The sequence below is a fragment of the Mesorhizobium sp. C432A genome, assembly GCF_030323145.1.
Taxonomy (GTDB): Bacteria; Pseudomonadota; Alphaproteobacteria; order Rhizobiales; family Rhizobiaceae; genus Mesorhizobium.
The window spans coordinates 5,786,858-5,901,903 of sequence record NZ_CP100470.1; the positions used below are offsets into that span (position 1 = coordinate 5,786,858).

General features: G+C 64.1%; 102 protein-coding genes (2 of these 102 running past the window's edge). 59 read left to right on the plus strand and 43 right to left on the minus strand.

The features are described 5' to 3' along the window. From tssF to NLY33_RS28485, 13 genes are all read left to right on the plus strand, one after another. Positions 1-1,833: the 3' portion of a type VI secretion system baseplate subunit TssF gene (gene tssF / locus NLY33_RS28425; RefSeq protein WP_023709681.1), read on the plus strand. Its footprint begins 42 nt before the window's first position; 1,833 of the gene's 1,875 nt are visible here — the last part of the coding sequence; the start codon falls outside the window, past its left edge; its stop codon occupies positions 1,831-1,833. Continuing rightward, positions 1,797-2,840, plus strand: coding sequence for a type VI secretion system baseplate subunit TssG (tssG, locus tag NLY33_RS28430; RefSeq protein ID WP_023673712.1), 1,044 nt, complete (start codon positions 1,797-1,799; stop codon positions 2,838-2,840). Before tssF ends, tssG begins: the two co-directional genes overlap by 37 nt. Then, entirely contained in the window at positions 2,837-4,321 is a 1,485-nt protein-coding gene (tagH, locus tag NLY33_RS28435; protein ID WP_023704814.1) for a type VI secretion system-associated FHA domain protein TagH, read from the plus strand. Before tssG ends, tagH (NLY33_RS28435) begins: the two co-directional genes overlap by 4 nt. A gap of 3 nt (positions 4,322-4,324) precedes the next feature. Continuing rightward, positions 4,325-4,777, plus strand: coding sequence for a type VI secretion system lipoprotein TssJ (tssJ, locus tag NLY33_RS28440; RefSeq protein ID WP_023704813.1), 453 nt, complete (start codon positions 4,325-4,327; stop codon positions 4,775-4,777). A 160-nt stretch (positions 4,778-4,937) separates the two neighbouring features. Next, a complete protein-coding gene (gene tssK / locus NLY33_RS28445; protein ID WP_023749739.1) occupies positions 4,938-6,272 on the plus strand; it encodes a type VI secretion system baseplate subunit TssK in 1,335 nt (444 codons plus the stop codon). Between the two features lie 4 nt (positions 6,273-6,276). Beyond that, the gene (icmH, locus tag NLY33_RS28450) at positions 6,277-7,605 is read left to right on the plus strand and encodes a type IVB secretion system protein IcmH/DotU (protein ID WP_023738409.1); all 1,329 of its coding nucleotides are present in this window, start codon (positions 6,277-6,279) and stop codon (positions 7,603-7,605) included. A gap of 1 nt (position 7,606) precedes the next feature. Continuing rightward, complete coding sequence (tssM, locus tag NLY33_RS28455; RefSeq protein WP_023704810.1) at positions 7,607-11,146, plus strand: type VI secretion system membrane subunit TssM; 3,540 nt, start codon at positions 7,607-7,609, stop codon at positions 11,144-11,146. Beyond that, positions 11,128-11,664: a type VI secretion system-associated protein TagF gene (gene tagF, locus NLY33_RS28460; RefSeq protein WP_023704809.1), complete on the plus strand. Its 537-nt coding sequence runs from the start codon at positions 11,128-11,130 to the stop codon at positions 11,662-11,664. The genes tssM (NLY33_RS28455) and tagF overlap by 19 nt, the downstream gene beginning before the upstream one ends. A gap of 32 nt (positions 11,665-11,696) precedes the next feature. After that, on the plus strand, positions 11,697-12,542 hold the full coding sequence (locus tag NLY33_RS28465) for a DUF4150 domain-containing protein (RefSeq protein ID WP_286439435.1): 846 nt from the start codon (positions 11,697-11,699) through the stop codon (positions 12,540-12,542). After that, complete coding sequence (locus NLY33_RS28470; RefSeq protein WP_023682620.1) at positions 12,539-12,988, plus strand: hypothetical protein; 450 nt, start codon at positions 12,539-12,541, stop codon at positions 12,986-12,988. Before NLY33_RS28465 ends, NLY33_RS28470 begins: the two co-directional genes overlap by 4 nt. Before the next feature lie 18 nt (positions 12,989-13,006). Beyond that, the gene (locus NLY33_RS28475) at positions 13,007-13,486 is read left to right on the plus strand and encodes a hypothetical protein (protein WP_023682621.1); all 480 of its coding nucleotides are present in this window, start codon (positions 13,007-13,009) and stop codon (positions 13,484-13,486) included. Positions 13,487-13,489: 3 nt separating this feature from the next. Next, on the plus strand, positions 13,490-14,581 hold the full coding sequence (locus tag NLY33_RS28480) for a DUF2169 family type VI secretion system accessory protein (protein WP_023682622.1): 1,092 nt from the start codon (positions 13,490-13,492) through the stop codon (positions 14,579-14,581). Then, positions 14,569-15,615, plus strand: coding sequence for a hypothetical protein (locus NLY33_RS28485; protein WP_023682623.1), 1,047 nt, complete (start codon positions 14,569-14,571; stop codon positions 15,613-15,615). Before NLY33_RS28480 ends, NLY33_RS28485 begins: the two co-directional genes overlap by 13 nt. Before the next feature lie 33 nt (positions 15,616-15,648). Here the strand turns inward: NLY33_RS28485 and NLY33_RS28490 are convergent, their stop codons facing one another. The 3 genes from NLY33_RS28490 to NLY33_RS28500 are packed head-to-tail and all read right to left on the minus strand — an operon-like array spanning position 15,649 to position 19,589. Continuing rightward, positions 15,649-16,812: a hypothetical protein gene (locus NLY33_RS28490; RefSeq protein ID WP_023704807.1), complete on the minus strand. Its 1,164-nt coding sequence runs from the start codon at positions 16,810-16,812 to the stop codon at positions 15,649-15,651. A gap of 10 nt (positions 16,813-16,822) precedes the next feature. Beyond that, a complete protein-coding gene (locus NLY33_RS28495; protein ID WP_023682625.1) occupies positions 16,823-17,248 on the minus strand; it encodes a DUF6484 domain-containing protein in 426 nt (141 codons plus the stop codon). 7 nt (positions 17,249-17,255) lie between these two features. Then, the gene (locus tag NLY33_RS28500; RefSeq protein WP_023704806.1) at positions 17,256-19,589 is read right to left on the minus strand and encodes a type VI secretion system Vgr family protein; all 2,334 of its coding nucleotides are present in this window, start codon (positions 19,587-19,589) and stop codon (positions 17,256-17,258) included. Between the two features lie 271 nt (positions 19,590-19,860). Here NLY33_RS28500 and tagH (NLY33_RS28505) point away from each other — a divergent pair, with 271 nt between their 5' ends. From tagH (NLY33_RS28505) to NLY33_RS28540, 8 genes are all read left to right on the plus strand, one after another. Continuing rightward, the gene (gene tagH / locus NLY33_RS28505) at positions 19,861-20,883 is read left to right on the plus strand and encodes a type VI secretion system-associated FHA domain protein TagH (protein ID WP_023704805.1); all 1,023 of its coding nucleotides are present in this window, start codon (positions 19,861-19,863) and stop codon (positions 20,881-20,883) included. 250 nt (positions 20,884-21,133) lie between these two features. Next, positions 21,134-22,657: a type VI secretion system protein TssL, long form gene (tssL, locus tag NLY33_RS28510; RefSeq protein ID WP_023704804.1), complete on the plus strand. Its 1,524-nt coding sequence runs from the start codon at positions 21,134-21,136 to the stop codon at positions 22,655-22,657. Further along, complete coding sequence (gene tssM / locus NLY33_RS28515) at positions 22,654-26,175, plus strand: type VI secretion system membrane subunit TssM (protein WP_023704803.1); 3,522 nt, start codon at positions 22,654-22,656, stop codon at positions 26,173-26,175. Before tssL ends, tssM (NLY33_RS28515) begins: the two co-directional genes overlap by 4 nt. A gap of 157 nt (positions 26,176-26,332) precedes the next feature. Continuing rightward, positions 26,333-27,091 (plus strand): PP2C family protein-serine/threonine phosphatase, encoded by a 759-nt coding sequence (locus NLY33_RS28520; protein WP_023692196.1) that lies wholly within the window; start codon positions 26,333-26,335, stop codon positions 27,089-27,091. Further along, entirely contained in the window at positions 27,088-29,541 is a 2,454-nt protein-coding gene (locus NLY33_RS28525; RefSeq protein WP_023708136.1) for a serine/threonine-protein kinase, read from the plus strand. The genes NLY33_RS28520 and NLY33_RS28525 overlap by 4 nt, the downstream gene beginning before the upstream one ends. An 11-nt stretch (positions 29,542-29,552) precedes the next feature. Then, positions 29,553-30,014, plus strand: coding sequence for a DUF1036 domain-containing protein (locus NLY33_RS28530; protein ID WP_023667922.1), 462 nt, complete (start codon positions 29,553-29,555; stop codon positions 30,012-30,014). Continuing rightward, positions 30,011-32,407: a M23 family metallopeptidase gene (locus tag NLY33_RS28535; RefSeq protein ID WP_023704801.1), complete on the plus strand. Its 2,397-nt coding sequence runs from the start codon at positions 30,011-30,013 to the stop codon at positions 32,405-32,407. Before NLY33_RS28530 ends, NLY33_RS28535 begins: the two co-directional genes overlap by 4 nt. Before the next feature lie 265 nt (positions 32,408-32,672). Further along, positions 32,673-34,286, plus strand: a complete 1,614-nt coding sequence (locus NLY33_RS28540; RefSeq protein WP_245261078.1) for a caspase family protein — start codon at positions 32,673-32,675, stop codon at positions 34,284-34,286. A 79-nt stretch (positions 34,287-34,365) separates the two neighbouring features. On the opposite strand, the gene NLY33_RS28545 is transcribed toward NLY33_RS28540, so the two are convergent. After that, entirely contained in the window at positions 34,366-34,902 is a 537-nt protein-coding gene (locus NLY33_RS28545) for an OmpA family protein (protein ID WP_023704799.1), read from the minus strand. A gap of 229 nt (positions 34,903-35,131) precedes the next feature. On the opposite strand from NLY33_RS28545, the gene NLY33_RS28550 reads away from it, so the two are divergent. Beyond that, positions 35,132-35,695, plus strand: a complete 564-nt coding sequence (locus tag NLY33_RS28550) for a DUF6931 family protein (protein WP_023704798.1) — start codon at positions 35,132-35,134, stop codon at positions 35,693-35,695. 58 nt (positions 35,696-35,753) lie between these two features. Here NLY33_RS28550 and NLY33_RS28555 read toward each other — a convergent pair whose 3' ends face one another. From NLY33_RS28555 to NLY33_RS28565, 3 genes are all read right to left on the minus strand, one after another. Then, positions 35,754-36,998 carry a caspase family protein gene (locus tag NLY33_RS28555; protein WP_023708134.1) on the minus strand — a complete coding sequence of 415 codons (1,245 nt, stop codon included), beginning with the start codon at positions 36,996-36,998 and terminating at the stop codon, positions 35,754-35,756. A 56-nt stretch (positions 36,999-37,054) separates the two neighbouring features. Beyond that, on the minus strand, positions 37,055-38,161 hold the full coding sequence (locus NLY33_RS28560) for an OmpA family protein (RefSeq protein ID WP_023708133.1): 1,107 nt from the start codon (positions 38,159-38,161) through the stop codon (positions 37,055-37,057). 139 nt (positions 38,162-38,300) lie between these two features. Continuing rightward, a complete protein-coding gene (locus tag NLY33_RS28565; protein WP_023704795.1) occupies positions 38,301-38,942 on the minus strand; it encodes a ThuA domain-containing protein in 642 nt (213 codons plus the stop codon). Positions 38,943-39,199: 257 nt separating this feature from the next. On the opposite strand from NLY33_RS28565, the gene NLY33_RS28570 reads away from it, so the two are divergent. Continuing rightward, positions 39,200-39,844: a YjbE family putative metal transport protein gene (locus NLY33_RS28570; protein ID WP_023704794.1), complete on the plus strand. Its 645-nt coding sequence runs from the start codon at positions 39,200-39,202 to the stop codon at positions 39,842-39,844. Positions 39,845-39,857: 13 nt separating this feature from the next. On the opposite strand, the gene NLY33_RS28575 is transcribed toward NLY33_RS28570, so the two are convergent. After that, positions 39,858-41,243 (minus strand): FAD-binding oxidoreductase, encoded by a 1,386-nt coding sequence (locus NLY33_RS28575; protein ID WP_023704793.1) that lies wholly within the window; start codon positions 41,241-41,243, stop codon positions 39,858-39,860. Between the two features lie 226 nt (positions 41,244-41,469). On the opposite strand from NLY33_RS28575, the gene NLY33_RS28580 reads away from it, so the two are divergent. After that, positions 41,470-42,555 (plus strand): LacI family DNA-binding transcriptional regulator, encoded by a 1,086-nt coding sequence (locus tag NLY33_RS28580; RefSeq protein ID WP_031196230.1) that lies wholly within the window; start codon positions 41,470-41,472, stop codon positions 42,553-42,555. On the opposite strand, the gene NLY33_RS28585 is transcribed toward NLY33_RS28580, so the two are convergent. The 3 genes from NLY33_RS28585 to NLY33_RS28595 all read right to left on the minus strand — a co-directional run bounded on the left by NLY33_RS28585 (position 42,543) and on the right by NLY33_RS28595 (position 45,703). Beyond that, complete coding sequence (locus tag NLY33_RS28585) at positions 42,543-43,523, minus strand: alpha/beta hydrolase (RefSeq protein ID WP_023708132.1); 981 nt, start codon at positions 43,521-43,523, stop codon at positions 42,543-42,545. The two genes, NLY33_RS28580 and NLY33_RS28585, sit on opposite strands and share 13 nt — an antisense overlap. 14 nt (positions 43,524-43,537) lie before the next feature. Next, entirely contained in the window at positions 43,538-44,686 is a 1,149-nt protein-coding gene (locus NLY33_RS28590; protein WP_023704790.1) for a Gfo/Idh/MocA family protein, read from the minus strand. Positions 44,687-44,941: 255 nt separating this feature from the next. Then, positions 44,942-45,703, minus strand: coding sequence for a DeoR/GlpR family DNA-binding transcription regulator (locus NLY33_RS28595; RefSeq protein WP_023704789.1), 762 nt, complete (start codon positions 45,701-45,703; stop codon positions 44,942-44,944). A gap of 162 nt (positions 45,704-45,865) precedes the next feature. Here NLY33_RS28595 and NLY33_RS28600 point away from each other — a divergent pair, with 162 nt between their 5' ends. The 9 genes from NLY33_RS28600 to NLY33_RS28640 all read left to right on the plus strand — a co-directional run bounded on the left by NLY33_RS28600 (position 45,866) and on the right by NLY33_RS28640 (position 54,720). Next, on the plus strand, positions 45,866-46,666 hold the full coding sequence (locus NLY33_RS28600; RefSeq protein ID WP_023682642.1) for a beta/alpha barrel domain-containing protein: 801 nt from the start codon (positions 45,866-45,868) through the stop codon (positions 46,664-46,666). A gap of 3 nt (positions 46,667-46,669) precedes the next feature. Next, complete coding sequence (locus NLY33_RS28605; protein ID WP_023704787.1) at positions 46,670-47,620, plus strand: PfkB family carbohydrate kinase; 951 nt, start codon at positions 46,670-46,672, stop codon at positions 47,618-47,620. An 89-nt stretch (positions 47,621-47,709) separates the two neighbouring features. After that, positions 47,710-48,855 (plus strand): ABC transporter ATP-binding protein, encoded by a 1,146-nt coding sequence (locus tag NLY33_RS28610; RefSeq protein ID WP_023686996.1) that lies wholly within the window; start codon positions 47,710-47,712, stop codon positions 48,853-48,855. Between the two features lie 115 nt (positions 48,856-48,970). Continuing rightward, entirely contained in the window at positions 48,971-50,218 is a 1,248-nt protein-coding gene (locus NLY33_RS28615) for an ABC transporter substrate-binding protein (RefSeq protein WP_023749745.1), read from the plus strand. Positions 50,219-50,358: 140 nt separating this feature from the next. Beyond that, entirely contained in the window at positions 50,359-51,255 is an 897-nt protein-coding gene (locus NLY33_RS28620) for a carbohydrate ABC transporter permease (RefSeq protein WP_023682645.1), read from the plus strand. Between the two features lie 4 nt (positions 51,256-51,259). Next, on the plus strand, positions 51,260-52,102 hold the full coding sequence (locus tag NLY33_RS28625; protein ID WP_023704785.1) for a carbohydrate ABC transporter permease: 843 nt from the start codon (positions 51,260-51,262) through the stop codon (positions 52,100-52,102). 38 nt (positions 52,103-52,140) lie between these two features. Then, the gene (locus NLY33_RS28630) at positions 52,141-52,962 is read left to right on the plus strand and encodes a sugar phosphate isomerase/epimerase family protein (RefSeq protein ID WP_023708129.1); all 822 of its coding nucleotides are present in this window, start codon (positions 52,141-52,143) and stop codon (positions 52,960-52,962) included. 4 nt (positions 52,963-52,966) lie between these two features. Then, on the plus strand, positions 52,967-53,692 hold the full coding sequence (locus tag NLY33_RS28635; protein WP_023704783.1) for a ribulose-phosphate 3-epimerase: 726 nt from the start codon (positions 52,967-52,969) through the stop codon (positions 53,690-53,692). Then, on the plus strand, positions 53,692-54,720 hold the full coding sequence (locus tag NLY33_RS28640; RefSeq protein ID WP_023704782.1) for an ROK family protein: 1,029 nt from the start codon (positions 53,692-53,694) through the stop codon (positions 54,718-54,720). Before NLY33_RS28635 ends, NLY33_RS28640 begins: the two co-directional genes overlap by 1 nt. A gap of 77 nt (positions 54,721-54,797) precedes the next feature. On the opposite strand, the gene frp is transcribed toward NLY33_RS28640, so the two are convergent. The 3 genes from frp to NLY33_RS28655 all read right to left on the minus strand — a co-directional run bounded on the left by frp (position 54,798) and on the right by NLY33_RS28655 (position 56,491). Next, on the minus strand, positions 54,798-55,133 hold the full coding sequence (frp, locus tag NLY33_RS28645) for a fluorescence recovery protein (RefSeq protein ID WP_023704781.1): 336 nt from the start codon (positions 55,131-55,133) through the stop codon (positions 54,798-54,800). Positions 55,134-55,208: 75 nt separating this feature from the next. Continuing rightward, positions 55,209-55,484 carry a hypothetical protein gene (locus NLY33_RS28650; RefSeq protein ID WP_023704780.1) on the minus strand — a complete coding sequence of 92 codons (276 nt, stop codon included), beginning with the start codon at positions 55,482-55,484 and terminating at the stop codon, positions 55,209-55,211. 95 nt (positions 55,485-55,579) lie between these two features. After that, a complete protein-coding gene (locus tag NLY33_RS28655; protein ID WP_023704779.1) occupies positions 55,580-56,491 on the minus strand; it encodes a LysR family transcriptional regulator in 912 nt (303 codons plus the stop codon). A gap of 102 nt (positions 56,492-56,593) precedes the next feature. On the opposite strand from NLY33_RS28655, the gene NLY33_RS28660 reads away from it, so the two are divergent. The 3 genes from NLY33_RS28660 to NLY33_RS28670 all read left to right on the plus strand — a co-directional run bounded on the left by NLY33_RS28660 (position 56,594) and on the right by NLY33_RS28670 (position 58,798). Continuing rightward, positions 56,594-57,232: a DsbA family protein gene (locus NLY33_RS28660; protein ID WP_031196229.1), complete on the plus strand. Its 639-nt coding sequence runs from the start codon at positions 56,594-56,596 to the stop codon at positions 57,230-57,232. A gap of 52 nt (positions 57,233-57,284) precedes the next feature. After that, the gene (locus tag NLY33_RS28665) at positions 57,285-57,893 is read left to right on the plus strand and encodes an NAD(P)-dependent oxidoreductase (protein ID WP_023704777.1); all 609 of its coding nucleotides are present in this window, start codon (positions 57,285-57,287) and stop codon (positions 57,891-57,893) included. A gap of 167 nt (positions 57,894-58,060) precedes the next feature. Beyond that, positions 58,061-58,798 (plus strand): SDR family oxidoreductase, encoded by a 738-nt coding sequence (locus NLY33_RS28670; RefSeq protein ID WP_023704776.1) that lies wholly within the window; start codon positions 58,061-58,063, stop codon positions 58,796-58,798. Here NLY33_RS28670 and NLY33_RS28675 read toward each other — a convergent pair. Then, entirely contained in the window at positions 58,749-59,681 is a 933-nt protein-coding gene (locus NLY33_RS28675) for a LysR family transcriptional regulator (protein WP_023708128.1), read from the minus strand. The two genes, NLY33_RS28670 and NLY33_RS28675, sit on opposite strands and share 50 nt — an antisense overlap. A 265-nt stretch (positions 59,682-59,946) precedes the next feature. Between NLY33_RS28675 and NLY33_RS28680 the strand changes: the two genes are divergently transcribed. The 5 genes from NLY33_RS28680 to NLY33_RS28700 all read left to right on the plus strand — a co-directional run bounded on the left by NLY33_RS28680 (position 59,947) and on the right by NLY33_RS28700 (position 65,726). Further along, positions 59,947-60,861, plus strand: a complete 915-nt coding sequence (locus tag NLY33_RS28680) for a dihydrodipicolinate synthase family protein (RefSeq protein ID WP_031196228.1) — start codon at positions 59,947-59,949, stop codon at positions 60,859-60,861. Positions 60,862-61,097: 236 nt separating this feature from the next. Continuing rightward, positions 61,098-62,960: an ABC transporter ATP-binding protein gene (locus tag NLY33_RS28685; RefSeq protein WP_023708127.1), complete on the plus strand. Its 1,863-nt coding sequence runs from the start codon at positions 61,098-61,100 to the stop codon at positions 62,958-62,960. Beyond that, a complete protein-coding gene (locus tag NLY33_RS28690; protein WP_023667888.1) occupies positions 62,960-64,846 on the plus strand; it encodes an ABC transporter ATP-binding protein in 1,887 nt (628 codons plus the stop codon). The genes NLY33_RS28685 and NLY33_RS28690 overlap by 1 nt, the downstream gene beginning before the upstream one ends. 368 nt (positions 64,847-65,214) lie before the next feature. Next, positions 65,215-65,379, plus strand: a complete 165-nt coding sequence (locus NLY33_RS28695; RefSeq protein WP_023667887.1) for a DUF3309 family protein — start codon at positions 65,215-65,217, stop codon at positions 65,377-65,379. Between the two features lie 212 nt (positions 65,380-65,591). Then, positions 65,592-65,726, plus strand: coding sequence for a hypothetical protein (locus NLY33_RS28700; RefSeq protein ID WP_023682661.1), 135 nt, complete (start codon positions 65,592-65,594; stop codon positions 65,724-65,726). Here the strand turns inward: NLY33_RS28700 and NLY33_RS28705 are convergent. Both NLY33_RS28705 and NLY33_RS28710 read right to left on the minus strand, forming a co-directional pair. Further along, positions 65,717-66,898: an MFS transporter gene (locus tag NLY33_RS28705; protein ID WP_023704772.1), complete on the minus strand. Its 1,182-nt coding sequence runs from the start codon at positions 66,896-66,898 to the stop codon at positions 65,717-65,719. The two genes, NLY33_RS28700 and NLY33_RS28705, sit on opposite strands and share 10 nt — an antisense overlap. Before the next feature lie 102 nt (positions 66,899-67,000). Further along, positions 67,001-67,228 carry a DUF1127 domain-containing protein gene (locus NLY33_RS28710; RefSeq protein WP_023735668.1) on the minus strand — a complete coding sequence of 76 codons (228 nt, stop codon included), beginning with the start codon at positions 67,226-67,228 and terminating at the stop codon, positions 67,001-67,003. A 255-nt stretch (positions 67,229-67,483) separates the two neighbouring features. On the opposite strand from NLY33_RS28710, the gene NLY33_RS28715 reads away from it, so the two are divergent. Together NLY33_RS28715 and NLY33_RS28720 are read left to right on the plus strand one after the other, a co-directional pair. Then, positions 67,484-69,001, plus strand: a complete 1,518-nt coding sequence (locus NLY33_RS28715; RefSeq protein ID WP_023704770.1) for a winged helix-turn-helix domain-containing tetratricopeptide repeat protein — start codon at positions 67,484-67,486, stop codon at positions 68,999-69,001. Between the two features lie 532 nt (positions 69,002-69,533). Next, positions 69,534-71,030 carry an aldehyde dehydrogenase family protein gene (locus NLY33_RS28720; RefSeq protein WP_023704768.1) on the plus strand — a complete coding sequence of 499 codons (1,497 nt, stop codon included), beginning with the start codon at positions 69,534-69,536 and terminating at the stop codon, positions 71,028-71,030. A 25-nt stretch (positions 71,031-71,055) separates the two neighbouring features. Here NLY33_RS28720 and doeB read toward each other — a convergent pair whose 3' ends face one another. The 10 genes from doeB to ehuR all read right to left on the minus strand — a co-directional run bounded on the left by doeB (position 71,056) and on the right by ehuR (position 81,017). Continuing rightward, positions 71,056-72,060: a N(2)-acetyl-L-2,4-diaminobutanoate deacetylase DoeB gene (gene doeB / locus NLY33_RS28725; RefSeq protein ID WP_023704767.1), complete on the minus strand. Its 1,005-nt coding sequence runs from the start codon at positions 72,058-72,060 to the stop codon at positions 71,056-71,058. 5 nt (positions 72,061-72,065) lie between these two features. Continuing rightward, complete coding sequence (doeA, locus tag NLY33_RS28730) at positions 72,066-73,244, minus strand: ectoine hydrolase DoeA (RefSeq protein WP_023704766.1); 1,179 nt, start codon at positions 73,242-73,244, stop codon at positions 72,066-72,068. Between the two features lie 38 nt (positions 73,245-73,282). Beyond that, the gene (locus NLY33_RS28735; RefSeq protein ID WP_023704765.1) at positions 73,283-74,275 is read right to left on the minus strand and encodes a cyclodeaminase; all 993 of its coding nucleotides are present in this window, start codon (positions 74,273-74,275) and stop codon (positions 73,283-73,285) included. Positions 74,276-74,506: 231 nt separating this feature from the next. Next, a complete protein-coding gene (gene eutB / locus NLY33_RS28740; protein ID WP_023749754.1) occupies positions 74,507-75,493 on the minus strand; it encodes a hydroxyectoine utilization dehydratase EutB in 987 nt (328 codons plus the stop codon). Between the two features lie 5 nt (positions 75,494-75,498). Then, a complete protein-coding gene (gene eutA, locus NLY33_RS28745; protein ID WP_023682672.1) occupies positions 75,499-76,278 on the minus strand; it encodes an ectoine utilization protein EutA in 780 nt (259 codons plus the stop codon). Positions 76,279-76,286: 8 nt separating this feature from the next. Further along, the gene (gene ehuD, locus NLY33_RS28750; protein ID WP_023709687.1) at positions 76,287-76,946 is read right to left on the minus strand and encodes an ectoine/hydroxyectoine ABC transporter permease subunit EhuD; all 660 of its coding nucleotides are present in this window, start codon (positions 76,944-76,946) and stop codon (positions 76,287-76,289) included. Further along, positions 76,946-77,605 carry an ectoine/hydroxyectoine ABC transporter permease subunit EhuC gene (ehuC, locus tag NLY33_RS28755; RefSeq protein WP_023708123.1) on the minus strand — a complete coding sequence of 220 codons (660 nt, stop codon included), beginning with the start codon at positions 77,603-77,605 and terminating at the stop codon, positions 76,946-76,948. The genes ehuD and ehuC overlap by 1 nt, the downstream gene beginning before the upstream one ends. A 201-nt stretch (positions 77,606-77,806) precedes the next feature. After that, a complete protein-coding gene (gene ehuB / locus NLY33_RS28760; protein WP_023704762.1) occupies positions 77,807-78,658 on the minus strand; it encodes an ectoine/hydroxyectoine ABC transporter substrate-binding protein EhuB in 852 nt (283 codons plus the stop codon). Positions 78,659-78,721: 63 nt separating this feature from the next. Then, positions 78,722-79,507 carry an ectoine/hydroxyectoine ABC transporter ATP-binding protein EhuA gene (ehuA, locus tag NLY33_RS28765; protein WP_023682675.1) on the minus strand — a complete coding sequence of 262 codons (786 nt, stop codon included), beginning with the start codon at positions 79,505-79,507 and terminating at the stop codon, positions 78,722-78,724. A 124-nt stretch (positions 79,508-79,631) separates the two neighbouring features. Next, positions 79,632-81,017: a MocR-like ectoine utilization transcription factor EhuR gene (gene ehuR, locus NLY33_RS28770; RefSeq protein WP_023682676.1), complete on the minus strand. Its 1,386-nt coding sequence runs from the start codon at positions 81,015-81,017 to the stop codon at positions 79,632-79,634. Between the two features lie 82 nt (positions 81,018-81,099). Between ehuR and NLY33_RS28775 the strand changes: the two genes are divergently transcribed. The 4 genes from NLY33_RS28775 (at position 81,100) to NLY33_RS28790 (ending at position 85,733) form a co-directional block, all read left to right on the plus strand. Beyond that, positions 81,100-81,588, plus strand: coding sequence for an Lrp/AsnC family transcriptional regulator (locus NLY33_RS28775; protein ID WP_023686966.1), 489 nt, complete (start codon positions 81,100-81,102; stop codon positions 81,586-81,588). 129 nt (positions 81,589-81,717) lie between these two features. Beyond that, entirely contained in the window at positions 81,718-83,211 is a 1,494-nt protein-coding gene (locus NLY33_RS28780) for an NAD-dependent succinate-semialdehyde dehydrogenase (RefSeq protein WP_023708122.1), read from the plus strand. A gap of 30 nt (positions 83,212-83,241) precedes the next feature. Continuing rightward, on the plus strand, positions 83,242-84,621 hold the full coding sequence (locus NLY33_RS28785) for an aspartate aminotransferase family protein (protein WP_023704759.1): 1,380 nt from the start codon (positions 83,242-83,244) through the stop codon (positions 84,619-84,621). Positions 84,622-84,629: 8 nt separating this feature from the next. Further along, positions 84,630-85,733: an alcohol dehydrogenase family protein gene (locus tag NLY33_RS28790; RefSeq protein WP_023704758.1), complete on the plus strand. Its 1,104-nt coding sequence runs from the start codon at positions 84,630-84,632 to the stop codon at positions 85,731-85,733. Between the two features lie 12 nt (positions 85,734-85,745). On the opposite strand, the gene NLY33_RS28795 is transcribed toward NLY33_RS28790, so the two are convergent. After that, positions 85,746-85,922 carry a hypothetical protein gene (locus NLY33_RS28795; RefSeq protein ID WP_023692240.1) on the minus strand — a complete coding sequence of 59 codons (177 nt, stop codon included), beginning with the start codon at positions 85,920-85,922 and terminating at the stop codon, positions 85,746-85,748. 178 nt (positions 85,923-86,100) lie between these two features. On the opposite strand from NLY33_RS28795, the gene NLY33_RS28800 reads away from it, so the two are divergent. Genes NLY33_RS28800 through NLY33_RS28825 form a run of 6 tightly spaced genes read left to right on the plus strand, consistent with a single transcriptional unit; the run spans position 86,101 to position 90,915 of the window. Further along, positions 86,101-86,772: an amino acid ABC transporter permease gene (locus tag NLY33_RS28800; RefSeq protein ID WP_023695231.1), complete on the plus strand. Its 672-nt coding sequence runs from the start codon at positions 86,101-86,103 to the stop codon at positions 86,770-86,772. Continuing rightward, positions 86,772-87,431, plus strand: coding sequence for an amino acid ABC transporter permease (locus NLY33_RS28805; protein WP_023708121.1), 660 nt, complete (start codon positions 86,772-86,774; stop codon positions 87,429-87,431). The genes NLY33_RS28800 and NLY33_RS28805 overlap by 1 nt, the downstream gene beginning before the upstream one ends. 1 nt (position 87,432) lies before the next feature. After that, on the plus strand, positions 87,433-88,167 hold the full coding sequence (locus NLY33_RS28810) for an amino acid ABC transporter ATP-binding protein (protein ID WP_023699816.1): 735 nt from the start codon (positions 87,433-87,435) through the stop codon (positions 88,165-88,167). A 2-nt stretch (positions 88,168-88,169) separates the two neighbouring features. Next, positions 88,170-89,096 carry an isoaspartyl peptidase/L-asparaginase gene (locus NLY33_RS28815; RefSeq protein ID WP_023667864.1) on the plus strand — a complete coding sequence of 309 codons (927 nt, stop codon included), beginning with the start codon at positions 88,170-88,172 and terminating at the stop codon, positions 89,094-89,096. An 11-nt stretch (positions 89,097-89,107) separates the two neighbouring features. Continuing rightward, positions 89,108-89,899: a transporter substrate-binding domain-containing protein gene (locus NLY33_RS28820; protein ID WP_023704756.1), complete on the plus strand. Its 792-nt coding sequence runs from the start codon at positions 89,108-89,110 to the stop codon at positions 89,897-89,899. After that, positions 89,893-90,915, plus strand: coding sequence for a LacI family DNA-binding transcriptional regulator (locus tag NLY33_RS28825; RefSeq protein ID WP_023740577.1), 1,023 nt, complete (start codon positions 89,893-89,895; stop codon positions 90,913-90,915). Before NLY33_RS28820 ends, NLY33_RS28825 begins: the two co-directional genes overlap by 7 nt. An 81-nt stretch (positions 90,916-90,996) precedes the next feature. On the opposite strand, the gene NLY33_RS28830 is transcribed toward NLY33_RS28825, so the two are convergent. Genes NLY33_RS28830 through NLY33_RS28855 form a run of 6 tightly spaced genes read right to left on the minus strand, consistent with a single transcriptional unit; the run spans position 90,997 to position 95,335 of the window. Then, positions 90,997-92,256, minus strand: a complete 1,260-nt coding sequence (locus NLY33_RS28830; RefSeq protein ID WP_023704754.1) for an ABC transporter substrate-binding protein — start codon at positions 92,254-92,256, stop codon at positions 90,997-90,999. Positions 92,257-92,291: 35 nt separating this feature from the next. Continuing rightward, positions 92,292-92,720 (minus strand): hypothetical protein, encoded by a 429-nt coding sequence (locus NLY33_RS28835; RefSeq protein ID WP_023708120.1) that lies wholly within the window; start codon positions 92,718-92,720, stop codon positions 92,292-92,294. After that, on the minus strand, positions 92,717-93,772 hold the full coding sequence (locus NLY33_RS28840) for an aldo/keto reductase (protein ID WP_023704752.1): 1,056 nt from the start codon (positions 93,770-93,772) through the stop codon (positions 92,717-92,719). The genes NLY33_RS28835 and NLY33_RS28840 overlap by 4 nt, the downstream gene beginning before the upstream one ends. Continuing rightward, positions 93,769-94,122, minus strand: coding sequence for a TIGR04076 family protein (locus tag NLY33_RS28845; protein ID WP_023704751.1), 354 nt, complete (start codon positions 94,120-94,122; stop codon positions 93,769-93,771). Before NLY33_RS28845 ends, NLY33_RS28840 begins: the two co-directional genes overlap by 4 nt. Further along, on the minus strand, positions 94,123-94,611 hold the full coding sequence (locus NLY33_RS28850) for a DUF3830 family protein (protein WP_023704750.1): 489 nt from the start codon (positions 94,609-94,611) through the stop codon (positions 94,123-94,125). It abuts the gene before it with no gap. 1 nt (position 94,612) lies between these two features. Next, positions 94,613-95,335: a GntR family transcriptional regulator gene (locus NLY33_RS28855; protein WP_023704749.1), complete on the minus strand. Its 723-nt coding sequence runs from the start codon at positions 95,333-95,335 to the stop codon at positions 94,613-94,615. Positions 95,336-95,458: 123 nt separating this feature from the next. Between NLY33_RS28855 and NLY33_RS28860 the strand changes: the two genes are divergently transcribed. From NLY33_RS28860 to NLY33_RS28880, 5 genes are read left to right on the plus strand one after another with little or no spacing between them, the layout of a single operon-like run. Beyond that, complete coding sequence (locus NLY33_RS28860) at positions 95,459-96,259, plus strand: ABC transporter ATP-binding protein (RefSeq protein ID WP_023704748.1); 801 nt, start codon at positions 95,459-95,461, stop codon at positions 96,257-96,259. Further along, the gene (locus NLY33_RS28865; RefSeq protein ID WP_023704747.1) at positions 96,256-97,005 is read left to right on the plus strand and encodes a branched-chain amino acid ABC transporter ATP-binding protein; all 750 of its coding nucleotides are present in this window, start codon (positions 96,256-96,258) and stop codon (positions 97,003-97,005) included. Before NLY33_RS28860 ends, NLY33_RS28865 begins: the two co-directional genes overlap by 4 nt. Next, a complete protein-coding gene (locus NLY33_RS28870; RefSeq protein ID WP_023704746.1) occupies positions 97,002-97,910 on the plus strand; it encodes a branched-chain amino acid ABC transporter permease in 909 nt (302 codons plus the stop codon). Before NLY33_RS28865 ends, NLY33_RS28870 begins: the two co-directional genes overlap by 4 nt. Continuing rightward, a complete protein-coding gene (locus NLY33_RS28875) occupies positions 97,907-98,890 on the plus strand; it encodes a branched-chain amino acid ABC transporter permease (protein WP_023749756.1) in 984 nt (327 codons plus the stop codon). The genes NLY33_RS28870 and NLY33_RS28875 overlap by 4 nt, the downstream gene beginning before the upstream one ends. Next, positions 98,887-100,182, plus strand: coding sequence for an NAD(P)/FAD-dependent oxidoreductase (locus NLY33_RS28880; protein ID WP_023704744.1), 1,296 nt, complete (start codon positions 98,887-98,889; stop codon positions 100,180-100,182). The genes NLY33_RS28875 and NLY33_RS28880 overlap by 4 nt, the downstream gene beginning before the upstream one ends. A 130-nt stretch (positions 100,183-100,312) precedes the next feature. Here NLY33_RS28880 and NLY33_RS28885 read toward each other — a convergent pair whose 3' ends face one another. From NLY33_RS28885 to NLY33_RS28920, 8 genes are all read right to left on the minus strand, one after another. Then, positions 100,313-103,150 carry a nitrate reductase gene (locus NLY33_RS28885; protein WP_023708119.1) on the minus strand — a complete coding sequence of 946 codons (2,838 nt, stop codon included), beginning with the start codon at positions 103,148-103,150 and terminating at the stop codon, positions 100,313-100,315. Between the two features lie 3 nt (positions 103,151-103,153). Further along, a complete protein-coding gene (nirD, locus tag NLY33_RS28890; protein ID WP_023686954.1) occupies positions 103,154-103,483 on the minus strand; it encodes a nitrite reductase small subunit NirD in 330 nt (109 codons plus the stop codon). Positions 103,484-103,488: 5 nt separating this feature from the next. Beyond that, positions 103,489-105,939: a nitrite reductase large subunit NirB gene (gene nirB / locus NLY33_RS28895; protein ID WP_023708118.1), complete on the minus strand. Its 2,451-nt coding sequence runs from the start codon at positions 105,937-105,939 to the stop codon at positions 103,489-103,491. Between the two features lie 4 nt (positions 105,940-105,943). Further along, on the minus strand, positions 105,944-106,741 hold the full coding sequence (locus NLY33_RS28900; RefSeq protein WP_023704741.1) for an ABC transporter ATP-binding protein: 798 nt from the start codon (positions 106,739-106,741) through the stop codon (positions 105,944-105,946). 10 nt (positions 106,742-106,751) lie between these two features. Then, entirely contained in the window at positions 106,752-107,642 is an 891-nt protein-coding gene (gene ntrB, locus NLY33_RS28905; protein WP_023682697.1) for a nitrate ABC transporter permease, read from the minus strand. 94 nt (positions 107,643-107,736) lie between these two features. Then, positions 107,737-109,065: a CmpA/NrtA family ABC transporter substrate-binding protein gene (locus NLY33_RS28910; RefSeq protein WP_023704740.1), complete on the minus strand. Its 1,329-nt coding sequence runs from the start codon at positions 109,063-109,065 to the stop codon at positions 107,737-107,739. 343 nt (positions 109,066-109,408) lie between these two features. Next, on the minus strand, positions 109,409-110,647 hold the full coding sequence (locus NLY33_RS28915; RefSeq protein ID WP_031196218.1) for a CmpA/NrtA family ABC transporter substrate-binding protein: 1,239 nt from the start codon (positions 110,645-110,647) through the stop codon (positions 109,409-109,411). Positions 110,648-110,649: 2 nt separating this feature from the next. Further along, a complete protein-coding gene (locus NLY33_RS28920) occupies positions 110,650-111,252 on the minus strand; it encodes an ANTAR domain-containing response regulator (RefSeq protein ID WP_023667842.1) in 603 nt (200 codons plus the stop codon). Between the two features lie 282 nt (positions 111,253-111,534). Between NLY33_RS28920 and NLY33_RS28925 the strand changes: the two genes are divergently transcribed. Continuing rightward, entirely contained in the window at positions 111,535-113,823 is a 2,289-nt protein-coding gene (locus NLY33_RS28925; RefSeq protein WP_023708117.1) for a mechanosensitive ion channel family protein, read from the plus strand. 177 nt (positions 113,824-114,000) lie between these two features. On the opposite strand, the gene NLY33_RS28930 is transcribed toward NLY33_RS28925, so the two are convergent. Next, positions 114,001-115,046: the 3' portion of an aldehyde dehydrogenase gene (locus tag NLY33_RS28930; protein WP_023704735.1), read on the minus strand. The gene runs 442 nt beyond the window's last position; 1,046 of the gene's 1,488 nt are visible here — the last part of the coding sequence; its start codon lies beyond the right edge, outside the window; its stop codon occupies positions 114,001-114,003.

A 115,046-nucleotide genomic window follows, 5' to 3' on the forward strand; every position in this document is an offset into this window, starting at 1 on the left:
CACATACGCGGGCTGGCGGCGGAGTTCGCCGACATGCATCCGGCGGTTGCCCGCAATTTGTCGCTGGATACGGTGCCGTGTCCCGACCCCTATGTCGAGCGGCTGCTCGACGGCGTCGCCTTCCTCGCCGCGCGCACGCGCCTGAAGGTGGATGCCGAGCGCTCGCGGTTTTCGCGCAGCATCCTCGACGTGCTTTATCCCGATCTCGTCACGCCGGCGCCGGCAACCGCCATGGTGGTGCTGAAGCCCGGCCAGCAGGTGCAGACAATGCTTGCCGGCCATGTCGTCAAGCGCGGCACGCGGCTGGTCTCCAGCTTGCAGGCCGGCCTGTCGACGCGCTGCACCTTCACCACCGCGCAGGACATGACGCTGTTTCCGATCGCGATCAGTTCGGTCGGCTATTTCCAGGACCGCAGCGCGCTTGCCGCCGCCGGTATTGGCCCGATCAGCGGCAAGGGTGGCGAAGCGGCACTTCGCATCACGCTTGCCCGGACCGGAAAGGGCAAGCTCGACGAACTGGCGCTCGACCGGCTCGACTTCTATTTCGCCAACCGCACCAAGGCGCCGCTGATCTTCGACGCCATCTTCGGCGTCTGCTCCGGTGTCGGCGCACGACCGGAAGGCAAGACCAATCCATTGTCGCCGCTACCGGCGCCGGAGATGGTGGGCATCGCAGATGCCGAAGCGCTGATGCCGCGCACGCGGCCGACCTTCGAAGGCTACCGCCTGCTACGCGAATATTTCATGATGCCCGAGCGCTTCCATTATGCGCGCGTCACCGGCTTGCTGCCGGTCGTGCGTAAATGCCAGGCCGGGCTCGAAATCGTCTTTTTGTTCAGGCGTCCCGTGCCCGAGCTCGCCGACCTGACGCCGGCGGATTTTGATCTGTTCGCGACGCCGATCATCAATCTCTTCGAGCGCGAGTGCAACATCGTCGAGCTCGACCAGCGCAAGACGCGGCAGGTGCTGCATGCCGACCGCACGCGGGCGCGCGACTTTGAAATCTACCGCGTCATCCGCGTCGAAGACGCCGATGCCGAGGGACCCGACGCGGAGATACCGGAACTCTTCAGCCTTGGGCAAAATCGCGGCAGCGGCTGGGTCTATTCGACGGAGCGGCGGCCGCGCCGGCCGACCGAGGACGAGCGGCGCCAGGGCGTGACGCGGACCTCCTATGCCGGCGACGACGTCTTCCTGGCGATCTCGCGCCCGGTCCACAGCCAGGCCAACAGGCCGCTCAAGCGCGTCGATATCATGGCGCTTTGCACCAATCGCGACCTGGCCATCCTCGACGACACGCCGACCCTGACGCTGGAAGCCGGCGACCCTGTGGAGACGGTCCGGCTGCTCGGCGCATTGCGTTCGCCGCAGCCGGCGATCCCGGCAGCGCTGCCGCACGGCGCCGACGGCGAGTCGCGCGCCGACGACCTGGCCTGGCGGCTGGTGTCACAGCTGGCGCTCAACTTCCTCAGTCTGGCCAAGGAAGGCCGCGGCGTCGATCCGCTGCACGCGCTGCTCGATCTCTATGCCGAGCGCGGCGACCCCGGGCTCGCCCGCAATGTGCGCTCGATCGTGCGCATCGACTCGCGCGCGGTGATCGAAAGGCTGGCGATCGAAGGGCCGATGTGCTTCGGCCGCGGCACGGAAGTGACGCTGCATGTCGACCAGTCGGTGCTGGCGGGACAGAGCACTCTGCTGCTGTCGGGCCTGCTGTCGCGGCTGTTTGCCCGCCATGCCGGCATTAACGGGTTCGTGCGCACGCGCACGCGGTTGCTCCAGAAACAGGAGGATGTGCCATGGCCGATGACGCCCGGCAATCGCTACCTGATCTAGAGCGAGCCGCAACCCTGTCCGAGAGTTTCGACTTTTTCGAACTGCTGCGCCGGCTCGAACGGCAAGGCGGCCTGTTCGGCCATTCCGGCCGGCCGGACCGCGAGCCGGCAAGGCTCGGCCAGAATGTGCGGCTGTCCTTCGCAGTGCAGGACGTGGTGGATTTCCGCGAGCCGACGGACAAGTCGCCGGCACGCGTCACGGTCAACAATCTCGGCCTGCTCGGACCCGAAGGGCCGATGCCACTGCATCTGACGCGCTGGGTGCTCGATCGCCTGTCGCAACGCTGGTATGCCGGCGCCGAGGCGCGGCAGACGAGCGACACGACCTTCGTCGATTTTGTCAATATCCTGCAGCACAGGATGATCGCGCTCTACTATCGGGCCTGGGCGGATGCGCATCCGGCTGTGCAGGTCGAACGCGGTGTCGGGGGCCGCGTCCGTTCCATGCTGGAAGCGATGGCCGGCATCGGGCTGCCGGGCACGCAGGATGCCGAACTCGATACAGTAAAACTTCGCCAGGCCGCCTCGCTCGCTGCCCAAGTCGACGGCCCCGAGCGACTGACGCTGTTCCTGGCCGAAGCCTTCAAAGTGCCGGTGGTGCTGAAGGAGTTCGTCGCGGCCTGGATGACCATCCCCAAGGCGCTGCAGACGCGGCTTGCCGGCAGCTATGCCACGCTCGGCCGCAGCGCCACCATCGGCCCGCGCAGCTTCAGCCGGCAGAGCCGCATCGAGCTGCGCATCGGCGCGCTCAGCTATATCGATTACAAGGCCTTCCTGCCGGGCGGTGAGCGGCTGAAGCTGTTGAAGCAGGCGGTGCGCGACCTGATCGGCGAGACCATCGATGTCGATCTCAGGATCGTGCTTGCGGCAAAGGCAGTGCCGCCGGCGAAGCTCGGCACCGTCCAGCTTGCCCGCACCACCTGGCTGGCGCGACCGGTCGAAAAGGGGGACGCCGACGACATGCGGTTGCGGACCATCGTCGGCTGGCGGGAAGAGGTGGCGGCATGAGCCTGCTTCTGACTCTCGAACAGGGACCACGCGCGCAAGCCACGCGGCAGGCGCGGCTGGACGAGGGCGAGCTGGTAATCGGCCGCAGCGCCGACGCCGACTGGCAGATCAACGATCCCGACATGTTCGTCTCGCGCGCCCACTGCAAGATCACCAGCAAGCAGGGCGGCTATTTCGTCACCGATACCTCCAGCAGTGGGTTGTTCATCGACGATGCCGCCAGCCCGCTCGGCGCGGGAAATACCGCGCGCCTGCAAAGCGGCATGCGACTGCGACTGGGCGACTATGTGGTGTGGGTCGATTTGCAGACGGCGAAGACCGAGGCGCCGGCCTCCAGGCCTTCAGCGCCTGCCAGTAAGCCGGCGGCGTCGCGGGCGCCGGTCAGCCTCGGCGGCGACGATTTCTTTTCGTCCACCACGGAAGAAGAGCCGGGACGGCCACGCCCTGCCAACCTGCCCGATCCGTTCGAAAAGCCGGTGCCCGGCGCATTCGCGCGTGCGCGGTCCGATGAACGCAGCTCGCAGGCGTTCGACGATCCGTTCAGCCTCGACCCTGTGGCAACGCCGGTGGCCGAGCCCACTGACAGAAACGGCGCCAAGCCATCGTTCGACGATCCCTTCGGCCTCGACTCCGCGCCGCTGTCGAGAGAGCCGAGCAGATCCAATCCTGAGAAGCTGCCGGCCTACGATGACGGGTTTGGTTTCGGCCCTGCCGGGTCCACCAGCCTCGACGCCGGCGTGACGGATGGCGGTGCAACCGATGCGCCCTCGCCTGCCCCCTCTGCAGCGCCCTGGGATCTGCCAGTCCGCGCGGTCGAGCCATCGCCACCGCAGCCACCGCCTCCCCCGTCTCCACCGCCACCACGCGCTCCTGTCCGCCAATCCGCGGCGCGGCCGTCAGCCGGACCGTCGGACGCGGAATTGCGCGCCGCTTTCCTGCGCGGCATGGGCATGGACGAGGCCGATTTTCCCGGCGGCGATCCGGTGGCCGACATGGAAAAATTCGGCCGCGAATACCGGCTGATGATGGAAGGCCTGATGCAGCTTTTGCGCAAGCGCGCCGAAGAGAAGGGCAATGCCCGCGTCGCTCAAACCGTGGTTGGCGCGTCCGAGGTCAACCCGCTCAAATTCCTGCCTTCGGTCGACGATGCTCTGGTGACCATGCTGGCCGAGCGCAGCCCCGGTTTCCTCGGCGCCGAAGCGGCGATCAAGGACGCGGTGCGCGATCTGGCGCAGCACCACGTTCGTGCCTGGCGCGGCGTGCAAGGCGCGCTCAAGCGCATGATCGACCGCTTCGATCCGGCGGCGATCGAGCAGGAATTGAAGTCGAGTTCGGCGATCGGCAATCTGCTGACCGGCGGGCGCGGCGCCAAGCTCTGGGAATTGTACCAGAAACGCCACCGTGAAATCGCTCACAGCGCCGAGACGCGTTTTCTGGGCGAGATCGGCGCTGATTTTCGTGATGCATATGAGGAGGACTGAGACATGATCGACAGACGCCAATTTATCCTTGCCATCGGGGCGACGGGACTGCTGACGGCTTGTCAGAGCGGCCCGCCCAAACCATCCGTCATCACAGTGAATCTTGCCGGCGGCGCCGGAATGAACCCGGGACCGGGCGGCGGCGACAGGCCGGTGACGGTGATGATCTTGCGGCTGAAAAGCACCGGCGCCTTCAATTCGGCCGACTATTTCGCCCTGCAGGGCGGTGCCGGCTCCGCACTTGGCGGCGATCTCATCGGCTCCGACACGATTTCCGTCGGACCCGGCAAGACCGCATCGAAGACCATCACGGTCGAGCCGGAAGTGGCAGCACTCGGCTTCGTCGCGCTGATCAGGGAACCCGGCGGGCGCAACTGGCGTACGACCAAATCGGTTTCGCCGGGATCGAAGTTCACCGTCAATGTGAAGCTCGGCAGCGGCGGCATTTCCGCCTAAAGCGCGTCGCGTTTGAACGCGATCCAGGCGACGCGCTTTAGGTCTTTGTTTTTATGCATGTCGTTCTCTCAAAACCGTGACCACTTTTGAGCGACATGCATTGGGCGGCGAAATCCGCAAAGCCGCGCGAGGCGATGAGCAGGAAGCAGAGAGTGTCGGCATGAGCGATGCAAACAGGGTGCTGTGGTCGGAGGGGCTGTTCCTCCGCACCCAGCATTTCCAGCAACAGGACCGCTTCTTCGAAGCGACGGTGCGCGGCGTCTTGCAGGCCGGGCACCTGCATACGTTCGGCTTCCGAACGCTGACGCTCGGTCAGGCACAGCTCGATGCCGGCCAGATCTCGGTGCTCTCGGCGCGTGGCATCTTTCCCGACGGGACGCCATTCGCCATCCCCGAGACGATGGATGCGCCGCGGCCGCTGGCGGTGACGCCGGAAATGGGCGCGGGACCGGTGCTGATCGCGCTGCCGCTCGAACCGCCCGGCGGCGTCGGCTTCGACCCCGCTCACGCCGAGCCGTCCGGCGCACGCTATCGCGGCCGGATCGTCTCGGTGCGCGACGCCGTGCATGGCGGCTCCGATCCTGAGGAAATCGAGATCGCACGGCCGCAGGCGCTGTTGCTGGCGCCGGGCACGGCCGTCGGCGGCTACACCGCGCTGCCGGTGGCCGAACTCAAGGGCGTGCGCGCCGATGGCGGCGTTGCCTTGGACGACACCTTCCTGCCGCCGACCTTGGTCATCGGCGCGGCGTCCTGGTACAGCCGCCTGCTGCAGGAAGTGGTCACCGGCCTTGACCAGATCGCCGAGGCGCATGGCAAGATGGTGCTGGGCGGCCCCGGGCGCAGCGTCGAGGATCTTCTGATCCTCAATTTGGTCAACGCCGCGCGGCCGCGGCTGGCCCACATGCTGGCGCAGGATGTCTTCCATCCAGCCGAGGTCTATATGGAGCTGGCCGGTCTCGCCGGCTCGATGGCGACCTATGGCTCGAGCGCAAGACGGCTCGGCGAACTGCCTGCTTACGACCACATGGCGCCAGGCCCGGCCTATTCGGCGCTGGCCGACGCGCTGCGCTCGCTGATCCTCAGCCTGCGCTACATCGAGCCGAAATCGCGCGCCCTGCCGGTCATGCGCCATGCCACCAATGTGTGGAAGATCCGCATCGACAACCCGAAACTTCTGGTGGCGAGCCGCATCGTGGTGCGGATCGGCTCCGAACTGTCGGAGGATGCCTTGCGCAAGATTTTCGTCAACCAGGCGACCGTCGGCTCGGCCAGCGAATTCGAAGGGCTGTGGAAATCACGCCTGCCCGGCATTCCGTTGAAGCCCCTGCATTCACAGCCGCGCGAAATTCCCTATGACGGCGACCGGCTGTGCCTCGAACTCGACCAGAAAAGCGAGCACTGGGCCTCGCTGCTCGAAGCGCCCGGTTTTGTGATCGGCGTTTCGGGCGTGCTGCCCAGCGAACCGCAGGTCGACTGCTACTCGGTCAACAGGTGAGATGATGAGCAGGGACGATCCATTCGGACTGTCCGAGGATCGGGAGCGGACGCGCATCCGCCTGAGCGGAGCGCCAACACCCCGCGCCATGCCCCTGCCGGCGTCGGGCGGCGTCACCGCGAAGCGCTCCGGGCGGGCGCATCCGAACGTGCTCGTCAATGCCTTCTCGCCTTTGCTCGAATTTGCACCCGAACTGGAAAACGCGCAGCCGCCGGAGAATCCGGAAGCGCTGCGCACGAGGCTGCTCGATGAGCTCGTGCGCTGCCGCGACGCCACAATGGCGCAAGGCTCGTCGCTGGAGCGAGCCGACCAGGCCGCCTGGCTGGTAGCGGCCCTGCTCGACGATCTGGCGCTGAACACGCCCTGGGGCGGCGCCAGCGCATGGCCGCGCCAGCCGCTGGTGGTGATGCTGCGCGGCGACGTCGATGCCGGCGCGCAGTTCTTCGCCCGTCTCGAAGACCTGGAGCGCCATCCCAATCGCGACCGCGAAATGCTGGAGCTGCAGTATCACTGCATGGCGCTCGGCTTCCGCGGCAAATACCGCGTGCCCGGCCGCTCCGGTGATCGCTCGCTCAATGCCGTGCGCGTGGCGGCGGCGCGTTTCCTGCGCGACAGCGACGCCGAAGGCGCGCCGCTGTCGCCGAACTGGAAGGGCGTGATCGCCTCCGACGAACCGCAGCGCTTCATCGTGCCGATCTGGGTGATGGTTGCGGCAGCGGCGGTGATGGCGACAGCCATCCATATCGGCCTGTCGATGAGCCTGAGCAGCCAGGCGGTCGAGCTTTCGGCGCTGGTTCGCGCCTTGCCGCCGCCGACGCGTACGGATGTCACCCGCGCTTCGCCGAAGGTCGACGCGCCGCCGCCGGTGGCCGTGGATTTCGCGCTGCTGCCGGAATTCCAGGCGGCCGCGCCGGATGAGCTCAAGAGGGCGCTGAGCGGCACGGAGAGCGTGTCGCTGGCGCGGCTGGTCATCCAGGCCTCCAATCCCGAACTCTTCCAGTCGTCGCGGGCGCAGCTGACAGACGGCTTCGATCCGCTCATCGCCTCGGTCGCCAAGGTGATCCTCGAGAACCAGGAGCTGATCGGCGATATCACGGTGGTCGGCCACACCGACGGCGTTCCCTTGCAAAAGACCAACCCACTGTCCACCAACCAGCGGCTGTCGGAAGCCCGCGCCGCGGAAATTGCCGATATCCTGATTCAGAACGGCGTGCCGAAGGAGCGCGTGCGCTCCGAAGGCCGGGCCGCCACCGATCCGGTGGCCGACGACGGCACACGCGAAGGCCGGGCCTTGAACCGCCGCGTCGAAGTGCTGGTCGAAAAGAGGCTGTGACATGTTCATCCTGCGCTTCCTCTGGGCGGTCCTGACTTCGCGTTTCCTGTGGACGCTGATCGGCCTGGCGCTGCTGTCGCTGATCATCTGGGTATTCGGCCCGATCGTACGGGTCGGCGACTATGTGCCGATGGCGTCGCAGACGGTGCGCATCGTCATCATCGCTCTTCTGGTGATCTTCTGGCTGATTTGGCTGATCGTCGCGCAGCGCCGCGCGATCCGCGCCAACCGCATGTTCGTCGCCGAGATTTCCGCCCCGGTCGAGGAAAAGCGGCTCAGCCCGGGCGAGGAAAACGTCGCCGCGGTCGGCGCCAAGTTCCAGGACGTCATGGTCGAGTTGAAGCGCCGCAAGCTCGGCGGCCGCAAGTTCCTGCGCGAGATGCCGTGGTATGTGATCGTCGGCCCCCCGGCGACCGGCAAGACGACGGCCTTGCGCCAATCCGGCCTCAACTTTCCGATCGACCTCACCGACGATCTGCAGGGCATCGGCGGTACGCGCAACTGCGACTGGTTCTTCTCCGAAAACGCAGTGATGATCGACACCGCCGGCCGCTATGTCCAGCAGGAGAGCCAGCCCGATGTCGACGCCGTGGAATGGCTGGGCTTCCTCGACCTGTTGAAGAAGCACCGTGGCCGCCGGGCGCTGAACGGCGTCATCGTTGCGCTTGGGATCGACGCGCTGTCCGAGGGCGACGAAGCCGTCAAGGCGCATGGCCGCAAGATCCGCAGGCGCCTGGCCGAGCTCGAGGAGCGGCTGGAAATCCGCTTGCCGGTCTATCTCATGCTGACCAAGGCCGATCTGATCAGAGGCTTCGAGGCCTTCTTCGGCGGCCTGTCGACGGCGGCGCGCGAACAGGTGTGGGGGACGACCTTCCCACTCGACGCGCGCGTCGACGCCAAGACGATCGCGGGCGAAATCACGACGCTGTCGAGGGAGCTGGAAAAGCGGCTGGTGCCGCGGCTGGAGGACGAGGACAAGCTGGCCGAACGGGCCGAGATCTTCCGCTTTCCCGCACAGCTGCAAAGCCTGTCCGAGCCGATCCAGGTGCTGGTCGAGGCGATGTTCGGCGAGAGCCGCTACGAGGAGGCAGCCTGGCTGCGCGGCCTCTATCTGACCTCGGCCACCCAGGAAGGCGCGCCGATCGACCGGCTGACCGCGGCGCTGGCCTCCTCCTTCGGCCTGCCGGCACGACGCTCGATGCCGGCGCAGCGTTTCGAGAAGCGCAGCTTCTTCCTCAAGAACCTTCTGACCGAGGTGATCTTCAAGGAGGCCGGGCTCGGCACCTTCGATCCGCTGGCGCAGCGCCGCCGCAGCTGGATCTGGCGCGGTGCCGCTGCTGCCAGCGCGGCTGCGGCCATACTCGCCGGCGGCCTGTTCACCTGGTCCTACTACGACAATCGCAACGCCATCGCCGCGCAAGCCGGCCAGTTCGAAGCGCTGCAGGCGCCGCTGACGTCGACCGCGGCGACGCCCGCCTCGGTGCTGCAGCCGGCGATGGACGTTGCCCTGACCGCCATGGACGAAGTCGTCAATGCCAGGACTGCGCCTCCGAACAAGGCGCAGGACCTGCTCGGACCATCGGCTTCGGCCGAGATGATGCGGGCGCAGACCGACACCTATGACCACGCTCTGCGCAACGTGCTGGAGCCGCGCATGGTGGCGCTGCTCGAAGCGACCATGTGGCGGCAGATCCGCGATCCGGACTTCATGCTGGGGGCGCTCAAGACCTACCGCATGATGACCGGCCTGTCTCAGATGGACTCCGACCTCGTCGAGAATTGGTGGGTGAACGACCTGCCCGAATTCGCGCCGGCCGCGCCCTTCCTGACCGCCGATGCGGAAGAACACCAGCTGGCAGCGATCCGCCGCATGGCGGTCGATGATAGCTACATCAAACCCGACCAGGCGCTGGTCGCCGAAGCGCTGAAAACGGTCTGCACGATCTCGCTGCCGGCGCGGGCCTACAAGCAATTGCTGGCCGATCCGGCGGTGGCCGGATTGAAGGAATGGATCCCCGCCAATTTCGCCGGGCCGAACGGCGCCAAGGTGTTTTCGCGACGCTCCGACAAGACGCTGCGCGTCGGCATATCAGGCGCCTTCACCTATGACGGCTTCCACGATGCGATCCTCGACCGGGTCGAGGATGTCGCCGCCCAGGCGGCACTCGACCGCGCCGTGTTTGCCGGCGGCTGCTCGGAAAATTCCGAGACGTCGGTGTCGGCGCTGTCGGAAGATATCCTGAAGCTCTACTACGACGACTACATCGCGCAGTGGGACAGTTTTTTGCGCGACATGCGGCTGGCGCCGCTCAGCGACCTCAACATTGCCAGCGAGAATCTGAAAGACCTTTCCAGTGCCGATTCCGCGTTGAAGCGGCTGTTGACGGCGGTGGTCCAGGAGGTCGACCTCACCCGCTCGGACGACGCGCCGGCCGGTGACGACAAGGCGGCGGCGAAGGGCGGCTCGAAACTGCTGGGCAAGCTCGGCAAACTGGGCAAGATCGTCAAGACCGGCGCCAAGCTGTTGCCGCGCGCAGGATCGGCCAGCGAAGTCGACCTGACCGGCACGCTGGTGGCCGAACACTTCAAGCCGCTCAAGAGCACGATTGCCGAGGTCGACGGCCAGCCGCCGGCGCTCGATGCCGCGGTCGTTGCGCTGACGGCGCTGTCCAATGTGCTGCAAACGGTGACCGCCAATCCCGACCCGCAGGACGCGATCAAGAAACAGGGCGGGCTGGCCGAACTGACCGGCGCCGTCGCCCGCCAGGCACAGATCCTGCCCGACCCGGTCAACACCTGGCTGAGCGGCATTGCCGGCGACACCAGCGGGTTGACGCAGAAGGCCGTGGCCTCCGAGCTCAACGCCATCTGGCGCGCCGATATCCTGCCCTTCTGCCAGGCCGCGCTCAACGACCGCTATCCGTTCAGCCCAGACAGCGCCGTCGACGTCAATGTGCGCGACTTCGCCCGCCTGTTCGGACCGGCAGGGATGATCGACGGCTTCATCAACGACCATCTGATCAGCTATGTGGACACCTCGGCGCAGCCTTGGAAATGGCGTGCCGATTTCGGCCTCGACCCATCGGCGCTCGCCGCCTTCGAGCAGGCGCGGCGCATCCGCGACGATCTCTTTCCCGGTGGTCAAGGCCCGGTGATGGCGTTCACGCTGGAGCCGACCGACCTGTCGCCCAACGTCACCCGCGTGACGCTCAACCTCGACGGCCAGAACCTGGTCTATTTCAACAATGCGACGCGACCTCAGCCGATGACGTGGCCCGGCAAGGACGGCACCGGCGTCATCTCGCTCGCCTTCCAGCCGATCGACGGCTCGCCCGAAATCATGCTCAACGAGACCGGCAGCTGGGCGTGGCTGAGGATGCTGCGCGGCGGCCGCTTCACCGGGACGTCGCTGTCCGATGTCTACAGCCTGCGGCTGGGGACGAAAGGCATGTACGCCGATTTCAAGCTCAAGGCGGCGAGCGTGGAAAATCCCTACAACCTCCAGATGTTCAAGAAATTCTCATGTCCGCCGCAGATCTGAACACCGGCTTCTTCGGCAAGATTCCGGCGACCGGAGATTTCGTTGCCGTAAACCTGCCGCGGACCTTCATCGACCGCTGGGACCGCTGGATGTCGATGGAGTTGCGCGAGAGGCCAGACGAGGGGGAATTGGATTCGCGTGTTTGGCGCTTCATCGTCAAGAGCGGCATTTTCGGCGACCGGCCCTGTGCCGGCGCATGGCGCATGAGCGAGGACCGCGTGGGACGCCGCTATCCGTTCGCGATCATCGGGATTGGGGCTACACCGGCACCTGACGATGCATGGTTCGACGGCGTTGCGTCAATCGTTGATGAAGCGGTCGAATTGCAGAGGACGCAGTCCTGGATAGCCGAAGGCTTGGCCAACCTTGCCGCGCCCAGCAACAGCCATGGCGATCCGAACCGGATTGGCTTCTGGCTCGACGACTGGTCGGTGCATGAGTTCGCGTTCTCGGATATTCACGACCTGGCGGCCAACGCCCTGCCGAAAATGCGCGCCCCGCGCCCTGAGACGGAATAGCTCTGATGGGCAGCACAGTCTTTGCTGAAGGCATGGGCTTCTTCCACAAAGGAAGCGGCGGCAAGGGCGTGGCGCCGGGAGATGTGTGCTTGAGCCCGCCTTCCCCGCCGGCAGGCCCGGTTCCGGTTCCATACGTCAACATGCTGTCTTCCAGCGATCTCACCAAAGGCAGTAAGAGCGTCAAGATCGAAGGCAATCCGACCGCGCTCGAAAGCTCGTCGGAGGTTGCGACCAGCACCGGCAACGAGCCGGCCACCCAAGGCCTCGGCGCGGGGGTCATAACGCACAAGATCAAGGGCAAGGGAGTGTTCAAGCTCTGGTCGTTCGTCGTCAAGGTGGAGGGTAAGGGTGTCTGCCGCCATGGCGACACCATGGAGCAGAACACGGCAAGTCCACTCCCGAACACCATCGATACCGCCGCCTTGGTCAACTTCCGCAATGCTCTTCTGGTGAAAGAGAAGAAGAAATGCACGACCGATTATTGCTACGACGATCATTACACCCAGCCAACAGGCCCGCAGAAAGCCAAGGTTCAGAACCGGCCATGCTGGGAATGCAAACGTAACCTTGACAGGTTGAAGAAACGCACGACCGGCAAGAACAAGACCGCGATCAAGCGACTGGAGGCCAAGGTCAACCGGCAAATTTCGGGGAAGGAAGCCCCGCTGATCGCCGATCACCAGCCGACGCAGAAGGCAGCGTGGTACGCGGGTGGATGCAATATAGAGATCGTCCCACAAGGCTTCAAGGATGCGATGAAAGCGCTTTACGTCAGGCCGCATTGCTCCAGCCACAGCAACAGCCAGCCGGGCCGGCAGTCGAAGGTGGACAACAAGGCGATTAGGAAGTTCATGAACGCTCGGGGATCTAGGCGATGAGTGCAACGGGTTTTGCCGATCTCGACGCTGACTATACGGCGATAATCGATGCGTGGACCGCAGAGCTCCACGCCGTCATGCCGGCGATCGAGGAATGGTGGGGCGCACTGCAGCAGCGCCTGAACGCCTCCGGTGAGAACATAGCCAATCTGCATTGGCCCGCCGGGCTGGTGGCCCATCCACGGATTCTGGCGATCTACCGCAAGCACTACTTCAAGGTTCACGGCCTGAACCTTGAACGGTACGCCCGACAGACCGATGATGACGACGAGGACGATGAATCGAACTGGGGTGAGGATGGCGACGAAGCGGACGCCAGCGGTCCCGTGCCGCCCAATCTGCTGCTGGTCGAAATGATGTCCGAATACGACACGGAACTATTCAAGTACTTCAAGTACTTCGTCTATGTCCCGATCGGCGAGGATCCATCTCTCGAAATGTGCTGAGGCTAGAAGAAGATGGCAATGCGGATTGATCATAGTGTCGAACTCGGCCTGAACCGGCTTCTCAACGCACCCCAGGACGTTGTCGGTCCCGATCATGGAATCCGCCTTTCGCGCCGCGAGGCCTCTGCTGCCTATAGGTCCCTGTTCAAGGCCTACCTCGCTGACTTGCAGGAGACGTTCGAGGTGGCTTCCGAGATCTGGGAAGCTGGCCTCGACGAACTGGTCGATGGCGGCCTGACCGTCAATCAAGCGATCACGGCCCAGCTGGATGATGCAGCGGCCGGCCCGGCGAATCATCCGGCGGTGGTGTGGCTCGTGCGGGAATACTGGCTGCGATGCGTTGCGGTGGGGGAAACGCTGCCCGCGGCCGACCGCCTCGCGCCTGAGGTGTTCCTGCTGCAATGGGTCGTCGATGAAGGCAACAAGGAATATGTAGAACTGCTGACGGCCATGCCCTATTGGCCGATCGGGCTTGATGAAAACGGCCGGTGGTGCTGAACGATGGCCTTCGATGTCTGGCTGGAAAACAGGACACCCTTCGCCGCCGCGACGCACGTCCAATTGAATGCTGACGGCCAAGAAACTCTGATTGTCATGCTATCGGCAAGTTTCACGGCGACGGATGAAGGAAAGGAATTCCAGCCAGCGGCCGAACAGGTGCCGGTGATCTTTGGCGATGAGCCTTTTGGCGATCCGGCCCTTTCATCGACCCGCTACGAAGCGGACATCGCGCCCGTCAAGCCTGGCGCCGAGGTGATCGTGAATGGCGTCGCGCACGCGCCGGATGGAAGGCCGGTACGCGAGATGCAGGTTGGCCTGCGTGTCGGTAACTCGATCCGCAAGGTATTGCAGGTCGTCGGGGACCGGATCTACGACTCCGGCGGCTACAGCGCACCGGCGCCTTTCCGGACCATGCCGATCGTCTATGAACGCACCTATGGCGGCACTTTGGAAGACTTGCGCACGGACCAGCGCAACCCAGTCGGCGTGGGGTACCATAACGCCCGGTCTGCAGATCCTGCGGTCAGAACCGAGGCGCCCAACGTCATGTATCCGGGCGAAGCGCAAGCCCGACCTGGGGAATCCCTGAGGCCGGCGGGATTCGGGACGATTGGCCGGGGCTGGCAACCGCGCCTGGCTTTCGCCGGAACCTACGACAAGGCTTGGCTCGAATCCCAATGGCCGCTCGCTCCCAAAGACTTCGACACGCGGCATTATATGTGCGCCCCAGCCGATCAGCAGATGGCCGGCATCGGCAACGGCGAGGATATCACGGTGATCGGCATGACGGCTTCGGGCAGATGGGATTTCCGCCTGCCGCGCATCACGGCCCCGCTTCGGCTCATTTATGACGATCGTGTAGAAGAAAACGCGTTCAAGCCTGACACCGTGCTCATCGAGCCTGACTTGAAGCGCGTGACCCTTAAGGCTCGTTTGGCAGTGGTAATCCGGCGCAACGTGCCGGCGCTGCGGGAAATCGCCTTCGGCCACATTTCTCCTGTTTGGATCAATGCGCGCCGCAAGCGAAAACTCTATCTCAATCTTCTCGGCGGCGACGGGGCCCTGCGCGATCGCTCGGCGTGGCAGCCGTGAAGCGGCCGCTCTACATCTCGGTTGGTGGCGCCGTCACGCCTGCTGGATTGAACGCGCGCCAGACCATCTCAGCCATTCGCGCCAACCTGTCAGCATTTCAGGAGGTGCCTCTTTCAGAGCCGTTTCCCACCACACAGATCGTGGCACGCATTCCAGCCAAGGCGGGCCTGCGACGCAATGACGGGGTATGGCTCGCCAGCATGGGCGCCCGCGCTCTCAAGGAGGCGATGCTCGACAACAAGGCAACGCCGGACCAGACCGCTGTTCTGCTCGCGCTGCCGGAGAGTTTCCGCGACCATCCGGCGTATGAAGAGGTCGAGCGGGGGCGCCTTTTGAATGCCATTTTCGAGCGATGCGGCCTGCGCTTCAATGCCGGCTCGCGGGTATTTGACGGCGGTGCCGCAGCCAGCGCCGGACTGCTCGACTATGCCGGCGACATGCTAGAATCCGGGACCGTCGCGCAGGTGCTGCTGGGTGGTGTGGACAGCCTCGTCAACGGGACCGACATTGCGCGCTTGATGCGAGCCAATCGTCTGAAATCCGAAAACAATGCTCAAGGGGCAGTCCCTGGCGAGGGCGCTGTCTTCGTGCGCCTGACGCGAGCGCCGGGGAGCGGGCCGGCTGCAATGATTTGCGGGGCGGGCCTGGCTCAAGAGATCGACAGCGTTCTTTCCGAACGCCAGAGTCAAGGCCGTGCGATGGTGGCTTCGCTGCTTGCTGCCTTCAGCGGGTCCGGACCCAAGGAACCCGATATCGAGTTCCTTGTCAGCAATGGAAACGGGGAACGGTACAGCGGGCTCGAACAACTGGTCGGTCGCTCGCGCTTCTACCGCACGCACCGCGAGATATTCCCGACAGCCTACCCTGCGATGACGGTCGGCGACATTGGAGCCGCTAGTGCGGCACTTGTTCTGATGCTGGCGGCCGACAGTTTTATAAGCGGTTACGCGCCGGGCCGCGTCGCAGCCTGCGAGCTTGCATCCGAGGGTGGCAACCGGTCGGCGATCGCGCTTACCGACCTCCGCCAACGCTGAACGGAGGGACAAGCCTTCCCTCGGCGAAAGCGATCACATCCACGCCGGGAACTTGCGTGTCCTGCGCCAGTCTGCCAGCGGCGCCTCGGGCGTGGCGATTGCCGCGCGCAACGCATCCACCCTGAGCCTGCGCATCGAACGGAACAGACGATGGTTGCGCCCACCGCGCCCTTCGTCCCACCATGCTTCGACGCGATCGGCGGCCGGCAGCGAGCTGTCGTCGAGTTGGGCAAAGCCCTCGCCAAGAACAGCTGGATCGGCAACGAAAAGGTCGGTGTCGCCGAAGTCCACCTCGAACAGATCGCGAAGTGCTGCACCCGCTGCGGATGCCAGTTCCGGCTCGCGCATCTTCTCGATCAGCCACGGCACCACCGCTTGGTCGCCGAGCAGCCCGATCGATGCCGTGGCCGCGATGCGCAAGACAGGCTGTCCGAGACGTGATTGCAGCCAGGCCTTGCCGGCCTTCGGCGGCGTCGTCAGCAGGCGCAACTCGATCGCCGCCTGCGCATGGTCCGTCTCCGTCAGCACGATCTTGTCGATCACCGAGTGCGCGGACCGAGCCTCGCCAAGCAGGCAAGCAGCGAAGGCGGCCGCAAGACGTTCTTTCGTTGTCTCGCCGTCAAGCCCAGCCAGGACTTCCGGAAGCAGGTCGCGCCGCCTGAGCACGCCGGCGAGCCGGACGGCGCGCCAACGCACGTTCGCATTGGAATGGCTGGCCAGATCATGCAGGCGCTGTCCCGGATCGACGCGATGATGCCAGAGCGCAGATAGCCCAAGACAGCGCAGCCGCGCGTCGCGCGTGTCCAGCCACTGCGCCACGAACGGGCGCAGGTTTTCGCCCGGCGTGCGCGCGATCGCGGCAGACAGGCTCGATATGCCGGCGTCACCTAGGCTTGCGCCCGCGTCGATTGCAGAGGTCACCAATTTGGCATCGCTCCAACGCATTGCCAGAGTGCCAAGCACGAAAATCTCGCCCGGTTCGGCGTAGTCGGCGAAGCGCGCTTGAGCAGCTTCCCAACCGGCCTTGCCGGCTGCCATGAGCCCTTCGAGATTGGCTTCGAGACGCTGGTCGATGCGGCCGATATCGGTCTCGTCGAGGATTGGACCGTCGATCTCCAGACGACGTCGAAGCCACAGGAACGCCGCGTCCTCGGCGTGTTGGTCCACGATCGCCGCAATGGTCGCGATGCTGTGCATCGGCAATGCCTCAGTTAAGATGCACGGCCCCGCCGCGGATGCGGTTGGTGCCACTGGCCTGGCTGGTCAACTGGGTGCCACGAATGGTCACGCGTCCATTCTTCTCCAGAATGATCGATGCCAGGCCGCAGCGCAGTTCAATGCGCTCATCGCCGTTGATGACGACACGTTCGCCGTCGCGGACGACTTCGAGGCTCCTGCCGCGGGGCGCAGGATCGACGATGCGCCCGACCACCAGCGGCCGCGCCGGGTCGCCGCCCTCGAAGAGCAAAGCCAGTTCGGATCCGACGGCCGAAACGTCCAGCTCCGTCAGGCTGCGCGCCGCTATCGCGGTCTCGCGCGGATTGCCGACGAAGACAACCAGCGGCGCCCCGCCTTGGAAGCCGATCAGCAGGCCGATCACGACGCCGTCGATACGCTCCAGCACTTCCATGATGATGCCCTCAATTGTTGTTGATCGTGCTGCCCTTGACGATCACCTCGCCGTCGGCCTTGACGGTGATCTTGCCGCTGCCCTTGAGGGTAATATCCTTCCCATCAGCGACAATGGTGCCATCCTTTTTCATCGTGATCGAGGCCGAACCGCATTTGAGCGTGATCGAGTCGGCCGCCTCGATCATCAGATTCTTGCCGACCTTGATCACACTGTCTTCGGCTATCTGGATTCCGCTGCCTTTGCCGACCTTGAGCGCGTGCCCGCCGCCGACATCGGTTGCGTCGTCCGCAGCGATTTTTGCCGACCTGCCCTTGCCGATCTGCGACGACTGTGCCCCGCCGATGGTGAAACTCTGATCGGCGCCAACATTGACGCTTTGCGCCGCCGCGATGTTCCAGCTATCAGCCGCGCCGATATCGTGGCTCTGCGCAGCACCTACGGTGACCGACCGCGTCGCACCGATCGTGTTCGTCTGCGGACCGCCCACAGTTCGGGTCTCGGATGCTCCGACCGAATCGACCCGCGCCGCGCCAACAGTCACCGTCTGCACGATCGCGACGGTCTGGGTGTGGTTGGCGCCGATCGTCTCGGTCGAGTTCGAGCCGATGTTGATCGTCTCATCGACCCCCACCGTCAGTGAGCGGTTCTTGCCCACCGTCTCGGTGTCGTTCGACCCGATATTGGTCGTCTGGTCGACGCCGACCTTGACCGTCTTGTTGTTGCCGACGTCCTCGTCGAGGTTGTGGCCGACGGAGTGCTTGGCGTCGTGGTCGATGCGGTCGGACTGGTCGTGCTGGACCAGCTTCTGGCGATCATTCTTGATCAGAAGGTGGTGGTCCTTCTGCGCCTGGAAGTTGACCAGCTCCGAGCCGGCCTTGTCCTCGAACATCAGTTCGTTGTAGCCGCCACCGCCCTTCGACGAGTTGGACTTCCAGCCGGACTGCGTGGCGTTGCCAGGCAGTCCGTAGGGCGGCATCTGCGAGGCGTTGTAGACCCGGCCGGTGATGATCGGCAGGTCCGGATTGCCTTCGATGAAATCGACGATCACTTCCTGGCCGATGCGCGGGATCTGGATGAAGCCCCAGCCGCTTCCGGCCCAGGTCTGCGACACCCGCACGAAGCAGGAGCTCTTCTGGTCCTTCTTGCCGAGGCGGTCCCAGTGGAACTGCACCTTCACCCTGGCATATTTGTCGGTGAAGATCTCCTCGCCGGACGGACCGACCACGGTCGCCGTCTGCGGCCCGCGCATGATTGGCCTTGGCGTGATGCGCGGCGGCCGATAAGCGACTGAGGTCGGCGCCACACCGAGCACCACCTTGAAATTCTCGCCATCGGTGTCGACGCCGGCGCGATAGCCCGGATCGAACAGCCGGTACTCGGCGCTGATCACCAGATACTCCTTGTTCTGGTCGTCGCGCGGAAAGCCGTCGAGCTTGAAGGTGCAGCCGGAGAACAGGCCGCGCACGGTGCCGACAGCGGCAATGCGCATATGCGGCGCCTGGATTTCTTCGCGCCTGATCGCCGCCAGGCTGTCGCCGCGCCCGACTTCCAGATGCGCGCCGGGGTGGCGATAGTTCTCGCCCGCGGCCTGCTTGTGGCCGAAGGGCTGCGCCGACTTCGCCATCAAATCGGCGGCGGGTTTTTCGAAGTCATAATCGGTGTGGGCATAGGCGCCGGGGCGCACCGCGCTGCCTGGAATCCAGTCGGTGATGTACTCGACGTCGCGGCGCGAGCCCTGCCCTTCGAACTGATAGAGCACCGTCTCATAGCCCGGCGCTGGCTTCAGCTTGCTCATGGCGTCGGCCAGGATCAGCGTGTGCTCGCCCTCGGCATGCTCGAAGAAGTACATTATGCCTTCGTGCTCGAGCAGCCGCTGCACGAAATCGAGGTCGCTCTCGTCATATTGCACGCAATATTCGCGCGGCGGATAAGAGCCTTGCAAGCGCTTTTCGAACTTGGCGATGCCGCCATATTTAGAGAAAATCTCCTCCACGATCTCGACGGCGGTCTTGTCCTGGAAAATGCGGCAGTCGGTGGTATTGCCGAGGAACCACAGCCACGGCCTGACGACCGCCTCATAGTGAGCCAGCCGATCTTCGATGCGGGTAAGGCGAAACTCGGCGATGAGGCCGCTGAACCAGCGCTTGGGGTCGGCCTCGCCTTCGATCGAAACGGCGCCGCCCAGCATCTTCAGCGGGTCGACATCGGCATTGGTCGAGACAAATCCAACGGTGTAGGCAAGGCAGCGGCTGATCTCGTCGCGGCCGACGAGATGCGTAAAGGTCAACAGCTCGGCGCCGACCGGCGTCTGCACAAGCGCGGCGCGTTGTTCACTCGGCATGGGTCGTGCCCCTCCTGAGCGCTAGTGTGGCAGGTTCGAAGCCCTTCTTGTGTTAACGACCTCACGTTCAGGGATATTTCGCAACTTGCCACCCAAGCCATGTTGAGCCTACCACATGTTCTATGGCAGACCAAAGAGGACAAGCGGCAGGCCGTTGCTGTTTGCGCCGCTTTCGCCAGTGTGAAACGCCGCTCTCCCGCTGTGCCCGCAAGCTGCTAGACTGTGGCACATCGGATCAATGGAAACGGCAGCGGTCGACGGTCCATAGCGCATGTTCATCAGTCTGCAGATCAGCAATGTCGATGTCCTGCCTGCCGGGCTGCCGCCCGGCTACGCATCGCGCGACCGCGGCTTCGAGATCGGGCGGGAGAACTGCGCCTGGACCTTGCCCGATCCGGACAAGTTCATCTCCGGCCGACATTGCGAAATCCGCTACGAAGGCGGCGCCTTTTTTCTCCACGACGTCTCGCGCAACGGCACATTCGTCAACGGGTCGAGCCAGCGCCTGACCGGCCCGCATCGGTTGGCGCAAGGTGACCGGCTCCGGATCGGCCGCTATATCGTCTCGGTGTCGATCGATGACGGGAACCCAGCCTTCGGTGGCCATGGTTCGACGCAACGGCAGATGCCTGGTGCCGGATCCTTTCCAGACCATGTCGCATCGCCACGGTCACCGACCGCGCCACCCGCTTCGGTCTCCAGCCGGCCGCAGCAAGCCGACGAGATCCTGCGCGCGATTGCCGCCGGCGCCGGCATTCCGCCAGAGGTGCTTTTGCTGCGCCAACCGCAGGAGGTAGCCGGCGAGATCGGCGCGGTGCTGCGCATCGTCGTCGACGAGCTGGTGTTGCTGTTGAAGGCGCGCGCCGCTGCAAAAGTCCTGGCCAAGACCAGCGATCGAACCATGATCAACGCCGCCGACAACAATCCGCTGAAGTTCGTGCCCGGGACCGACGAAATCCTCGACATCATGTTCGCGCGGCGTAGATCCGGCTATCTTGATGCCCGGCACAGCATCGAAGACGCTTTCCACGACCTCAAGACGCATGAATTCGCAACCTTCGCCGCCATGCAGGCGGCGCTGTCGCGGTTGCTTGACGATCTGTCGCCCGAGGCGATTGCGAAAAAACTGCCGCCATCCTCCTTTGCCTCGAAGAAAACGCGCGCCTGGGACGCGCTGGTCGCGACCTGGCGGGCCAAGGAGGAAGCGCACGAGAACGGCATGCTGGACATATTCCTCACCTATTTCAGTGAAGCCTATGCCAAGGCCGCCAAACAGAAGACCGGCAAGGGCTAAGCCCGCGCACCGCTGAAGACACCGTGAAGGCCGACCTAGGCACCGGCCGGCGACCAAAATTGCGCCGGGTTTCCATCGCAACCTTCTGAGACTACGATCACATACGGCAATTGAGCACGCGGGTACGGTTGGTCGACCTCGGGGGTCTGCGGCACATGTCATGTCACGGCGAGAAGCGTCCTGCGGTCCGCGTTCGCGCGGACATGGCGCTGTGCGTCGCGCCGCGCGGGCGTAGAGGCAGGGATCGGCGATGAGCTCGAAGGATGATCCTTTCGATCCGACCGGCAAAACCGTCATCCGCCCCAGCCGCCCCAATCCCGGCCGCAAGCAAAAGACGGTTCTCGCCCGCGATGCGCCGGCCCCCGGCAGTACGGTGATCGCCCCTGCCAGCGTCCCGGAACCCACGATTTTCGATCCCAACGCCGGCCGCCAGCCGCCGTCCGACGTCACGGGGACGGTGATCTATCAGGGAACGCCCTTCGCCAACGCGCCGGCCGATCGGCCCGTTCACGGCTCAGCCGGGACGGCGGGGAAAACGCCATGGGATGCGCTGCTCGGCGCCAGCGATGCCGTCGATTATGGCGCGGCCAACCCGATCGTCGCTGCCGCGGCGCCCTTGCTGATACTGCTTGGGCATCTGCGGCTGATGGCTGTCGAAAGACCGGCCGAGCCGCTGGCGCAGCATGTCGCCGGCCTGATCGAGGATTTCGACCGCAAGATCGCCAGGACCGATACCTCGGAAGAGGATGCGCGCATCGCCAGCTATGTGCTTTGCGAAACCGCCGACGATATCGTCGCCAATCTGCCCGGTTCCAGCCGGGATGCGTGGGCGCAGCACGCCATGCTGCAGCGCTTCTTCCAGGTCAAACCCACCGGCGCCGGTTTTTTCCAGGCGCTGAACACGGTGCTGGCGACGCCGGAACATCATCGCAATCTCATCGAGCTGATGCATGTCTGCCTGTCGCTTGGCTTCGAAGGCCAGTATCGCGGCCAGCCGCGCGAGAGCCTCGAACGGGTCCGCCGCGACGTCTACGAGACATCAGCCTATTTCCGCGTCCTCGGTGACGACGACATCTCGCCGCGCTGGCAAGGCTTGTCGGTCACATCGGCGCAAGGCTCCAGGCGGGTTCCGCTCTGGGGCATAGCCGCTGCAACCGCGGCGGGCTTGACCGCAGCCTTTTTCACGCTGCGGGTCCTCATCACCAATGATGGCGAGGCTGTTGCCGGCGAGTTGCTGGCGCTCAATCCGGCGACGCCGGTCACCATCGAGCGCACCGGCTTCGTCCCGCTGACCGAGGAGGTGAAGGTCGCAGCGCCAACGACGATTGCGCAGGTTGATCGCATCCGCACTGCCTTGGCCAAGGAGATCGAAGCCGGCGGCGTCAGCGTCGGCACCAAGGGTGATTTCATCATCGTTGAAATCAGTAACGCCCTGCTGTTCCAGTCGGGACGAGCCGAGGTCAAGCCGGAGTTCGAGCCGGTGGCCGCCAGCATCGCGGCGGCTCTCGATGCGGAGCGCGGGCCAATCCGGATCGTCGGCCACACCGACAACGTCAAGCCGAAGAAGACCAGCGCCTTCAAATCGAATTTCGACCTCTCCGTCGCCCGTGCCCAGTCGGTGGAAAAGATGATCGCAGCGCATTTCAGCGATCCGTCGCGGACAAAGGTCGAGGGCAAGGGCGAGGACGAGCCCATCGCCGACAATGCAACGCCGGAGGGCCGCGCCAAAAACCGCCGTGTCGATGTAATGATCCCGCGGGAGGAGACGCTGTGACCGGCTGGCTGCTACGCATCTTCAGCGCGCTCGCGCTCGCCGGCTTTGCCGCCGCGGTCTGGTACGCCGGCCCGTTGATCCGCTTTGCCGGCGCCCGGCCGTTGGATCCCATCTGGCTGCGGGCAGCGATCATCGGCATCGTCGTCGGAACGGTGGCGATCATCTACGCAATCCGGTTCCGGCGCAGGCGCAAGGCGCAGAAGGCGCTGGAGGCCGCCATGGCCAGCGCCGAGGATGACGGCAGCGATGCAAAGATGCTGGAAGCTCGCATGAACGAAGCGGTCGCGACGCTCAGGCAGTCGAGCGGCAAGCGCAACTTCCTCTACGACGTCCCCTGGTACATCGTCATCGGCCCGCCGGGCGCCGGCAAGACCACCGCGCTGGTCAATTCCGGCCTGAACTTTCCGCTGGCCGGGTCGGGCCAGGCGCAGCCGGTGGCGGGTGTCGGCGGTACGCGCAATTGCGACTGGTGGTTCACCGACGAGGCGGTGCTGATCGACACGGCCGGGCGCTACACGACGCAGGATTCCCATGCACGGACCGACAGCAAAAGCTGGCTGGCGTTCCTGTCGCTGCTCAAGCGGCACCGGACGCGCCAGCCGATCAATGGCGTCATCCTGGCCATCAGCCTTTCCGATCTGATGGCGGACAGCGAGCAGGCGGCCCGTGTCGCCGAAATCCGCAGCCGCCTGCAGGAAATCCACGAGGTCCTGAAGGTCCGCTTTCCCGTCTATGTGCTGTTCACCAAGGCCGACCTAGTCTCCGGATTCATGGAATATTTCGGCGGTTTCGACGAAGCACGCCGGCGCAAGGTGTGGGGCGCGACCTTCCAGACCGCCGAGCGCGGCCTGAACATGGTCGCAGAAGCGCCAGCCGAATTCGACGCGCTGGTGAAGCGCCTGACCGAAGAGATGAGCGAGCGGCTGCAGTCGGAGACCGATCCGGTCGCGCGCATCGCCATTTTCGGCTTCGCCGCGCAGCTCGGTGCGCTGAAAGGCCGGATCGTGAATTTCCTCGAGGGCGTTTTCGAGCCGACGCGCAAGCAGCTGAACGCCCCCCTGCGCGGCCTGTATTTTTCTTCCGGCACGCAGGAAGGCACGCCGATCGACCAGTTGCTGGGCAGCATAGGCCGCAGTTTCGGCAGGAATGCCCAGGCGCATCTTTCCGGCACCGGCAAAAGCTTCTTCCTGCACGATCTGTTGAGCCGCGTCATTTTCGCCGAGTCCGGCTGGGTGTCCTATGACAGGGCGGCCGACAGGCGCGTTGCGATCGCCCGCTACGCCGGCCTGACAGCGATCGCGGCCATAGCGATCGCCGCGCTTGGCGTTCTCGGCCTGAGCTTTACGACCAACAAATCGCTGGTCGCCGCGACCGGCCAGGCGGCAGGCCAATACCGCGCGACAGCCGCGCCGCTGCTGGCCAGCACGACGGTGTTGGATGCCGACCTCGAAACCGTCATCGGCGCGCTCGATGCGCTGCGCGGCCTGCCGGCCGGCTACGATACGAGAGACCAGCCCACCCCGGCCACGGCGACGTTCGGCCTCAGCCAGCGTGAGCGTATCCTTTCGGCCTCCGAGACCGCCTATCGGCAGGGGCTGGAGCGGATGTTCCGCTCGCGCCTGCTGTTCCAGCTCGAACGCACGATCGAGGCCAGGATGGCCGATCCGATGGCGCTGTACGAGCCGTTGAAGATTTACCTGATGCTGGGCGGCAAGGCGCCGAAAGTGGATGACGAGCTGGTCGTCACCTGGCTGAAGCGGGACTGGGAACAGAACCGCTATCCCGGCGCCCACAATCGCGACGGCCGGGCGCAACTGGAGAAGCATTTGCGCGCCATGCTGGCGCTCGACGATGACCAGGATCCCTCGTTCGAACTCAACCGCGCGCTGGTCGAATCCGCCCAGCGCTCGCTCGGCCGCATGAGCCTTGCCGATCGCGCCACCGCGCTCATCCAGTCGGCCACCTATGCGGCGGCGCTGGACGATTTTTCGGTGTCATCGCAAGCCGGCGCGGAGGCGCCGATGCTGTTCGAGCGCAATGACGGAAACGATCTCGCCGGCCTTCGCGTCCCCGGTCTCTACACCCATGCCGGCTTCGACTTCTATCTGGCGCAACTTGCCAGGAGCGCGCAGGCGCTGGTCGACGATCAATGGGTGATCGGCTCGAGCGGCGAGCAAGGCGGTTTCGACCAGGAATTGCTCAAGCTCGGCCCGGAGCTGCTCGATCGCTATGGCAAGGGCTTTGCGGCGGCGTGGAACGAGGTGCTCGACAGGTTGAAGTTCAAGGCAATGGCCGCCGACAAACCGCAATATCTGGCGCTGTCCGCAGCGGGATCACCGAGTTCGCCGCTGATGCAGCTGTTCGAGGCGATCGCGCGCGAAACAGCTTTGACGCAAGAGCGCAATCCGGCTGCGCCGTCTCAAGACAGCGGCCAGGAAATCGCGGCACGCGCCAAGGGCCTCGCCCGCATCGGCATCGAGCTTGCAGCGCGCAAATCGCAGAGCAGGGCCGGGACCGCCTTTGTCAGTACGCAGAACCAGGATCCCGGCGCCAACATCGAAGCCCAGTTCCGGTCTTTCCAGGCTTTGGTGGCCGGGGCGCCGGGGCAGCGGCCGCTCGACGCCCTGACCCAGAATTTCCGCGAAATCTATCAGAGCGTGCGGCTGGCCGCCGATGTCCCCGCCCAGACGGACCAGGCCAACGCCAATCTGCAGCTGCAGATATCGACTCTACGCGCCAACGCCTCGCGGCTGCCGAAGGCGCTGGCCAGGATGGTGAGCGCGGCGGCGGACGATTTCGAGGGCACCGTCGCCGAAACATCGACCACGCATCTCAACGAGATGCTGGAGGAGACCGTCGGCCGTCCGTGCGAAGAGATGATTGCCGGGCGCTTTCCATTCGCCCCCGCCGGTACCGACGATGTCGCCATGGCGGATTTTGCCAGGTTGTTTTCTCCGGGCGGGGTTCTCGACCGGTTTTTCGCGCAGAACCTGGCGTCGCTGGTCGACATGAGCGGCCAGGACTGGGACTGGAAACAGGACACCAGGTTCGGCCGCAATCTGGCGAAATCGACGCTGAAGAACTTTCAGCTCGCGGCACAAATCCGCGCGGCTTTCTTTCCGCTCGGCGGGCCGGTGCCGTCGATCAACATCACCTTCACGCCGCTGTCGCTGCATGGCGATGCCGACATGGCGCTGCTCAATATCGACGGCCAGGTGCTGCAGGCCACCCAAGCCGGCAACACGCCGGGCCTGATTCCGTGGCCGGGCAAGACCGGTTCGGCCAGTCTCAGCCTGACGCCGGAGCTGCCCGGCCGCGAGTCCGCAATCAAGTTCGACGGTCCCTGGGCGTTGAAACGATTGCTGGACAAGGGGCAGGTCACCGCCAATGGCGACAGTCTCGAAGCGCATTTCCTCATCGGCGGGCGCGATGTCGCCTACACGATCAAGACCGGGGAGGACGGTAATCCGTTCACGCTGCCGGCGCTCTCCGCGTTCAGCTGTCCGAAGGCTTTCTGATGGGGAATTGCATGGCAGGACCAGCGATTGCAGGACGCAGAGACAGCGGCGGCACCACACCGTCCGTCATCAGCGGCTTAGATTTCGATACTCTAATGAATGGGGCTGTGGCAGACTGGCCAGGCACGTCAGCCAAGGCGTTGCGGAGCGTAGGCAAGTGAACGATGCCGCCTTTGAGAGCTACGGCGTGAGCCACAAGGGCTGCGTGCGCGACCACAATGAGGACAGCTTTCTGGTCGAGCCGCGGATCGGCCTCTGGGTGGTGGCCGACGGCATGGGCGGGCACGAGGCCGGAGAAGTCGCTTCGGCAAGCATTGTCGAGCATCTGGCGACGATCGGCATCGCCAGTTCGGCGCCGGATCTGCGCGCCCGCTTTGAGGATCGGCTGAACCGGGCGCATGCCGAGATCCGCCGGATTTCGCGCTCACGCGGCGTGACCATCGGCTCCACCGTTGCCGCACTGCTGGCCATGGACGGCAGGTTCGCCTGCCTGTGGTCGGGCGACAGCCGCGTCTATCTCGTGCGCAACGCCGCGATCTCGCAGATTTCGCGCGACCACACCGAGGTCCAGGAACTGCTCGACAGCGGCGCGATCAGCGCGGCCGAAGCGGAGAACTGGCCGCGCCGCAACGTCATCACCCGCGCCATCGGCGTCAACGACGAAATCGCCATCGACTTCCAGCAGGGAGAGACCCTTGCCGGCGACATTTTCATCCTCAGCACGGACGGCCTGACGGCGCATGTCAGTGACGCGGAGATTGCGGCTGCAGTGCTCTCGGCAGCGCCGCAGGCTGCCTGCGAAAAGCTGCTTTCCATGGTGCTTGAGCGCGGCGGCACGGACAACGTCACCATCGTTCTGGTCAAGATCAGAGACAAAGGCAATGGCCTGTCCCGAGCAGAAGGCCGTGACCGATGAGCTCCGACGACAAGACCCGGCTATTGCCCAACATGGCGGATACCAGCGTCGGCACGCAGCTCAGCGGCATCTACGAGCTCGACGAACGCATCGCGTCGGGCGGCATGGGCGAAGTCTATCGCGGCCACAACATCCAGACCGGCGATCATGTCGCGATCAAGATCGTGCTGCCGGAATTCGCCCGCGATCAGACGATCCTGTCGCTGTTTCGCAAGGAAGCCTCGATCCTCAACCATCTGTCGCATGACGCGGTCGTGCGCTACCACGTCTTCACCATAGATCCCGGCATCGGGCGGCCCTATCTGGCGATGGAATTCGTCGACGGCCAGTCGCTGTACGACGTCATGCGCGGCGGGGCGATGGCGACTCCGGATGTGCGCAAACTGTGCCACCGGCTGGCCTCGGGCCTGAGCGCCGTGCACCAGGCCGGCGCCATCCACCGCGATCTGTCGCCCGACAACATCATCCTGCCGGGCGGCCGGGTCGAGCGGGCAAAGATCATCGATTTCGGCATTGCGCGATCGGCCGCGGTCGGTGGCGAGACGCTGATCGGCGGCAAGTTTGCCGGAAAATACAATTACGTCTCCCCCGAGCAGCTCGGGCTCTATGGCGGCGAGGTCAGCGAACAGTCCGACATCTACAGCCTGGGGCTGGTGCTGGCGGCGGCGCTGCGCGGCAAGCCGATCGATATGGGCGGCTCGCAATACGAGATCGTCGAAAAACGGCGGACCGTCCCTGATCTCTCCGGCATCGATGCCGATTTCAGGGACATTGTCGAAGCGATGCTGCAGCCTGACCCGGATGATCGACCGGCCAGCATGGCCGAAATCGCCCGGTTGACGCGCGACGACAGCGACGCAACCTTGCCGCCGGCATCGCTCGCGCCCCGGCCCGGTCTGCCGCGAACCGGGCAGACCGCAGGGCCTGTCTCGAAGGTCGGGGACTCGCCGGCCCAAGGCTTCGGTTCGGCCCCGCCAAGCGGCACGGCGGAGCCGTCTTTCGTGCCGCACGTGCGCCCGGCGCACCTGTCGCAGCCGAAACCGGCTGCTGAAACTCCCAGACGAGCAAGCACACCGCCGAAGCGTGCTACTACAGGCAGAAATCTGACGATCGCGGTGCTGTCGGCGGTGGCCGTGGTATCGCTTGGAGGGCTCTATGCATCGGGTATCGTGGGATTCGGAGACCGGCCTCGCGTCACCGACACCGGCAAGCCGCTCCAACCCGAACTGACAAAGCCGATCGTCGCTGACAAGCCCGTTCCGGACACTGCGCCGGTCGAGAAGACGGTGCCAAAGCTGCAACCAGCGGAGACTGCGGCTGAAGATCAGGCCAAAGCGCCGGTCGAGCCGCAGCCGACGCCACCAGTCGCGTCGAGCGCTACGGCCCCGCTGCCGGCCGCACCAATCGACAAGACCGTCGCGCTGCAACCGCCATCCGGCCCGTCACAGTCCGATGCCGCGAAGAACCCCGAGCCTGTCAGTCCGCCGGTAGAGCCCAAGGCGACAGCGCCGGCCACGCAAACACCTGAACCAACGGCCGAGGCACCCACGCCCACAGCACCGGCGCCGCAACCCACCGCTCAACCGCCCGAGCCCAAGGCGCAGGCGCCTGAACCGACCGCGCAGGCGCCCAAGCCGGACACGCAGGCGCCCAAGCCGGACACGCTGGCCCCCAAGCCGGACACGCAGGCGCCTGAAACGACCGCAGAGCCCAACCCAAGCCGGCCCAACATCGCCAGCGGCGAGCAGGCCGACAAGTCCGCAGAGCCCGACATTGCCATGAACGTGCCCAAGCCGGAGGTGCCGCCACCGGCCGATGCGGCCGCGGAGCGGGTCACCTGGGTACGCGCCTTCAATGGTGGTGATTGTTTTTTTGCGACGGTGACGTCGGCCGCCGACAAGGGCGTCGCGATCGAGGGCTTCGGCACGTCGGTGCCACCCTTCGAACAGTTGCTTGGGGAATTCCAGGCGAAGTTCCATGTCGAGCCGGATATCAGCGTCCGCCTTATCCAGCCCCCGCAATGCGGGATCACCGGCTTCCTGCGTTTCATGGGCGCGAGCACGGCCGACAGGCCGCAGCTTGTCCTCGACCAGACATCGGTGCCGGACGGCTCGCCGATCGACGGCACGCTGATGACGCATGGCGGGCTGGTGTCGAGCGTGTTCCTGATCGACCACAGGGGCATCGCCTTCAACCTCGACGATCATGTTGTCGTACAAGCCGACAAGGCGACCTTCTCGATCCCGATCGGGCTCGGCGCCGCCGACAAGGCGGCAGGCAAGGCGTTGCCGCAGATCATCATGGTGATCACCGGGCCGCAGGACATTAAGGCGGCGGACTTCACAACGCCGACGCCGGCCTCGGTGCTGTTGCCCAGGATACTCGACGAGATCGGCGCCAGGAGTTCGGCATTTTCGGCGACCGCCAAATATTTCCGCCTCGGCGGCTAGCACCGACGCCGATGCAACGTCGTCGCCGAGATCCCGTCCTGCTTGCCCGGAACGTGCGGGTGAAGCTCGCCGCGAGCGCGGTCGCGACGCTGTTGCTGGCGCTTCTTTCCACCGGGCAAGCGCGCGCCGAATTCACCGTCTGCAACCAGACGCTCGATGTCGTCAATCTTGCCGTCGGCCAAAAGGTCGACGATGCCGACCAGACCGATGGCTGGTGGACCATCGGCGCCAATCAATGCGTCAACGTCATCCGCGAGGAGCTGACCAACCGCTACATCTACATCTACGCGACGGATGTGTTCGGCCACGCCATTCTGGCAGGCTCCACCGACATGTGCATCGAGCGGCGGCGGTTCTCGATCCGCGGCATCGATGAATGCTGGCAGCGCGGCCATATCGCGGCGAAGTTTCTCGAAGTCGACACCCAGGAACAGGTGCGCTGGACCTTCTTCCTGACCGGAAGCGCGCCGTGACGCACAGCATCGACACCAGCTTCAAAGCAAAGAAGCAGGCGCGCGCCGCGCTGCGCAGGCGCAGGATCTGGCTCGGGCTGGCGGCTGGCCTGGCGACAATCGTCCTCGCCGCGATTGCCACCGGCTTCTATCTTACCGCCGACTACTGGTCGTTCGGCGACGAGGACGAGGAACTGCATGCCGTCGAAGGCTCGGACGACGTGCCGGCCGACGCATCGGTCTACGTGCCGGCCATCATCGACCTTGCCGGCGACCCGATGTGGATCACACTGGCGCCGGAGGCCGGCGCCGCGAAGAGCAGCGGGATGCCGCGCCCGGCGGAGCTCGACCAGGCCGGTATCTCCCCTCAGATCATGGTTCTCTCCGACGTGATGCTGAGCGCCAGCGAAAAATTCATGACGACGATCCCCTCGACGCAAGAGGATTTCGCTTTCTTTCAGGCGCAGCGGAAGACCGCGGTCGCGCCACCCGCCGAACCCAGCGATCCGCAGAATGACCTGCAGAACGATCTTCAACCATCGCCCGGCGCGGACGGGGCTCCGGCGGCCTCCGGCCCAGCTCCTGACCCGCAAGCCGCTCCGGGTGCATCGGCGGCGGCCGATGACCCCGAGGCCGGCTGGGGCGAGACCATCGATGAGGGCGAAGCAGCACTCCCCGCCTTTCAGAAGACACCGGTCGAAAACAACACCAGCGTTGCCACCGTCAGCTCGGAATACCAGCGCTTCGAGGCGACCCAGGACATTTTCGTGAAAATCCTCAACGACCGCAGCCTGGACAGCGTGGCGCTCGATGCGCATTTTTCCGCCGACGACGCAAAGCTTGCCGGCGAGGCGCTGAAGGCGCTGTTCGACAAGGACGGCCTGCAGCCTGGTTATGTCGTGGCGATGCGCGGCTTCAGGCCGACGCGCGAGACCACGACGATGTCGCTGATGCAGGTCTCGATCTATGCCAGGAACGTCTTTGTCGGCACGCTGACACGCAACGCGGCCGGTGCCTTCGTGTCGGGCGTCGACCCGTGGGTGCGCGAGGACCTGTTCAATTATTCGGGCGCCGAGACCGAAGGCACGCAGAAACGGCAATACCGCCTGCTCGACGCGATCTATTCGACGGCGGCCCGCAACAATGTGCCGAGCGGCATCATCGGCGAAGCCATCATGTATCTGTCGCGGGGACAGGATCTGGATGCTTTCGCCAGCGAGGACCAGCGTCTTGTGCTGATCTATTCGCAGACGCCGCGCGGCAAGAACGAGACCGACGGACGGGTGCTCTATGTCGGTATCCAAGGCACGCAAAAGAGCTTGGATTGTTTCGTTTTCCAGCAGAGCGACGGCCAGTTTTCCTGCGTCTCGGGCGATGACCAGGTGCGCTCGCTGACGGTGGCCAACGGCATGGTGACGCCGGTCAACGGTGTCATGACGTCGACCTTCGGGCCGCGCAAGCATCCGATCCTGGGCGTTGTTCGCATCCACAAGGGCGTCGACTGGGCAGCACCCGTGGGGACCCCGATCGCAGCAGCCTTCGACGGCGAGATCATCTTCCAGGGCGACGGCGGCGGCTACGGCAATGTGGTCAAGATCGCCCATGGCGGCGGCCGCGAGACGCGCTACGCGCATATGTCGAAATTCGCCATTGCCAGCGGTGTCGGCACCAAGGTGAAGGCCGGCGACATTATCGGCTATATCGGCACCACCGGCCTGTCGACCGGGCCACATTTGCATTTCGAACTCTATCAGAGCGGTCAGGCGATCGATCCGCTCGGAACAGTGACCGCTGCAATCGCCGTCACTTCCAGCGATCCCGCCGTCGAAACGCTGACCGACCGTATCGTCCACGTCGAATCGGGCGGTAGCGCGCGGGCCAAGAACCCGCTGTCTTCGGCGACAGGCGCCGGCCAGTTCATATCCAAGACCTGGATCCGGATGATGAACACCTATCGTCCCGAACTGGCGCGCTCGCTGTCGACCGCAGACCTGCTCGCTTTGCGCTACGACGCCACCATCTCGCGTGAGATGGTGCGCAATCTGGCGCGCGAGGGCGAAGCCTATCTCAAGGCGCGTGGCCACCAGATCACCGCCGGCCGGCTCTATCTCTGCCATTTCCTCGGTATGGAAGGCGCCCATCAGGTGCTGGCGTCGCCGGGATCGGCGCAGTTGAGCGCCGTGCTCGGCTCGTCCGTTATCCAGGCCAACCCGTTTCTTGCCGGCAAGACCGCCAGCTACGTCGTCGACTGGGCGGAACGGAAGATGGGCCGCAAATTGCCGACGCCCGCCACCACCGATGCGGGCCAGCAGACGACGACGGAAGTCCGCCAGACATCGCCGGAGTTCGAAAAATACAAGCAGGCGATAACGGCACTGGTCGGCTCGATCCAAAATACTCTTGAGCCGGGCTAGAGCTGGCAGTTCGCCCCGGCTTTCGCCAAGCCGATTGGTTCTGAGGCCGGCGAATGGTATGTTTGCGGATATTTGGGAAGGTTTTTGGGTCCTTGTGAACCAAAACTGTGGCTGGGATCACATACGCCCAACAGCCATTTTGGCAGAAGCGATACAGTCGCTGGTGAAATTTAGCATGCACAGCCATCAATAACGCGCCCCATTGGGGCGGAAGGCCGATCCCATGAAAGCGTTTGCCGTCCTTTTGAGCGGATTTTTTCTGTTAATGCTGACCGCGCTTGGCACCGTCCAGGCGGCGGCGCCGGATGCCGGTGGCGTCAAACGCGTCGCGCTGGTCATCGGCAACAGCAAATACGTCCATGCCGTCGAATTGCCCAATCCGGCCAATGACGCGCATCTCATCGCATCGACGCTGCGCAATGCCGGCTTCGAGGTGATCGAGGGCGTCGACCAGGACAATGCCGGCATGCACAGCCTGATCAGCAAATTCACCGAGCAGTCCTACGATGCCGACCTCGCCGTCATCTTCTATGCCGGCCACGGCATGCAAGTCGACGGCAAGAACTTTTTGATCCCGGTCGACGCCGAACTGACGTCACCTGCCTATCTCAAGACCCGCACCGTCCAGATCGACGACTTCATGGCCGCACTGCCGCCCGACCCGGCGGTCGGCGTCATCATCCTTGATGCCTGCCGCGACAATCCGCTGGCACGGACACTGGCGGCCTCGATGCCGAAGACCCGCTCCACCGCGCTGGGCACCGGCCTGGCGCCGATCGACCCTAAATCAGAGGGCGTCGGCACCGGCGGCATCCTGATTGCCTATGCCACCGACCCGGGCGCCATCGCCTTTGACGGCAACGGCGTCGACAGCCCCTACTCGACCGCGCTCGCCAGGCACCTGACCGAACCCGGCGTCGAGATCCAGAGCGCGCTGACGCGGGTGCGCGGCGAAGTGGCCGAGACCACGCAAGGCCGCCAGCGGCCATGGCACAACGCATCGCTGGGCCGCGAGGTCTTCCTTGGCAAACCGGCCGCCGAAGCCGCACCGATGGTAAAACCGGCCGCCGATGACGCGAACGCCGTGGCAGCGCCCGCTCCTGCTCTCGTCACCAGCGAACCGCCTTCGTGGGAAGTCGAGCAGCGGCTTTGGGACGAGGCCTCGAAGCGCAACACCGCGCCATTCTACGAAGCCTATCTCGAACAGTTCCCGAATGGCCGCTTCGCCACGGTGGCGCAGCTCAACATCGATGCGCTGAACGATCCGAAAGCCCAGGAACGGCAGGTGGCAGCGCTCGATGCCGACGAAGCGAACTCGGGTTCTGCCGTGCGCACCTCGGTCGGCATTTCGGACGACATGAAGAAGGTGCTGGGCACCGAGGCGACGGAGAACGCGATCGGTCTCGATCGCCAGGGCCGCATCGACCTGCAATTGCGCGTCGAGGCGCTGGGCAACGAGCTTGGCCGCGTCGACGGCAATATTGGCGCCAAGACCCGGCAAGCGATCGGCGACTGGCAAGAGGGGAACGGGCTGCCTCCGACCACCTTCCTGACGCGCGAGCAACTGGCGTTCCTGGTTATCCAGACGGACCCGATGATGGAGGCCGTTCGTGCCAAGCACGAGGCCGACCAGGCCGGAGTGGACAAGCAGAAGAAACAGGTGGTGCAGAAGGCCCGCACGCTGAAGCCGGTGGCGGAAAAGCCACGCAAGAAGCAGTACGCCCAGAAGCCGCGCCGACAACAGCAGTTCGTGCAGAAAAGGCGCAACCGAGAGGTCGTGCGCGAGGATGAACCGCCACCGCGGGACAACAATGATTTCCTGACCAAGGCGCTGATCTTCGGCACCGGCGTAGCAGTCGGCGGCGTGCTCAAGAACTGATCGATCACATCGAACGACAAAAACGCCGCGTGTCCGTTGGACGCGCGGCGTTGATGGCCGGAAGACGCAGCCGGCGAAGCTACTGCGCCTTAATCCGCATCTCGACCCGGCGATTGACAGGATCGTAGGGGTCGGGGTTGCGTGGATTGGCCTCGCCGAGACCGACCGCCTTGATGCGGTTGGATTCGATGCCGTTGGATTCGAGGAAGGCCGTCACCGACTGCGCCCTGCGCTGCGACAGCCCCTCATTGTAGGTCGCCGAGCCGGATGCGTCGGTATAGCCTTCGACGACGAAGGACAGCTTGCTCAGCCGATCGTCCTTCAGCGCCTTGGCGAATTCGTCGAGTTCGCTGCGCGCCTTGGCGTCGAGCTCGGACGAATCCAGGCTGAAATTGATCAGCATATCGAGGCCGGTCTTCTCCGGAGGCTTTTCTTTCTGGCTGGTCTTGCTCTTGCACTCGTCCTCGGTGCCGACACAAATCCCGCGTGCCGCGCCGTGATCGATAGCGCCGGCAAAGAACTTCACAATGTCTTCCGATTTCTGAAGTGGGTCGGCATAGACGTGCGTCGAGAAAAGCACGGTCGCCAATGCCAAGACTGAAATGTGCCGCTGCATAACGGTTACTCCCGTTTCGAGCATCCGATTTTCACTCAGGCCCGATCCATGGATCCGGGCCAACTCTTCCTGTTCGACAATGATCTGTCGAGATCACGGTCGGCTGTGGAATATACCAAACCGTGAGGCGTTTGTCTGTGAACAACGTCATGGACATGTGGTGGTCGACAGACTTGACCCGCGCCTCGCAGGCGGGTTGAGTGAGGGCTGGGGGAGGATAACAGCAGCGATGGTCAACGGGCTTCGATTCCAGACCGCACGCGATCTCTTCGCCGCGAACACGGCTGTCGCCCGGGACATGACGGCCGTTCCGACCGACCAGCCCTCGCTCGAGTTCTGCCGCCGGCTGATGGCCGGGCGCATCCCCGAGGAAGCGATTACCTTTTGCGCCTATCTCCTGCCTGACCGGGCCGCAATCTGGTGGGGGCATGAGTGCCTTGGGCATCTGACCGAGCTGCTCGAAGAGCAGGATCTCGCAACGCTGGCCCTGATCCAGGACTGGGTCGGCGACCCCAACAATGCAAGCCGCCGGGAGGCTGTCGCCGGGGCGGCGATGACGCAGCAGCACACGCCTGCCGGCTGGATCGCGCTAGCGGCGCAACGGCACATCAATGGCCTGACGCCGCAGACCAACGGGTCGAGGCTGCGGCCGCTGCCGGCTGCGCATGCCGTCAATGCCGGCATACTGGCCGGACTGGCGCGGGTTGCGGTGGCGGACCGTTTCTCCGTGCTCACCGCCTTTGTCGAGATGGGCATCCAGCTGGCCGAAACCGAGGCGCTGCGCCGAGCCTGATTGCTCTGGATCGTGATGAGATTTCATTGAAATCTGATCCAACCCATTGTTGGCGGTCTCATTTGCAGCCGTTTTGCGCCCATTTGCCGAGTGCCACCTTGAAGCGCGTGCCCAGCGGGTGTTGCAGGCGCAACACGGAGACATCATTGGTGACGTAGGTCTTGGCCTGGTCGCACAGCCGCTCCTCGGTCCATTGATGACAGTTGCTGCACTGGTTGTCCCAGACGGACTTTTCCAGGCCCTCGACCGGACTGAAGTGCGGCTTGCCCTGGATGAGTTGGGCGATGCTCTTGCCGTCGATCGCCGGGTCGCCGAAATTGACCGGAACGTCGAAAAGGACTGGCGCGTCCGAGCCCAGCTTCGGAATTTCCTCACGCAGCTGTTCCAGCGCCTGCTCGCCGGCGTCCGTACCCGGCGGATTGGCGGCCGCGCCGGTGCGCGCCTGCGTATCGCCTTCGGGCGCAGCCGCGCCGGAATCGCCGACGATCAGCGGCGCCTTGAGATCGACCTTGTGAAGCACGACATCGGTGGTCAGCGAAACGTTGATCCAGGGCCGCTGGCGTCCGGCTGTGGCCTTGAACACATCCGACGTAACCCGGTTCATCGCTTCGGTGATCGAGACGTTGACCTCGCCGATATGGGCAAGCAGCGCCGCCGAAAATGGCGAGTGCTCGCCCGGTCCGTCATAGGCGAGCTGGTTGGGACTGGCAGCGAAGGCGACCAGCGTGCCGGCGCCGCCATTCTCGATCGGTATTTCGGCAAGGCCGCTGCTTGCCGTGCTGTCGCCGCCAGTCTCCTTGGCAAGCACATCGGCGAGCGGGTTGTCGCGGCAGGCGTCGAGGAACACCAGCCTGATGCTGGTCTCGCGCGACATCTGCCGCAGGATGAAGTCCACCTGCACGGCTTCGAAGTCGAGCGAGGTCTCGTCCTCCAGCGCCGCATCGACAGGCAGCAGGTAATTCCTGCCCGAGACCTGCAGGCCATGACCGGCATAGAAGAACAGCGCGATATCGGCGCCACGCACCTGCCGCGCGAATTGCGCGATCTTTTCCTGCGTCTGCGCCTTGGTGAGATCGAGGCCGGAGACGATTTCGAAGCCCAGCCCCTTCAGGCGATCGGACATTGCCTGCGCATCGTTCACCGGATTGGGCAGCACCGGCGCGTTCCGGTAATGGGAATTGCCGAGCACCAGGGCGATGCGGCGTTCGGCACTGGCCGCGGTCATGGTAATGGTCATGGTCAACGCAAGCGCCAGCACGGCGAGGCCGACGCCGCGCATGAAGTTGCCGCAACTTGCAATCATGTCCAAACGCACCGGATTCCTTTTCGGTTGACGGGCCTTCTCAGTTAAGGACCGGCTCAGTTGGAGAGCGGCGTGGCGGAGAACTCGATCCGCCGGTTCAGCGCCTTGTTCTTCGGCGTATCGTTCGGCGCCACCGGCTTTTCCTCGCCATAGCCGGAAGCCGTGATCTGCGCCGATGGAATGCCCGCAGCGATGATCGCGTCGGCGACCGCCTTGGCGCGTCGTTCCGACAGGTTCTTGTTGGCCGTCGGCGAGCCGTCGGAATCGGTATGGCCCGAAACCTCGACCTTCAGTTTCGGACATTTGCCGACGACGCCGACCACCTCGGCCAGCAGCGGGCGGCTCTTTTCATCGAGCCGAGCGCTGGCTGGGCGAAAATAGACGGCGCCGGTGCGCGACAGCACCTCGAACCTGTTCAGGCATTCATCGTCGCTGAAGGACGTCTTGCCTGCATCTGTGGCGACCGGCCCGGCATCGGCTGGGGCTGCGGCCGCGACGGCAGGCGCCGCCGCCGGCTTGGCCCCATCAGCGGTGAAGACGAAGTCGAACGACACCGAAGCCGTCGGGACGATGCTGCTGACATTGGCCGCCTGCTGGAGTTTTTCGATGTTGGGCAACAGGCCGAAATCCTCGACATGCACGGCGACCGGCGCCTCCGAGGCGATCGACGCCATGCTGTCGGTGATCATGGTGACCACGACATTGGCCTCAAGGTCCTTGTCGACGCCGTGCAGGCTCAGGCGAAACGGGATATGCGCGCTCATGCGCCGTTTGGTGGCGAGATCGGCAAAAGCGGCGGGATCGACTTTCGCCGTCACTTCCGCCGTCGGGAATTTGAAGGTTTCGAAGAACAGGAAGCGCATGCGGACATTGCGAAGGTCGATACCGGTGTCGACCGAGTTGAGGTCGAACGTGACCTTGGCGGCGCCATCCGATGTCAGCGTGCCCGAGAGGTTCCTGATCTTGTTGGTTTCGACAATGGTGTTCTTCTTCACCGATTGATAGGTGAGTGTCGAATTCGCCGGATCGAGCGTCCAGTGCGGCTGCGCGTTGGCCACCTGCGGCGCAAGCAGCAACAGACCGAACACCACGACCACCAGAGCCGGCGGACGCCAGCGCTGCGACGGCTTTCCATGCCTTACTAATCCGACGACCCCGAACATACATGCCCCCCGTGACAACACATTTCAGTTGCGATGACGGCGGTCGAATGCCGTGACCTCAGTCAGCATAGTGCGTTAGCCGGGGCTTAGCGAGTAGCGGAGGCGTAATATCGCCGTTGCTTGCTTGGACAGGCCCCGGTTACCGGCTGGCCCACAGCACCCCACGCTCGAAGATGGTGCGCATTTGCGGCACGGAAAACTCATCCGCGGTGTGGCCGAGCGCGCTGAAGAAGACGCGGCCCTTGCCGTAGCGGCGCTTCCAGACCACGGGCATGACGACGCCGTCGATGAAATCGAGATGCCCACCGCTGAACGTCGTCGTCGCCAGCACCTCGTTGCTCGGGTCGACATGCATGTAATACTGCTCGGAATGGTAGGCGAAACCCTCGATACCCCTGACGATCGGATCGTCGCTGATGATGTCGACACGGTAGTCGATGATGTCGCCGGGGTGCGCGACCCATTGGCCGCCGGTCATGAACTGATAGGCCGGTTCGTTGCGAAAACTGTCGCCCATGGTGCCATGGAAGCCGGCAAGGCCGGTCCCGCCGCTGACGGCGGCGGTGAGGTTTTGCAGCTCCGGTTTATCGATCGTCGACATGGTGATCACCGGCACGATCAGATCGATGGCCGGGAGCTGCGGATCGGCAAGCGCCGATGTGCCCTCTTCTGTCCGCACCTCGAAGCCATGCCCGGTCAATATCTCGCTGACGACAGCGGCGCTGCGGGCCGGCGTGTGACCCTCCCATCCGCCCCAGCAAATCAGTGCCGTCTTGCTCATGCTCGTCTCTCCTTTGGTCGGCAATATTGATAGGCAAGCGGAACGCTTTTGTCTTCCCTTCCATGATGGGCATTCTGGGACGGGCATTTCTGGTCGGAAATCACGACCCGGCGATGAATTCCGTGGATGAGGACCGATTGGCCGCGCTGGCGTCTTGTTTCAATGCCGGGCTGCACTCAAATCAGCTGTCTTCGCGTTTGCGCAGACATCGGTCCGATCCGCCGCAACCAGCCGGAGCCTTCCGGGGAGACCGCTCTATGAGTTTCGACCAGACGACTGTCGCCGCCTATCTGGAAGTCATCACCATCAACCTTGTGCTGTCCGGCGACAATGTCGTGGTGATCGGCATGGCGGCCGCAGGCCTCGCCAAGGCGTTGCGGCAGAAGGCGATCATCGCCGGCATTGCCGCGGCGGCGGTGATCCGCATTGTCTTTGCGGTGATCGCGGTGCAGCTGCTGGAAATTCCGGGGATCATGCTGGTCGGCGGCATGCTTTTGTTCTGGGTGTGCTGGAACATGTTCCAGGAGTTGCGCTCGGCCGGCGACGGCGAGGACGTCGACACTGAAGCCGTAGCACTTGCGACGGCGCGGCCGGCCAAGGCGCTGCGCACCGCGATCCTGCAGATCGTCGTCGCCGATGTCTCGATGTCGCTGGACAATGTGCTGGCCGTGGCGGGCGCCGCCGCCCACGACATGAATGCGCTGGTGTTCGGTCTCATCCTGTCGGTGGTTCTGATGGCGGTCGCCTCGACGCTGGTGGCGGCGCTGCTTGCCAGGTATCGCTGGATCGGCTGGCTCGGTCTGGCAATCATCGTCTATGTCGCGGGAAATATGACTCTGGACGGCGTCGAGCAGATGAGAACGGTCGACTTACACGCGCTGCTCTCGCCAGTTGCAAGCTAGATTCTCCTGGCGATCAAATGATATCGAAAATCCGCCCTGGGTTGAGAATGTTGTGCGGATCGAACGCCACCTTCAGCCGGCGCATGGCTGATATTTCGGCGTCGCAGCGCACGAGGTTCAGCCATTTCTTCTTGTCGAGGCCGATGCCGTGCTCGGCCGAGACGGCGCCACCGCATGCCGCCACGCCGCGATAGATGATCTCATAGGCGGCCGCCGGTTCCGTGGTGTCGACCTGATAGTGCAGATTGCCGTCGCCGAGATGGCCGAAGACGTAGATCTCGGCGCGGTTGTCGACGGCGTGGATCGCGGCTTCGGCGTTGCGCAGGAAACCCGCCATGGTCGCCAACGGGATGCTGATGTCGACGCCGATCATGCCCTCGATCGCAAACAGGAAGCGGTTGGCCTCTTCGCGCACATCCCATAGCGCACGGAATTCGCGCGGCGACTGCGAGACGACCACGTCGGCGACGATGCCGTCCTCGACCGCCTGCATCAGCACCGAAGCGAAACGCTCGCCGTCCAGCTCGGCCTGGTTGCCCTGGATCTCGGCCAAAACATAAACCGGCGCGCCGGCAGGCAGCGGCGCCGGCGCGGCCATGCCGGCAATCATGGCGCCGTAGAGCGGCGAGAAGTTTACCTCATAGGCCGAAAGCAAGGGCCCGAGCCGCTGCTTGAGCAACCCCAGCAACGCAATCGCCGCCTCCAGCGAGCCAAGTGCGCAAAAGGCGGCAACCTCGGTGGCGGGCTTGGGATGCAGCCGCAGGCAGGCGCGAGTAACCACGCCCAGCGTGCCTTCGCTGCCAATGAAAAGCTGGTTGAGATCGTATCCCGAATTGTCCTTGGCCAGGCCACGCAACGAAGTCAGGATCGAGCCGTCGGCAAGCACGGCCTCCAGCCCCAGCACCTGGGCGCGGTACATGCCGTAGCGCAGCACGCGAATGCCGCCAGCATTGGTGGCGATGTTGCCGCCGACCGTCGCCGTGCCGCGCGCGCCGATATCGACGCCGAACATCAGGCCGGACGCATCGGCCGCTTCCTGCACCATTTGCAGCGGCGCGCCGGCTTCCGCGATGATGGTTGCCGCGGCGCCGTCGGGCGCTTCGACCGCGGTCATGCGCTCCAGCGACAGCACCGCTTCGCCCGGCTGCACGCGCGCGCCGCCGGCCAGCCCGGTGCGGCCGCCATGGACGACCAGCTTCTGGCCGATACCACTGCATAGGCGCAGGATTTCGGCGACGTCGGCGGCGTTGCGCGGACGCAAGACCAGTTCGGGCTGGCCGCCGCCCTTGCCGGAGAGGTCGTCGCTGTAGCGCGGATCGATAGCATCGCCGATCACAACCGCGGCGGCATCGAGCCGACGATAAAGCTGGGAAAGAAGCCGATCGATCTGTTGTGTCATGGTGCCTGGACTGTTTCAGCGCTCTTTGTAACCGAGACTTTGATGCGCGACAATTTTCGCGTCAATTGAACAAATTTACGCACGGTATAATCTGTCATTGCGCGTTGAACCCACTGACGTTTCCTGTAAATTTCGTCTGCCGTTGCGTGGCAGACGCGCCGGCTGCAGGACCGTGGGCAGCGTCAAGGGATGACCGAGGTTCTGGCGCGTGCCAGACGAGGATTGAATGCCAATGACGCACAAGACGATGGAGGATTTCGCCCGCTCCTGCGGCGTCTCCAGGCCGACGCTGTCGAAATATTTCGACGATCCGACCAGCGTCAAGCCGGCAACGCGCAAGCGCATCGAAGAGGCGTTGCGGTCGTCCGACTACCAGCCCAATCTGTTTGCCCGCAACCTCAACCGCAAGCGCACCCGCGCCATCGGCATTGTCGTACCGACGGTCACCGATCCCTTCTATTCCGAAATGGTCAGCCGCATCGAGCTCAGGCTGCGCGACGAGGGCTACTGGCCGATCGTCATCTCCTCGCATGGCTCAACCGAGCTCGAAATGGAGGCGACACGTACCATCCTGTCGCTGAAAGTTTCGGGCGCGCTGATCGCGCCGCTCGGCTTGCGCTCGGACCGGCGCACGCTGGAGAAGCTGACTCAGACAATGCCGGTCGTCTATTTCGATACCTATCTCGAAGGCGGCACGCCCTTTGTCGGCAACAACAATGCCCAGAGTGTCTCGACCATCGTCGACTATCTCTGCCGCTCCGGCGACGCCCCGATCTATTTCGACATCCCGCATGTCAATCACAATTCGCCGGAGCGCCTGAACAGTTACGTCGCCGCGATGCGTCAGCTTGGCCAGGAGCCGGTGGTTATCGGCAACACCCGAGACTACACATGGGATTTCGAGCGCATCGGCTACGAGCAGATGGAACAGATGCTCGGGGCCAGCGGCCTGCCGGGCAAGACCAGAGGTCTGCCCGGCAAGACCGGGGGTCTGCCCGGCAAGACCGGGGGTCTGCCCGGCAAGACCATACTGTGTGCGAATGACCGCCTGGCCTTCGGCGTGATGGCGGCAGCCTTCGCGAAAGGGCTGAAGATCGGCCGCAAGGCCGATTGCGACCTGCGTATCGCCGCCCATGACGACCATCCGCTGAGCCGCTACACCTGCCCCGCACTGACCACCATCGCGCAGGATTTTGCCGCCATGGCGGGGCGCAGCGTCGAGACACTGCTCGCTTTGCTCAACGAGGATAGGGCAAACGTCGCGCCGAAGGTCAGCCTCGACGCCGCCCTGGTGATGCGTCAGTCCGCTTGAGCCTTTCCAAAGGCAGGATCGAAGCTTCGCCACGCGGCAATGGCGGCGGCAACCGCCTGTCTCGCTGCCGGGCCGTGACGGCCCATCGAGACGAAGCCGTGGATCTGACCGGGCCAGTGTTCCAGCACGACCGGCACGCCGGCCTGCTGCAGACGCCTGGCATAGGCCTCGCCTTCGTCGGCGAGGATGTCGTGACCGGCGATGGCGATGAAGGTGGGCGGCGCACCGGCGAGGCTTTCCGCCTTCAGCGGTGAGGTACGCCAGTCGCCGATGTCGGCGGCATTGCGGACATAATGGTCGCGGAACCAGGCCATGGTCGAGGCGGTCAGGCCAAAGCCTATGGCGAAGCGGCGATAGCTGTCCGTCGTCTGCCCGGCATCGGTGTTGGGATAAAACAGCAGCTGCGCTGCCGGCGGATTTTTGTCCCCCCGCGTGAGCAGGCCGAGCACCGTGGCGAGATTGCCGCCCGCGCTGTCGCCGGCAACCGCGATGCGGGCAGCGTCGATGCCGAGTTCGTCCGCGGCGCTTTGCATGAAGGCAAGTGCCGATCGGCAATCCTCTATTGCCGCCGGGAATTTGTGTTCCGGCGCCAGCCGGTAGTCGACGGAAACGACGACAGCGCCTGCCTCGTTGGCGAACCAGCGGCAGATCTCGTCATGCGAGTCGAGATTGCCGATCACCCAGCCGCCGCCATGGAGATAGAGCAGCGCCGGAGCGCCTGCCGAAGGCGCGCCCTGCCCGCGATAGATCCTGAGCCTCAGCGGATCGCCGGGTCCGGCGATGATGCGCTCGCTGAGTGCTGCGACCGGTTCACGCTCGCCTTGCAGGTTTGGGAAGCCTTCATTGTAGGCACGGCGCGCCTGTTCTGGCGTTCCCGTTTCGAACGGCGGCGCACCGGCTTGGCTGCCGAGCTCGAGCACATGCCGGGCCTCCGGATCGAGTGTCGGCAGGGACGGTGGCGATGTCACGGACGAACCTCCCGTCAGGCAAGCAGGGTTGCCGCTTCCTCTTCGCCAAGCAGCGGCGGCTGGTCGACCGTGCCGTTGACGGCAACCGAGCCACGGCTTTCGCCCGAAGCCAGGATCGCCTCCATGATCTCAAGCACATGCAGCGCCAGCTCACCGGAGGCGCGCGGCTTTCTGCCCGTGGCCAGCGCGCCCGCCAGATCGGCGACGCCGAGCATGCGGTAATTGGCGCGGTCGGGCGCGGAATAGGGCCAGTTGCGGGCGCCGTAGAGTTCGCTGTCGCTGGCGAAATCGACCCAGTCGGCGCCACGCTCCGACAGCGAAACGGTGCCGCCGAACGTGTCGGGGTCGGGCAGCCTGAGCGAGCCTTCGGTGCCGTGCAGTTCGATCGGATGGTTGGAGTGTTTGAACACGTCCCAGGAGGCGCCGAAGGTGACGGTGGCGCCGGAACGGAATTCGAGCAGCGACACTATGTTGGTCGGCGTGCCGACCTTGAGTGTCGTGTTCTTGAACGGCCCGTCGGCCGTGATCAGCCTCTCCTCCTGGCCGCGCGTCGCCATCGCCATGACGCGCTCGACCGGTCCGAGCAGGTTGACCAGCATGGTCAGGTAGTAGGGACCCATGTCGAACACCGGACCGCCGCCGGGCTGATAATAGAATTGCGGATTGGGATGCCAGTGCTCCATGCCCCGTCCCATCATGAAAGCGGTGCCGGTCACCGGCTTGCCGATCGCGCCGTCATCCATCAACCGGCGCGCGCGGCGGCCGGCTGCACCCAGGAATGTGTCCGGCGCCGAGCCGATCAGCAGGCCGCGCTTCGCGGCCTCGGCGACAAGGCGGCGGCCGTCGGCGGCAGAGGTTGCCAGCGGCTTTTCGGTGAAGACATGCTTGCCCGCCGAGAGCGCTGACAACGAAATGTCGAAATGCGCCGCCGGGATGGTCAGGTTCAGCACGAGGTCGATGTCGGGGTCGGCGAGCAGCGTGTCGACGCCAATCGCTCGGATGCCGTATTCGCTGGCGCGCAGCTCGGCCATGTCAGCGGAAATGTCGGCGCAGGCGCGTAGCTCGACACCACCGAAGAGCGCTGCATTGCGCAGATAGGTCATCGAGATGTTGCCGCAGCCGATGACACCGATGCCGAGCTTTGTCTCTGACTTTCCGTGCATTTCCAGCTTTCCTCCGAAGCCAAGGGCATGCTGCACGAACCGTTGCAGTTCCCACGCCCCCCCGCAATCCGCTATACAGGATTTTAAATGTTGACGCGCGTAAAATTTTTATAGAGCTTATGAGAATTCTGGCGCAGGATTGGGGGGCCGCCAGCGTGAGGAGGAGAACATGACCGGCATGAAAAACGGCCGACGGCCGCTGCGAAGCCCGTGGGTCATGCGCGTCTTCCGTCGCGCATCAGAGACCGGACGGCTTCAGGCATAGATCACCTTGGCCCCGACCCTATCAAGCTCGCTGCGTATTGGACCGGGCAGGCCATCGTCGGTGATCACCACGTCAACGGCCGACAGCGAAAATGCCTTGGACGTCCCGCTGACGCCCCATTTGCTCGAATCGGCGAGTAGGACAACGCGCCGGGCCATGCGAACGAGGTTTCGCTTCGTCCGCGCCATGTCTTCGTTCACGTCGACCACATCCAGTGACGAGTCTATCGCATGCGCCCCAACAAAGACCTGATGCGCTACCAGGCCGCCGAGAGCCGTATCGGCATCGGTGATCAGCGTGCTCACCGTGTCGGGATAGACCCGGCCGCCGATCATATGAACGTCGAGCCCGGGACGATGCATAAGATGCTGCACGATATTCATGGCCGTGGCCGCGACCACGACATTGCTGAGCGGCGGTAACTGCATGGCAAGCTGCATCAAGGTCGAGCCGCCGTCGAAGATAACCGATTGGTTGTCCTCGAACAGGTCCAGCGCCGCCCGGGCGATGCGCTTCTTTGCGTCGAGGTTCGTTTGCATCCGCCGGGCGAACGCGGCCGTCGTCGAATCGGTGGTCCGGGTCACCGCCCCTCCACGGGTCTTGGTCAGCAGTCCCTTGCGGTCCAGTATTTCGAGGTCGGAGCGCACCGTGACCTCCGACACGCCAAACCCGTCCGACAGGTCCTTGATGCGAACCTGTCCGCTGCGTTGCACCTCGCCCAGGATCGATTGGCGTCTCTGCTCCGACAACATTGCCCGGCCCTTGCCTGCCTGCGCCGAGCAATCGCGCCGGCCTCGGCTCACCTTACCGGAAATATGCAGATTCGAAAGCTTTCGAAAGATTGTTTTTCCTTTTTCTTTCGGAAACACTGGATCGAGCTTTTTTAAATCAACCGATCAGGGAATTTTGGACTCATGAGCCTAGGAACCAAGGTGCGTCTCGCGCGCCTCTTCTCGCATCCATCGGGGAACCTTTTTGGCGGCGCGGTCGACCACTTCGTCGGCTATGGCGACGTGCGCAAAGGCGGCCTTGCCGACCTGCCGGGTGCGCTCGCACGCGTCATGGCGGGCAAACCCGACTACGTCAGCATCCAGCCTGGCACCGCGCGCCATCTGTGGCCGCAATATGCGGGCAAAGCTTCCCTGGTGATTCAGGCGGGCTGCTTCACTGCGGACGATCGCATCAGCGAGTTGATCGCGACGCCCGAGGATGCGGTGCGCGCCGGGGCCGATGCGTTGGCCGTGGCCATTCCGGTGCGCGGCGCGACCGAGGGCAAATACATACGCTGGCTGACCGATTCGGTGAATGCAGCAGCCCGCTACGGCATGCCCGTGGTGGCGCATATCTACCCTCGCGATTTCACCGACGGAGCAAAGATCGTCTTCACCCCCGACGAGATCGCCTATGCGGCGCGCATCGGTTACGAGTCCGGCGTCGACGTGATCAAAATCGGCTACACCGGCGATTTCGAGTCGTTCCGGGAGACCGTCCGGACCTGCCCGGTGCCGGTTGTCATCGCGGGCGGTCCAAAGACCGATACGCTGCTCGGCGCGCTTCAGCAGACGGCGGACGCCATCCGTGCCGGCGCGCACGGCGCCGTGGTCGGCCGCAATCTCTGGGGGCACGGCGATCCGGAGAAGGCAGCGCTTGCCTTTCGCGGCGTCATCCATGACGGCCTTTCGGCGCAAGACGCCCTGGCGAAGGCGGGTGCCTGAACGATGCCCACCATCCCCTCGATCCTCGGCTTCGGCGCTATTGCGATCGACGACATCGTCTACGTCGATCAGCCATTGTCGGCGGGCAAGGGTAAGGTTCTGCAAAGTACCCGCGCCTTCGGGGGAAATGTCGCGACGGCGCTGGCCGCCGTCGCGCGGCTCGGCGGAACCGCCGGGTTCGTCGGATGGCTGGCCAGTGCCGCGGACGACGCGGTGCAACTCGATCTCGTGGCGAGCGGTATTGAAACCGCATTCGCGCCGCGCCATCCCGACGCGCGCCCGGTGCACTCGCGGATCACCGTCGGCTCGGACGGGGAAAGGTTCATCGCGTATGACGACGATGCGATGCTGGGCACCGCTCCGGACTTTCCGGACGATATCCTCAGCCGCGCGACCGTCCTGATCGTCGATAGCTATGCGACCGGGTCGCTGGATGTCGTGGCTCGGGCTCGCGATCTCGGCCTTGCGATCCTCGGCGATATCGAATGGAGCAGCGGCCCCGCCACGGAGCGGCTGATCGCGCTCTGCGACCATCTCATTCTTCCACTTAGCTTTGCACGGACTGCCACGGGGCGCCGATCGCCTGCCGAGATGCTCGATGCCTTGTGGTTGTCATCGCGATCCGCCGTGGTTCTGACCGATGGAGGCAGGGGTGTGTACTATCGCGGCCGTGAACAGACAGGTCTCTGGCACCTGCCCCCGCACCGGGTTGCGGTCGTCGACTCCACAGGCGCGGGTGACTGCTTTCATGGCGCCTATGCCCATGCGTTGACGCGCGGAGCCGACACCGCGGGCCGGATCGCATTCGCGGCCGCGGCGGCGGCCGTTTCGATAACGGGGCGTGGCGGGCGCGAGGCGCTTCCGACCGAGGACCAGGTCACGCAACTCCTGGCATCGGCGAACGCGCCGTCAGCAGTCGACCTGAAAAATGCGCATGTGGATGCTGGAGCATGACCTGAAACGATCCGACGAAACATTTCGCAGGCGAACACAAGCCCAGGAGAATCATAAAAATCAGGGCTTATACTTGTGGAGGGAGGAATATGGCAGAAGTCATTCTTGAGAAGATCTGCAAAACCTACGGCAACAGTTTTCGCGCAATCGACCAGTTGAACCTGTCGGTCAAGGACGGCGAGTTCTTGATCCTCGTCGGGCCTTCCGGCTGCGGCAAATCCACGGCGTTGCGAATGATCGCGGGGTTGGAAGACATCACCAGCGGCAGCCTTCGGATCGGCGGGGTCGACGTCGTCGACATGCCGCCCAAGGACCGCGACATCGCGATGGTGTTCCAGAGCTACGCGCTCTACCCGCATATGACGGTATCCGAAAACATCGCCTTTTCGATGCGGCTGGCAGGCAAGCCGAAGGCCGAGCGCAAGAAGCGCGTGGACGAGATCGCCAAAACTCTTCAGCTGACGTCTTTGCTGGACAGCAAACCCGCGAACCTGTCAGGCGGGCAGCGTCAACGGGTTGCCATGGGCCGCGCCATGGTGCGCGAGCCGGCCGCCTTTCTCATGGACGAGCCGCTTTCCAATCTGGATGCGAAACTGCGTGTGCAAATGCGCGCCGAAATCACCAGCCTGCAAAAGCAGCTCGGCGTCACGACCATTTACGTGACCCACGATCAGATCGAAGCGATGACGATGGGCGACAGGGTCGCGGTGCTGAAAGGCGGTGTGCTGCAGCAGGTCGACACACCCAAGAGGCTCTATGAATCGCCGGTTAACGCCTTCGTTGCCGGCTTCATCGGCTCTCCTTCGATGAACCTTTTCGAGGCGACCCTGAAGGGCGGCGAGCTCGCTTTTCGCGACTTCGCCGTCCGGCTGCAGGATGCAGCCTTCGTGCGCAGGCCGGCCTTGAGGTCGTATGCGGGGCGCAAGGTCGTGTTCGGGATCAGACCGGAGGATCTTTATGACAGCAGCCTTGAATCCGGTCGCAAGTATCAGACGATACCGGCCAGGGTGACCTCGATCGAGGAACTCGGCTCCGAACAGATCGTCCACATGAACATCGACGCGGTCCGGGTGGACTCCGGCGATCCGGATGCGGTGGACGATTTCGGCCTGGCATCGAACGCGGTGGCGAGGTTCGAGCCGATCAGCGCCGTCCGCTCCGGCTCGGAAATCCGGTTAGCCGTGGATGATGCCAAGTTCCATTTCTTCGATCCCGAAACGCATCTGGCGATCTGAAGATCTGCGGAAGACCGCGGGCGGGAGCGAGGTGCCTGCGGAAGATACAAGAAGGCTTCTGAATGAACAGACGACCGTCCGCATTGTGCGGCCGATCTTGAAGAAGGAGGAGAAAATGATGTTTCGGATACGACCCGCGATGCTGAAAATAGCCGCGGCCGCATGGTTGCTTGGTGCAACCGGCGCCATGGCGGACACGACGCTGGAATTCACCCAATGGTGGGAGCCCGAATTGCCGGCGGGATCGCTCAGGGCAATCATGAACGACTTCGAGGCTGCAAACCCCGGCATCAAGGTGACGCTGGTCAGCGGTCCCTATGCGACCACGCGAGACCAGATCTCGGTCGGCGCCGCAACCGGAACGCTCAGCGACGTCGTCGGTCTCGACGGCGCCTGGGTGAACAATCTGAACGCGCAGGGTGCGCTGGCCGACATGAACCCGATGATGGATGCGAGCGGGTTCGACAAGACCCAGGTCGCGGATATCATCAAGGTGGACGGCAAGGCGGTGATGTTTCCCGTGGCTTCGTTCGTCTATCCGGTCTTCGTCAATCTGGACCTCGCCGCCCAGGCAGGCGTGACCAAGCTGCCGTCGACCCGCGCGGAGTTTCTCGAAGCCGCCAAGAAGATGACCCATGCCGACAAGAACCAGTATGGCTGGGTGCTGCCGCTGTCGCTGCAAACGCCGTCCGGTGTCCAGAACGACCTGATGTCGTGGGTCTGGGCCTCGGGTCAATCGATGATGGTTGAGGGCAAGCCGGCTCTCGAGGGCAAGCCGGTCGTCGATATGCTCACCTTCGTCAAATCGCTGAACGACGCCGGCGTCATCTCGCCCGGCATTGCCACCAAGACCGAGCAGGAAAAGGTCGAGGAATTCGTCAACGATCGGGTCGGAATGATGATCGACTCGCTCGCGCATGTGAATCTCATCCGCAAACGCAATCCCAAGCTGAACTTCGACCTCATCCCGGTCCCAGTCGTGGCGGACTACAACGGCAAGCGCGGCCTTCCCTATGCCTCCTGGGGCATCGGCATCTCTGCCGCCTCGAAACATCAGGATGAAGCCTGGAAGCTCGTCCAATATCTGATGAGCGAGAAGGTGAATGCCAAGCTCGTGTCGCTTGCAAATGCCTTCCCGGGCAACGTCAACGCCAAGCCCGATTTCGTGACCTCGGACAAGGCTTTCGCCAAGGCTTTCGAAATCTTCAAGACCGGCTATCTCGCCAACGAGTTCACGGGCCTGCCGGTGGCTGAAGACCTGATGACCCAGTTCGACGTGGAGGCTCAGAAGATGCTTGCCGGCGAGCAGTCTCCGGAACAAGCCGCAACCAACGCTCAAAAGGGCTGGACGGCGAAATTCTGAGCGGCCCATTGCTCGTTTGCTATCTTCCACCGGGTGGCCCGGCCTCGGCCAGGCCACCCGTCAACAACGGATCGGCAATTTGAGATGGACCTGTTTTTGAAGCGCACCTTCCTCTTGAAGGCACATCCCAGGGGTCGCACATGACCGGGCAGAAGCGCTCCCACCATCGACTGAAACGAGCGGTCGCACCCTATCTCTATCTGTCACCCTCGCTCCTCATAATCGGCCTTTTGATGCTGCTGCCAATGGTGACGGTGATTGGCTATTCGTTCCAGAACAGCGCGGTGCTGCGTCGAGACCCGTCCTTTGCCGGATTGAAACACTACCAGGCGATCTTTGCCGATCCGGTGTTCTGGGCCTCGCTGTGGCACACACTCTACTTCACCTGCATGAGCGTCGTCTTCCATATGACCATCGGCATGCTCTTCGCACTCATGCTGAACAGCGACCGCATCAATCCTACGCTGCGCAACATTCTGCGCGTGCTGTACATACTGCCCTGGCTGTTCACCGCGGTGATTATCGCGGTGATCTGGCGCCTTCTGCTCGAGCCGAATGGTGTCGTGAACAGTGTTCTCATGCAGATGGGCATCATCGGTTCCAAGGTCGAGTGGTTTTCCTCGCCCGCGACCGCGCTGCACGCCGTCACCTTCGCCAACATCTGGGCGGGCTACCCGCTTTTCATGGTCAGCCTGCTCGCAGGCTTGCAGGGCATTCCCAAGGATTTCTACGAGGCCGCCGATATCGACGGCGCGAAGGCCTACCAGAAGCTGATCTTCATCACCATTCCGCAGCTGATGCCGATCATCATCAGCATCTCGCTGCTCGACTTCATCTGGACCATGCAGGTCTTTCCATTGATCTGGATAACGACGGGTGGCGGTCCGATCTACTCGACCGAGGTCCTCAGCACCTACACGTACAAGCTGGCGTTTTCGAGCTACAACCTATCGCAGGCCTCGGCTAGCGCCGTGGTCATCCTGCTGATCTCTCTCGGCCTGACGCTGTTCTACATCCGCTATCAAAAGGCTCGGTAGTCACATGAGGAAAGGGCACACGCCGAAAGACAGGCTGATCACCGCCGCGCTCCATGTCGCGCTTGCCGCAGGGCTCTTTTTCGCGGCCTTCCCGATCTACTGGATGCTGAGCAGCTCGTTCAAGTCGAATACCGAAATCTTCGCCCTGCCGCCAACCGTCCTGCCGAAGGCCTTCACGCTGGAAGCGTATGCGGCCATTCTGGGCGACCCGGTAAAGCTGCGCTTCTTCTTCAACAGCTACTTCGTGGCCGGAGCGGTGACCGTGCTGACGGTGCTGATCGCCTTGCTGGCGGCCTACGGGTTCAGCCGTTTCAATTTCCGCGGCAAGGGCAGCCTCAACACGCTCATCATCAGCACGCAGACGATCCCGCCGATCACGCTTTTGATCCCCTTCTTCGGGCTTGTCGTCTCGTATGGCATCTTCGACACCTATGTCGCGCTGATCCTGACCTATCTGGTGTTCACGCTGCCCTATGCGATCCTGCTGATGACGGGATATCTGAACACCTTGCCCCGCGACCTCGATGAAGCGGTGGCTGTCGACGGCGGCACCAGTTGGACCGCACTGTGGCGGGTGATCGTCCCGATTTCACTGCCTGGTATCGTGGCGACGTCGGTCTACACCTTCCTGTTGTGCTGGAACGAATTTCTCTTTGCGCTGACACTGACGAAGTCGACGTCCATGCGCACCGTCCCGATCGGCATCCAGTTGTTGATGGGGCAACACGCATTCGAATGGAACCAGATGATGGCGATGAGCGTGCTCGGCTCGCTGCCGCTCCTGGTCATCTACCTGGTTGCCCAGAGGTTCTTCCTCGCCGGCATGACCGCAGGCTCGGTCAAGTAGGGTATCCCTCCAACGGAGGTGGATCAAGGAATGAAAGGATGACCGTGAAAGACCTGAAAGTCGGCTGCCAGACCTTTACCTGGGAAATGCTCGGGGACCGCTTCGCCGGCGGCCCGGACGATCTGCTCAAGGCGATTGCCGATGGCGGCTATGCCGGCATCGAGATCACCGACACGATGATCGGCCGCTATGCCGGCAAGCCGGCGGAGTTCGCGGCCGCGCTGAAATCATCCGGACTGACGCTCGTCTCCTTCGCCTTCGGCTCGAAGAGCGGTTTCACGCTCAGGGATGAGATCGGCGCCGACCTCGAGACCGCCAAACGCTGGATCGACTTCGCCGCCGCCTTTCCCGGCGCGCTGGTGTCGATGGGCTCGGCCACGATCGTTTCCGACGGGCCGCGCGACGGCAAGTTTGCCACCGCCGCCGAGGTCTACAACAAAGCCGGCGAACTCGGGCGCGAGGCCGGCGTCCAGGTCGCGGTGCATCCAAGCTCGCATCACAACACGCTGCTGTTCGACCGCGCCGACTACGACCGCATCTTCGGGCTGCTCGACGCCTCGCTGGTGGGCTGGGTGCCCGACACCGGCCACATCTTGCGCGGTGGCCAGGACATGGCGGATACGCTCACCACTTATCGCGACCGCATCCGCTATGTGCATCTGAAGGATGTCGACGCGAATGGAACCTGGGCGATGCTGGGCAAGGGCGTCTGTGACACGGCGAAGGTGATCGAGATCGCTGGTGCTGCACCCAATTTCAACGGCTGGCTGGTGCTGGAGGAAGAGTCCGAAACGGCCGCCGCCGACCCTGCCGGCGCCGTCAAAACCAACCGCCAGACAATGCGCGGCTACGGAGCCTGAGACGATGACGACGAACAAGCCCCTGTCCGGCCCCGCCGCATTTGCCGCCCTGCCGCGCAACCGGCTTATCGGCGAGTTTTCGCTGTGGTCGGCCGACCTCGCCAATATGGAGCGCGATTTGAAGCGCATCGAGACCCATGCCGATGTCCATCATATCGACGTCGCCGATGCCCGCTTCACCCCTGGCTTCCTGTTCTTCCCGGACCTGGTGGCGCACATCGCCAAGCTCACCGCAAAGCCTATCCATGTCCATTTGATGGTCGAAGCCGAGATCGTCGAGGAACAGACGCGCCAGTTCATCGAGGCCGGCGCCGACCTGATCAGTGTGCACGCCGAAAACGGCGAGACCGGTCTGCGCGCCGTGAAACTGGCGCGTGAACTCGGGGCCGAGGCCGGCGTGGTGCTGCGGCTGGAAACACCGGTCGCGGCCGTCACGCCCTTCCTGCCGGAAGTGGCATTCGTGACGCTGCTCGGCACTTCCATCGGCGTCAAGGGCCAGAGCCTGTCGGAGCAGGCGTGTCCGCGCCTGATCGAGGCGCGCGCGCTGATGCGCAAAGCCGGCCGCGAGGCCGACATCGTGCTCGCCGCCGATGGCGGCATCCGCCACGAGACCGTGCCCTTACTGCGCGCCGCAGGTGCGGAGACCGTGGTGCTGGGCTCGCTGGCCTTCGGCGATCCCGACCTTGCCCGGCGCATGGCCTGGCTGCACGGGCTGGAGGTCGCCGCCTGATGACCAAGCTTGCGCTGGCCTTCGATCTCGGCGGCACGGCGCTGCGCGGTGCGCTGGTCGAAAGCGATGGCCGCATCGTCGCTCATGCTTCAGCGCCGACGCTTGCCGGTGCGGGATCGGAGGCGGTGATCGGCCAGATCGTCGCTCTGGCAGGCACGCTGCTTAGGGAACACCCGCAGGCAAACGTCGCCGGCATCGGCGTCGGCGCGCCGGGACCGCTCGACCCCAAGGCGGGCATCGTGATCGCGCCGCCGACGCTGGCCGGCTGGCACGACGTGCCGCTGATCGACATTCTGGGGCAGCATTTCGGCCTGCCGGTGCGGCTGGAAAACGACGCCAATGCGGCGGCGCTCGGCGAATGGCGTTTTGGCGCCGGACGCGGCAGCGGATCGCTGGTGTTCGTGACCGTATCGACCGGCATTGGCGGCGGCGTTGTCGCCGATGGCCACATCTATCACGGCAGGCGCGGACTGGCGGCTGAGATCGGCCACATGACCATCACCGGCGAAGGCGACCGCTGCTTCTGCGGCGCCATCGGCTGCTTCGAGGCTGTCGCATCGGGAACCGCGCTTGGCCGCCGCGCGACGCGATTGACCGCGCCCGGCGACGGCTCGCTCTTACGACGGCTGTCAAATGATGGCGACGTCTCGGCCAGGCATGTCGTAGAGGCTGCCAAGGCCGGCGACGCCAACGCTCTCGACCTGATCGAGGCGGAAGCACAATGGCTGGGCATCGGCTTCACCAATCTCTTGCATCTCTATTCGCCCGATCTGATTGTCATGGGTGGCGGCCTTTCCAACGGGTTCGACCTTCTGGCACCGTCGATCAGAGCGGTCATCCAGCAGCGAGCGATGCCGGCCTATCGCGACGTGCCGGTCGTGCAGGCTGAACTCGGCGACCGCGCCGGTCTGATCGGCGCCGCGAGCCTGATCCTGCGGGAAGGCGAACCGGGTGCGCCGCTGGCGATGGCGCAGGACGACAAGGACAGAGGCGCGACCGCCGATGCCACGGAGGCACGCCATGGCTGAACTCGAGCTGCGCGGCGCGCGCGAAGATGGTGAATGGTCCAGTTTGAATGCAGCGCCAAGGTCCCCGAAGAGGACCCCTACCCTTCGCGATTCCAGCTGGCGTATTTTCGGATCGTTTGCCGCTTGTCTTCCGACAAGCCAACAAGGAGATTCTCCTCGAGATAGCCTTGCCGGATGAGATTGGCGAAGACCTGTATTAGCTGTGAATAGCGATAGTCGAACATCTGGTCGATCTTCCGTCGCTGCTGCCGCAGAAAGTCTTCGACATCCCATATTTCGGAAGGGGTTGCCGCAACGTGGGCCCTGCTCTTGAGTTCAGCCAACGTCTTGTCGAGCGCCACTTTCAGCGCTGCGTCATAGGCAGTGCGGGCGACTTTCTTTTCGGACGGAGACCATTTCTCACCAGCGGTCATCGACTGTCTCTATCGTGTTCGCGGCGGCCGTCATCCGGTAACCCTGGGACGCAGGACCCCGCCTTTGGGACCAATCTACTTTCCGCAATGGTGATCGTTGACCTTGTTCAGCGCATTCGCGTCCGGCCCGACCCGGTCGTAAGAGCACGGGCCGGCCGCCGTGGTGATCAGCATTTTGTCATAGTAGCGCGGGCCGCCGAACAGGGCGTAGATGAGGTCGCGATGGGCGGGGACGTAGCGTTCGGGTTCTGGCTGACGATGGCGATGCTTGTCCTTGGCGACAGCCGCTGTGGACAGGCTGCAGCCGACAGCGAGAGCGAGCATGCAGGTCACAAAGATCTTGGTGGTCATCGGCAGTACCCTTCTGACGGTTCGGAATCGCAGCATATCCAAAAGCGCCTGCCGAACAAAGGTTCCCTCGCCGGCATTGCCGGCCGGTGCCGAAATCAGCCCGCACTGCGCGCGCGCCGCCGTTCGGCTGCAACCAGGAGGTCGACGAAAGCGCGCACCTTGGCCGGCCTGAAGCGCGCCGGCGGGAAGACGGCATGGATGCCACCGGACGGCAAGGTCCAGTCCGCGAACACCCGCACCAGCCGGCCGCGCGCAATGTCGTCGGCGACACTGTAATCCGGAAAGATGCCGAGGCCGATGCCGGCCAGCACGCAGGACAGAACGCCCGGTGTCTTGTCGCAACTGACGACAGGATTGAGTTCGGCCAGCACCGTTTCCGTGCCCCTCGAGAACAGCCATTGGCCCACCCCGCGCAACTGGGCGTTGCCGACCCAGGGCAGCGACTTCGCCTGCCTGGGCCCGGCATTCCCAGGCAGCATCTCGGCCAGTTCCGGGCTGGCGACAACGAATTGCTGCAGGCTGCCCAGCCGCCGTGCCAGATTGCTGGAATCGGCCAGCCAGCCGACGCGGATGCCAAGATCGATCTGCTCGTCGACCAGGTTGCTGACCGCATCGTCGAAGATCGTCTCGACCCGCATTTTCGGGTATTTTCTGATGTAGGCGGCGATGGTCGGCGCCACCACCTTCTCGCCATAATCGAGCGGCGCCGTCAGCCGCAGCGTCCCCGTCGGCTGCGCCGCTCGCTGCGAAATGTCGCCATAGGCTGCCTCCGCCTCGCGCAGGATGATCGCGGTCCGGTCATAGAACAGACGACCCTCTTCGGTCGCCGTCACGCGCCGGGTCGTGCGCCGCAGCAGCGTTGCACCGAGCTCTTCTTCGAGCTTGCCGACCTGATGGCTGACCACAGCCTTGGCAACGTCGAGACGGTCGGCAGCGGCCGTGAACGAGCCGGTCTCCACCACCGTGGCGAAGTAGACAAGCCGATTGAGATTGAGGAGTTCGGTCACAGGCCGCTCATTGTCTGATTTTATCGGACAGTTTGTATGATTGATCGCCATTTTTCGCAAGCGGTCCAGCTGTCATCTATCGGGCAACAGAATGAGGCCGCCATGACCAATGCAACCCTAACCTATCTTTTCGACCCGCTCTGCGGCTGGTGCTATGGCGCCACGCCGATGCTGGATCGACTGGCCGCCGGCGGGACCGCGCTCCAACTGCTGCCGGTGGGGCTTTTCTCCGGTGCCGGCGCGCGGCCGCTGGATGCAGGTTTTGCCGCCCACGCCTGGGACAATGACCAGCGCATCGCGCGGCTGAGCGGACAGCGCTTCAGCCAGGCCTATCTCGACAATGTGCTCAATGTCAGCGGCACCTTGCTCGATTCTTCCGCTGCCGCCATGGGCATCAACGCCGCCGGGCTGGACGACTGGCGCCAGGAACTTGCGGCACTGAAGGCGATCCAGCATGCGCGCTATGTCGACGGCCGCGATATTGTGACGGTTGACGGCGTCGCCGCGGTACTGACCGACGCCGGCATGAGCGACGCGGCAAAGCTCTTGAAAGCGCCGACGCAGCCGTTTCTGGCGAAGCATCACGACCTGGTCAGCCGCGGGCGGATGTTGTTCCAGCGGCTGCATGCCAATGGCGTTCCCGCGCTGGCGGTGATCGGCCAAACGGCGCCGCGCCTGATCGGCGCCAACGCGCTGTTCGGCAGCTACGACAATCTCGTCGCTCACATCGAGGCGGCGTAGTCCCAGAAATTCTCCCCAGATGAAATTCTCCCCAGACGAAAGGGACATCCCCATGAAAATCGCACTTATCGGCGCGTCCGGCCAGGTCGGCTCCCGCCTGCTTAAGGAACTCTCCGATCGCGGGCACAGCATCACCGCCATTGCCCGGCATCCAGACAAGATCGCGGCACTTCCGGGCGTGACTGCCAAGAAGGGCGACCTCTTCGACAAGGATGGCCTTGCCGCCCTGATCAAGGGTCATGACGCGGTGATCTCCTCGGTTCATTTCCTCGACAGCGATCCCGATACGCTTATCGCAGCCGTGCGTGCTTCCGGCGTCAAACGCTACCTCGTCGTCGGCGGCGCCGGCAGCCTTGAGGTTGCGCCCGGCAAGCGCCTGGTCGACACGCCGACCTTCCCTGATATCTACAAGGCCGAGGCGCAGAAGGGCGCCGACTTCCTCGACACGCTGCGGACGGTCGACGATCTCGACTGGACCTTGCTGTCGCCTTCGGCGCTGTTCGTCGCCGGCGAGCGGACCGGCAAATACCGCATCGGCAAGGACACGCTGCTGACGTCCGACAAGGGCAGCAGCATTTCCTTCGAGGACTACGCCATCGTCATGGCCGACGAGATCGAAAAGCCGGCGCATATCAAGCAGCGCTTTACGGTCGGCTATTGAGCGCACTTCTATTGACAGGTGGGCCACTCGACGGAGTGGCCCGCGTCGGTTCCTATCGACGATAATGCCATCGGAGTCTCCGATGGCACTATCGCTTTCTTCCGTTTCCACGCCTGCCGCCGGCCTGCGAACTCTCGCCCGGAGCGGTTCAGGACAGGAACGGAAACATGGCAGACACAGACATCTCAAAATCGAAAATCGCTATCGTCGGCGGCAGCTCCGGAATGGGGCTCGCGTTGGCAAGGCGGTGCCTGGACTCAGGCGCCGAAGTCATCATCGTCGGCCGCAGTGAAGCCAGGCTCAAGCGTGCCGGCGAGGCGCTGCGGAACCATGCCGGTCTGAGCGCCATCGCGGCCGATATCGCCAGGGAGGATCAGGTCGCTGACCTGTTCAAGCGAATTGGCCGGCTCGACCATATCGTCAGCACCGCCGCCGATATCGAAGGCGCCTATGAGTTATTGCCTGCGATCGACCTGAAGGCGGCGCAGAGAGTCGTCGAAAGCAAATTCTACGGGCCGCTGCTGCTCGCCAAGCATGGCGCGCCGCAGCTTTCGGCCAACGGCTCCATCACCTTCACCTCAGGCATTGCCGCCTACCGGCCGGCGGCGCGCGGCTCGGTCGTTGCCGCCGTCAACGCTGCGCTGGAAGGGTTGGTGCGGGCGCTGGCGGTCGAGCTGGCGCCGGTCCGTGTCAACGCCGTCTCGCCGGGCTGGGTCGACACGCCGATCTGGAGTTTTGTGGCCGGCGACAAGAAGGACGAGACGCTCGATGCAATGGCCAGGCGCCTGCCGGTCGGCCGCGTCGGACAGCCGGACGACATTGCCGATGCCGTCGCCTTTCTGATGGGCAACGGTTTTACGACAGGGACGGTTCTGCATGTCGAGGGCGGTCACCGGCTGATCTGAGCGCAGCGAAATTCCTGGCCGCGGCCGCCAGCAGCAGTTTCGGCGCCGGCGGCTGAACCCGCCGGCGGCGCCAGATCAGGACCAGCGACGCCGTGCGGGCCGACCCCGGCCACGGCAATTCGACGATCTCGCCGCGATCGAGCGCGTCGGCAACGGCCAGCCGCTGCACCAGGCCCATGCCGACACCAGTCGCCACCAGGCCCGCAATGGCGCCGATGCTGCCGACTTCGGCGGCAAGTTCTGGCGCTGCCATCTCGGCAAAGGCAGTGTCGAACAGATGCCGGTAGACGCATCCGGTTTCCGTCACTACGAAACGCATCGCGGCGAGCGCGGCCAGGTCGCTCTGCCCCGATGCGGGCGCATGTTCGGGTGAGGCGACAAGGACCAGCGGCTCGGCCGATATCGTGCGCCGGGCCAGACGTTCGTCCAGACCGCCTTTGTCGAAACAGAAGGCGACGTCGATCTCGCCTTCTTCGAGCTGCCGCAGCAGGGCATCGCTGCCGGCGATTTTGAGCCGCAGACCGATCTCCGGGTGGTCGCCTCGAAAGGCCGCCAGCCATTGCGGAAGTTTGACAGTGGCAATCGTCTCCAGCGCGCCGACCGTAACTGTTCCGGCGGTCATTCCCGTCGTTGCCTCGACGGCAATACGCGCCTCCTCCGCCAGTTGCAGAATCTCTTCCGCATAGGGTTTCAGCGCGTCGCCGGCCGTCGTCAGGTCGAGGCCGTGGCGCGAGCGGATGAAGAGGACGACGCCAAGTTCGCTTTCCAGCGACTGGATCTGGTCGCTGACGCTCGACTGCGCCAGATGAACCTCCCGCGCTGCACGGGTGATATTACGGTGCCGCGCCACGGCGAGGAAGGTCTTGAGCAATCGTGGGTGCATGCCGTTTCCGGATCTGTCTCTGTTCGAAATTTCGGGCTTGGCTGGTCCACTTGCAACCCTGGTCCATTTGCAACCCCGGTCCATTTGCAACCCATTGACGCCGGCGTCATCTGGTTGCGGCAGACCGAAGGGCCAGAATTTCGCGGCAATGACCCGCAAGTTTTCCCACGGCCGGCGCGGTGGCCCAAGAGATCCGCCTCTGGCAGATCGCATCGTACGTATGCTCTATGCCAAGCTGATTTCCAGCACCGATGGAAGGACCGACATGACCCGCCCGCAAGGAACCATCGCCCCGATCCTGACACCGTTCGAAAATGACGGTCGGATTGCTCGTGACTTGTGGATCTCACACGCCAAATGGGTGCTGGGCCAGGGCGCGCATTTCCTGTCGCCGTTCGGCACCACGGGCGAGGCACTGTCGCTCTCACTCAATGAGCGCATGCAGGCGCTGGAATGGCTGATCGAGGCCGGCATTTCGCCGGCGCGCATGATGCCCGGCACCGGCGTCACCGCACTCCCCGAAACCGTCGAACTGTCGAAGCACGCGGTCGGCCTCGGCTGCGCCGGCGTGATGGTGCTGCCATCATTCTTCTACACGGCCGCCGGGGATGAAGGCCAAGCACGCTACTACAGCGAGCTGATCGAACGGGTGGCCAACCCGGCGCTGAAGATGATTCTCTACCACATCCCGCAGAACTCCGGCGTGCCGGTAAGCCCTGCCCTGACCGCCCGGTTGAGCGCGGCGTTTCCAGAGACGGTCGTCGCCTACAAGGATAGCGCCGGCGACTGGAACAACACGGCGGCGGTGATTGCCGCCGCACCCGACGTCGCGGTGTTCCCCAGCTCGGAGGCGCAACTGACCAAGGGGCTCGCCAGTGGTGCTGCGGGCTGTATCTCCGCGACCGTCAATCTCAACGCTGCGGCCATCCGCGCCCTCTACGACGCGACGATCGCTGGCCAAGACGTCACGGAAGCGGACGCCGCGATCAGGGCGTTCCGCAAGGTGATCCAGGATGCCGGCCTGATCCCGGCGATGAAGGCAGTGCTGGCGGTGCGCTCCGGCGACAAACGCTGGCTGAACCTGCGCGCCCCGCACCAGAATGCAACGCTGGAAAGCGGCAAGGCGCTGCTCACGGCGCTCGGTCCCGCAGCCGATCATATTGGCCGAGGTCACGCATGATGGCGGTTGGCGCAACCCGCATGCTCGCATCTTTTCAATCGGCCTAAAGTGACGAGCCTGCCGCCTCTAACGCCGACACGGGCTTAGGCAGCCGCGGACGATCAGCCCCTTCCAGGCACAGTGCGATACCGCCATTGGCCCTTGAACGGTCAAAATGGAGGCGTACCATCGCGGCATCTGAAACTGAGTCTTCTTCATTCGTCTGGGCTAATGTCCGGACCGGATTGGATATTTCCTTGGCAAGGGACGCAACCAGCGGCGCGGCGAAGCGCGGCAAATCGTTTGCCCATGTGGCGGAGGCGTCCTGGGGCAAGGGCCTCAGCACGCTGCTGCGCATCGTGCGCATGACGCTGCGCCATCCCTGGCAGGTTGCGATCACCATCGCCTCGACTTTCATCGCCGCGACGCTGCAGCTGTTCATCCCGCGCCTGCTGGGCCACGCCATCGACCAGGCGCAAGGCGTGATGGCTGGAGGCGGCGGCGCGGCGGCTGAGCAGGCGCTGTGGACGACGGCGATCACCTTGCTCGTCGTCAGCATCCTGCGCGGCCTCTTCACGATGGCGCAGAATTATTACGGCGAGGCCGTCGGCCACCGCACCGGCTATGAGCTGCGCCTAGCTTCCTACGAAAAGATCCAGCGGCTGAGCTTTTCCTTCCATGACCGGGTGCATACCGGCGACCTGATCACGCTTGGCCTGCTCGACCTCGACGGCGTGCGCATGTTCTTTTCCACCGGCATATTGCGCGTGGTGGTGCTCGGCGTGCTGATCGGCGTCGGCTCCTATCTCCTGATCAGCACCGATCTCGAGCTCGGGCTGCTCAGTCTGAGTTTCGTGCCGTTCGTCGCCTGGCGCTCCTCGGTCACACAGCTCAGGCTGCGCAGCACCTGGCTGACGCTGCAGGAGCGGCTGTCGGTGCTGAGCCGGGTGATGGACGAGAACCTCGGCGGAATCCGCGCCGTGCGCGCCTTTGCGGCGCAGCGGCATGAGCTGGAAAAATTCGACCGCGCCAAGAAGTCGGCGCTGGAGCTTGCCGACCAGCGCGTCGACATCCGCGTCTCCAACACCAGCGCCATGAATTTTTCCTTCCTGGCGGCCATGGGCCTGGTGCTGTGGTTCGGTGGCCAGAAGGTGATCGCGGGCCAGATCAGCGTCGGCACGCTGGCGCAGTTCCTCACCTTCATGACCATCCTGCAGATGCCGGTGCGCCAGCTCGGGCTGATGGTCAACTCGTTCGCCCGCGCCTCGACCTGCGGCACAAGGCTGTTCGAGCTGCTCGACGCCGAACTTGACATCGAGGATGCGCCCGATGCCAAGGATCTCGTGGTCAGCGAAGGCGTGCTGCGCTTCGACAATGTCGGCTTCCGCTACGCGGGCGCCGGCGGCCGGCCGGCGCTGTCGGGCATTTCCTTCGAGGCCAGGTCCGGCGAGACCGTCGGCATTGTCGGCCCGCCGGGCAGCGGCAAGTCGACCATCGCGCATCTGATCCCGCGCTTCTACGATGTGAGGTCAGGCGCGATCACCATCGACGGGCAGGATATACGCGAGGTCACGCTGCAATCGCTGCGCAAGGCGGTCGGCGTCGTGCAGCAGGACGCTTTCCTGTTCACCACCTCGATCGAAAACAACATCGCCTATGGCAATCCGTGGGCGCGCGAGACCCGCATCGGGCAGGCGGCTGAATACGCCCAGCTGCACAATTACATCATCGGGCTTCCGGCCGGCTACACCACGGTCGTGGGCGAGCGCGGGTCATCGCTTTCCGGGGGCCAGCGGCAGCGCCTGACCATCGCCCGCACCCTGATGCTGCGGCCTTCGGTGCTGGTCTTCGACGATTCCACCGCGGCTGTCGACGCCGGCACCGAGCAGCGAATCCGCACCGCGATGAAGCGCTTCGCCAAGGACCGCGTGACGCTGATCATCTCGCACCGGCTGAGTTCGCTGATGCATGCCGACCAGATCCTGTTCATCGAGAATGGCCGCATCGCCGAGCGCGGCACGCACCAGGAATTGCTGGCGCTGGGTGGTCGCTACCGCGCGCTTTACGACCTGCAGCTGCGGCCGGACGACGATTTGCCGGTGGCGGTGGGAGCCGCATAATGTCGACACCGGGTCACGACGAAAAAGAAGACACCAGCCGGCGGCCCACCAGGGCCGTCGTCGGTTCGCACCGCGACGAGGAAGAGGTCTTCGGCAAGGTCTACGATCCGCGCATCGTGCGCCGCATCTGGAGCTTCGTGAGACCGTATCAGGGCCGGATCTTCATCTCGGTGGCCGCCGTTTTGGTGTTCACTCTGACGCAATTGGCGATCCCGCTGGTCATCCGTTACGCCATCGACCACGGCATGGCGGCGGGCAAGGCCGACAGCTCCGTCATGAACTGGGCGATCGGTGCCTTCGCCCTGATCATCCTGATCAACTATGCCGCCAGCTATGTCCAGGAAAGCGTCGTCGGCAAGGTGGCCGAGAATGTGCTGTCGGATTTGCGCCGCGCCATGTTCAGCCATCTGCAGCGCGTCTCGCTGGGCTTCATGGACAAGACCGAGGTGGGCCGGCTGATGTCGCGCCTGCAGGGCGACGTCAATTCCATGCAGGAATTCCTCGAGACCTCGGTGATGTCGGTGGGCGACATCGTGCTGCTGTTCGGCATCGTCAGCGTTCTGTTGTGGCTCGATTTCCGGCTCGGTCTGCTGACGCTGTCGACCATGCCGGCGTTGTTCATCGTGCGCCTGTTCTGGCTGCCGCGCGCCAAGATCGCCTTCATGGCCGCGCATGAGACCAACTCGATCGCCAATGGCGCGCTGGCCGAAGGCATCCATGGCGTTCGCACGGTGCAGAGCCTGGAGCGCCAGCACGTCAATTTCGACCTTTATGACGAGAAGGTGCTGGCCAATCTCAGGGCTCACCTGACCTCGGCCAAATATGCGCAGGTGATGGTGCCGATCGTCGACACGCTGACCGGCATTGCGATGGCAACCGTGATCGTCGTCGGCGGCTCGATGGTGCTGTCGCACAGCCTCGACATCGGCGTCATGGTGGCGTTCCTGTTCTATATCCAGCGCTTCTTCGACCCGATCCGCTCGCTCACCATGCAGTACTCGGTCATGCAGCGCGCCATGGCGTCGGGCCAACGCATCTCCGAAGTGCTCGACGTACCGGTCGACGTCAGCGACAGACAGGGCGCGGTGACGCTGACGCGCGACATGGACGGTTCGGTCGAGTTCAGGAACGTCACCTTCGGCTACCGGCAGAACCAGCCGGTGCTGAAAAACATCTCCTTCCGCGTCAATCCGGGCGAGACGGTTGCGCTTGTCGGCCCCACCGGTTCGGGCAAGTCGAGCTGCATGGCGCTGGTGCACCGCTTCTACGACGTCTGGTCGGGCGAGGTGCGGGTCGGCGGCCACGATGTGCGCGACGTGACGCAGGATTCGCTCGGCGATCAGGTGGCGATGGTGCTGCAGGAGCCGTTCCTGTTTTCCGGCACGGTGCTGGAGAACATCCGCTACCACAAGACATCGGCTACCAGCGAAGAGGTTGTGCGCGCCGCGCAAGCCGTCGGCGCGCACGACTTCATCGAGCATTTGCCTGACGGCTACGACACCGAGCTCGAACAGCGCGGCGGCAATCTCTCGCTCGGCCAGCGTCAGCTGATCAGTTTTGCACGCGCACTGGTCGCCGATGCGAAAATCCTGGTGCTCGACGAGGCCACGGCGAGCATCGATTCCTACACCGAGATGCTGATCCAGAAAGCGCTGGTCACGCTGCTGGAAGGCCGCACCGGGCTGGTCATCGCGCACCGGCTGGCGACCATACGCGGCGCCGATCGCATCATCGTTCTACAGAACGGCGAGATCGTCGAAAGCGGCAACCACGAGCAGCTGATGGCGGCCAAGGGCCTCTATGCCAGGCTCTACAACATGAACTACGCATCGTTCGACGATATTGCCGAGGAAGACATAGGCGCGCCGGCCGGCAAGGCGACGTGAGCTGCTGCCGGTTCGGCTCGACTGGAAATGGTGCGGGGCCAAAACTCGTCGTCGACCAATTCGGCTTTCAGATGCCGACACGTTTCATCTCGCCTTCCAGCGTAAGCCCGGCGTCACGCCTGCCGGCGCGTTCGGGTGGACGAGCCGCCGGTCGCCTTGAGGGCGATCCCGCCTAAATTCTGAATTCTACGCGCCGCCCAGCGCGCGCGATGGCACGCGCAGCTTGCGCCTGAACCTCAGCAAACGCCGTCATGATGGCTTTCGTTCCTTAGCCGTCGGATGAAAATCGCCGGGGAACAGGAAGGCTTGCTGGGAGTTTAGTTCTTCGAGCCGCGCCGTGAACGGCGCGGCAGCGAAGGAGACGGCATATGGGCCTGGGTACCATTCTTATTATCATCCTGATCATCGCGTTGCTCGGCGGCTTCAGCGGCCTCGGCGGCGGCCCGTTCTACGGCACTGGTTACTATGGCGGCGGTGGCCTCGGGCTGGTGCTGATCATCGTGATCATTCTGGTTGTTCTCGGGCGAATATAGCGTCGCCATTGGCGGCCGCCGAGTTTCTACGGCGGCCGCGTTTTCGCCTGACATCGAGGTTTGAAGACATGGCAGCTGAAGACATTGCTGGTCCGGACTGGGCCGGCGTCGGCGCGAGCGAGAGCGAACGCGACGAGCTGGGATATCCTAATGGTGGCACTATCCGAAGGCGGCGGGCGTAAGCTGCAGACCCCGACACCCGCCTGGCGGCCGTGGCGTTCATCGAGGCGGATCGGACGCTTCGAGAAACCCAGGACGGCGACGAGGCGGGTCCGGCCTTTCTCGCTATTGTCGACAAGGGCAGCATCGGCCTGAAGGCCGCAATGGCAGGCACGCCTTACGCCTGAACGCGGTCAACCCGCCGTAACTCCGCCAGCAGAAACACCACCAGCACGCAGCACAGCAGGCCAAGCGACAATGGCAGTCCCTGATGTCCGGTCAGTTGCATCGCCAGCCCGGCCACGGGTGAGCCGACGATGCCGCCTACCCCCCATACGAACGCGAAGGCGGCATTGCCGGCGATCAAGGCTTGACCGGTGAAACGCTCGCCGAGCTGGATCAGCGACAGCGTGTAGATCCCGAACGAGACCCCGCCCCAGACGAAGAAGAGCGGCCAGACAAGCCATGTAGCGAAGAGCAACGGCAACAGCAAACAACCGGCCAGGCAAGCCAGGACACAGAACAGCATCATCGGCTTCGAGCCAAACCGTTCGGCGGCGCGCCCAAGCACGACCTGCAGCACGGCATTGCCGGCGATGAAACAGGTGATGAGCGAAGCGATGCGCTGCTCAGTGCTGCCGAGCGCGGCACCATAGACCGCGAACAGCGAAAGCAGGACTTGCTCGAAGGCGGCAGCCGTGAAGACTGCGAACAAGAGCAGCGGCGCCAGCGCGAAGAAGCCGCCGACCGACACCGCTTCGCCCTCACGCGGCATGTCGGGCAGGCGTGGCGCGACGGCAAGCACGATCAGGCCGCAGACAAGGAAGGCCGCGCTGCCGATGATGAAGGGTGGCCATCCTTGCGTGCCGACCAAGCCTAGCGACAGCGGGCCGAGGCCAAAGCCGGCGGAAACGATGGAGGAGTATAGGCCCATGATGCGGCCTCGGCGTGCGGCGGGTGTGATCGAGACCAGCCAGGTTTCACTGATCACGTAAAGCGGATTGGCAAAGAAGCCGAGCAGGAAGCGCAACGGCATCCAGGCCCATACATCCTGCGTCCAGGCAATCGCGATCAGGACGGTTGCTGCCAGGATCGAACACACAACCGCAAAGCGCGCCGCGCCCACCCGCCGGACCAGCGCCGGCGTGAAGAGCGACGATATAATGAAACCCAGAGGCGTCATCGCGGCCGAGAGGCCGATGAGGCCCGGTGTCGTCCCTTGCCGTTCCAGGATGAAGCTGAGCAGCGGATACGTCAGCCCCTGTGCTATGGCGAACACCGTAACTGTCGCGATGATGCCGGCCATCGCGGCCCATGCGATGTGGTTCTCCGGCGGTGACGTCGCGTCTTCGGCGCTCATGCCGACTTCGAAGCAGGATCGGCACGTTCCGGCAAGTGCAAATGCCGGCAAAACGCCGCGGTACGCCCAAACAGGCGGGCGGGTCTTATCCGCGACATCAGCTCACACTTGCCAGAAGCGTTTGACGATTTCGGCCTCGAGCTGGCGTCTGGTCAGACCGATATCGTCGATCAGGTGCGGATTGGCCTCCGCCATCTGCTTGAGGTCCCAGCGAAAGCGTATCCGCTCGCGCCAGGCCGCGATCATGCCCCGCGGGCCCGTCGGACGCCGGCCCGATGACACCGCCTTTTCCGGCAAGGCTGCACGAGCAGAAGCAAGGGTATCGTTCATGGCAACCTCCATTCGGTTTGAGGAGCGACAGCCCTCGGCTTGCAAGAGGTTGAACTCTGCCGCATGCGGACGGCGCCGTAATTAAGCCCGGCCAAATAGTTCTCAAAAGTTCCAAACCGGCTAGAGCACCTCGCCGTTTCATGGAAACGGCGAGGTGCTCAACTCTTTGTTTTGACGCCATACGTCCGTGAAGCGCTCCGCCGCGCTTTCCCGTGGGAAAACCGCCTTCACACCTTTCCTGGAATTGCTCTATAGATGCGCGTTATGCAGGGATCGCGCTTTGCCTTTGGTCCGTTCGTGCTTGATCCGGGTGCGGGAACGCTCCTTCGGGACCAAGTTCCCGTAGCCGCCGGCCACCGCGGACTGCAGCTGCTGGCGGCGCTCGTCGCCCGGCCCGGCGAGATCGTGGCCAAGGCCGAGTTGATGGATGCGGCATGGCCAGGCACCGCCGTTGAGGAAGGCAACCTCACCGTCCAGATTGCGCAATTGCGCAAGCTGCTGGGTCCGGCCACGAACGGCGGAGAATGGATATCGACCGTTCCGCGCGTCGGCTATCGCTTCACCGGCGCCATCGAACAGCTCGGCGACGAGAAGCGACAGGCTTTGCCGCTGCCTGCCAAACCGTCGATAGCCGTGCTGCCCTTTGCCAATTTCAGCAACGACCCCGAGCAGGAAGCCTTCGCCGACGGGTTGACCGAAGACCTGATCACCGACCTGTCGAGGATCGGCGGCCTGTTCGTCATCGCGCGCAACTCGACCTTTGCCTACAAGGGCAAGGCGGTGGATGTGCGCGAGGTCGCCAGGGAACTTGGCGTGCGCTATCTCTTGGAGGGCAGCGCCAGACGCGCCGCCGGGCGCGTGCGCATCAACGCCCAGCTGGTCGACGCGCTGAGCGGCGAGCATTTATGGGCAGACCGCTTCGATCGCGGCCTGGAAGATATCTTTGCCGTTCAGGACGAGGTGACGGCCAAGATCGTCGAGGCGCTGCTTGGCCGGCTGCGCGCGCCGCTGCCGCGCAATCGGCCCCGAAATCTCGAGGCCTACGATCTGTGCGTGCGGGCCCGCAACCTGATCGACGTCTCGCCGGAGACGGCGCGCGAAGCGCATCTGTTGCTGACGCGCGCGCTTGCGCTCGATCCGGACTATGCCGAAGCCTATCGCTGGCTTGCCATGAACCACTGGATGGGATGGGTGCATTGGGGAGAGCCCATTGAGCCTGCCCGCGGCCTTGCCCTGGAACTGGCGCGCAAGGCTGTGGCGATCGATCCCAACGATGCCGGCTGCCACTGGGTGCTTGCCAACCTGCTTGCCTATGAGCGCAGATTCGACGAAGCGGATGTGGGATTTGCCAAGGCGTTCGAGCTCGACCCGAACGAGGCCGATGCCTGGGCGACATTGTCCGACATCGCGGTCCTGGCCGGGCGCGTCGAGGAGGGCCTCGACTATATCAGCAAGGCGTTCCGGCTGAACCCGTTTCCGGCAAGCTGGTACTATCTGACGCTCGGCCAGGCGCAATATGCGGCGCGCGACTATGAAGCCGCCGTCGAGACGACGCGCCGGGACGAGACGTATCGGACAAGCTCGCGCCGTTTCCTTGCGGCAAGCCTTGCGCAACTCGGCCGGATCGACGAGGCGCGCGCCGAGGTCGACCTGTTCCTCGTCGCGAACCCACATTTCACCACCCGTCACTGGGTCGAGACGGAGCCGTTCCGCGACACTGCCACGCTCGACCATTTCGTCGATGGCTTCCGAAAGGCCGGCCTTCCGGAGTGACGGACCGGCGTGCTCGATCGATGCCAGGCACCGTCGGTTGCGGATCAATCCTGCCAATGTTTGCACGTCGCGAGGCCGCTCGACCGATCTTGCTTCCGCGAGCAGTCATCCAACAGCGATTGCAGCGAAGCGGCGCGCGAAACCTCTGTCACGGTGAAGCCGGCTGGAACGGCCACGATCGATCCGGCCACGGGTGAGCGCTGGGTGGCGGCTGGCGACTGCCTGTTGCGCTCTCGTCTGCAATGCCGGCATCACGGTCGCCGTGGGCAATGATCGGCTTGCCTCATTGAGCTTTTAGCGACGCGCTCCGACAACTCGCGATGATTTTTCTAGATGCCATTTGTCGAAGCACAATCTTTTCCGAAAGCCGGTTTCCACTTTTCGGGACCATGCTCTAGCGGCTGTCTGTTTCTTGTTGCTGGCGCGATCGGAAGTCACCCGCACAACCTGGTTATCTGAGCGCCCTTTAGCTTTCCTTGTTTGAGGTCGGCGGCGGGAGTAATAGTCGCCAAGGAATTGCGAGGAGGAAGAGATGACGCTGAACTTCGACCCGAAGGCGAAGGCCACGGCGTTGTACCATGGCGAATTCCGACCGATGTTCATTGGCGGCAAGTGGGTCGCCGCGCAGTCCGGCCAGGGCATGCAGGCACTCAATCCGGCAACAGGCGAGGTGCTGGCGACAGTGCCGCGCGGCGGGGCTGCCGATATCGACTCGGCGGTGGCCGCCGCGCGCGCGGCCTTCGAAGGCCCATGGTCCAAATTCTCGCCCTACGAGCGGCAGTGCGTGCTGCTCAGGATCGCCGATCTGTTCGAGACGCATTGGGAAGAGCTCAGCGTTTCCGACACGCTCGATATGGGACTGCCGATCACGCGCACGCTCTCCAACCGGCGCCGCGTCATCGGCATGCTGCGCTTCTATGCCGGCATGGCGACGGCGCTGCATGGCGAGGCGATCGACAATTCGATTCCCGGCGAGATCGTCACCTTCACCCGGCGCGAGCCGGTGGGCGTCGTTGGTGCGATCATTCCCTGGAACGCGCCGACCGCCGCCTCGATCTGGAAGATCGCGCCGGCGCTGGCGACAGGCTGCACCATCGTGCTGAAACCGTCCGAGGATGCGTCGCTGACGCCGCTGCTGATCGCGCAACTGATGCAGGAAGCCGGCGTGCCCGACGGCGTCGTCAACGTCGTCACCGGCACCGGGGCCGAAGCCGGTGCGCGGCTCGCCGAACATCCAGACGTCAACAAGATCGTTTTCACCGGATCGACGCTGACCGGCCAGGCCATCGCGCGGGCAGCCGTGGCCAACCTCAAACGCGTTTCACTGGAGCTCGGCGGCAAGTCGCCGATCATCGTCTGCCGCGACGCCGACATCGACAAGGCTGTTCCGATCGCGGCGATGGCGGTGTTCGTGCATTCGGGCCAGATCTGCATTGCCGGCTCGCGGCTGTTCGTGGCGCGCGAAATCCATGACGAGTTCGTCCGCCGGCTCGCCGATTTCGCCGGCAGACTGCGGATCGGCCATGGCATCGAGGCAGAGACGGAAATCGGACCGCTCATCAATGCCAAGCAGGCAGCCAAGGTGGAGGGCTATATCAGGGCCGGCAGCGACGAAGGCGCCGAACTGGTCGCCGGCGGCTCGCGGCTGACCGGCGAGCTCTACGATGGCGGCAACTTCATTGCGCCGACGGTCTTCGGCGCCGTGTCGGACCAGATGACCATCGCGCGCGAGGAGATTTTCGGCCCGGTCATTTCGGCGATGCCCTTCGACTCGCTCGACGAAGCGGTGGCGCGTGCCAATGCGACGCCCTATGGCCTGGCCGCCGGCATCTTCACGACACATCTGGGCACCGCGCACAAGCTTGCGCGCCGCGTCAAGGCCGGCTCGGTCTGGGTCAACATGTACCATGCCATCGACCCGGCGGTGCCGTTCGGCGGCACGAAGATGTCGGGTTATGGCCGCGAGGGCGGCATCGAGCATCTGCACGAGTATCTGGAGACCAAGTCGGTCTGGATCCAGACCGACTGATATTCGCGCGGCGTACTCTGCGAAATCACGATGAAACCACAAGGGCCAGGACGGCGGCGCAGTCACCGGCTTTGACCAGGCCGGGGAAATGCCGCGCCGCCAGAATGCCGGACATTTTTGCCTTGATCTCCTGCGGAGCGATGCCGGTGCGGCCGGTGGAATGGATGCGCGCCAGCACCGAGCCTTCTTTCACAGGCTCGCCGAGATCGACCATGGTCTCGATCATGCCGTCGTCCTCGGCGAAGGAGAAACAATCGCCTGACGGCATGTCGAGCCACTGAGTTCTGCCCTTCTCGACCGCACCATCAACAATACCGGCATGGCGCAGCACATTGCTGATGCCGCGCCGCGCGATCCGCACGGTCTGGGCACGCGAGGTGCCGCCGCCGCCAAGCTCGGTGCTGACGAAGACCTTGCCCATTTCCTCGGCCGCCGTGTCATACATGCCGACGGAGTCAATCTCGATCATGCGCATCGAGAACGGGGCCGAGAACGCGGCGACCGCGTCGAAGGCTTTCTGCTCCAGCGCCTTGTCGGGCACCGTGTGGGCGGCACAGAAGGGCACGAAATCCAGCGTCCTGCCGCCGGAGTGGAAATCGAAGACGAGGTCGGCGCGCGGCAGCAGTTCGCGTTGAAAGTAGTCGGCGATCTTCTCGGTCACCGTGCCGTCGGGACGGCCGGGAAAGCTGCGGTTCATATTGCCCTTGTCGATCGGCGACGTCCGCGTGCCGGCGCGGAAGGCCGGATAGTTCATCGCCGGCACGATGATCACCGTGCCGCTGACCTGTTTGGGATCGAGCGTGCGGGCGAGATCGTAGAGCGCCAGCGGCCCCTCATACTCGTCGCCATGATTGCCGCCGGTGAGCAGCGCGGCCTGTCCCTTGCCGTTGCGGATGACGCAGATCGGGATCATCACCGAACCCCAGGCCGAGTCGTCGCGGCTGTAGGGCAGGCGCAGGAAACCATGTTGCACGCCGTCCTTGTCGAAATCGACGGTCGGCGCGATCGGAGATGGGCGGAGGCTAGGCATCGGGCTCAATTCTTCACCACCAGTTTGCGCGGTACATTGGCGAGGCACTCTACACCGGTTTCGGTGATCAGGATGGATTCGGTGATTTCCAGTCCCATCGTCTCCAGCCACAGGCCGGTCATGAAATGGAAGGTCATGCCGGGCTTGAGTTCGGTGCGGTCGCCGGGGCGCAGGCTCATGGTGCGCTCGCCCCAATCCGGCGGATAGGACAGGCCGATCGAGTAGCCTGTGCGGTTGTCCTTGACGATGCCGTATTTCTTCAACACGGCGAAAAAGGCGTTGGCGATGTCCTCACAGGCATTGCCGGGCTTTGCCGCCGCAAGCCCCGCCTCCATGCCTTCCAGCGTCGCCTTCTCGGCATCTAGGAATTCCTGCGTCGGCTTGCCGAGAAAGACGGTGCGCGACAGCGGGCAATGGTAGCGGCTGTAGCAGCCGGCGATCTCGAAGAAGGTGCCCTCGCCCGACTTCATCGGCTGGTCGTCCCAGGTGAGATGCGGCGCCGAGGCGTCGGCGCCCGACGGCAGCAGCGGCACGATCGCCGGATAGTCGCCGCCGATGCCGTCGACGCCGCGCGTGCCGGCATCGTAGATCTCGGCGACCAGATCGCATTTGCGCATGCCGACCTGGATCTTGTCGACGATGCGCTGGTGCATGGCTTCGACGATGCGGGCCGCCTTGCGCATATAGTCGATTTCAGTCGGGCTCTTCACCGCGCGCTGCCAGTTGACCAGCGCTGTCGCGTCGACGAAGCGGGCGTTGGGCAGGTGCTTCTGCAACGCGGCGAAGGCGGCAGCCGAGAACCAGTAATTGTCCATCTCGACGCCGATGGTCAGCTTGCCCCAGCCGCGATCACTAAGCACGCTGGCCAAAAAATCCATCGGGTGGCGCTCGGTCGACTGCACGTAGTGGTCGGCATAGCCGACGATGTTGTCATGCGCGAGATAGGCGGTGCGCTTGGCGCCATTGGCATCCTGGCCGCGGCCGTACCAGACCGGCTCGCCCGATGGGGGCACAATCACTGCTTGGTGCACATAGAACGACCAGCCATCGTAGCCGGTCAGCCAGGCCATGTTGGAGGGGTCGCTGACAACCAGGAGATCGACGCCCTTCACCTCCATGGCTTTCCGCGTCTTGGCGAGGCGATCCGCAAATTCGGCGCGCGAGAATTTCAGGTTCGGTTGCATTGTTCTTGGTCCTCGTTTGTTGGGCCTTGCGGCCAGCATCAGCTTTCAAAAATGGTTCCGGCATTGGCCGCCCGCGCCCGGTCGCGAGCGAGCGTGGCGATCGCCGTATCCTGCACGCCGGTGCCGGTGAGGTCGGCAATGGTGATATCGCTGGGTGAGCGCCTTCCGTGCCGTTCGCCGGCGATGATCTGGCCGAGTTCGGTGACCGCGGCATCGGCTCCCATCACGCCCGATGCGATGGCGTGATGCAGTTCTCCCAGACGCCGTGTCTGCTTGGCGCTGTCGGCGACATAGAGATCGGCCATGCGCAGGATCGCCGGCGCGATCTCGTTCTTGTGTTCGGCATCCGAGCCCATGGCGGTGATGTGCTGCCCGGCAACGACAAAGCCGGCCTTGATCAGCGGCTCGGTCGACGGCGTGGTGGTGACGATGATGTCGGCGCCGATGGTTGCTTTGGCTGCATCCGGCTCGGCGCGCACGAGAATGCCGAGCTTTTCGCGCAGCGCGCCTGCGGCCGTCTGCGCCTTGACCGCATCGCGCGCCCAGATACGTGCCTCGGCGATCGGCCGCACCAACATGAGTGCTTCGAGTTGCAGCCCGGCTTGCACGCCGGCGCCGAAGATTGCGGCGACGGACGAATCCGGCCGCGACAGATGCTTCGCCGCGACGGCGCCGGCAGCAGCGGTGCGGACATCTGTGAGATAGCCATTGTCCAGCAGCAGCGCCTCGACCACACCGGTTCTTGCCGAGAGCAACACCATCATGCCGCCCCCGCTGGGCAGACCGAGCTTCGGATTATCGAAGAAGCCGGAGCTTATCTTGACGGCGAAACCGTCTATTCCAGGCACATAGGCGGACTTCACATCCACCTCGCCGCGCTGCTCGTGAATGTCCAACCGCAGAATCGGCGGCATCGCCACCGGCAATGTGGCGAGCGCGCGGAAAGCGTTTTCGACGCAGGCGACCGCGTCGAGATCGAGCGTCACGATTGTGCGCAGTTCCTTCTCGGTGAGGATCGTCATCCGGCTCATGCGACGCGCTCCGCGAAGGCGCGCACTGCGAAGGATAGTGTTCCGTCACCCCCCCCTCTGGCCTGCCGGCCATCTCCCCCGCAAGGGGGAGATTGGACTGCACTCCTGCCTTCGCCAATCTCCAGCGCAGCAAGAACAGCGACCGCATCGAAGCTGCCGATCTCCCCCCTTGCGGGGGAGATGTCCGGCAGGACAGAGGGGGGTGGGCGGGAATTCGGCGTGGGAGAGTTTTCATGCCGCGCGCTCCGCGATTGCGTCACCCCAGACGATCTTGCGATGCGTGTTCATGTCGATATTGCGGCCCGAGAGAAGAACGACCACCGGCCCGGTCGCCTTGACCTTCCCGGCAAGCAGCGCGGCGATGCCGACCGCGCCGGCGCCTTCGACGATCTCGCGCTCCTGTTCATAGGCATGGCGGATGCCGGCGGCGATCTCGTCCTCGCTGAGCAGGATGACGTCGTCGAGCAGATCGCGGCACATGGCGAAGGTCAGCCGGTTGCCGAGACCGATGCCGCCGCCGAGCGAATCCGCCAGCGTCGGCAGTTCTTCCACCTCGACCGGGCGACCGGCATCCAGGCTCGCCTTCATCGCAGCACCACGCGCCATCGAAACGCCGATGATTTTTGTCCCGGGGCTGACGCCCTTGACGGCGGCGGCGATGCCCGAGGCGAGTCCACCACCGGAGAGTTGCACCAGGACGAGAGCGGCATCCGGGACCTGCTCGATCATCTCCAGTCCGAGCGTGCCTTGCCCTGCGATGATGGCCGGGTGGTCGAAGGGCGGCAGCATCACCAGTCCCTCCTGCGCCACCAGCCGTTCGACCTCCTGCTGCGCCTCGTCCTGACTGTTGCCGATGATGCGGACATCCGCGCCAAGCCGACGGATTTCGTCGAGCTTGTTGCCCGGCACCAGTCGCGACATGCAGATCACCGCACGCATGCCTTCGAGCTTCGCGGCATGGGCCAGCGCACGGCCATGATTGCCGGTCGACGCCGCGACCACGCCGCGCGCCTTCTCCTCGGCGCTCAGCGAAGCAATGGCATTCGAGGCGCCGCGCAGCTTGAAGCTGCCGGTGGTCTGGCGGTGTTCAAGCTTGAGGTGGACGGGGATGCCCAGTCGTTCGGAAAGGCTGTGAGATAACCCTGTCGGCGTGCGTTCGATTTTGCCGGCAATTCGCTCCCGGGCGGCACGAATATCGTTAAGGGTGACTGTCGTCATGATCGTCAATCGCGCGGCAAAGGCAGCGTCATCAGACGGCCAAATTCGGGATGCGACGTCCCGTCGCCACACAACCGCAAACAATTCCAGGCGCTGGCCTGATTGCTGGTGACGACCGGGCGGTCGATCGCCTGTTCCATCCCGGGAACCGCGAGCGCTCCGCGCAATGCGGTGCAGGACACGAACAGTGCATCGGCCTGCGCATTCGTCGCCTCACGAGCCAGGTCGGCGATCGCTGCCGGCGCAATGCGCGCCATCTCGCGATCGTCCTCGAAGCCGAGGCAGGTGAAGCTGACGATCTCAAAGCCGCGCTCGGCGAAATACGTCGCCATCGGTCTGGAGGTTTCTACGGTGTAAGGGGTGAGGATGCTGATCTTCTTGGCACCCAGCGCCTTCAGCCCGCGCACGCCTGCCATGGGCGGCGTGACCACAGGAACACCCGGCTTGGCAGACTGGATCGCCGCCTCGATCTCGGCGTCGCCAATCACCACCGAGGCCGAGGTGCAGGAGTAGCAGATCGCGTCGAGCGGCTCGTCTGGCAGGATCAGCGCGGCGCCCGCCGCCAGCTCCGGCTGCATCTTGCGAAGGTTTTCCGGCGTCGTCGGATTCTTGTAGGGAATGCGCGCGACATAGACGCCGATGCGCTCGCTCGCCACCATGCGGCGGAAATCCGGTTCGCTGGTGTGGTCGGTGGCAAGGATGATCAGGCCGACGCGCTTTTCCAGCGGGCGCGCATCGAGCGCCGGCCTTGTCGGCATCAGCCTGATTTCGGGCAGCGGTTTCATCTTGAGAATTACCTTTCGATCTTGCCGTAGCGATGTTCCAGCCAGCGCAGCAGCACGACCGAGAAGAGGCTGATGACGAGGAAGAAAGCGCCGACCAGCGTGATCGGCTCAATGTAGCGATAGTAGGTGTTGGCGACGCTCTTTGCCTGGTTCATCAGCTCCAGCACGGTGATTGCCGATAGCAGCGGTGTCTCCTTGAACATCGCGATGAAATAATTGGCCAGCGCCGGGATCATCGGTGGGATCGCTTGCGGAATGATGATGTTGGTCCAGGTCTGCGTGGCGCTCAGATTGCAGGCCTTGGCCGCCTCCCACTGGCCGCGCGGCACGTTGTCGATGCCGGCGCGATAGACTTCCGCCGTGTAGGTGCCGTAGTGCAGGCCGAGCCCGATGACGCCGGCGACCAGCGGCGGCAACAGGATGCCGAAATCCGGCAGCACGTAGAAGATGAAATAGAGCTGCACCAGAAGCGGCGTGCCGCGGATGAATTCGGCCGCCCAACCAACGGTGCGCGACAGCGCCTTGTTGGGCGAGCGTCGTGCTAGCGCGATGCCCAGACCCACGACAGCGGCCAGCACGGAGCCGAGCAGCGTTGCCAGGATGGTGATCTTCACGCCCTGGATCAGCGTCGGCAGGATCTCCCAGACGAAGTTCCAGTCCCAATCCATCAGACGCGCACCCCGTCGAGGCCGCGCGCCATGCGGCGTTCCAATGAACGCACGCCCCAGGAGATGATCAGCGCCAGGGCGAAATAGATGATCAGGATGGTGGTGAACGGCGCCAGCGTGTTACCGGTCTGCGAGCGCACGACCTGCGCCTGAAAGGTGAGATCGGCGAGCGAGATCAGCGACACCACGGAGGTCGCCTTGAGCAGTTCGATGGCATTGTTGCCGAAGGTCGGCAGCATGACCAGCAGCGCCTGCGGCAGGATGACATGGCGCTTGCCTTGCCAGCGGCCGAGGTTGAGCGCGATGCAGGCCTCATATTGTTCGCGGCCGACCGACTGGATGGCGCCGCGTACCACCTCGGCCGCATAGGCGCCGACATTGAGGCCCAGCGCCAGCACACCCGCCTGCAGGGGGGTCAGTTCGAGGCCGATCAACGGCAACACGAAATAGGCAAAGAACAGCTGCACGAAGATCGAGGTGCCGCGGAAGAATTCTATATAGGCGGTGGCCAGCCAGCGCAGCGCAAAGAAGCGCGACACGCGGCCCATGCCGGCGAGGAAGGCCATGATCAGGGCGAGCACCGACCCCATCAGCGTCAGCTCGATGGTGACAAGCGCTCCCTGCAATATCAGGCCGAGGTAGCCGGACCACTGGGTCATTCGGGTTCCAACGTTGGCGGTTAGCTTCCTTCTCCCCGTTCACGGAGAGAAGATGCCAGTCCACCCTCCGAAGCTGCAGCGCAGCTGCTGCGGAGGACGGGCAGGCAGATGAGGGGCAGCGCTAAATTCTCAGAACCTGGCGCCGCCCCTCATCCGGCCCTTCGGGCCACCTTCTCCCCGTTGAACGGGGAGAAGGAAAAATCACTTCGCCGCGCAGAGCTTGTCCCGCGTGGTCGACATCGCGGCTGCGGCCGAGAAGCCGTAGGGCTCGACGATCTTGGCGAACTCGCCGGATTTCTTCAGCTTGGCGAGCTCGACATCGAAGGCGTCGCGCAGGGCCTCATCGCCTTTCTTGAAGGCGGCGCCGTCGCAATAGACCGGCGCGCCGACCACCGGGGCGATGACTTCGAGGTTCGGATCGTTGGCTTTCTTGACGAGGTCGTTGATCGACAGGACGGGAAGCGAATAGGCATCGATGCGACCGTCCTGCAGCATCTTCAGGCCGCTCTGGCCGTCCGGCACGACGATGACGCGCTCGCGCGGCACGCCGGCGTTGAGCGCCAGCTTCTCCTCCGTGCCGCCACCGGGCGCGCCAATGGTGGCTGACGTGTCCTTGGCGACGTCCTCGTAGCTCTTGAAGCCCTTCGGATTGCCCTTCTTCACCAGCATCGCCTCGGCGTCGCACAGCACCGGCTCGGAATAGACGACCGCCGCGCAACGCTCCGGCTTCATGAACAGGCCGGCGGTGACGACGTCGAAGCGGCCGGCCTGCAGGCCGGGGATCATCGCGCCATATTCGGAGATCGAAGCGACGATGTCGGCAACACCGAGACGCTTGAAGACCTCGCGCGCCACGTCGGGCGCCGCACCCGAAACTTTGCCGTCGGCGGCGACCGCCGTATAGGGCGGCTCGTTGGCGATCGCGACGCGGGCAAAGCCCTGCGCCTTCAATTGCTCGAGCTTGCTGTCATCGGCCGAACCGGTGCTCGACGCGGCGAGCACCGCCGTCAGTGCGAGACCGGCGACGCCGGCCAGAATGCCAAGTTTCTTCATTGTTCCCAACTCCTTGTTGTCTTCTTGGTTTTGTCTGGGGCGGTCTTCCGCCCCGCAAAGCGGTCAGACACGATGTCCGGCTGCGATGATCTTCTTCAGGAAGCCTTGCGTGCGCTCCTGCTTTGGATGGCGGAAAATCTCGTCTGGTTTGCCCTCTTCGACGATCTTGCCGCGGTCGAAGAACAGCACGCGGTCGGCGAAGTCGTGGGCAAAGCCCATCTCGTGGGTGACCAGCAGCATGGTCATGTCGGTCTCTGCGGCGAGCTTGCGCATGACATTCATCACCTCCTCGACCAGCTCCGGATCGAGGGCCGACGTCACCTCGTCGAACAGCATGATCTTCGGCGACAATGCCAGCGCACGGGCAATCGCCACGCGCTGCTTCTGGCCGCCGGACAGCTGCGCCGGCATCGACTTCGCCTTGTCGGCCATGCCGACCATGTCGAGCAGTTCCATGGCCCGCTTTTCAGCGGCGGCGCGAGGCGTGCCCTTGGTCAGCATCGGCGCCAGCGTGACGTTATCCATGACGCATTTGTGCGGAAACAGATTGAACAGCTGGAAGACCATGCCGATCTTCTGCCGCATCTTGGTCAGGTGCCGCTCGTCGGCGGGCAGCAGCTGGCCGTTGCGCTCCATGTGATAGAGCTGCTCGCCATCGATCTGGATATGGCCGCCGTCGATCTTCTCCAGCGTCATCAGGATTCGCAGGATCGTCGTCTTGCCCGAGCCGGACGGGCCGATCAGCGCCAGCTTCTCGCCGGGCATGACCTGCATCGACAGGCCGTCCAGTACCTTGAACGAGCCGAAGCTCTTCGAAATGGCGTCGACCTTGATGATGGGTGAGGACAAATGAATTTCCCCTGCTGGAGAAGCCTGTGCCCTTAACGATGCGGAACGCGCCAAATCATGTCAATTGGGAAAATAAAATCATGACAATATTTCCGGCACTGCATGATTCCAGAGCAATTCCCGCTTAGATTGCGAGCAGCAGATGCTCCGGATCGCCAAGCAGCAACTTGGTGACAACGCCGAGGCCGGCGCGCAGTTCCCCCTCGGTGGTCGAGCCGAGCGAGATGCGCACCGCCGGATGCCAGGGCGCATCCGAGATGCGGAAGGAGGTGCCGGGCGCGATCGCCACGCCTTGCAGGCGGGCCTGGGCGACGAAGCTTTCCTCGGCACGGTCCGCGGGCAGTTGCAACCAGACATGCAGCCCGTCGCGCCTGGCGCGATAACCAACCCCGCCCAGCACCTCGGCTGCGATGTCCTGGCGGCGGCGCAATGCCGCGCGCTGCCAGCGAACGAGTTCCATCGCCGTGCCGTCGGTCACCCATTTGGTGGCGATCTCGGCCACCAGCGGCGTCGCCATCCAGTTCGACACCAGATGCCGGTTGGCAACGGCGGCGACGTAGCGGTCGGGCGCCGCGAGATAGCCGATGCGCAGGCCAGGTACGGTGATCTTGGTGAAGGAAGTGACGTAGAGCGTGCGCTCCGGCGCAAAGGCGGCGACCGGCGGCGGCCGGTCCTCGATCAGCGGACCCAGCACATCGTTCTCGATGATGGCGATGTCGTGCTTGCGCGCGACCGCGGCGATCTCTTCGCGCCGCCGAGCGTCCATCAGCGTCGCCGTCGGGTTGATCACCGACGGTTGCACGAATACCGCGCGAATGTCGGTGAGCCGGCAGACCTCGTCCAACGCCTCCGGGATCAGGCCATTGCCGTCGATCGGCAGGCCTTCCAGGTTGAAGCCGAGATAGCGCGCCAGCGGCACCAGCGTGTGGTGGCCGATGGCCTCGGTGGCGACAGTCGATCCCGGCGGCGCAACGCTCATCAGCGCCACGGTCATCCCGGCGGTCGCGCCATTGGTCAGGCTGATATTCTGTGCGGAGGTGTCGAGCCCACACAGTTTCAGCCATTCGACAGCCACCGCGCGGTGACGCGGGAACACCATGTTGGGCCGGAACGACAACGCCGAACTGGATGGCAGGTTTTCGGCCAGCCAGCCCAGCGCCTGCTTCAGCCGCTCCAAATGCATCGGCTCGCAGACCGGCTTCAGGATTGACAGATCGATGACCTCGCCGAGGCGCTCCGGCAGATAGGGCGGCTCCGGGTCGCGGCGCTGCGTCTGGACAAAGCTGCCACGGCCGATCTCGCCCGAAATCAGGCCGCGCCGGATCAGTTCTTCGTAGGCGCGGCTGACCGTCTGCACCGACAGTTTTAAATCGTCTGCCAGCCTTCGATGCGTTGGAAGCCGCGCGCCGTTGGCCAGCCGCCCGTCATGAATGGCGCGGGCGAACTGGTCGGCCAGCGTTTGATAGGCTGGCCGGCGGATGAGCGCAGGGTCGGGTTGCCATGATGTCATGACTTAATAGAGATCGAAATCAGTGCAATTGACAATCGAAATAATGCGCCGTCATGGTGATGCCGACAAAAAGCGGACGCCGATGACATCGAAACTCGACGCGGTCGACCTCAGGATACTCGACGCCATCCAGCGCGACGGGCGCATCACCAAGCTGGCGCTGGCCGAACAGGTCGGGCTGTCGCCGACGCCGTGCTGGATGCGGCTGCGCAAGCTGGAGAAGGCAGGCATCGTCTCGGGCTACCACGCCAGGATCGCCATGCGCGTGGTGGCGCCGGTCGCCACCGTGTTGATGGAGGTGACGCTGGCCAGCCATCGCCAGGCCGATTTCGACCGCTTCGAACGCGTCATCCGCGACATCCCCGAAATCGTCGCCTGCTGGTCGGTGGGCGGCGGCGTCGACTATGTGGTCAAGGTGATGACGCGCGACATCGACGCCTATCAGCGGCTGGTCGACGACCTGCTGGAGCGCGAGATCGGCATCGACCGCTACTTCACCTACATCGTCACCAAGACGGTGAAGGACGAAATCGTGCTGCCGATAGCCGACCTGCTGCCGGCGTCGGCATAAGCCCGGAGAGAATGTCTGTCGGGACGGCACAATAGAGAGAGTCTCTCTCCTTCAGGGCGTCGAAACAGTCTCTCTGTCTGCATGTGACGGATAGTCTTCCCGCATCGTCCGAACCGGGAGGCCTCGACCATGTCCGCGCATTTTGCCCGCTCGCATCGCCATGAGGCGCTCGACCGCCTCTCCGACCGCCGGCTGCTGCGCGAGCTTGCCTATGTCGATGGGCATTGGACCGCGAGCGAAGCGGCCGAAAGCTTTGAAGTCACCGATCCGGCCACAGGCGCGACGGTCGCGTTTGTCGCCGCGCTCGATGCGCAGCAAACGACAAGGGCAATCGGTGCCGCCGCGCGTGCCTTCCCGGCTTGGCGGTCACTGCTGCCGCAGGAGCGGTCGAGAATTCTGCGAAAATGGTTCGAGCTGATCATCGCGGCGAAAGACGACCTTGCCCTGCTGATGACTTTGGAACAAGGCAAGCCGCTGCAGGAATCGCTCGGCGAAATCGACTATGCCGCCTCTTTCGTCGAATGGTATGCCGAAGAGGCAAAGCGCCTCAACGCCGAGAGCGTCACCAGCCATCTGCCGAATGCCGAGATGATGGTGAGGCGCGAGCCGCTCGGCGTTGTCGGCGTCGTCACGCCCTGGAATTTTCCGGCGGCGATGCTGACCCGCAAGGCGGCCGCCGCACTCGCCGCCGGCTGCACCATCGTCGCACACCCGTCCTCGGAGACGCCGCTGTCGGCGCTGGCGCTGGCTGAACTCGGCGAGCGCGCCGGCCTGCCCGCCGGTGTCTTCAACGTCATCACCGGCAAGGCAGCGACGATCGTCGGGCGCATGTGCGAAGACCCGCGCGTCCGCGCCATGAGTTTTACCGGCTCGACGGAGATCGGCCGGTTGATCGCCGCACAGTGTGCTCCGACGATGAAGCGGCTGGTGATGGAGCTTGGCGGCCATGCGCCGCTGATCGTCTTTGCCGACGCCGATGTCGACAACGCAGTGAGCATTGCCATCGATGCCAAGTTTGCAACGTCAGGCCAGGACTGCCTTGCCGCCAACCGCATCTATGTCCAGCGCCCGATCTACGATCGCTTCTGCGCCGCCTTTGCCGAGCGCATCGAGGCGCTGCGGACCGGCAATGGGCTTGTCGAAAAGATCGATATCGGACCGCTGATGCATGAGCGCGCCGTGACCAAGGTCGAGGAACAGGTCGCCGATGCCGTCGCCCATGGCGCGCGCTGCCTCACCGGCGGCAAGCGACATCAGGCCGGGCCGCTGTTCTATCAGCCGACGTTGCTGGTCGATGTCACTGATGAGGCGCTGATCATGCGCGAGGAGACTTTCGGGCCGGTCGCCGCCGTCACGCCGTTCGACAGTGAGGACGAAGTGACCGCCCGCGCCAACGCCACCGAATACGGCCTCGTCGCCTATGTCGTTACCGAGAACGGCGCCCGCCAGCAGCGCCTGGGCCGCGCGCTCGACTACGGCATGGTCGCCATCAACCGCGTCAAGATCACCGGCGCGCCGATCCCCTTCGGCGGCGTCAAGCAGTCCGGCATCGGGCGCGAAGGCTCGCGCCACGGGCTCGAAGCTTTCACCGATCTCAAATATCTCTGTTTAGATGTGGCTTAGGCCTCACCCGGATTTCTCAAGGAGTCAAAAATGCTCGACCAATCCAACGAACTCAACGCTTGGGATCGCGACCATTTCTTCCATCCCTCGACCCATATGGGCACACACGCACGCGGAGAATCGCCCACGCGTATCATGGCCGGCGGTGAAGGCGTCACCGTCTGGGACAACAATGGCAAGAAGAGTATCGATGCCTTTGCCGGGCTCTATTGCGTCAATGTCGGCTATGGCCGCCAGAAGATCGCTGACGCCATCGCCACCCAGGCGAAGAACCTCGCCTACTATCACGCCTATGTCGGCCACGGCACCGAGGCGTCGATCACGCTGGCCAAGATGATCATCGACCGCGCGCCGAAGGGCATGTCGAGGGTCTATTTCGGCCTCTCCGGTTCCGACGCTAACGAAACCAACATCAAGCTGATCTGGTACTACAACAATGTGCTGGGCCGGCCGGAGAAGAAGAAGATCATCTCGCGCTGGCGCGGCTATCACGGCTCGGGCGTGATGACGGGATCACTGACCGGGCTCGACCTGTTCCACAATGCCTTCGACCTGCCGCGCGCACCGGTCCTGCACACCGAGGCGCCCTATTATTTCCGCCGCGCCGACCGCTCGATGAGCGAGGAGCAGTTCTCGCAGCATTGCGCCGACAAGCTTGAGGAGATGATCCTGGCAGAAGGTCCCGAAACCGTCGCCGCTTTCATCGGCGAGCCGATTCTCGGCACTGGCGGCATCGTGCCGCCGCCGGCCGGCTACTGGGAGAAGATCCAGGCGGTGCTGAAGAAGTATGACGTGCTGCTGGTCGCCGACGAGGTGGTGACGGGCTTCGGCCGTCTGGGCACCATGTTCGGCTCCGACCATTACGGCATCAAGCCAGACCTCATCACCATCGCCAAGGGGCTGACCTCGGCCTATGCGCCGCTGTCGGGCGTCATCGTCGCCGACAAGATGTGGCAGGTGCTGGTGCAGGGCTCCGACAAGCTCGGTTCGCTCGGCCATGGCTGGACTTATGCGGCGCATCCGATCTGCGTCGCCGCAGGTGTCGCCAATCTCGAACTGATCGACGAGATGGACCTGGTGACAAACGCCGATGAGACGGGCGCCTATTTCCGCGCCGAACTGGCCAAGGCCGTCGGCGGTCACAGACATGTCGGCGACGTGCGCGGCGATGGCATGCTGGCGGCAGTCGAATTTGTCGCCGACAAGGACGACCGGGTGTTCTTCGACGCCTCGCTCAAGATCGGGCCCCAAGTGGCGACAGCACTTGCCGCCAGCGGCGTCATCGGCCGCGCCATGCCGCAGGGCGACATACTAGGCTTCGCGCCGCCGCTCTGCCTGACGCGTGAGGAAGCCGACATCGTCGTTTCGAAAACCGCCGATGCCGTCAACAGCGTGTTTTCCAATCTCTGAGATCGACCATGAATGCCATCACCAAGACCCTCCCCGCCACCATGGCCGCCGTGCTGCTCACCGGGCATGGCGGACCGGAAAAGCTCGTCTATCGCAGCGATGTGAAAGTGCCTGTGCCTGCCGCCGGCGAGGTGCTGGTTAAGGTCAGCGCTTGCGGTATGAACAACACCGATGTCTGGGTACGCCAGGGCGCCTATGGCACGGAGGAGGACGCTGCCGCCGTGTCGACGTGGCGGCGGCAAGGCAACACGCTTACCTTCCCGCGCATCCAGGGCACCGACACGGTCGGCACCATCGCTGCCGTCGGCGAAGGCGTTTCCCCGGGCCGTATCGGCGAACGGGTAATGGTCGATTTTTCGATCTACAACCGCGACGACGATTCCCTCGCCGACATCGACTATATGGGCCACGGTCGCGATGGCGGGTATGCCGAGTACCAGACAGTGCCGGCCGAGAACGCTCATGTCGTCGACACCGGGATGAGCGACATCGAACTCGCCACTTTCTGCTGCGCCTACCTCACCGGCGAGCAGATGCTGGAACGCGCCGGGCTGAAAGCCGGCGAGCGCGTGCTGGTCACGGGCGCCTCAGGCGGCGTCGGTTCCGGCATCGTGCAGCTGGCGCGGGCGCGCGGCGCCATTCCCTACGCCGTCGTCGGCAAGGGCAAGGAGCAGGCGGTGCGCGACATCGGCGCCGAAGCGGTTATTACCCGTGGGGTTGCCGATCTTCCCGCCGCCGTGAATGAAGCCACTGGCGGCCAGCCGATCGATGTGGTCGCCGATCTCGTCGGCGGCGCGATCTTCAACGACCTCTTGCGCATCCTGAGGCCCGAAGGCCGCTACACCACCGCCGGCGCGATTGCCGGTCCGGTTGTGCAGCTCGATCTCCGGACCATGTATCTGAAGCAGCTGCAACTGCACGGATCGAGCCAGGGGACGCGCGCCGACTTCCGCCGCATCGTTGGATACATCGAAGCGAAGAAAATCCGGCCGCTGGTCGGCGGTGTCTACAAACTGTCCGATTTCCACAAGGCGCAGGCCGACTTCATCGCCAAGGATTTCGTCGGCAAGCTGGTGGTTGTGCCGGACGCCATGTGGAACATCCGCGCATAACGGCTCCCAACGTCAGAGCGCGTCGTAAACGGCATCAATCAACACCTTGCGGCGTGGATCGACGTCGTCGAAACCCAGCATGCGGTTGGTGACGTAGCCGAATCCGACACCGGCGCCGGGATCGGCAAAATCGAGGGCGCCGCCCCCAGCCGCCATGGCCGAGGGATTGCGGCGACGCGCGGCTGGCATAGGCGGCGTCCTCGAGCTGAAAGCCGGCGGCGAATTGCCGGCGCTTGAGACATAGCGCGCATGAGGCGAACCGGAATCATCGCAACGAATGCAAGCCACAGGCCGGCAACCAGACCCTGCATCTTGACAGACGAGGCGAAAGCCAAAAGAGTGAAACCGGTTTCACTGGGGATCGCCGGTGCATTTCGATCTGTCCATTCTGCTCCCGCATCTGGGTTTTCTGGCGCGCGGCGCCGAACTTACGGCGGCGGCTTGCGCGCTGTCGCTGGTGGGAAGCGTCGTCATGGGCGCGTTGGTGGCGATCGCACGCACCTCCGCCTCGGCACTGCTTCGACGGATCGCCTTCGTCTACGTCGATCTCTTCCGCAATGTGCCGTTCATCGTCCAGCTGTTCTTCTTCTATTACGGCCTGCCCGAGCTCGGCATTTACATCGACGCCTTCACCACCGGCGTCGTGGCGCTTTCCATTGCCGGCGGCGCCTATGCCTCCGACATCATTCGAGCCGGCATCCTCGCCATCGACCAGGGCATCATCGACGCCGCTGAAGTGAGCGGCCTGTCCAGGCGCAAGATCTTTACCCGCATCGTGCTGCCGATTGCGCTGCGCACCTCCGTGCGACCGCTCGGATCCGTGCTCATCAACATGATCCTTACGTCCTCGATCCTCTCGACCATCACGCTCAACGAGCTCACCGGCTCAGCCCAGATCGTGGTCTCGCAGACCTATCGGCCCTTCGAGGTCTATGTGGTGCTGCTCTGTGCCTATGCGGCCCTGACTTATCTGGTTTCGCTGGGCGTCACCCTGCTCCACCGCCATCTCAATCGGGACATGATGGAGGCGGTCGGCTGATGCGGTTCAGCGATTTCACCTCCTACGACCTGATCCTGCTGGCGCAAGGTCTCGGCACCAACGTCGCGCTGTTTCTCGTCACCTCTCTGATTGGCCTGAGCTGGGCGCTGGTGCGGTTCTACCGTGTGCCGGTTCTGGCCCAGGTCGTCACCTTCCTGTCGGAGCTGTTGAAGAACTCGCCGGTGTTGGTGCAGCTGTTCCTGGTGTTCTTCGGCCTGCCGGCGCTGTTGCATATAAGGGTGACGCCGGTCACCGCAGCGACCATCACTCTGTCGGCGAACACCGCGGCATTCGTCTATGTCATCGCGGTCTCGGCGATCGAGTCGATCGAACGCGAGCAGGTCGAGGCCGCGCGTGTCTTCGGCCTGACCCGGTGGCAGGTCCTGCGCCATATCGTTTCGCCCCAGGCTGCCGCCTTCGCGGTCGGCCCGCTCGTCGCGCTGCTGGTCAACCAGCTTCAGGTGACGTCGCTGATTTCTGTCATCGGCGTCGTCGACCTGACCAAGATTGGCCACATCCTCAACATGCGAACCTTGAAGCCGTTCGTGGTCTGGACCGTCGTCGGGCTGCTCTACTATGGCGCGGCAAAGCTGGTCGCCCTGCTTGGCGAGCGTCTTGAAAACCGCCTGCGGGCGCACAGCGCCTGGCGGGGGCTTTAACATGCTCAAGATCGAAAACGTGCACAAAGCGTTCGGCGAGGTCACTGTGCTGGACGGCGTCGACCTGACGATCGCGCCCGGCGAAGTGGTCTCGATCCTCGGGTCGTCGGGGTCCGGCAAGTCGACACTGATCCGTTGCATCAACGGCCTCGAAAAGCTGAAGTCGGGCCGCATCACGGTCGACGATTTCGATGTCAGCAAGCCGAAGGAGCTGGCCGAGGCGCGCAAGCGCTCAGGCACCGTCTTCCAGCTGTTCAACCTCTATCCGCATATGAGCGCGCTTCAGAACATTACGCTCGCCCCGATCGAGGTGCTGAAGATGCCGCGCCCTGAGGCCGAGGCGCTGGCGCGCAAGCTGCTCGAGTCCGTCGGCCTCGCCGATCGGGCCAACGCCTACCCGGCGCAGTTGTCGGGCGGGCAGCGCCAGCGTGTCGGCATCTGCCGGGCGCTCGCCATGCAGCCGCGCTATCTGCTGCTCGATGAAGTGACCAGCGCGCTCGACCCGGAAATGACTTCCGAGGTGCTGGCCATCCTGGCAAAGCTCGCCGCGCAAGGCACGACGATGCTGTTCGTCACCCACGAGATCGAATTCGCGCGCGAGATTTCCAACCGCATCGTCTTCCTCGACAAGGGCAGGCTGGTGGTCGATCTGCCAACGGATCGTTTCTTCGCCGCGGACGGCGGCCGGGCGCAGCCGCGGGTTGCGCAGTTTCTCTCCAAGATGCGCAAGGACTAGGAATGCTGCTGTTAGCCAACAACGAAGCATGGCCGGGATTCGAAACCTCGGTGCAAATGCTGCGCGATGGCGCCGTCAGCCTGGACGCGATGGTTGCCGGCATCGGCATGGTGGAGAAAGAGGTCAAGGTTCGCAGCGTCGGTTATGGCGGCTGGCCGAACATGCTGGGCGAGATGGAGTTCGACGCCGGCGTCATGGACGGCAATACAAGAGAGGTCGGTTCAGTCGGCGCCGTGCCAAGGACCTTGGCGGTCGCTGCCCTGGCGCAGCAGGTAATGAAGCGCCTGCCGCATGTGATGCTGACCGGCGAAGGGGCGCGGCGCTTTGCCAGCGAAATCGGTTTTGCCGAAGACGAAGTCTTGTTCGAGGACAGCAAGCGCGTCTGGTGGGAGCGGCTGCAACAGGAACTCACACCGCAACAGCTGGCGAAATTCCCCGATATCGATCTGGCGCCGCTCAGCCGTACTATCACCGATCCCGAGCGGGTCCGCGACACCACCGTGTTCCTGTCGGCGGATGCGCGGCGCGGCGTCCATGCCGCGAGTTCGACCTCGGGCTGGGCGTGGAAATATCCGGGCCGGCTCGGCGATTCTCCCATTCCCGGCGCAGGCTTTTACGCCGACAGCCGCTATGGCGCGGCGGCGTGCACCCATACCGGCGAGATGACGATGCGCTGCGCCACCGCACGGACCGTCGTGCTGGCCATGAAGCTTGGCCGATCCCTGTCGGATGCGGTCGCGCTGGCGGTCGAGGAACTGGCTGAACTCGACACCGGCTTCCTGGCCGGAGTGGTCATCCACGCCGTCGACGCCGAGCAGAACCACGAGGTGGTGAATTTCAGATGCGAGGGCGAGGTCCGCTACTGGCTCTGGAAGGATTCCATGCCCGCACCCGAATTGCGGGCAGCAAAACGTGTCACTAGAAAATAAGGAGAGGAACCATGAAAACCGTAGTGCGTGCCTTCGCCGCGCTGGCCATCGTGGCCGGTTCGGCTTTTCCGGCCCTTGCCGGCATGATTGACGACATCCGCTCACGCGGCACCATTCGCATCGGCGTATCGCTCGGCGGCGAGCCGATCGGCTTTCGCGATGCACAAAACAACCCTGTCGGCTACGATGTCGATGTCGCGACGCTGCTGGCGCAAAAGCTCGGGGTGCCGGTCGAGTTCGTCGACGTCTCGGGCGATGCCCGTATTTCCATGCTGGTGTCGGGACAGATCGATGTCGCGGTCGCAAACACCTCGGCAACGCTCGAGCGGGCCAAGACCGTCAACTTCACCATCCCCTACAACCGGGCCGGGCTGCGCGTCATCGTCCAGAAGGATGCCGGGATAACCGACCTCAAGGGGCTCGCCGGCAAGAAGGTTGTCGTCGGCCGCGGCACCACGGGCGAAACCTTCCTCAAGGCGGCCGTGCCGGAAGCAGAGCTCGTCTATGTCGACCAGTTCGCGCCCGACGGGGTTCTGCAGCTGCAACAGAAGCGCGTCGATGCGGCGATCGAGGATTCCTCGCTGCTCGATTACCTCGCGACCAAGACACCGAGCCTGGTGACGCTGCCTGGCCTCTATTCCAACGATCCGATCGGCATCGCGGTCGCCAAGGGCGATCCCGAATTCGTCCGCTGGCTCGACATGTTCGTGTCCGACTTCATCCAGTCGGGCACCTATGAGACGACCTACAAGAAGTGGTGGGGGCCGGACTCCAACCCGCCGGCGCTCAACCCGCTGTGGTGACACCCACTACCGGTAACCGATCGGCGCACACTCGAGGCGCCGTCGCAACGATCGCCGATGTCGCGCGGCTGGCAGGCGTGTCGCGTGCCGCGGCCAGCCGTGCGCTGTCGAGCGGACCGCGACCGGTCTCGGCGGACAAACGCGAACGTGTCGTGCAGGCCGCCGCGCAGCTCGGCTACAAACCCAATCTCCTGGCGCAAAGCCTGACCACCAAGACCGTCAATCTGGTTGCCGTCGTGGTCAACCACATTCACGACCTTTCAGATCTCGACCTGTTCGACCGGCTGCTCGACGCAATCCAGTCGATCGGCAAGCAGGTCATCCTCATCCGCATCGGCTCGGCGGAAGGGGTCGAGGATTTTCTGCGCAACGGCGTTGCCTATCATGTCGATGCCGCCGTGGTGTTCTCCGACTTTGCCGATGCAGCGACGGTGCGGCGCATGTTTCGCTCGGACCTGGTCATCATGCTGAACGGACTGCATGACGATCTGTCACCCACCGTCATTCCCGATGAAGGCGTCGGCATCGCCGAGGCCGTGGCGGATGCGGCGGCCAAGCGCGTGCGCACGGCCAGCCTGCTGACCGGCCGTTCGTCCTCGCGCGTCGAACAGCTGCGCATCGGCCACTACCTCGGAGCGTTCCGGCATCATGGAATTGAACTGCTGCAGACGATCCAGGGAGACTATTCCTACGAGTCGGGTCATGCGGCGGCAGTCGGCCTGACGGAACGCGGCTGTCCAGATGCGGTCTTTTGTACGTCCGACGCGATGGCCATGGGTGTTCTGGATGTCTGCCGGGCGGATTTCCCCGACAACCGGCCCAGCCGCTTCCGCCTCTATGGCTTCGACAATGTGTCCCTGACCAATTTCTACGCCTACCCGATATCGTCAATCGGCTACGACAAATCAGACTATGTGGGTCATATCGTTGGCGCCCTCTCCAATCCGCAGGTCTTCATGCCCGGCCAGCCGCCTGTCGTTATATTGACCCGGCTGATTTCGCGCTTGACCGCGTAACTAGCGCCGATGTTGGACTGCTTGTCCGGCGTCGATCTCCCAGAGATCGAACGGAGATCGCGCCGGACAATGTACCAGCGCCTACTGCAATTTCGCCTGCAGCGCGTTGACGTCGTCGGTTGTCATTTCACCGTCGGTCGTCACCTTGCCGTCGACGATCTTCCACAACCGGAACGGGCCGGTGATGTCGCCATATTTGTCGAAGCTGACCGGACCGATGACGCCTTCATAGCGGATCGGCTTGCCATCCTTGATCAGGCCGAGCGCCTTGGCGAATTCGTCCTTGCCTGCAAAGATCGGTGTGCCGGCCGGATCGACCGCCTTGTACATGGCATCCTTGATCTTGGCTGGATCCTCGGAGCCGGCAATGGCAATGGCGAGGCCGACAATGGCGCCGGCATCATAGGAACGGTCGGCTGCCGGGTTCGACGGCTCGATACCCGAAAACTCCTTGTAGTTTTTCAGGAAGTAGTCGGTGGAGGCCGTCGGGCTGGTGCCGGAAGAGGTGCCATAGGCATCCTTGAGATAGTCGGCGCCGACGGATTCGATGAAGTCCGGGCTGTTCATCCCGTCATTGAGCAGGAATTTCTGCACGCCGCCCTGCGATATCCAGGTGCGGGCGACCGTTGCGCCGTCGACCGGCGTGCTGACGAGGTAGAGTCCGTCCGGCTCGCCTCCCATCGCCGCCGTCACTTCCGAAGCATAGCTCGACTGCTTTTCATTATAGGGCGTGTCGGAGACGATGGTGCCGCCGAGCGCTTTGTAGGCGCGCGAGAATTCGGCCACCATGTTGACGCCGAAGTCGTTGTTGACATGGATGATCGACAGTTTCTTGAAGCCCTTGTCGATGGCGTATTTGGCGGCGGCCACGCCTTGCAGCGCATCCGACGTGATGGTGCGGAAGAAGATGCCGTTGGTCTTGCCGTCGCGGCCAAGGGCGGTCAGCGTAGGCGAGGACGAAGCCGGCGACACCTGCACGATCTTGGCCGGCCCGGTGACCGAGGTCAAAATCGGGATCGACACGGAGGAGATGATGCCGCCGATGATCACCGGCACCTTCTTGACCTGTACCAGCTGGGTCGCGGCATCGACCGCGATATTGCCCTGGCTCTGGCTGTCGCGCGTGTCGGTTGCGAGATCGCAGCCGCGTACGCCACCGGCTTCATTGATGTCGCGGAAGGCCATTTCGACGGACTTCGCGCCGGCCTGGCCGTATTCGCCGGCCGGACCGGTGAGCTCCATGACCAGGCCGACGGTGATCTTGCAGTCCGCTGCGTGTGCGGCGCCGGCCATCGTCACGAGAGCCAGTGCTGTGGTGATTTGAAGTATCGTCTTCTTCATTGCCGTTCCCCTTTTCTTGTTTGAACTTTGCCTGTTCAGCCTTCCGGCGCGTGCAGCCAGGTCTCATGCAGATGCCGCCATTCGACGCCGTTTGGTGCCGATGAACTGGTGGTGAAGACCGCACTGGACTGCCGGCGGCTATGCTTGCCGGCGCGCAGTTGCGCCTCGACGTAGAAGACGACGATCGTGTCCGCGTCCTGCCAACCCGGCCTGATGTCCTCGATCGATATGGCAAAACCGTCGTCGCAAGTGGCGCGGCTTGTCCGGACATGATCTACGACCGCGTCGCGATCGAGGATCTGGCCATTCGGCGCGACCATGGTGAGGCCTTCGCCCATGACGGCATCGAAGCGGCCGAACTCCACAGCGTCGGCTCGCGCGGCGACAAACCAGTCGACGAAGAAGCGATGCAGGTCGATGATTTCAGCGCTGGCACGCGAAAAAAGGGAAGGCTCTCCGCTCATTTCTTCCCCGCATTGAGGTTGTAATGCATGATCGAGCCGTGGCGGCCATGACGGTCGCGCTCCAGCGCGTAGACATCGCCCGCGAGGCCGGTGCCTTGTGCGATGGCGGCAGCAATCCGCGCGCGATCGTCGGCGTCGAGCGCGACGTCCATGATTTTCGTATTGGCCAGCGCATGTGCCTGGTTGCGCGCACCCACAATGACGGCCGCGACCTGCGGCTGCTCGAGCACCCATGCCGAGGCGATGGTGGCGATGTCGACGCCGTGGCGATCGCCGACCGCTTTCAGCGCCTTGAGCAGAGACTGGAACAGCTCCCAGCCGCCGAAGTCGTCGATGATCAGCTTGTATTTGACCAGCGAGCGGTTTTCGAGCGGCGTGGAGGGCTCGGCCACGCCAAGCCATTTGTCGCTGAGGAAGCCGCCCGCCACCGAGCCGTAGCAGAGGAAGCGGACACCGTTCTTAGCGGCAAGGCCCGCAAGGCTGTTTGCCGGCCGCTGGTCGAGCACTGAATATTGCAGTTGCTGGCTGACCAGCGGGATGCCCGAGGAGAGGATTTCGGCTAGCCTCGGCGTATCGAAATTGGTGGTGCCGAGATTGCGCACCTTGCCTTCCAGCCGAAGCTCGTCGAGCCAACCCATCGCCTCGACGTAACGAGGCTGGTCATAATCCCACCAGTGAAACTGCACGAGATCGATCCGCTCCGTCTTCAGCCTGCGAAGCGACTGATCGACGATGCCCCTGATGTAGTCGCGGCTGATGCTTGCCAGTCGTTCGAGGTCCGGCACCAGCTTGGTGTGCACCTTCATCCTGGCCGCGACATCGAGACCGCGATCGCGCGCCAGCCGCAGGCGCGCGGCGCCGATCAGTTCCTCGACGCCGGTGTAGATGTCGGCGCAGTCATAGGTCCAGATGCCGGCATCGAAAGTGGCGATGAGGTCGGTCACCGCCTGGCTGCGGTCGACGGCGCCATGGCCACCGGCGAGCTGCCAGCCGCCGCGGATGACGCGCGAGATCGTATAGCCGGGGCTGAGTTCGATGGTCCTGGCGCTCATCTTTTGTCGGTCTCCTTCGGCAGCGGCACGGCCGTGGTTTCGGCATGGCTGAACCGCCGCTTGGCAAGCCTGACAATGCGGAGCCGGCTGGCGCAATTGGGATCGGGACAGGCGACCTCGGCATCCGAGGTCATCCAGTCATTTGCATGCGTCGGGCGCTGCTTTGCCGCCAGGAGCGGCAACACGGCGGAGATCGAATAAATCGAAAAACCCTGCCCCGCCGGCAGCGACAGCATTTCGCCCTTGAGTTCGAAATAGTCGCCGGCCCTGGCGCCGCAATAGACCGGCTTGCCCTCGGGGATGACCGCTTCGACGCGCAGATCGAAGAGTTCGAAACTGTCGTCGGCCATTCAGGCCTCCACCAGGCTGAAGGTGATGTCACAGGCGCCGTTGCGGCGGATGACGCCGCAGGCGGCGGCAAACTGATCGCGCTCTCCGGCAAGCACGTGCGCGACCACGCTGCCGGCCAGCCAGCCGATCGGGAACAGCAGCCGCGCCCCCTGCCCGTAGTACAGGCCGATATCGAAGATGGCATTGGGATTGCCGCCCCACACGCGTGGCGGCACATAGGACAGCACGATATCGCCGGGCTGCGGCGTCAGCGTTGCATTCTCCGGTGGCAAAGGCTGGGCATAGGCCTGGCCGTGGAGATCGGCTGACGGAACCGGGCACGAGATTTCCGGTCCTGTCCACATCGCATGGATGCCTGGGATGATGCGTGGCTGCGCCAGATACGCCAGCAGGAAGGCGGCATTCTCCGGCGCCTTTTCGGGCAATAGCAGCGCCGTCACGGAAAGCTTCGAGCGTGGTTCTGTGATGCCGATGGCGGGCTTGGTCATGTCAGCCCTTCGCCGATTGAAGTTTGTCGCGCAGGAAGGCGAAGGGGCGGCTGATGTCGGCTACCAGCGCCTCGCGCGCCGCTTGCGCATCCTGTTTGGCAAGTGCCGCGACAATTCGACGATGATAGTGGGCGGTATCAACCTCGCCTGCCTCGGAGAAGGCATAGATGGCGACGCGGATGCAGGGTCCCGATTGAAGCCAGAGGCTTTCGATCATCGGGATCAGCACAGCCGAGCCGCAGCAGCGGTAGATCTCAAAATGGAAGCTCTGGTTGAGCGTCGCTTCGCGATCGATATCCTTCTTGTGCTTCAGGGCCCGCATCTCGTCCCACTCGCCCAGCATGGCTTCGATCGATGCGATCTGGCGCGGGCTCATGCGCCTGGCGGCAAGCGCGATCGCTTCGCCTTCGATGAGTGAGCGGGCACGCAGGAGGTCGTCGATGCGCTCCAGCGTGATCGGCGGCACGCGCACGGAACGGTTGGGCAGCGCCTCCAGCGCCTTTTCCGTGATCAGCCGGCCGAGCGCTTCGCGTACCGGCATGGTCGAGGTGACCAGCGCATCGGCAAGACCGCGGATGGTCAGCACCTGGTTCGGCTCGAAAAGGCCACCGATCAGAGCACGGCGCAGCTCGGAATAGACGCGATCCTGCACGGTCTCGCGGCCGACCGGCGTAAGCTGGGCTGCGATCGTCTCGTTGTTCTTTTCGATGGCAGCCTTCTGCATTACCGGCATTGCCCCTTTTTCGGCTTGCGAACGAAATTAAAGCCGAATAGCGTGATCAAAGCAAGTGTGATCACAAATCAACAATCAGGAGGCGACAACGATCGTCTTCGGCCAGAGGGTTTGATGAGCGATGCAGCGCAGCGCCAAGGGCAGGAGACCCGTCCGCCGGTTCTGACGGCACGAAACGTCATCAGGCGTTTTGGCGGCCTTGTCGCCGTCGACAATGTCTCGTTTGATGTCAAAGCGGGCGAAATCCTCGGCCTGATCGGACCCAATGGCGCCGGCAAGACTACCATGTTCGACCTGCTCGCCGGCAGCATATTGCCGACCAGCGGCGATATCCTGCTCAGTGGCACGCGCGTCTCCGGCGAAGCCGCTCATCTGCGTATCGGCCGTGGTCTTGGCCGCACCTTCCAGATCCCGCGCCCCCTGCCCAATCTGACGCTGATCGAAAACATCATGCTGGCGGCGCAGGGCCAAGCCGGCGAAAAATTGCTCGCCAACTTCGTCACGCCGTGGCGAGTGGCGGCACAGGAAAGAGCAGCCAGGGCAAAGGCACTCGAGCTGCTGGAGCTCGTCTCGCTCGCTCGGCTGGCGCACGAACCGGCGCGCGTGCTTTCCGGCGGTCAACGCAAGCTGCTCGAACTCGCCCGCGTCATGATGGCCGATCCGGCGATCATCCTGCTCGACGAACCGGCCGCCGGCGTCAACGCGACGCTGCTCGAGATCATCATCGACCGCATCCGCGACATCAACGCGCACGGCATCACCTTTCTGCTGATCGAGCACAATATCGACATGGTGACGCGGCTCTGCCACCGCGTGCTGGTCATGGCGAGCGGACAGTTGCTCAGCGAAGGCACTGCGGAAGAGGTCGCCCGCGACCCGCGCGTCATCGAGGCCTATCTCGGAGGCCCAGCATGAATGAGACGGTCCTCGACGTGCGCGATCTCGAAGCGGGCTACGAGCCTGGCGTGCCGATCGTGCGCGGCGCCTCGATCACCGTCGGCAAGGGCGAGATCGTCGTCGTGCTCGGTCCCAACGGCGCCGGCAAGTCGAGCTTCATCAAGGCGATCGCCGGCCTTGTCCCGATCACCGGCGGCACCGTATTTCTGGACGGCAAGGACATCACCGCCGCTCCCGCACACACCATGGTTCGGCTCGGCCTGGCCTTCGTACCGCAGACGGAGAACATCTTCCCGCTGATGTCGGTCGAGGACAATCTGAAGGTCGCCTGCGGCATCCTCGAGCGACGCGAAATCCCTGCCCGCATCGAGGAAATGTATGCGGCCTTCCCCGACCTCGTCCGCCAGCGCCGCACCGCCGCCGGCAATCTGTCGGGCGGACAGCGGCAGATGCTTGCCGTCGCGCGCGCCCTGATCGTCCATCCCAAGGTGCTGGTACTCGACGAACCGTCGGCCGGCCTGTCGCCGAAATTCGTATCGACGGTGTTCGAGATGCTGGCCGGCATCCGCAAGTCCGGCGTCACCATCCTGCTGGTCGAACAGAACGCCAAGGCAGCGCTTGCCATCGGCGACCGCGCCTATGTGCTGGTCGAAGGCAAGGACCGGCACGAGGGCGTTGCTTCCGAACTGTGGAACGATCCTGTCGTCGCCGAACTCTATCTCGGCCAACGCCCGTCCCCCGTCGGCAAGGGAGGCGCGGCATGAGCCTGCAATTTGTCGTCGATGGGCTGCTGACCGGCTCGATGATCGGCCTTGGCGCCATCGGCGTGACGCTGACCTACTCGATCCTGCGCTTCTCGAACTTCGCCCATGGCGACTTCATGGCCTGGGGCACCTATGCGACGCTCGCCGTCGTCAGCGCCATCGGCGCGATGTTCGGCAAGGTGGCGCCCATTGGTCCGCTGTCCTTCGGCTGGCCGCTGCTGGTTGCGCTGGTTGTCGGCATGGCTTTCACCGCCCTGCTGGCGTTGTTGCTCGACAAGGTGCTGTTTTCGCGACTGCGCTCGCAGGGGCGAGCCATCATCGTGGTGATGGCGAGCTTCGGCGCCTCGATGGCGCTGCGCAGCCTGCTCGAATTCACCTTCAGCTCACGCCCGACCTATTTCAGCCGGGCGATCCAGATCGCCATGCCGGTCGGCTTCGGCATCCGCATCACGCCCGATCAGATCGCGCTGCTGCTGCTGACCGCAGTGCTGGTGCTCGGCGTGCATCTGTTGATGACACGCACGCAGACCGGCCGCTCCATGCAGGCGCTGAGCCAAAATGCGGCCCTGGCCCGCATCGTCGGCATCGATGTTGCCTCCGTGGTGCGCGTCACCTGGATCATCGGCGGGGCGCTGGCCTGTGTCGCCGGCGTGATGATCGGCATTCTGGTGCAGATCCGTCCGTTCATGGGCTTCGACATGCTGCTGCCGATGTTCGCCGCCGCCATTCTCGGCGGCATAGGCAGCATTCCAGGCGCCGTGCTCGGCGGCCTGATCATCGGCCTCGCCGAAGCCGGCGCAGTGCAGCTGATCGGCGCCGAATGGCGCGCCGCAATCTCCTTCATCATCCTGATGGCGGTGCTGTTCGTGCGGCCGATCGGCCTGTTTGGTGTGAGGGAACGCTGATGGACCTGCTCGGCTACGGCGCCTTCTTCCTGACCACCGCGCTGATCTTTTCGCTGGTCACGCTGGGGCTCAATCTGCAGTGGGGGCTGACTGGCCTTTTCAATGTCGGCCTTGCCGGATTCGTCGCCATCGGCGCCTATACATCAGCGCTGCTGACGACCCCGGACGATGCCGCGCGCTTCGGCGGCTTCGGTCTGCCGATCCTGGCCGGCTGGGCGGGCGCCATGATCGTCGGCGGTATCGCCGCAGCACTTACCGGCATGGCCACGCTGCGTCTGCGATCAGACTACCTGGCGATCACCACCTTCGGCGTCGCCGTCGTCGTGCAGCTGGTCGCGCTCAACGCGCAGAAACTCACGGGCGGCCCGTTCGGCATCGGCTTCATTCCGCGTCCGTTCGGCAGCCTTGCCGAGACACCACTGCTGTTCAACCTGTCGAACCTTGCGGTCGTTTCGGCTGTGACGCTGATGGCCTATCTCGCTCTGGAGCACCTGTCACGCAGTCCGTGGGGCCGCGTGCTCAAGGCGCTGCGCGAGGACGGGCGAGCGGCGATTTCGCTAGGCAAGAGCGCGCGCTTCTACCGCGTCCAGGCCTTTGCCGTCGGCGGCGCCATCATGGCGCTGGCCGGCGCTTTGCAGGCGCATTTCACCGGCTTCATCGCGCCGGACAATTACCTGCCGATCCTGACCTTCCAGGTCTGGGTGATGCTGATCGTCGGCGGCTCGGGCAGCAATGCCGGCGCCATTGCCGGCAGCATCCTGGTCTGGGCGATATGGGCGGGGTCGGGCACGCTGACCAGCGTGCTGTTTGCGCCCGAGCAGCAAGCACGCGCGGCCTCGCTGCAGATCGTCGCCATCGGCGTCATGCTGTGCGTCATCCTGCTGATCCGGCCGAACGGATTGTTCGGCGATCGGCCGCGCCGGCCGAAGCCCGGCAAACAGAAAAAGGCGGCGGCCAGCGAGAACGAGGCCGGACCATGAATGCCATGATCCGGCAAGACGTGCATGGCGTTTCACTCTGGCATGCCGTCAGCCGCAACCGCTGCGACCGGGGCACGCTGCAAGGCGGGCTCGACGTCGATCTCGCAATCGTTGGCGGCGGCTTTTCCGGCCTGTCGACGGCATTGCATGCCGCCGAGAAGGGGCTTTCGGTCGCGGTCCTCGAAGCCGAATTCATTGCCTGGGGTGCGACCGGCCGGAATGCCGGCTTCGTCGTTCCGAACTTTGCCAAGCGGGATCCAGACGACATCATCACCGAACTCGGACCCGAGCGCGGCGGGAGGCTGATCGATTTCGCCGCGGGAAGCGCTGACCTCGTCTTCGGCCTGATCAAGCGGCATGGCATCGAATGCGACGCTGTGCAGAATGGTTGGATCCAGCCGGCGCATTCGTCCGCCGCGCTGGAAAAGACGCGATCGCGCGCCGAGCAATGGGCGGCGCGGGGCAGGCCGACCGTAACGCTCGATGCCAAGGCGGTCACGACGCTCACCGGTATCGGCGGCTACGCCGGCGGTTGGATGGATAACTCGGGCGGCGTCCTCAATCCGGTCGAGTATGCGCGCGGCCTGGCCGATGCCGCCGAAAAAGCCGGCGCGCAGATCTTCGAGCAGACGCGCGTCGCTTCCATCGACCGCGCTGCGGATGGCTGGACCTTGACGACCGCATCCGGCGCCGTGCGTGCGGGCAAGGTGGTGATCGCCACCAACGCCTATGGCGGGGCACTGAACCGGACACTGGCGCGGACCTATATCCCGCTGAAAGTCTTCCAGATCGCCACTGCGCCGCTGTCGCGGGCCATACGCGCGCGCCTGCTGCCCGGCGGCCAGGGCGTCGGCGACACCAGGCGCAACCTGTTCACGTGCCGCTTCGATGGCCAGAACCGGCTGATCAGCGGCGGCATGCATGTCGTCGGAGCCGGCGCTGAGACGCGCATGCCGCAAACGATCTGGCGACGGCTCGCCAGGCATCTCGATTTGCCTGACCTGCCGCCGCTTGCCTACAGCTGGACAGGCGTGGCGGCGGTGGTGCCGGATTTCCTGCCGCGCCTCATCGACCTCGGCCCGGGCCTGATCGCCGGCTTCGCCTGCAACGGCCGCGGCATCGCCATGACCACGGTAATGGGCAAAGTGCTGGCGGACTGGGCGAGCGGAACGGACGCCCGATATCTGCCGCTCCCCTTCGCACCGCCAGCGCCGATCCCGCTGCACAACCTCGTGCGCTATGCACCGAATATGCTGCTCCCCTGGAGCATCCTGCGCGACCGGCTGGATTAGACAGCCAAGCCAGGTGATCCTCCTGCCGGCGCACTCACAGCGACCCGAAAAGGACCGCCACACCTTCCGCAATCGATGACCGTGGTGGCCCAAGAGGATATAGTCAGATCCCCTCCCCATCCAGCCGCATCTACTCCGCAGCCTGAACCCGATTGGCCTGGATGACCGCCCGGATCTCGGACCGGCAGGAGCCGCAATTGGTGCCGGCCTTCAGGGCGCCGCCTATGGCTTCGACTGTCGCGCACCCGGCTGCCACTGCCGCCGCGATCTGGTTGACCCCGACGCTGAAACAGGAGCAGACGGTCGCGCCCGCATCGGGCCGATCGGCGCCGGCGCGACCGGCGACGATCCTGAAGCGTTCGCGCTGGCTGGTGTGAACCTCCTGGAGTTGCTGTGCCGCCCAACCCCGCGAAACCGCCACCGGTCCCGACGCGATAAACAAAGCCCCGGCGAGGTGCTGGTCGTCGAAGGCAGCAATACGATGCTGGCCGGTATCGCGGTCGTGATAAGCGAGCGTATCGGCTACGGGAACATCGAAAAGCGAACCAGCAAAACCAGCCCAGTCGATGTCGTCGTCAGCAAAGGCAAGCTCCACCCGCCAGCCGCCCTTGCATTTGGCCACGGCCCAGTAATCTGCTGCGACCGCCACCGGCTTGCGGCGCACCACGGCGAAGCCGAAGGCTCTCGCGGCGAACTTCTCGATGCGGGCGCCGACATGTTTCAGCGCAGGCTGACCGGAAACCGGATCGGTCAGAGGCGCGGTCAGCGTGTCGAGCCGGCCTTTTGCCGAAAACTGGTCAGTCCAGTGCATCGGCGCAAACACGCTCCCCTGGCGCTGGCGTGCCGTCACCAGCGCGCGCACCAGCACATCGCCGCGCGGGCTGGAGACGCGCACGATGTCGGCGTCGCCAATGCCGTGATGCGTGGCATCCGCCGGGTGGATCTCGACGAAGGGCTCGGCCATGTGCTGGGAGAGACGTGGGCTTTTGCCGGTGCGGGTCATTGTGTGCCAATGGTCGCGAACGCGGCCGGTGTTGAGGATCAGCGGATAGTCCGGGCTGGTGCGTGTCTCGACGTTGGGACGAATGGCGATGAAGCGGGCCTTGCGGTCGGGATTGTAGAAATTGCCGTTGGCGAAGAAGCGGGTGTTGGAAGGGTCAAGTCCCGCTTGAACACCCCCCTCTGTCCTGCCGGACATCTCCCCCGCAAGGGGGGAGATTGGCAGCTTTGACGCCGGCATATCTTCTGCATCGTTGGTAATTGGCGAAGGCCGAGGCGACGGCTGATCTCCCCCCTTGCGGGGGAGATGGCCGGCAGGCCAGAGGGGGATGGCTGGGCTCGGCGCCGGCCATTGGAAAGGCTCAAGCGCTGCATAGGCCTCCTTATCAACACCAGCATAACCACCAAAATCGAAATCCCGTGCGCCGTCATTCTCGAACCCCGACAGCGCGGCGTGTTCGGCGAAGATTTCCGCTGGCGACGAATAGGAAAACGCCTCGTCAAACCCCATCCGCTTGCCCACCTCGGCGACGATCAACCAATCCGGCCGCGCCTCACCAGGCACCGCAAGAAAGCTGCGCTGGCGCGAGATGCGGCGCTCTGAATTGGTCACGGTGCCGTCCTTCTCGCCCCATGCGGCGGCGGGCAGCCGCACATGGCCGTGGCGCACGGTGTCCGTGCTCGCCAGCACATCCGAAACCGCGACAAACGGGCAGGCCTTGATCGCTGCCTCGACGGCATCGGCATCCGGCATCGAATCGACCGGGTTGGTGGCCATGATCCACAGCGCCTTGATGCGCCCGTCGGCCACCGCCTGAAACATCTCGACCGCCTTCAGACCGGGCTTTTGGGCGACGGCCGGCGCATTCCAGAAACGCTGCACGCGGTCGCGGTGCTCGGGGTTTTCGATCTCCATATGGGCGGCCAGCATATTGGCCATGCCGCCGACCTCGCGGCCGCCCATGGCGTTGGGCTGGCCGGTCACTGAAAACGGCCCTGCCCCAGGTTTGCCGATGCGGCCGGTGGCGAGATGGCAGTTGATGATGGCGTTGACCTTGTCGGTGCCCGAAGACGACTGGTTCACTCCCTGGCTGTAGACCGTGACGGTTTTCGCAGTCGCGGCGAACAGGTTGTAGAAGCGGGTGAGCTCGTCCTCGCTCAGGCCGGTGGCGGCGGCGATGCCGGCAAGGTCGAGCGCCGATGCGGCGAAGAGAGCTTGGCCGAAGCCGGTCGTGTGTGCGGTCACATAGCCACGGTCGAGTGCGTTGTGCCGGCCGAGCCAGGCGAGCAGGCCGGTGAACAAAGCAACGTCGCCATCCGGCGCGATCGCCAGGTGAATGTCGGCGATATCAGCGGTCATGGTGCGGCGCGGGTCGACCAGCACGACCTTCATCTCCGGTCGTTTTTCCCGGGCCGCCGCGATGCGCTGGAAGAGCACGGGATGGCACCAGGCGAGATTGGAGCCGACCAGCACGATCAGGTCGGCGAGCTCGAGATCCTCGTAGGTGCCGGGCACGGTGTCGGAGCCGAAGGCGCGGCGGTGGCCGGCAACCGAGGAGGCCATGCATAGCCGCGAATTGGTGTCGATGTTGGCCGAGCCGATGAAGCCCTTCATCAGCTTGTTGGCGACATAGTAGTCTTCGGTCAGCAACTGGCCGGAGACATAGAAGGCGACGGAGTCAGGACCGTGCTCGGCGATGGTTTGCGAAAAGGTCGAAGCGACGCGGTCGAGCGCCTCGTCCCAGCCGGCACGGCGACCGTGGACTTCGGGGTAGAGCAGCCTGCCGTCGAGGTCGATGGTTTCGGCCAGGGCCGAGCCCTTGGAGCAGAGCCGGCCGAAGTTCGCTGGATGGTCGGGGTCGCCGCGGACGCTGACTTCACCGTTCGCGGCGACTTTCGCCAGCACGCCGCAACCCACCCCGCAATAGGGGCAGGTGGTCCTCACCTCGCGCGCTTCGCCCAGTTCCATGCTTCAGGCCGCGCGGCTGGCCAGCGCTTTCAGCGCAATGAACAGGAGCTCGCCCTCGATCCGCACAGGAATGGTGCGCACGGCGCCCTCGTCGGCGCCGAGCGCCTTGCCCGTCTCCAGCGAGATGACCCAATTGTGCAAGGGACAGGTGACGGCGGTGCCGTGGACGATGCCTTGGCTCAGCGGCCCACCTCTGTGCGGGCAATGATCGTCGATGGCGTAGACCTGATCGTCCTGCGTGCGGAAGACGGCGATCTTACCCTCGGGTGTGTCGACGCAGCGCGCGCCACGCCGCGGGATGTCGGAGAGTGAGCCGATCGATATCCAGTCCATTTTGATCACTCCGCCGCCTGCGCAAACCCGACAGAAGCCATTGGCCGGAACTCGTGCTTGTCCTTGCCGGAGACGCGTTCCGACCACGGGTCGACCTGGGCGAATTTCTGGCTGAAGACGAAGCGCTCGTAATAGGCCTTGCGCTTTGCACCGTCGTCCATGATCTGGCGCTTGATCTCGGGGATGCCGATGCGCTTGGCCCATTTGTAGATGCGCTCGAGATAGCGGCCCTGCTCGCGATACATCTGCGTCAGCGCCACGATATGCTCCAGCGCCTCGTCCTCGGTCTTGACCAGGCCAAGCACTTCGGTGCCCTTGATGTCGAGGCCGGCGGCGCCGGCGAAATGGATCTCGTAGCCACTGTCGACACAGATCACGCCGACATCCTTGCAGGTCGCCTCGGCGCAGTTGCGCGGACAGCCCGACACCGCCATTTTGACCTTGGCCGGGGTCCACGAGCCCCACATGAATTTCTCGATGCGAATGCCGAGGCCGGTCGAATCCTGCGTGCCGAAGCGGCACCAGTCGGAGCCGACACAGGTCTTCACCGTGCGCAGGCCCTTGGCGTAAGCATGGCCTGAGACGAAGCCGGCCTGGCCGAGATCGGCCCACACCGCCGGCAGATCCTCCTTGCGGATGCCCAGCATGTCGATGCGCTGGCCGCCGGTGACCTTGACCATCGGTATCTCGAACTTATCGACGACGTCGGCGATGGCGCGCAGTTCGGCGGCGTTGGTGACGCCGCCCCACATGCGCGGCACCACCGAATAGGTGCCGTCCTTCTGGATGTTGGCGTGGACGCGTTCGTTGATGAAGCGCGACTGATAGTCGTCGGCGTAATCGTTCGGCCAGTCGCAGACGAGGTAGTAGTTGAGCGCCGGCCGACATTTTGCGCAGCCGCAGGAGGTCGTCCATTCCAGCTCCTGCATGACGGCGGGAATGGTCTTCAGGCTCTTGGCGATGATCAGCCGGCGCACCTCGTCATGGCCGAGCGTGGTGCAGCCGCACATGGGTTGCACGGCGGCCGGGTTGTATTTGTCGCCGATGGTCAGCACCATCAGCTTCTCGACCAGCCCGGTGCACGAACCGCAGGAAGCCGATGCCTTGGTGTGGGCGCGCACGTCGTCGAGCGAAGCCAGGCCCTTGGCCGTGATCGCGCCGGTGATCTTTCCCTTGCAAACGCCGTTGCAGCCGCAGATTTCCGCATCATCCGGCAAGGCTGCAACGGCCGCCATAGGGTCCAGCGGGGCACCCCCCTGGTAGGACTGGCCGAAGATGAGCGTGTCGCGCATCTCCGATATGTCGGTCTGCTTCTTCTTGAGATCGTTGAACCAGGCCCCATCCGCCGTCTCGCCATAAAGCACGGTGCCGATGATGCGGTCGTCCTTGAGCACAAGGCGCTTGTAGACGCCGGCGGCGGCATCGCGCAGCACGATCTCCTGGCGGTCCTCGCCTTCGGCGAAGTCGCCAAGCGAGAACAGGTCGATGCCGGTGACCTTGAGCTTGGTCGGCGTGTCCATGTGGACGAAGGCCGCTGCCTCGTTGCCGGCCAACTGGTTCGCGGCAACGCGCGCCATCTCGTAGAGCGGCGCGACCAGCCCGTAGACCTGGCCGTTGACCTCGGCGCATTCGCCGAGCGCGTAGACGTCGGGGTCGTTGCTGCGCATGCCGGCATCGACGACAATACCACGATTGACGGCTATGCCGGCCTCCTTGGCCAGCGCCGCATTCGGCCGGATGCCGACCGCCATCACCACCAGCGTTGCCGGGATGATGGTGCCGTCGGCAAGCTCCACCTGCCCGACCTTGCCGTTGCCGGTGATCGCCTGGGTGTTGGCCTTGGTGATGACCTTGATGCCGCGCTGTTCCACCGCGCGCTGCAGGAGATAGCCGGCGGCTGGATCGAGCTGACGCTCCATCAATGTCGGCATGACATGCAGCACGGTGACGTCCATGCCTTGGGCGTTCAAACCTGCTGCCGCCTCCAGCCCGAGCAGGCCGCCGCCGATGACCACGGCCTTGGCGCGCGACTGGGCGGCAAGCATCATGGCCTGAACATCGTCGAGGTCGCGATAGGTCAGCACGCCCGGCAGATCGTGACCGGGCACCGGAATGATGAAAGGCACTGATCCGGTGGCGATGACGAGCTTGTCGTAAGGCTCGGTGACGCCGTGGTCGGAGGTGACGGTCTTGGCCGCCCGGTCGATGGCGACGATCTTGTGACCCTTGTAGAGGGTGATGTTGTTGGCGATGTACCAGCCGTCGCCGTGGATGATGATTTCCTCATAGGCCTTTTCGCCGGAGAGAACCGGCGACAGCATGATGCGGTCGTAGTTCACCCGCGGCTCGGCGTTGAAGATGGTCACGGTGTAGCGGCCCGGCGCCTGTTCGAGCAGATGCTCCAGCATGCGCCCAGGGGCCATGCCGTTGCCGATGATGACGAGCTTTTCGGTCATGGCGTTACTCCGCGGCTTCGACGAAGCGATGACGTTCATAGAGGAACTTCAGCACCGCTTCGCGGCAGCGCAAAAAGGTGCGGTCGGAAGAGAGTTCGACGCGGCGACGCGGCCGTGCCAGCGGCACCGCAAGCACCTCGCCGATGGTAGCCGCCGGACCGTTGGTCATCATGACGATGCGATCGGACAACAATACCGCCTCGTCGACATCGTGGGTGATCATGATCGTCGTCGAGCCGAGCCTGGAATGGATGTCCATGACCGCGTCCTGAAGATGGGCGCGCGTCAGCGCGTCGAGTGCACCGAACGGCTCGTCGAGCAACAGGATCTTCGGCTCCATGGCAAGCGCCCGGGCAATGCCGACGCGCTGCTTCATGCCGCCCGATATTTCGGCCGGCCGCTTGTCCTTGGCATGGGCCATCTGCACGAGATCAAGATTGAGCATGATCCAGTCATGCCGTTCGGTCCTGCTCTTGGAACGACCAAAGACTTTCGACACCGCCAGGCTGATGTTTTCGTAGACGGTGAGCCATGGCAGCAGGCTGTGGTTCTGGAACACCACGGCGCGCTCGGGTCCGGGGCTGTCGACCTCCTTGTTTTCAAGCAGCACGGCGCCGGCGGAAACCTTGGTCAGCCCGGCGATCAGATTGAGCAAGGTCGACTTGCCACAGCCGGAATGGCCGATGATGGAGACGAATTCGCCCTTGTCGATGGTCAGCCTGATGTCCTTGAGCACCTCGCTGACCTGACCGCCGCGGGCAAAGGATTTGTCGATATGGTCGAGCTTCAGATAGGCCGTCATCGCCCTCTCCTCACTTTGCCGTTGTGCCGCGGGTGACGAAAGCGCCGACCGCAGCGACCAGGCGGTCGAGGCAGAAACCGGTGACGCCGATATAGGCGAGCGCGACGATGATGTCGGGCAGCCGCGACGAGTTCCAGGCGTCCCAGATGAAGAAGCCGATGCCGACGCCGCCGGTCAGCATTTCGGCGGCGACAATGGCGAGCCAGGACAGGCCGATGCCGATTCTGAGGCCGGTGAAGATGTAGGGTGCGGCGGCCGGAACCATGATCTTGACGAAGAATTCGAACTGGTTGAGCCGCAAGATGCGTGAGACGTTGCGGTAGTCTTCCGGAATGTTTCGCACGCCGACGGCGGTGTTGATGATGATCGGCCAGATCGAGGTGATGAAGATAACGAACAGCGCCGACGGGCTGGAATCGCGGAAAGCAGCCAGCGACAGCGGCAACCAGGCCAGCGGCGGCACGGTGCGCAGTATCTGGAACACCGGATCGAGGCCACGCATGGCCCAGATCGACTGGCCGACCAGGGCGCCGAGCGCGACGCCGACGATCGCCGCCAGGCCGAAGCCGATGGCGACGCGCTGCAGAGAGATCAGCACCCGCCACGCAAGGCCGATATCCTGCGGGCCGTTGTTGAAGAACGGATGCGCGATCAGGTCATAGGCCTCGTTCCACACCTGGCTGGGCGGCGGTAGGCTGGCGGTCGGCGACGAGCAGGCGATCTGCCACACGACCAGCATGAAGGCGATAACGATGACCGGCGGCACCAGGGCGGTGGCCAGCCTGCCGGCGATCGCGATCGGGTCGAAGCGGCGCCGCGCTTTGGCGGTGAAAGCGATGACCGCGGCAGGCTTCGCGGGGAACGCCTTCACCGTGGTTTCCTCAATGGCTTGGATGGACATGTCTGAGTATAACTCCGGGGTCGATGCGGGCGACAAGCGGCGAAGCGCCGTTGCGCTGGGGGCGACAAACGGCGCAACGCGCCGTTTGCGCCGGTCAAGCCGATGCCTTGATCTTCAGGCTGTCGAGATAGGCCGACGGGTTGGCCGGGTCGAAAATCTTGCCGTCGAAGAATGTCTCGACGCCACGCGACGACGAGGCCGGAATATCGGCTGCGGCAACGCCGAGATCCTTCGCCGCCTCGCGCCAGATATCCTCGCGATTGACCTGATCGACCAGCGTCTTGATGTCGGTGGTCGGCGCGAATTTTCCCCAACGGATGTTTTCGGCGAGGAACCAGCTGTCGTGGCTCTTGTAGGGATAGGAGACGCCACCCTTCCAGAATTTCATGTAGAGGTCAGTGCCGGTGGCCACGCGGCCATTGCCGTAGTTGATGTCGCCCTTGAGGCGGCCGATAATGTCGGCGACAGGCACGTTCATCCATTGCCGCTTGCCGATGATGGCGGCCATCTCGTCCTTGTTCTCCGTGGCCTCACACCATTGCTGGGCCTCCATGACGGCCATCACGATCGCCTTGGTGGCGTTCGGGTATTTGTCGATGAATTCGGCGCGGAGGCCGAGCGCCTTTTCGGGATGACCCTTCCACAGTTCGCCGGTGGTGGCGGCGGTGAAACCAACGCCCTGGTGGACGAGCTGTTCGTTCCACGGTTCGCCAACGCAGAACACGTCCATGTTGCCGACTTTCATGTTGGCGACCATCTGCGGCGGCGGCACGACAATGGTCGAGACGTCCTTGTCGGGATCGATGCCGCCGGCGGCCAGCCAGTAACGGAGCCACAAATCATGGGTCCCGCCCGGGAACGTCATGGCGGCCTTGATTTCCTTGCCGGCCGCCTTCTTGGCGGCGAAGGCGTCCTTCAGCTTGGAGGCGTCGAGGCCGACACCGGTGCCGGCGTATTCCTGCGCAACCGAAATGCCCTGGCAGTCGTAGTTGAGCCGCGCCACGATAGCCATCGGCATCGGCTGGTTGTTCTGCGTCACCTTGCCGGTGTGCATGAGATAGGGCAGCGGCGTCAGGATGTGAGCGCCGTCGATGCCGTTGGCTTCGCCGCCGAGCATCAGATTGTCGCGCGTCGCGCCCCAGGAGGCCTGCTTGAGCACCTCGACGTCGGGCATGCCGAACTTGGCGAACAGCCCCTTCTCCTTGGCGATCATCAGCGGCGCCGCGTCGGTCAGCGCGATGAAGCCGAGCTTGGCGCCGGTGACCTCCGGAGCGGTCGTGGCGGCATAGGCGCCCGAGGGGAAGAGCTTGCGGGCCGCCACGAACAGGCCGGCCGTCATGGCGCTGCTGACAAGAAAATCGCGGCGCGTCACATCCTTGAGCGATGTTCCCGTCCCGATCCATTTCCCTATTTTTTCTTTCATCGTGATCTCCGGTTGAACGCGAGGGCTTCGTCGAGTGGCCAAAACAAAAAAGCCGCCGTCCAGGCCTCGCGCGTCCGTACATCCGGGATCGCGTCGTTGACCTGAGCGGCAGCTTTGCCTGTGGCGCCCGCCATTGGACGCCTGTTCCGTGACCCGCGAAGGGCCTGGCTAACTCAAAGCAGGAACCGTGCCAGTTCTGAGTGAAACTAAAAACCTAAATGAAATCAACATTACGCGACAGACGCCGGCACGCGAGGCGACATCGCAAGCAGATCAAAGATTGTTCACTACAGCAATCGCACGCACATTTTTTGTGCAATGCACAAGAATGGCGCGAGAATGATCAGGCTTCCGCGCGAGCCGCTTTCTGGCGCCCTATGTAGCCGTCGATCTCGTCGGGGTCGAAGGTCTGACCGTCGAAGAAGCCGTCCGGCCCAAGCACCAGGCCTGCCCCGGTCGCACCGACAGCCGTGGCGACCTTAAGCGCGCCCTCGACCTTCGCATTGGCGCCGGGAAGTGCAACGCCAAGCGGCTTTAGCGCCGAGCGGTAGAGGTCGGGACGGTAGCAGTCACGGGCGATAACAAGGTTTTCCGGCGTGTGCTCGACATGCCCCCAGCGCACCATCTGCGTATAGAACCACAGCGCATGGCTCTTCCACGGAAAGTTCGCCGCCTTGTCGAAGGGCAGGAAGAAGTCGTCGACATCCAGTTCGGCGCCGCCGCCCAGTTCAAGATGGCCGGTCAGGATCGGCATCTGGACAGCTGGTGGTAGGCCGAGGAAGCCAGCTTGAGCCATCACACCAGCCAGTTCGGCGCGGTTGCCCGGATCCTGGCACCAGCGCGCCGAATGATGCAGCGCGCGCAGCAATGCTGCCAGCGGGACCGGGTTCTCCTGCGACCAGGCCTTGCGCACGCCGATCACCTTCTCCGGGCTGTTGCGCCACAGCAGCGCTTTGACGGTGACGATATGGCCGGTGCCGGCGGCGACCGAGGCGCTGTTCCAGGGCTCGCCGACGCAGTAGCCGTCGATCCGCCCGGCGGCCAGCGCATCGGCCATGAAGGGCGGTGGCACGATGACGATCTCGATCTCGCGCTCCGGATCGATGCCGCACCCGGCAAGCCAGTAGCGCAGTTCGTAATTATGCCCCGAATGCGGGTGCACCACGGCAAAGCGCAGCGGATCGCCGCCAGCCCTGGCGCTCTCGCGAATGAACGCACGAAGGGCTGCGCCCGCCCGCGCGGGCTCGAGATCGGGTATGGCGCCGTGTGCCGCCATGCCTTCCCAGACGGCGTTGGAGATGGTGACGCAATTTCCGCCAAGCCCGAGCGAAAACGGCACGATGGTCTCGGAAGCAAGCGGCGTCAGCCCGAGATTGCAGGCAAGCGGCATCGGCCCCAGCATGTGCGCCAGGTGGAAATGGCCGATGGCGATGCGGTCGCGGATGTTGGCCCAGGAGGTCTCGCGGTGCAGTGTGAGATCGATGCCCTCGCGTGCGGCAAATCCAAGCTCACCCGCCGCAACCAGCACGGCACTGTCGAAGAGCGGCATGAAGCCGGCGGTGATCTGGTGCTCGGCGCTCATGCTCATTCGTCCTCCGACGGCCCGAGCAGCCCGGCGGCAGTCACCAGGCTCTGGGCAATGTCGCCGATCTTGCGGTTCTGGTTCATCGCCGTCTTGCGCAGGAGCGTGTAGGCGGCCTCTTCGGTCAGGCCGCGCGACTTCATCAGGATGCCCTTGGCACGGTCGATCACCTTGCGGCTCTCAAGCTCCCCTCGAACCTCTTCCAGCTCGCGCGCCATGCGCGAGAAAGCGTTGAAGCGGCTGACCGCCATGTCCAGGATCGGCTTGACGCGCTCTTGCCTGAGGCCGTCGACGACATAGGCCGAAACGCCGGCATCGACCGCCGCTTCGATCGATGCCTGGTCCGATCGGTCGACGAACATGGCGATCGGCCGCTTCACCGCACGCGACAGCTGGAACATGTTTTCCAGCATGTCGCGGTTCGGGTTTTCCAGGTCGATGACGATGACGTCCGGCTCGATCTCGGCGATGCGCCGCGCAATGCCGGTCACGTCGTGGATGACGGTGACCCGCTCATGGCCGGCCTCGCGCAAACCTGCCTCGATGATCGCGGCGCGGATACGGTTTTCGTCGATGACCAGGACGGCGAGTGAGCTGCGGACCATGCGTGCATTGTGGGCAAGGTCGCAAAATTGTGCAATGCGGCATGGTCACAGGCTCCCGCCGCGGAGCAACCGACGACCGACAACGACCCGGTCTAGGTGGTCGGGACAAGGAACGCAGCGCAACGCTGGCGCTGGTGATGACAGCCTTGCCGGTCGCCTGGTGCCCTACCCAACGGTCTAGGTGCGATGAGACTTGCACCGCAACATCGGCTTGTTAAAGGTGGGGGCAACGACGGACATAGCTGTCCTTGCTCGCCGATCTGACCGGAAGGTTACCGCACGATGCTGCTCATGAAACGACGATTGGGAGCCAGCAAGCTGGCGCGCCCGGCACGGCGTCTCGGAGGCCTGACGACGATGTTTGCCCTGATTGCCGGGCCGTTCGTCCTTGGGATCGCCCTCCTGCTGGCTGGCCCGGCACAGGCGCAGTCACCGGCCGCCGTCGCGCCCGACAAGGTCAAACAGCTGTTCGAGCTTCTCGACGATCCGTCGGTGAAGGCCTGGGTGGCCGAGCAACGAAATCCGGCCGCTGGATCAACGGAAGCGCCTGCTGCGGCTGGCGCTCCGCCGGCCGACGCCGTGGCCGCACCGGGCCAGATGAATACAATGGCATCCTCGACGCTTGATCGGATCAAGCATCACATCGAGAAAATCGTGCGAACCGTGCCCACACTGCCAGGCCAGTTCGCGCGCGTCCGGGCCCAGACAATGGACGATATGTCCAGCAAGGGCCCCGTCAGCATATTGGTGCTGATTGCGATCTTTATCGCTGCCGGCCTGGCGCTCACCTGGGCAATATACAAGCTCACCCGTCCATTTCGTCTTTGGATCATCGCGCAACCCAGAGATACGCCCATCGGGCGGGCCAAGAAGATCGGCGGCCGCACGCTTTATTCCAGCATGATGATCGGCTCGTTCGCGCTGGGCAGCGCCGGTGCGTTCATGCTGTTCGACTGGCCAGCGCTCATCCGCGAGATTGTGCTGACATTTCTGATGGCTGCGGTCTTTACGTGGGCTGTGCGCCTATACGTGATGGCCACACTCGTCCCTTCTTTCATGGAGGTCGAGCACGCCATCGAGGTTCGTGCCCTGCCGATCACCAACGGAGCTGCTGACCATTGGGCTTATTGGCTGCCCCGGATCGTCGGCGTTTTCGCCTTCTTCGCCGCCGCGTTTGTCCTCTTGCCGGGTCTCGGCATAGACCAGGACGGAATGATGGTCCTGTCCGTCGGCGCCGATTTCATCCTGCTGTTGCTCTTCCTGCTGGCCATTTGGCGTCGGCCAAGAACGCAGCGAGACGGCGCGCGCCACAGCGGTCACACGGCAGTGACATGGTTGTTGACGGCTTATTTCGTCGTTCTGTTCCTCGAACGCATTGCCGGCCTCTACACATTCTTCTGGTTTACCTTCACCGCATTCTTCCTGCCTTTGGCAATTGTGCTGACAGAGCGCGGGGTTAATTTCGTCCTGCGGCCCGGTTCGGAAGATGCGGGCCGGCCCACGATCCCGGCGGTGACGATCGCTGTCATCGATCGCGGTATCCGGATGATTTTCATCCTCGCGGCGGCTTACCTTCTCGCACGCGTACTGGGCCTGGACATGCAATCCATGCGCGGCAGCGATACGACCACCATGCTCATATTGCGCGGCTTGATCAACGTCGTGGTCATTGCCCTTGCTGCCGATTTCGGCTGGTCGATCATCAAAGCCTTGATCGAACGAAAGCTGGGCGTCGCGATACCGCAAGCGGTGGTGAGCGAAGAAGACATCCTCACCCTCGATCCGCATCAGGCGCGGCTGCACACGCTGTTGCCGATCATCCAGAACATTCTGCTAGCAGTGATCATCGTGATGGCGGTGCTGATGATGCTCGCTTCGATCGGCATCCAGATCGGCCCGCTGATCGCCGGCGCCGGCGTCGTCGGCGTCGCGGTGGGTTTTGGCGCGCAAACCATCGTCAAGGACGTGATCTCTGGCGTGTTTTATCTGCTCGACGATGCTTTCCGTGTCGGCGAATACATTTCATCGGGCAGCTACAGGGGTACGGTGGAGAGCTTTTCGCTGCGCTCGGTGAAGCTGCGCCACCATCGTGGTCCGCTGTTCACGATACCTTTCGGCGAACTCGGCGCCGTGCAGAACCAGAGCCGTGACTGGGTCACCGACAAATTCAACATCACCGTTGGCTATGACACCGATATCGACTTTGCTCGCAAACTGATCAAGCGAATTGGCCTGGAACTGGCGGAAGATCCGGAGTTCAAACCCTGGGTGATCGAACCGATCAAGATGCAGGGGGTGCAGGAGTTCGGCGAGTACGGCATCGTCTTGAGGGTCAAGGTCACGACCAGACCTGGAGGCGCCTTCAGCATGAAAGGCAGGTTCTTTTTGCGCCTCCGCCAGGCCTTCAAGGAGCAGGGCATCGAGCTCCCATTCCCGACCGTCCACGTCCAGGGGCTGCAAGACCCGCATGGGACAGAGAATGCGCCTTTGGAGATCACACCCGAATTACGAATGGCCGTCGCCCAGTCGCACACCAATCGGCGCAGAAAAAAAGCGAGCACAACGGAGTAGGACGCCGTGATACCGGCCGGCCGCAACACGGCTTTCCGCGCAAAACCAGGACCCACGACACCACGCTAGTCGGAATTGCCGATAGCGGTGACGCGATCGCCGCCAACCAGCACCAGCGTGGCGTTTCTGAGGCCAAGCTTGACGAAAAGAGCAGATACGCTGGCCTTTCCGCAAGGCTCAGAGCGCAATCCAGGCGGTCTTGAGGTCGACAAATTTCTCCAGCGCATGCAGCGACTTGTCACGGCCGAAACCGGACTGTTTGACGCCGCCAAGCGGCACGGTGATATCGGCTCCGCCATAGGTGTTGACGTGGACGACACCGGCGTTGATGGCGCGCACCATGCGATGGGCCGTGGAAAGATTGGCGGTCCACACCGCCGAGGCAAGTCCGTAGACAGTGGAGTTGGCGAGATGCACCGCCTCCTCCTCGGTCTCGAAGCGCATCACGCCGAGCACCGGTCCGAACACCTCCTCGCGCGCCAACTGCATCTCTTGCGTCACGTTCTCGAAGATCGTCGGCGCCATGTAGCTGCCGCCAGTCTCGGTCAGTATCCGTTCGCCACCGGCGACGAGACGGGCGCCTTCGGCTTGCGCCATGGCGACGAAGCCGAGATTCTTGTCCAGCTGTTCGGCGCTCGATACCGCACCGATATCGCTGGCGAGATCGAGCGGGTCGCCGACCTTGAGCCGCGTGGTTGCCGAGACAAGTTCGTCCATGAAAAGATCATAGACCGACGACTGGACGAGCAGACGCGAGCCCGCCACGCAGACCTGGCCTGAATTGCGAAAGATGCCGTTGGCCGAGACGACCGCCGCCTGCTTCAGGTCCGGAGCGTCGGCAAAGACGATGTTGGGCGACTTGCCGCCAAGCTCGAGGAAGACCCGCTTCAAATTGGAACGGGCGGAGTATTCGAGCAGCCGCCGGCCGACCGGCCCCGATCCGGTAAAGGCGATGGCGTCGACATCCATATGGAGGCCAAGCGCTTCGCCGGCGACAGCACCATGACCGGTAACGACGTTGAACACGCCTTCGGGAAGTCCAGCCTCGCTTGCGAGTTCGGCCAGCCGCAGCAAGGTCAGCGAGGCGATCTCCGGCGGCTTGACGACGACGCTGTTGCCGGTGGCCAGTGCGGGCGCAATCTTCCAGGCACCGATCATCAGCGGGAAGTTCCACGGCACGATGACGCCGACGACACCGAGTGGCTCCCTGTGGATCAGCCCGA

Excerpts from the sequence above, each read along its gene's own strand:
- tssG (WP_023673712.1), top strand. The coding sequence starts at position 1,797 with ATGGCCGATGACGCCCGGCAATCGCTACCTGATCTAGAGCGAGCCGCA.
- tagH (WP_023704814.1), top strand. The coding sequence starts at position 2,837 with ATGAGCCTGCTTCTGACTCTCGAACAGGGACCACGCGCGCAAGCCACG.
- tssJ (WP_023704813.1), top strand. The coding sequence starts at position 4,325 with ATGATCGACAGACGCCAATTTATCCTTGCCATCGGGGCGACGGGACTG.
- tssK (WP_023749739.1), top strand. The coding sequence starts at position 4,938 with ATGAGCGATGCAAACAGGGTGCTGTGGTCGGAGGGGCTGTTCCTCCGC.
- icmH (WP_023738409.1), top strand. The coding sequence starts at position 6,277 with ATGAGCAGGGACGATCCATTCGGACTGTCCGAGGATCGGGAGCGGACG.
- tssM (WP_023704810.1), top strand. The coding sequence starts at position 7,607 with ATGTTCATCCTGCGCTTCCTCTGGGCGGTCCTGACTTCGCGTTTCCTG.
- tagF (WP_023704809.1), top strand. The coding sequence starts at position 11,128 with ATGTCCGCCGCAGATCTGAACACCGGCTTCTTCGGCAAGATTCCGGCG.
- NLY33_RS28465 (WP_286439435.1), top strand. The coding sequence starts at position 11,697 with ATGGGCTTCTTCCACAAAGGAAGCGGCGGCAAGGGCGTGGCGCCGGGA.
- NLY33_RS28470 (WP_023682620.1), top strand. The coding sequence starts at position 12,539 with ATGAGTGCAACGGGTTTTGCCGATCTCGACGCTGACTATACGGCGATA.
- NLY33_RS28475 (WP_023682621.1), top strand. The coding sequence starts at position 13,007 with ATGCGGATTGATCATAGTGTCGAACTCGGCCTGAACCGGCTTCTCAAC.
- NLY33_RS28480 (WP_023682622.1), top strand. The coding sequence starts at position 13,490 with ATGGCCTTCGATGTCTGGCTGGAAAACAGGACACCCTTCGCCGCCGCG.
- NLY33_RS28490 (WP_023704807.1), bottom strand. The coding sequence starts at position 16,812 with ATGCACAGCATCGCGACCATTGCGGCGATCGTGGACCAACACGCCGAG.
- NLY33_RS28500 (WP_023704806.1), bottom strand. The coding sequence starts at position 19,589 with ATGCCGAGTGAACAACGCGCCGCGCTTGTGCAGACGCCGGTCGGCGCC.
- tagH (WP_023704805.1), top strand. The coding sequence starts at position 19,861 with ATGTTCATCAGTCTGCAGATCAGCAATGTCGATGTCCTGCCTGCCGGG.
- tssL (WP_023704804.1), top strand. The coding sequence starts at position 21,134 with ATGAGCTCGAAGGATGATCCTTTCGATCCGACCGGCAAAACCGTCATC.
- NLY33_RS28525 (WP_023708136.1), top strand. The coding sequence starts at position 27,088 with ATGAGCTCCGACGACAAGACCCGGCTATTGCCCAACATGGCGGATACC.
- NLY33_RS28530 (WP_023667922.1), top strand. The coding sequence starts at position 29,553 with ATGCAACGTCGTCGCCGAGATCCCGTCCTGCTTGCCCGGAACGTGCGG.
- NLY33_RS28540 (WP_245261078.1), top strand. The coding sequence starts at position 32,673 with ATGCTGACCGCGCTTGGCACCGTCCAGGCGGCGGCGCCGGATGCCGGT.
- NLY33_RS28545 (WP_023704799.1), bottom strand. The coding sequence starts at position 34,902 with ATGCAGCGGCACATTTCAGTCTTGGCATTGGCGACCGTGCTTTTCTCG.
- NLY33_RS28550 (WP_023704798.1), top strand. The coding sequence starts at position 35,132 with ATGGTCAACGGGCTTCGATTCCAGACCGCACGCGATCTCTTCGCCGCG.
- NLY33_RS28555 (WP_023708134.1), bottom strand. The coding sequence starts at position 36,998 with ATGATTGCAAGTTGCGGCAACTTCATGCGCGGCGTCGGCCTCGCCGTG.
- NLY33_RS28560 (WP_023708133.1), bottom strand. The coding sequence starts at position 38,161 with ATGTTCGGGGTCGTCGGATTAGTAAGGCATGGAAAGCCGTCGCAGCGC.
- NLY33_RS28565 (WP_023704795.1), bottom strand. The coding sequence starts at position 38,942 with ATGAGCAAGACGGCACTGATTTGCTGGGGCGGATGGGAGGGTCACACG.
- NLY33_RS28570 (WP_023704794.1), top strand. The coding sequence starts at position 39,200 with ATGAGTTTCGACCAGACGACTGTCGCCGCCTATCTGGAAGTCATCACC.
- NLY33_RS28575 (WP_023704793.1), bottom strand. The coding sequence starts at position 41,243 with ATGACACAACAGATCGATCGGCTTCTTTCCCAGCTTTATCGTCGGCTC.
- NLY33_RS28580 (WP_031196230.1), top strand. The coding sequence starts at position 41,470 with ATGCCAATGACGCACAAGACGATGGAGGATTTCGCCCGCTCCTGCGGC.
- NLY33_RS28590 (WP_023704790.1), bottom strand. The coding sequence starts at position 44,686 with ATGCACGGAAAGTCAGAGACAAAGCTCGGCATCGGTGTCATCGGCTGC.
- NLY33_RS28595 (WP_023704789.1), bottom strand. The coding sequence starts at position 45,703 with ATGTTGTCGGAGCAGAGACGCCAATCGATCCTGGGCGAGGTGCAACGC.
- NLY33_RS28600 (WP_023682642.1), top strand. The coding sequence starts at position 45,866 with ATGAGCCTAGGAACCAAGGTGCGTCTCGCGCGCCTCTTCTCGCATCCA.
- NLY33_RS28605 (WP_023704787.1), top strand. The coding sequence starts at position 46,670 with ATGCCCACCATCCCCTCGATCCTCGGCTTCGGCGCTATTGCGATCGAC.
- NLY33_RS28610 (WP_023686996.1), top strand. The coding sequence starts at position 47,710 with ATGGCAGAAGTCATTCTTGAGAAGATCTGCAAAACCTACGGCAACAGT.
- NLY33_RS28615 (WP_023749745.1), top strand. The coding sequence starts at position 48,971 with ATGATGTTTCGGATACGACCCGCGATGCTGAAAATAGCCGCGGCCGCA.
- NLY33_RS28620 (WP_023682645.1), top strand. The coding sequence starts at position 50,359 with ATGACCGGGCAGAAGCGCTCCCACCATCGACTGAAACGAGCGGTCGCA.
- NLY33_RS28625 (WP_023704785.1), top strand. The coding sequence starts at position 51,260 with ATGAGGAAAGGGCACACGCCGAAAGACAGGCTGATCACCGCCGCGCTC.
- NLY33_RS28630 (WP_023708129.1), top strand. The coding sequence starts at position 52,141 with ATGACCGTGAAAGACCTGAAAGTCGGCTGCCAGACCTTTACCTGGGAA.
- NLY33_RS28635 (WP_023704783.1), top strand. The coding sequence starts at position 52,967 with ATGACGACGAACAAGCCCCTGTCCGGCCCCGCCGCATTTGCCGCCCTG.
- NLY33_RS28640 (WP_023704782.1), top strand. The coding sequence starts at position 53,692 with ATGACCAAGCTTGCGCTGGCCTTCGATCTCGGCGGCACGGCGCTGCGC.
- frp (WP_023704781.1), bottom strand. The coding sequence starts at position 55,133 with ATGACCGCTGGTGAGAAATGGTCTCCGTCCGAAAAGAAAGTCGCCCGC.
- NLY33_RS28650 (WP_023704780.1), bottom strand. The coding sequence starts at position 55,484 with ATGACCACCAAGATCTTTGTGACCTGCATGCTCGCTCTCGCTGTCGGC.
- NLY33_RS28660 (WP_031196229.1), top strand. The coding sequence starts at position 56,594 with ATGACCAATGCAACCCTAACCTATCTTTTCGACCCGCTCTGCGGCTGG.
- NLY33_RS28665 (WP_023704777.1), top strand. The coding sequence starts at position 57,285 with ATGAAAATCGCACTTATCGGCGCGTCCGGCCAGGTCGGCTCCCGCCTG.
- NLY33_RS28670 (WP_023704776.1), top strand. The coding sequence starts at position 58,061 with ATGGCAGACACAGACATCTCAAAATCGAAAATCGCTATCGTCGGCGGC.
- NLY33_RS28675 (WP_023708128.1), bottom strand. The coding sequence starts at position 59,681 with ATGCACCCACGATTGCTCAAGACCTTCCTCGCCGTGGCGCGGCACCGT.
- NLY33_RS28680 (WP_031196228.1), top strand. The coding sequence starts at position 59,947 with ATGACCCGCCCGCAAGGAACCATCGCCCCGATCCTGACACCGTTCGAA.
- NLY33_RS28690 (WP_023667888.1), top strand. The coding sequence starts at position 62,960 with ATGTCGACACCGGGTCACGACGAAAAAGAAGACACCAGCCGGCGGCCC.
- NLY33_RS28695 (WP_023667887.1), top strand. The coding sequence starts at position 65,215 with ATGGGCCTGGGTACCATTCTTATTATCATCCTGATCATCGCGTTGCTC.
- NLY33_RS28705 (WP_023704772.1), bottom strand. The coding sequence starts at position 66,898 with ATGAGCGCCGAAGACGCGACGTCACCGCCGGAGAACCACATCGCATGG.
- NLY33_RS28710 (WP_023735668.1), bottom strand. The coding sequence starts at position 67,228 with ATGAACGATACCCTTGCTTCTGCTCGTGCAGCCTTGCCGGAAAAGGCG.
- NLY33_RS28715 (WP_023704770.1), top strand. The coding sequence starts at position 67,484 with ATGCGCGTTATGCAGGGATCGCGCTTTGCCTTTGGTCCGTTCGTGCTT.
- NLY33_RS28720 (WP_023704768.1), top strand. The coding sequence starts at position 69,534 with ATGACGCTGAACTTCGACCCGAAGGCGAAGGCCACGGCGTTGTACCAT.
- doeB (WP_023704767.1), bottom strand. The coding sequence starts at position 72,060 with ATGCCTAGCCTCCGCCCATCTCCGATCGCGCCGACCGTCGATTTCGAC.
- doeA (WP_023704766.1), bottom strand. The coding sequence starts at position 73,244 with ATGCAACCGAACCTGAAATTCTCGCGCGCCGAATTTGCGGATCGCCTC.
- NLY33_RS28735 (WP_023704765.1), bottom strand. The coding sequence starts at position 74,275 with ATGAGCCGGATGACGATCCTCACCGAGAAGGAACTGCGCACAATCGTG.
- eutB (WP_023749754.1), bottom strand. The coding sequence starts at position 75,493 with ATGACGACAGTCACCCTTAACGATATTCGTGCCGCCCGGGAGCGAATT.
- eutA (WP_023682672.1), bottom strand. The coding sequence starts at position 76,278 with ATGAAACCGCTGCCCGAAATCAGGCTGATGCCGACAAGGCCGGCGCTC.
- ehuD (WP_023709687.1), bottom strand. The coding sequence starts at position 76,946 with ATGGATTGGGACTGGAACTTCGTCTGGGAGATCCTGCCGACGCTGATC.
- ehuC (WP_023708123.1), bottom strand. The coding sequence starts at position 77,605 with ATGACCCAGTGGTCCGGCTACCTCGGCCTGATATTGCAGGGAGCGCTT.
- ehuB (WP_023704762.1), bottom strand. The coding sequence starts at position 78,658 with ATGAAGAAACTTGGCATTCTGGCCGGCGTCGCCGGTCTCGCACTGACG.
- ehuR (WP_023682676.1), bottom strand. The coding sequence starts at position 81,017 with ATGACATCATGGCAACCCGACCCTGCGCTCATCCGCCGGCCAGCCTAT.
- NLY33_RS28775 (WP_023686966.1), top strand. The coding sequence starts at position 81,100 with ATGACATCGAAACTCGACGCGGTCGACCTCAGGATACTCGACGCCATC.
- NLY33_RS28780 (WP_023708122.1), top strand. The coding sequence starts at position 81,718 with ATGTCCGCGCATTTTGCCCGCTCGCATCGCCATGAGGCGCTCGACCGC.
- NLY33_RS28785 (WP_023704759.1), top strand. The coding sequence starts at position 83,242 with ATGCTCGACCAATCCAACGAACTCAACGCTTGGGATCGCGACCATTTC.
- NLY33_RS28790 (WP_023704758.1), top strand. The coding sequence starts at position 84,630 with ATGAATGCCATCACCAAGACCCTCCCCGCCACCATGGCCGCCGTGCTG.
- NLY33_RS28795 (WP_023692240.1), bottom strand. The coding sequence starts at position 85,922 with ATGCCAGCCGCGCGTCGCCGCAATCCCTCGGCCATGGCGGCTGGGGGC.
- NLY33_RS28805 (WP_023708121.1), top strand. The coding sequence starts at position 86,772 with ATGCGGTTCAGCGATTTCACCTCCTACGACCTGATCCTGCTGGCGCAA.
- NLY33_RS28810 (WP_023699816.1), top strand. The coding sequence starts at position 87,433 with ATGCTCAAGATCGAAAACGTGCACAAAGCGTTCGGCGAGGTCACTGTG.
- NLY33_RS28815 (WP_023667864.1), top strand. The coding sequence starts at position 88,170 with ATGCTGCTGTTAGCCAACAACGAAGCATGGCCGGGATTCGAAACCTCG.
- NLY33_RS28820 (WP_023704756.1), top strand. The coding sequence starts at position 89,108 with ATGAAAACCGTAGTGCGTGCCTTCGCCGCGCTGGCCATCGTGGCCGGT.
- NLY33_RS28830 (WP_023704754.1), bottom strand. The coding sequence starts at position 92,256 with ATGAAGAAGACGATACTTCAAATCACCACAGCACTGGCTCTCGTGACG.
- NLY33_RS28835 (WP_023708120.1), bottom strand. The coding sequence starts at position 92,720 with ATGAGCGGAGAGCCTTCCCTTTTTTCGCGTGCCAGCGCTGAAATCATC.
- NLY33_RS28840 (WP_023704752.1), bottom strand. The coding sequence starts at position 93,772 with ATGAGCGCCAGGACCATCGAACTCAGCCCCGGCTATACGATCTCGCGC.
- NLY33_RS28845 (WP_023704751.1), bottom strand. The coding sequence starts at position 94,122 with ATGGCCGACGACAGTTTCGAACTCTTCGATCTGCGCGTCGAAGCGGTC.
- NLY33_RS28850 (WP_023704750.1), bottom strand. The coding sequence starts at position 94,611 with ATGACCAAGCCCGCCATCGGCATCACAGAACCACGCTCGAAGCTTTCC.
- NLY33_RS28855 (WP_023704749.1), bottom strand. The coding sequence starts at position 95,335 with ATGCAGAAGGCTGCCATCGAAAAGAACAACGAGACGATCGCAGCCCAG.
- NLY33_RS28860 (WP_023704748.1), top strand. The coding sequence starts at position 95,459 with ATGAGCGATGCAGCGCAGCGCCAAGGGCAGGAGACCCGTCCGCCGGTT.
- NLY33_RS28865 (WP_023704747.1), top strand. The coding sequence starts at position 96,256 with ATGAATGAGACGGTCCTCGACGTGCGCGATCTCGAAGCGGGCTACGAG.
- NLY33_RS28870 (WP_023704746.1), top strand. The coding sequence starts at position 97,002 with ATGAGCCTGCAATTTGTCGTCGATGGGCTGCTGACCGGCTCGATGATC.
- NLY33_RS28880 (WP_023704744.1), top strand. The coding sequence starts at position 98,887 with ATGAATGCCATGATCCGGCAAGACGTGCATGGCGTTTCACTCTGGCAT.
- NLY33_RS28885 (WP_023708119.1), bottom strand. The coding sequence starts at position 103,150 with ATGGAACTGGGCGAAGCGCGCGAGGTGAGGACCACCTGCCCCTATTGC.
- nirD (WP_023686954.1), bottom strand. The coding sequence starts at position 103,483 with ATGGACTGGATATCGATCGGCTCACTCTCCGACATCCCGCGGCGTGGC.
- nirB (WP_023708118.1), bottom strand. The coding sequence starts at position 105,939 with ATGACCGAAAAGCTCGTCATCATCGGCAACGGCATGGCCCCTGGGCGC.
- NLY33_RS28900 (WP_023704741.1), bottom strand. The coding sequence starts at position 106,741 with ATGACGGCCTATCTGAAGCTCGACCATATCGACAAATCCTTTGCCCGC.
- ntrB (WP_023682697.1), bottom strand. The coding sequence starts at position 107,642 with ATGTCCATCCAAGCCATTGAGGAAACCACGGTGAAGGCGTTCCCCGCG.
- NLY33_RS28910 (WP_023704740.1), bottom strand. The coding sequence starts at position 109,065 with ATGAAAGAAAAAATAGGGAAATGGATCGGGACGGGAACATCGCTCAAG.
- NLY33_RS28915 (WP_031196218.1), bottom strand. The coding sequence starts at position 110,647 with ATGAGCGCCGAGCACCAGATCACCGCCGGCTTCATGCCGCTCTTCGAC.
- NLY33_RS28920 (WP_023667842.1), bottom strand. The coding sequence starts at position 111,252 with ATGGTCCGCAGCTCACTCGCCGTCCTGGTCATCGACGAAAACCGTATC.
- NLY33_RS28925 (WP_023708117.1), top strand. The coding sequence starts at position 111,535 with ATGCTGCTCATGAAACGACGATTGGGAGCCAGCAAGCTGGCGCGCCCG.